The following is a 115,343-nucleotide window of genomic DNA, read 5'->3' as shown; positions in this document are numbered from 1 at the left end:
ATCTGGAAGGCAAAGACGGAAGGTCACGAAATCGCCAGCCATACCTGCGGCCATTTCGACGGCAAGGACTGGACCAAGGCCGAGTGGCTGAAGGAATTCGAGACCTTCGACCGCGTGCTGGCGAATGCGTGGAAGGATAACGGACTGGCCGACCGCGAACCCGAGGGCTGGGCCGATTTCGTCGAAAACGGCATCACCGGTTTTCGCGCTCCGTATCTCTCGGCGCCCGAGAGCCTGTTTGAGGCCGAGCGTGCACACGGCTTCCGTTATGATGCGAGTGCAGTTACCCATGATCCGGCTTTGCCGGTCGAGAAAGGCGGCCTCACGCGCTTCGGCCTGCCGCTGATCGAAGAAGGACCGAAAGGCCGGCGGATCATCGCCATGGACTACAATCTCTTCATCCGCCATTCGGCCGGCATCGACCATCCATCGAAGGGCGACGAGTTCGCCGAGCGCAGCTACAAGGCCTTCAAGCAGGCCTTCGAGCAGCAGTACAATGGCGATCGCATGCCGCTGCAGATGGGACTGCACTTTGTCACCATGAACGGCAGTGCCTATTGGGCGGCGATGGAGCGGTTGGTGGCGGAAGTCTGCCCCCGACCGGACGTCGCCTGCGTCACCTATGCCGAAGCGCTCGACCTGCTGAAAGACCGTAAAGAGACAGGCGACACACCTGGCGCCATGTGATCGCATGACGCATTTACATCGTGTCTGGCACACTGGATAAGCGCGCAAACCTCGTGAGGAACCACATGAAGCGCCTCCTCTTTGTCCTTGCCTGCGCCTGCGTGATCGCCGCGACCATCGGTGCCGTCGCCATCGGCCTTTCGCTGTTCACCCAGCCGGAGGCCTATGCCCGCCTGCCCGGCGCCATGGCAAAGCAAGCGTCGACCGACGTCTGAGCCTGTCACCCCGGAGAATTCCTGTATACACGAAGGCCGCACCGGTTTCCCGATGCGGCCTCAGTCATTTGCTCGAACTCCGACGATCTCAGTACGGACGGTCGGCGGCCAGTTCGCCTTCGGCCGCTTCGCGCTCGAGATAACGCTGGTCGATCTCCGGCAGCGGCTCGCCATCGATAGCGGCTTCGAACGCTTTCAGACGCTTGTGGATCGAAAGAAGCTCGATGATCGTCGACCAATAGCTGACCAGATACTGGAAGCTGTCGGTTACCTGGCCGAAGGCGGTCGCGATCTGCTGCCAGACGCCCATGGTGATCTTGCCGGCAACGATCGTCGGGATGAGGATGAAGGTCAGGAAGATCGCGTCCAGCTGGCCGTAGGTGTAACGGGCGACGTTGAAATAGGTGTAGTGCCAGTACATGCGGAAATAGTTGCGCCTTACGTTGGAGAAGAGTTCGCGCACGGTGACCGGCTGGGCGCGCTCGGCATTGTCTTCGCCATAGACGAGTTCCTTTCGGAAAGCGGCTTCGACGCGCTGGTTGCGGAACTGCAGCCCTGGCAGCTTGATGCCGGCGACCATCAGCAACACCGTACCGAACAGCGACCAGAAGATGGCAAGCCAGAACAGCGCATGCGGCACGGCCCCGATGATCGGCAACTCGCTGACATTCTCCGACATACGAAACAGGATCGGCAGGAAGACGACGAGGGTCATCACGGAGTTGATCAGCGCGACACCGAGCCCTTCGAGAATGTTGGCGAAGCGCATCGTGTCTTCCTGAACACGCTGCGAGGCACCCTCGATATGGCGCAGCTTGTCCCACTTCGACATATAGAAGTCGTTCATCGCGTTGCGCCAGCGGAAGACGTAATGATTGGTGAAGAAGGCAGTCAGGACGGACAGCGTCACGCCGACCATGCCGATTTCCAGAAAGCGCAGCTGCAATTCGTAGAGCTGGCCGGCAGTGACCGTACCGTCGCCGTTCAGCGCCTTCTGGAACAGATCGAAGAAAGGGCCGCGCCAGTTGTTGACCGCGACCGAGATCTGGACGCTGAAATAGGCGATGAAGATGATGAATGCCGAGCCCCAGATCGACCAGTTGGTCCAGGGATGATCCTTGGCGATCACCTGCCAGACGACGCCGAAGATCAGCACGAAGATTGTGAAGTACAGATAGAACCAGAGATTGTCGGGCGTGAAGAAGAAGGCAAGTCCGACCGGCGGCTGCTGGCCCTCTGCAAGGGGCGGCATTCCAAGCGCGGCACCGATTTGAGGTCCGACCGTGTACCAGACGATGATACAGACGAGCGTCCAGAGCGCCGCCGAAGTAAAGAAGAGCTTAGGCTGAGGAAAGAAGGAATGAAACACGCGGGCAGCCTTCGTGTGGGAGAAGTCCTGAAAGTCGATGGGAACCTAGGGCAGAAGGTTCGCTGCAGCAATGGCATCGCCAAATTGTGGCGGAATTACCCCCGCGAAAATGAAGGGTTGGTAAGAATAGGTTGGGGCCGTTGATTTACGCTTCCCTTGCCTCCTGCCCAAAAATCGCTAGGGAAGTCCCAAAGCTTTTTCAGGAGTGCCCCATGAGCGACCTCAGCCTTCAGCAGGCGATCGACAACATCTACACCTCGATCAACAACGACAACGAGGAGATCGACCTTCACATCGCAGCCTTGAAAGCCGCGATGGCCAAGGAAGGTGTCAAGGAAGCCGTGTTCGAAACGAGCAAGCTCGCCCAGTCGAACCGTCAGGGCCGCAAGATCATGCAGTCCTACTTCAAGAAGAAGGGCGTCGCCGTCGCCTTTTCGAAGGCCGATTGAGACGGAACAGATACCAGGGCGCTCGCCTTAGTCCGCCAGCGTCAAAACCAGCGGGCCGTTCTTCGTCACGACGATCGTGTGCTCGAACTGCACGGTCGGTGCACGCGGCTCGCTGAAGAGCGTCCAGTTGTCCTTTTCGCCATCTTCGGCCCATTGTCCGCCGAGCGACAGGAACGGCTCGACCGTAAAGACCAGCCCCTCCTCCATCATCCTCGTCTCGTCCGGATCCGGCCAGGTCGAAAGCTCGGTCGGCTCCTCATGCAGCGAACGGCCGACGCCGTGGCTCGCGAGATTGGTGATCAGCGTATAGCGGTTCTTCCTGGCAAAGGCGCCGATGGAATTGCCGATATCGGCGAGCGGCCGGCCGGTCTTCACCTGATTGAGCCCCACCCAAAGCGCCCGCTTGCCATCGCGAAGCAGCCTTTCGAGCTTGGCCGTGCCCGGCGGCACGATGAAGGACGAGCCGGTATCGCCGAAATAGCCGAGCTTTTCGGCAGACACATCGATATTGACGAGGTCGCCCGCCTTGATCACCCGGTCGCCGGGAATGCCATGGGCGATCTCTTCATTGACCGAGATGCAGGTCGCGCCGGGAAACTGGTAGCAGAGCTCCGGCGCCGACTGGGCGCCGTTCTCCTCAAGCACCTTGCGCCCGATCTGGTCGAGCTCGCGCGTGGTGATGCCGGGCTCGAGCGCCGCCGCCATGGTCTTCACCGCCGTCGCGCAGATGCGTCCGATGTCTTTCAGACGCGTGAGGTCCTCTTCGGTTTCGACGATCATGGCGGTCCTTCAGTGGCTCTTCGCGGGGATAGCGCTGCCTTAGGCGGCAGACGCCTTCTCCGTCAACGCTTTCCGAACCAGCGGGGCGACTTTTGTTCCGAAGAGTTCGATGCCGCGCATGATTTCCTTGTGCGGCATGGGCCCGATCGCCATCTGCAACAGGAAGCGGTCGTTCTTGAAGATGCCGTGCATGGCGACGATCTTTTCGGCAACCGTTTCGGGGTCGCCAACGAAAAGCGCGCCGCGCGGGCCGCGTGAGGCATCGAACTGCGCCCGGTTCGTCGGGCCCCAGCCGCGCTCGCGGCCGATGCGGTTCATCACGACGGCCTGTGGCTCGTAGAAGATATCGGCCGCCGACTGCGTCGTGTCATGGATGAATCCGTGCACGTTGATGCTGGTCTTCAACTGCTTCGGGTCGACGCCGGCTTTCTCGGCACTCTGGCGGTATAGGTCGAAGAACGGCGCAAAGCGATGCGGCTCACCGCCGATGATGGCGAGTGCGAGCGGCAAGCCGAGATAACCGGCCCGTGCCGCCGATTGCGGCGTGCCACCGATCGCGATCCACAACGGCAGGAGATCCTGCAAGGGACGCGGATAGACGCCCCTGCCCTGGATAGCCTTGCGGGTCTGGCCTTCCCAGGTCACCACCTCGTTCTCGCGGATTTCCATGAGCAGCTGAAGCTTTTCGGCAAACAGCAGGTCATAGTCTTCAAGATCATAGCCGAAGAGCGGGAAGCTCTCGATGAACGAGCCGCGACCGACCATGAGTTCGGTGCGGCCGCTGGAGAGCAGGTCTACCGTCGCGTATTGCTGGAAGACCCGCACCGGATCATCGGAGGAGAGAACGGAAACGGCGCTGGTCAGCCGGATGTTCTTGGTCTGCACCGCGGCGGCTGCCAGGATCGTCGCGGGCGAAGAGGCCATGTAGTCCGGCCGGTGATGTTCGCCCAGCCCGAAGACATCGAGACCGACCTCATCGGCGAGCTTGATCTCGGCCAGAAGCTCGTCCACGCGGCGCTTGGCTTCCGCGCCCTTGTTGGCAGCATTGGGGTCGACATCGGCAAAGGTGTAAAGTCCGAGTTCCATGGGTCTCTCTCGCTGTATCGTTGCGCCAGAGATAGAGGTTCGCCTCTTCTCATGCAAACGGGACCGGGGTGACGGACTGTTTCGGACTGGCGAACGAAGAACGGGAAAGAGGCCCATTCATGCGTTTCGGCGAAGCAGTCTTGCGCCAAAATCGCGATTGCCAGTGCTCTGCCTTTGGGCATAACCTCCCAGGGAGTATTGCGTCGCAGCAGGCATGAACCAAGGGAGAATGGCATGGCAAGAACCGTCGTCGTCACCGGCTCGACCAGCGGAATCGGGCTCGGCATCGCGAAAGCCTTTGCCGCCGAAGGCGCAAACCTCGTCATCAACGGCTTCGGCCCCGCAGACGAGATCGAAGCGAACCGCAAGGCGCTCGAAGCCCATGGCGGCAAGGCGATCTATCATGGCGCCGACATGACCAAACCGGCGGAGATCGCCGACCTGATCGCCACCGCCGAAAAGACCTTCGGTGGCGTCGACGTACTGGTCAACAATGCCGGCATCCAGCATGTCTCGCCGGTCGAGGATTTCCCGATCGACAAATGGGACCAGATCATCGCGATCAACCTGACGAGTTCCTTCCACACCATCCGCGCCGCTGTTCCCGCCATGAAGGCAAAGAAAAAGGGCCGCATCATCAATGTCGCCTCCGCCCATGCGCTGGTGGCCTCGCCCTACAAGTCGGCCTATGTCGCCGCCAAGCACGGGATCATGGGGCTCACCAAGTCGGTTGCCTTGGAGCTGGCGGAATTCGGTATTACCATCAATGCCATCTGCCCGGGCTATGTGCTGACGCCGCTCGTGGAAAAGCAGATCCCCGACACGGCCAAGGCCCGTGGCATTTCCGAGGAACAGGTAAAGACGGACGTGATGCTGCGCCTGCAGGCGACGAAGGAATTCGTCGCCATCGACGAGGTCGCGGCAACAGCCATCTTCCTCGCCAGCGACGCGGCCAGGCAGATCACCGGCACCTCCATTTCGATCGATGGCGGCTGGACCGCGCAGTAACGCGGGTTCAGCACAAAAAAGGCAGTCCATGACCAGCATTCGTTTCATCCTGAATGGCGAAGATGTCGCCCTTTCCAGCCTCGATCCGACCGAGACGCTGCTCGACTTCCTGCGCCTGAAGCGCCGGCTGACGGGCTCCAAGGAAGGCTGCGCGGAAGGCGATTGCGGTGCCTGCACGGTACTGGTCGGGCGGCTCGTCGACGGTCGGCTGCAGTATGAGACGGTCAATGCCTGCATCCGCTTCGTCGGCTCGCTGAACGCCACCCATGTGGTGACCGTCGAGCATCTGGCCGCGAAGGATGGCACGCTGCATCCGGTGCAGCAGGCCATGGTCGACTGTCACGGCTCGCAATGCGGCTTCTGCACGCCGGGCTTCGTCATGTCGCTCTACGGGCTTTGGCTGACCTCGGAGAACCCTGATAGAGCCGAGATCGAACGCGCGCTGCAGGGCAATCTCTGTCGTTGCACGGGCTACGAGCCGATCGTCAAGGCCGCTGAACAGGTGGGCCATGTCAGGCCGTCGGCCCTTTTCGACCCGCTGGAACGCGAGCGCGCCAACATCATCGCGCGCCTCGAAGAGCTTGCCACCCGCGAGACGATCACGCTGTCCGGCCCCGATGGCCGCAGGCTCGTCGTCCCCGGCAGCATCGAGGGTCTGGCCGAAACCTTGGCCGCCCATCCCAAGGCAACCGTTGTTGCCGGTGCGACCGATGTCGGCCTCTGGGTCACCAAACAGATGCGCGTGCTCGACCCCGTCGTCTTCATCAACCACCTGGAAGACCTGCAGAAGATTACCGTGACGCCTGACGGCATCACGCTCGGCGCCGGTGTCAGCTACACCAATGCATTCGAAGCGCTCCGCCGCGAAATCCCCGCCTTCGGTCGCCTGATTGAGCGCATCGGCGGCCAGCAGGTGCGCAATATGGGCACGATCGGCGGCAATGTCGCCAATGGCTCGCCGATCGGCGACAGCCCGCCGGCGCTGATCGCATTGTCCGCCACCGTGACCCTGCGCTCCGCCTCCGGCACCCGCACCATGCCGCTCGAGGATTTCTTCATCGACTACGGCAAGCAGGACCGGCAGCCAGGCGAATTCGTCGAAAGCCTGTTCGTGCCCCGCCCGAAGGCGGCAAGCCATGTGGCCGTCTACAAGATCTCCAAGCGCCGCGACGAGGATATCTCGGCGCTCTGCGGCGCCTTCCACCTCGAAACCGATGCGGCCGGTATCGTCACCCATATCCGCATCGCCTTCGGCGGCATGGCGGCCACCCCGAAACGCGCCCGCGCCGTCGAGGCAGCGCTTTACGGCAAGCCCTTTGCGCAAGGCACGGTGAATGCCGCCCGCGACGCCTTCGACCTCGACTACAAGCCGCTCACCGACTGGCGCGCCACGGCGGAATATCGCCAGCTGACCGCGAAAAACCTGCTGACACGGTTCTTCCTGGAAGTGTCCGGCACCCCGCAGGAACTGCAGCGCTTTGCGGTGGAGGAGGCGTGATGGGGAGCATGTTTAAAGGTCATGCCGTGTTTTACCCCCCTCTGTCCTGCCGGACATCTCCCCCTCAAGGGGGGAGATCAGCAAGACGATTACGCTCGCCCAGATCAAGGGTCGCACTTGCCGCAGCCAACAGCTTGATGGAAGGGCAGAACGGCTGCCGCGCGTCGATCTCCCCCCTTGAGGGGGAGATGTCCGGCAGGACAGAGGGGGGTATCCGCTCGGCACGCCCTGACGCCTCCCTCCCCACCTCTCCCTTGAGGGGGGAGGTCGCCGCGAAGCGGCGGGTGGGGGTGAACAGGGCCGCGAGTTCTGCCGCGCCGATTGATGGAAATGTAGGGCACATCACCCCACCCCGGAGCTTCGCTCCGACCCTCCCCCTCAAGGGGAGGGCGAGGCCGCGCCGCATCCCCGCGCCACTCTCCCCCCTTGTGGGGGAGATGTCCGGCAGGACAGAGGGGGGTGATTTTGCGGTCTCAAGGCCCCTCACCCTGACCCTCTCCCCGCAAGCGGGGAGAGGGAAAAGCCACCCGACGGTATCCGCGTCTCTCCTTCTCCCCGCCTGCGGGGAGAAGGTGGCCGGCAGGCCGGATGAGGGGCAGCACGAAACACATGGAGGCCTTCATGGATAAGGCGACCTACGAGACGGCGAAATATATCAAGGGGCCGATGCACCAGTCGCTCCGGCATGATTCAGCGCACAAGCATGTCGCCGGAAGTGCCGAATATATCGACGATATTCCCGAACCTGCAGGCCTCTTGCATGGCGCGCTCGGCATGGCGGATCGCGCCCATGCCGAGATCCTGTCGATCGACCTTTCCGCGGTGAAGGCCTATCCCGGCGTGGTCGATGTCCTGACCGCCGCCGACATCACCGGCGTCAACGACGTCTCATCCGGCGGCCGCCACGACGAGCCGCTGATTGCCACCGACAGGGTCGAATTCCACGGCCAGACCATCTTCGCCGTCATCGCCGAAACCCGCGATGCGGCCCGCAAGGCGGCGCGGCTCGCCAAGGTCGAGTATCGCGACCTGCCCTTCTGGACCGATATCGACGGCGCGCTGGAGAATGGTGCACCACTCGTCACCCCCGGAATGACGCTGAAGCGCGGCACGCCGGAGACCGAACTCGACAAGGCGGCCCACCGCATCAAAAGCTCGATGCGCATCGGCGGCCAGGAGCATTTTTACCTCGAAAGCCATATCGCGCTCGCCATTCCCGGCGAGGATGATGATGTGACCGTCTGGTCCTCCACCCAGCACCCCTCGGAAATCCAGCATATCGTCGGCCATGTGCTCGACATTCCCTCCAACGCCGTGACCGTCAACACGCGGCGCATGGGCGGCGGTTTCGGCGGCAAGGAAACCCAGGGCAACCAATTTGCAGCCCTTGCGGCGCTCGCCGCCAAGAAGCTGAAGCGCGCCGTGAAATTCCGCCCCGACCGCGACGAGGACATGGGCGTCACCGGCAAGCGCCACGACTTCAAGATGGATTTCGACGTAGCCTTCGATGATGACGGCAAGATCCACGCCATCGAGGCCAACTTCGCCGCCCGCTGCGGTTATTCCTCGGACCTGTCAGGCCCGGTCACCGACCGCGCTCTCTTCCATGCGGACTCGAGCTATTTCTACCCGCATGTGAAGCTGACCTCGCAGCCCTTGAAGACCCACACCGTCTCCAACACCGCCTATCGCGGATTCGGCGGCCCTCAGGGTATGTTGGGTGGCGAACGGGTGATCGAGGAAATCGCTTATGCGTTGGGCAAGGACCCGCTCGAGGTCCGCAAGGCAAATTTCTACGGCGAGAAAGGCTCTGGGCGCGATGTGACGCCCTACCACCAGCAGGTGGAAGACAACATCATCCTGAAGGTTGTCGAGGAGCTGGAAAGCTCGGTCGATTATCAGGCGCGCCGCCAGGCGATCATCGACTTCAACAAATCGAGCCCCGTCATCAAGAAGGGCATCGCCCTCACCCCGGTGAAATTCGGCATCTCCTTCACCATGACGGCCTTCAACCAGGCGGGCGCGCTCGTCCATATCTATCAGGACGGCTCGATCCATCTGAACCATGGTGGCACAGAGATGGGCCAGGGCCTCTACACCAAGGTCGCCCAGGTCGTTGCCGAGTGTTTCCAGGTCGATGTCGACACGGTGAAGATTACGGCGACGACGACCGCCAAGGTCCCGAACACCTCGGCCACCGCCGCCTCGTCCGGCTCCGACCTGAACGGCATGGCGGCTTACGATGCCGCCCGCCAGATCAAGGAACGGCTGATCGCCTTTGCCGCCGAGAAGTATTCCGTCCCGGTCTTGGAGGTCGAATTCCTGCCCAACCGGGTGCGCGTCGGGGACAAGATCTTCTCCTTCGGCGACTTCGTCAAACAGGCCTATTTCGGCCGCGTGCAGCTGTCTGCCGCCGGCTTCTACAAGACGCCAAAAATCCACTGGGACCGCGCCGCCGGTCGCGGCACGCCCTTCTACTACTACGCCTATGGCGCCGCCTGCTCGGAAGTCTCGATCGACGCGCTGACGGGCGAATATCTGATGGACCGCACCGACATTCTGCACGATGTCGGCAAATCGCTGAACCCAGCCATCGATATCGGCCAGATCGAAGGCGGCTTCGTTCAGGGCATGGGCTGGCTGACGACGGAGGAACTCTGGTGGGACGGCAAGGGGCGACTGCGCACCCACGCGCCCTCCACCTACAAGATTCCCCTCGCCTCCGATCGACCGAAGATCTTCAACACGCGGCTTGTCCCCTGGTCGGAAAACGCCGAACCCACCATCGGCCGCTCCAAGGCCGTCGGCGAGCCGCCCTTCATGCTGGCGATTTCCGTGCTGGAGGCGCTGTCGATGGCGGTGGCCTCGGTTGCGGATTATCGGGTCTGCCCGAGGCTTGATGCGCCGGCCACGCCGGAACGGGTGTTGATGGCGGTGGAGAGGTTGAAGCGGGCGTGATGGATGGAGCCATGACGCACCACGCCGTCCCGGAAGGTCATCGGAGAAGCGCGCGGCGGATGCGTAAAGCGCTGACTGCGGCTGAACTGCGGTTCTGGAATACGGTGAGAGCCCATCGCTTGATGGGATTGGGCTTTCGACGGCAAGTTCCAATCGCGGGATACATCGTCGACTTCGCCTGCCCCGAGCACAAACTGGTGGTCGAAATCGATGGCCCGAGCCACACATTCGATCAAAAGATCGAGCGCGATAAAGTCCGGGATCTGACGCTCGCCAATCTGGGATGGACCGTCCTGCGTTTTACCAACGAGGATGTGCTGAACAAACTGGATGATCTTTGCATTCACATCCTGCGGGTGATCGGAGTGCGACGGTTTGAGTAATGCATTCGCATTTACCCCCCTCTGTCACTCCGTGACATCTCCCCCTCAAGGGGGGAGATTGCCGGCTAGCGCCCTGCCCTCCGAACGCATGCATATGCGTCCTGCCCGACTTTGCGATCCTTTCTCGTGGGGGAACCGGAGGAGGCCGAGACGTCTGCCGAATCCGATCTCCCCCCTTGAGGGGGAGATGCCCGGCAGGGCAGAGGGGGGTACCCAAAGTGCCGACCTCAGACATTGGCCAGCCACCTCACCCGGAACTACCCCCCTCTGTCACTCCGTGACATCTCCCCCTCAAGGGGGGAGATTGCCAGCAAGCGCCATGCCCTCTCAACGCATGCATTTACGTCCCGCCCAAATTTGCAGTGTTTCCTCACGGGGAAGGCAGAGGAGACAGAGACGTCTGCCGCATCCGATCTCCCCCCTTGAGGGGGAGATGCCCGGCAGGGCAGAGGGGGGTACCCCGAACCTAAAGGCGGAGCAGGCTCAAATATGACCACCCTACCCGCCTTCCTCGCCGCCCACCCGAATGCCGTCCTTGTGGAAGTCGCAGAGACCCGGGGCTCGACCCCGCGCGATACCGGCACGATCATGCTGGTCACGGAAACCGGCCTCTGGGGCACGATCGGCGGCGGGCATCTGGAATTCCTGGCAATCGGCCATGCGCGTCGGCTGCTAACGAGAGAGACCGTGGAGCCGGTGCTCGACGTGCCGCTCGGGCCTGAAATCGGCCAGTGCTGCGGCGGGCGGACGCGTCTCTCATTCACTCGCCTCGATAAGGACGGCAGCCAGAACCTGTTGCGACGCCTCGCCCAGGAGCGGGCACATTTCCCCGAAGTCATGGTCTTCGGCGCCGGCCATGTCGGGCTGGCGCTCGCCCAGGCCCTAAGCCCTCTGCCGCTGAATGTTACGCTGATCGACTCGCGTCCCGCAATCGACGGCGAGTTGCCCCAAGGCATCACCTTCCGCCGGGTCGCCATGCCCGAGGCGGAGGTGGAAAAGCTCAAATCCGGCGCCGCCGTCGTCATCCTGACCCATGACCATGCATTGGATTTCCTGATCGGCAGGCAAGCGCTCTCCCGCAACGACCTCGCCTATGTCGGCATGATCGGCTCGAAGACCAAGCGCGCCACCTTCGCCTCCTTCCTCGACCGCGAAGGCCTGGGCCGCGCCTCCATGGAGCGGCTGACACTGCCGATCGGCGGCGGAGCAGTGAAGGACAAGCGCCCGGCGGTGATTGCCGCCATGGTAGTGGCCGAGTTGCTGGGGGTACTGCTCAAAGCAAACTGAGTGGCCACCGAAGAGAAAAACGGCTATGCTCTGACCACACGGATGGGGACATCATGGCCGCACGATCCAGTCTGACGATCGAACTGAACCAGGACGTCGAAGCCAAGCTTTCGAAGATTGCCCAAGCGACGCAACGCAGTCGTGGCGAAGTCGCCAACGCGGCGCTCACCCTCTATGTGGAACGCGAATTCAGGACAATTGAAGCAATACGGCAGGGACTGGTCGATCTCGAAAAGGGTGATCTCGTCGATCATGAGGACGCCATGTCCGAACTCGACGCCGTGATCGAGTCTGCAGAGGCAGCCCGCCTGTGAGCCTTCGCATCCAGTGGTCGCGGCAAGCCCTGGATGACTTGAAATCCCAAATTGCCTTTATCTCGAAAGACAATCCGAAAGCCGCCCGGCAAATTGCAAAGAAGCTCCGTCTCTGTGCGGAGCGACTGGCTCAAACTCCATCCGGTCGACCGCGTCGGGTATTGGACACATGGGAGAAATCAGTCACTGGGCTTCCCTATGTCATGGCATAAACGATCAGGATGCAGAAGGACGCTGAAACCCTCGTGGTCCTGCGCGTCATTCACACGGCGCGCGACTGGCAAGCCGGGACATGGCCCGATTGAATTGCTGCCTTGAAGACCTGAATCGATCTCGCAGTGGACTCTACGAAACATCTATAATCATTCGACTTTTCTAGAGCGGACCGCCACGGCTTCGATCGAGAAGCCGTTGCTCGGACCGCTCCCTCGCATGCCAAACATCCTCCACCATCTCCAGCCCGACGTCCCGGCGAAGGTCGTCCGGAAGGTCGTGGACATCAAGGCGGCGGGCACCTTGCCCCGGTGGTACGGCCTTACGAAGCCGCTGCAGGATGCTCTCAAAATTGGGCATAAGTCGACTGATCGCGGATACCATCTGAGCCTCCACGCTACGTGATTTCGTTCTTGTTCGATGCTGCGACCATGCCTGAGGTTGCGAGCCCGATCCAATTAAAATACGCTCCTCATGGATAAAGAGAGCTGATCCATGAAACTGTCGCGACAACTTCCGCTGAATGCCCTGCGCGTCTTCGAGGCGGTTGGACGGCTGATGAGTTTCACCCGCGCCGGCGAGGAACTGGGCATGACCCAGACGGCGGTCAGCTATCAGATCAAGCTGCTTGAGGAGCATATAGGGGAGCCGCTCTTCTGGCGCCGCCCGCGCCAGATCGGGCTGACGCAAACCGGTGAACGTCTCCACCCCAAGGTGTCCGAAGGTTTCGATCTTCTGGTCGATGCTGTGCAGCACGCCAAGCGGGGTGCCGTCGAGACACTTGAGATCCACTCAGTCCCGACCTTCGCTTCGAACTGGCTGGCTCGCCACCTCGGCAGCTTCCAGCTTGCCCATCCCGATATCGCGGTGCGCCTCCTGCGCGTCAGCAAGTTCGAGGACCTCGCAACCAAGAGCGCCGATGTCGCCATCCCCTGGGGTGAAGGACCCTGGCCGGGGACCATCGCCCATCCGCTGATCCGCCTCGACTTCACGCCGATGCTGAGCCCGAAGCTGGCGGAAACCATCGGTGGCGTGCATGAACCGGCCGACCTGTTGAAGCTGCCGATCATCAGTCCCGGCGACCCCTGGTGGCCGCAATGGTTTGCCGCCGTCGGCATCCACAATCCCACCCTGATCGACACCAAGCTGCACAGCTACGAGGCGCAGGATCTGGAGGCCAATGCAGCGATCGCCGGCTATGGCGTTGCCATCGTCAGCCCCTTCTTCTTCCAGGACGAGCTCGCTTCGGGCCGCCTGATCCGCCCCTTCGAACTCGCCTGCCCGGCCAATGCGCCGATCCAGCTTGTCTATTCCCACGCCAGGCGCAACGCGTCGAAGATCAAGGCATTCCAGGCTTGGATCACCGCCACCCTGGAAGGCGAAAAAGTGCTCTGATTTCACCGGTTTCTACGCAAGACAAGAATCTCTGCATAAATCGTCATCCAGAGCCCTGCCCATGGTCCCGAGGGCTTCCCTTGCAACGCAATATTTTCCACACTAGGCGGTCTGGAGGACAACAGGGGAACTCCGAATGTATGAATATGCGATAGCCTGGGAATGGCTGAACTTCGCCGTCCGCTGGCTGCATGTGGTGACCGCGATCGCCTGGATCGGCTCGTCCTTCTATTTCATCGCGCTCGATCTTGGCCTGGTGAAGCGCCCGGGTCTGCCCGCCGGTGCCTATGGCGAGGAATGGCAGGTGCATGGCGGCGGCTTCTACCATATCCAGAAATATCTGGTGGCCCCCGCCTCGATGCCGGAGCATCTGACCTGGTTCAAATGGGAAAGCTATGCCACCTGGCTCTCGGGCTTCGCTCTGCTCTGCGTGGTCTATTATGGCGGCGCCGATCTCTTTCTGATCGATCGCACCGTTCTGGACATCGAGCCATGGCAGGCCATCTGTCTGTCGCTGGCGTCGCTGGCCGTCGGCTGGATCCTCTATGATCTCCTGTGCAAGTCGCCGCTCGGCAAGAACACCTGGGGCCTGATGGTGTTCCTCTACCTGGTGCTGATCGCCATGGCCTGGGGCTATACGCAGATCTTCACCGGTCGCGCCGCCTTCCTGCATCTCGGTGCGTTTACCGCCACCATCATGTCGGCCAATGTCTTCTTCATCATCATCCCGAACCAGAAGATCGTCGTTGCCGACCTGATCGCGGGGCGCACGCCCGATCCGAAGTATGGGGTCATCGCCAAGCAGCGCTCGCTGCACAACAACTACCTGACTCTGCCCGTCATCTTCTTCATGCTGTCCAACCACTATCCGCTGGCCTTTGCCACGGAGTTCAACTGGGTCATCGCAGCCCTCGTCTTCCTGATGGGCGTCACCATCCGCCACTGGTTCAACACCACCCATGCCCGCAAGGGCAAGCCTACCTGGACCTGGCTGGTCACGGTACTCATCTTCATCGTCATCATGTGGCTGTCGACCGTGCCGAAGGTCCTGACCGGCGAGGAGGAACAGGCGAGCCTTTCAACCCGTGAACAGACCTTTGTTGCAAACGGCCATTTCGAAGCCGTGCGCGATGTCGTACAGGGCCGCTGTTCGATGTGCCACGCAGCCGAGCCCGTCTGGGAGGGCATTGCGCGGGCACCGAAGAACGTGAAGCTTGAGACGGACGGCGAGATCGCCGCCCATGCCCGTGAAATCTATCTCCAGGCCGGCCGCAGCCATGCCATGCCGCCCGGAAACATCACCGATCTCTCGCCCGAAGAGCGCAAGCTGCTCGTCGCCTGGTACGAGACGACGGTTGAAGGCAGATAAGAATGACAGAGACCCTGATCCGCGGCCACCTTCTCTCCTTTCGCCGGGCACCCGAGCATGCCGGCGACCGCGAAAGCTATCTCTACGAAGAGGACGGCGCGCTGCTGGTTCGCGATGGCAAGATCGCCGCTGTCGGGGCTTACCCGGAGGTGAAGCCCAAGGCCGGCGCCGAAGTGACCGAGATCGACCACCGCCCGCATCTGATCCTGCCCGGCCTGATCGACTGCCATGTGCATTTCCCGCAGATGCAGGTGATCGCCTCCTATGCCGCCAACCTACTGGAATGGCTTGATACCTACACCTTCCCCGAGGAATGCCGTTTCGTCGAAAGCGCCCATGCCGAGCGCATCGCCACGCAATTCTTCGACGAATTCCTGCGCCAGGGCACGACCACGGCGGTCGCCTATTGCTCCGTGCACAAGGCCTCGGCCGATGCCTTCTTCGCCGAAAGCCTGCGTCGCGGCACGCTGATGATCGGCGGCAAGGTAATGATGGACCGCAATGCCCCGCAGGGTCTGCTCGACACGCCCCAGCTGGGTTACGACGAGACCCGCGCGGTGATCGAACAATGGCATGGCAAGGGGCGAAACCACGTCGCCATCACCCCCCGCTTTGCCATCACGTCCACGCCCGAGCAGATGGCGATGACACAGAAGCTGGCAGAAGAATTCCCCGACCTGCATATCCAGACGCATCTGTCCGAGAACCACGACGAGATCCGCTACACCTGCGAGCTCTATCCGGATGCCAAGGACTATACCGACATCTATGCCCGCTACGGCCTCCTGCGGAAGAAGGCGCTCTTCGGCCATGCAATCCATCTGTCGGATCGCGAGGCGGATGCCATGGCAGAAAGCGGTGCGGTCGCGGTCCACTGCCCAACCTCGAACCTCTTCCTCGGCTCCGGCCTCTTTCCGCTGAAGGCGATCAAGCGCCGCGAAAAGCCCGTCACAGTAGCGGTCGCCACCGATATCGGCGGCGGCTCCAGCTATTCCATGTTCAAGACCATGGACGAGGCCTACAAGATCCAGCAGCTGCTCGGCGAACGGATGAACCCGCTTGAAAGCTTCTACCACATGACGCTCGGCAATGCCGTCGCGCTCGATCTGGCAGATCGGATCGGCACGCTGGACGAAGGCACCGATGCCGATATCGTCGTGCTCAATGCGGCCGCCACCCCGGCCATGCGGCTTCGCATGGAAACAGTGACTTCGCTTTCGGAAGAACTCTTCCTGCTACAGACGCTGGGTGACGATCGGTCGGTCGTCGAAACCTATGTGGCGGGCAAGCCCTCGAAGCCACGCGCGGAGGCATGAGACGGCAATGAGCGAAAGCGGCTATTCCGGCACCCCTCTTCCGAAAAAGCTCGGATTGAAGCCGGACATGGCCGCACTGTTCATCGCCCTGCCCGACAGCCTCTCCCACCTCGCCGAAGAAGTCCCCGGCGCCCTCCAGGCAACCGACCTGGTGTCGGCAAATGCGTCAGGCCTCGACTACGCCCATGTTTTCGAGACCTCGCGCGCCGCACTCGAGGAGCATGCGCTCGGCCTGAAAGCCATGCTCAAACCTGCGGGAATGCTGTGGATTTCCTGGCCGAAAAAGGCCTCGAAAGTGCCGACCACGATCACCGAAGATGTGCTACGAGAGATCTTCCTTCCGACAGGCCTGGTCGACGTGAAGGTTTGCGCCGTCGACGAGATCTGGTCGGGGTTGAAATTCATGCTGCGCAAGGAGTTGCGCCCGTGACGGCAAGAGGCTCCCTATGCTGATCAGCAACCTCGTGCTTGGCACCATCATGATCTCGCTGACCGTGGTGGTCCATACTTTCGGCCTGATTGCCGTGACCCATGCCATGAGTTTCGTCACGGACCGCATTCGCCTGCACGGCCATCGCAGCCGCATGCTTGCCATGAACACGGTGGTCATCGGCGTCTTTGCCGTTTTGACGGCGGAGGTCTGGCTCTGGGCGGCCGCCTATAGCCTCATCGGCGTGGTCGATGATTTCGAGACCGCCCTCTATTTTTCGACCATCACCTTCTCGACCGTCGGATATGGGGACGTCGTGCCCCATCCCGAATGGCGCATGTTTGCCGCCCTCGAAGGTGTCAACGGCTTCCTGCTGATCGGCTGGTCGACCGCCTATCTCATCGCAGCCGGCATGCGTGTCGGCCCCTTCAAACCCGGCGAGCACTTCTGATGGCCGACTGTCGTCAATTCCGAAAGGCATGAACTCATGGCCCCCATTCTCGAAATCTCCGACCTGAAGACCCTCGCTCGCAAACGCGTGCCAAAACTGTTCTTCGACTATGCCGACAGCGGCTCCTATACCGAGAGCACCTACCGCGCGAACGAGAACGACTTTGCCAGGATCAAGCTGCGTCAGCGCGTGCTGGTCGACATGAGCGGCCGCACGCTCGAAACGACCATGGTCGGCGAGAAGGTCAAGATGCCCGTGGCGCTCGCGCCGACTGGCCTCACCGGCATGCAGCATGCCGATGGCGAGATGCTGGCGGCGAAGGCTGCCGAAGAATTCGGCGTGCCTTTCACGCTCTCGACCATGAGCATCTGCTCGATCGAGGATGTCGCCTCGGTTACCACCCGCCCCTTCTGGTTCCAGCTTTACGTGATGCGCGACCGCGATTTCGTCGTGAACCTGATCGAGCGTGCCAAGGCCGCCAAATGCTCGGCCCTGGTACTCACCGCCGATCTTCAGCTGCTCGGCCAGCGCCACAAGGACATCCGCAACAGCCTCGCCGCCCCGCCGAAGCTGACGCCGAAACACCTCTACCAGATGGCGATCCGCCCACGCTGGTGCTGGAACATGCTGCAGACCAACCGCCGCACCTTCCGCAACATCCACGGCCACGCCAAGAACGTCACCGACCTGTCCTCGCTGCATTCCTGGACGGCTGAGCAGTTCGATCCGAAGCTCTCCTGGAAGGATGTCGAGTGGATCAAGAAGCAATGGGGTGGCAAGCTGATCATCAAGGGAATCCTCGACGTCGAAGACGCCCGGATGGCGGCGAAAACCGGGGCTGATGCCATCGTCGTCTCCAATCACGGCGGACGCCAGCTGGACGGCGCGCATTCCTCGATCTCCATGCTGCCGAAGATCGTCGAAGCCGTCGGCCACAAGATCGAGATCCACATGGACGGCGGCATCCGCTCCGGCCAGGATGTGCTGAAAGCCGTGGCACTGGGCGCCAGGGGAACCTATATCGGCCGCCCCTTCCTCTATGGCCTCGGCGCCATGGGCAAGGAAGGCGTGACCAAGGCGCTGGAAATCATAGCCAAGGAGATGGACGTGACCATGGCGCTCTGCGGTAAGCGCCAGGTCGCCGATGTCGACAAGACGATCATTGCCGAGAGCCCTTTCTGAACCACGCGAGGCAGCTGCAATTCAATGCAATTTCAGGTAGGCCACATTGCCATAGAGGCTCGGTAGACTTGCATTTGCTGAAAGGTACTCTTTCCCCGCGAAATGAATTCGCGGGGGATACTTTCATGACCAGGACCATCATCGACACGCCCTACAGCGTCAAAGCCCGGGCGCACCAGCTGGCTGCGCTCGGCATCCGCTGCATCATCCGCTACTACAACCGACAGAACAGCCAGACCTTTCCCGACAAACGTCTCACCAGAGCCGAAGCCGAGGCGATCGTCGAGGCCGGTATGTCGATTGCGGTTGTGTTCCAGCAGAACCATCGTCTGATCAGCGATTTCAGCGAGAGCTTCGCCGTGAAGGATGCCGAGGCAGCCCTCGAATGTGCGCGCGCCATCGATCAGCCCAAGGGCAGCGCAATCTATGTTTCTGTAGACCACGACTTCGTCAGTGCCGATGACCTCAGCACGATCGAAAGATATTTCCGGATCTTCGCGGACAAAGTTCGGACAGGTTCCACCGGCTATCGACTGGGTGTCTACGGCTCAGGCAAGGTCAGCAGCCGCCTCAAGGCCGCAGAACTCGTCGCCCTCGTCTGGCTGCCAAGGGCGCTTGGCTGGTCCGGCAGCAGCGACTATCTCGAAAACGGCCCCTGGAATCTCTATCAGGATGCGGTTTCGCTCAAGATTGACGGGCTCGACTGCGACAGCAACATCACCCGGCCTGGAAACCCGGATTTCGGCCAGTTCACCCTCCCGATGCCATCAACCGTCATGGCCAGGCGGCAGCCGGAAGACACCGATGGCAGTCGGGCGCTCTTTCAGGTCTCGAGCCACGGCAGTCTCAATCTGCGCGGAGGCGCCTCCCTCGATTTTCCCATCATCCGCCCGCTGGCACCGGGAACCCGACTTTACGGGCTGCAGCGCAGCGGAAACTGGATCCAGGTGGATCTGGAAGGTGACGGTCGTCCCGATGGCTATGTATCGCTGGATTATCTGGTGGCCGTGACCGGTGAAGCGGGAGACCTTCCAGTTGTTGGCAAACAGGCGATCGACATCGCCTATCGGGAATACGAAATGCAGGTGGCCAATCTGGATGGCCCCGGCACGAACCCGCGCATCGCGCTCTACTACCGGCGGCTGGACGGCGCCGCGATCGGACATGACGACGATGAAGTGGCGTGGTGCTCCTATTTCGTCAATTTCTGCTTTTCCGAGGTTGGACAGAAGGGCTCCGGCCGCGCCAATGCCCGCTCCTGGCTCACTTGGGGCAGGCCCGTTCAGGGAGCGCCGCGGCGCGGTGACGTTGTCGTCCTGTGGCGGCAGTCTCCGGACAGCTGGAAGGGCCATGTCGGCTTCTTCGTCGGCTATGACGGAGACCAATGGCTGCTGCTCGGCGGCAACCAGGGCGAAGCCGTCTCGATCAAGGCCTTTGATCCCGCCAAGGTGCTGGGCGTGCGCCGCCTTTAAGCGACGATCAGCTCAGGCGGCCGGTCGCAAGGCCGGCCGTCCAGCTCGGACGGCCATTGCGTTCGGCAAGCCGCGACTGCGCCATGTGATCATAGGGTACGAGCCGGAAGCTGACCGACCAGCCGGCTTCCGTCTTCTGCAGGATCGCATAGGATGCAAGCGGGCTGCCGGCTTCGACCTTGTGATAGACGGGCAAATCATCGTCATAGGCCGGGCAGCCGACGCTGCCGGGATTGACGATCAGCCTGCCGTCGGAGAGGCGGACGGCCCGTGGCAGATGGGTATGGCCGCAAAGGATCAGCGGCTGGGTGATGCCCTCCGCCCAGGCCTCTATCTCAGACTGATCGCGCAGCACGACACGCCCTTCCGGCGTCACCTGGTCGAGCCAGTAGGTACCGTCATCCTGCGGTCGCGCATGGCAGAGATAGGCGACATCGCGGAAAACCGCATCGAAGGGCAGCGTGCGCAGCCAGTCGAGATGCCGGGCTGTCAGCTGGCCGAAGGCATCCGCCTCCCACTCATGCATGTCGCCGGCCGCATGTTCGATCAGATAGCGGTCGTGATTGCCACGCACGGTGACCAGCTGCAGCGGCACGAGGATATCGGCCGTCCGCCCGGCTTCGAGCGGGCCGGACAGGCAATCGCCGAGATTGACGATATCGCCTGTTTCAATGCCCTCAGCCGCGATATCGGCAAGCACCGCCTCAAGTGCCGCGGCATTGCCATGAATATCAGCGATAGCCGCGAACCGCATCAGCTGCCCCGATAGGTCGAATAGCCATAGGGCGAGAGAAGCAGCGGCACATGATAATGCGCCGTCGTGTCGGAAATCCCGAAGCGGATCGGGATCACGTCAAGAAAGGGCGGCTCGGTGAGCTGAAAGCCCTTGGCCTTCAGATAATCCCCGGCATGGAAAAGCAGCTCATATTGCCCGACCTGGAATTCATCCCCGATCAGCATCGGTCCGCCATCGACACGCCCATCGTCATTGGTGAAGACGGTCTTGATCAGCTCCGCCTCCTCGCCATTCATCCGCATCAGCTGGATGCGAAGACCCTGGGCTGGCTTGCCGAGTGCCGTATCGAGCACATGGGTGGTGAGGCCGGTCATATCTGGGGCTCCCGAATCGTGAAGGGGGTATCGAAGAAAAACTCTTCGAGGTTGTTGCCGGGTCCGTCACGATCGACAACCAGGAAATCACTGACTTCGCCGATGGCCATCAACGGATGATGCCAGGTATTGCGCCGATAGTTCACGCCCTGCTGCGGTCCGGCGAGAAACACCTGCGGCTGCCCCGGTCGGCCAGCCTCATCGGGCGAGACTGCGACCAGGAAGGGCCGCGCGGAAAGCGGCGAAAAGCTCTGGCTACCAAGGGGGTGCCGCTCCATCATGCCGATCTCATAAGGGAAGGCGCGCGGCTGCCCGCGAAAAATGTTGACGATCACCCGCGCCCCCTCGCCCGTCACCTCGGGCGAAAACAGCGCATGAAAGCGTTCCGTCGTGCCGCCATTGATCAGCCGCATGGTCGAGGGATCGGCCTCGATCACCTCGCCAAAAGGCGCAAATGTTTCGGCCGTCAACGGACGGATGGAGAGGTCGATGGGCAAAGGGGTCATTCTCCCTGGATATGCGGATGGCGAAGCTGGTCGATCTGCCGGATGAGCTTTGGAAGATCAACCTGCACCGTATCCCAGATGATACGCCAGTCGAGCCGGTCGTATTGATGGACAACAAGATTGCGCAAACCGCGCATTTTGGCCCAGGGAATCTCCGGTTGCTCAGAGCCAATGTCTGGAAACAGCGCCTGGATGCGCGCTGCAGCGGTCGCGATCAGCACAAAAGTCATGGCCACGGCGCGCTGGCGCAACAGGTCGGACTGGAACTCCTCGAAGCCGATGCCATCGAGGAAGCCAATGGCCTCAATTGCCGCATCTTTCATGTCGATCAGATTGTCGAGGAGGCGCTCCGCCGGGGTCATATGGCCCTAGCCTCGGACAAAATCCGATCACGCATGCGCTCTTTCAAGCCGCCTGACGTTACGACATCCACCCGGCAAGGCAGGAGGGTCTCCATCTCCGCCTGCAACCCACCGAGATCGAAGAGCGTCATGCCTGGAAGTCCATCGACGAGTATGTCCAGATCACTGTCCGGCCCATCCTCGCCGCGCGCGACAGAGCCAAAGACACGAGGGTTCGTCGCCTTGTGACGTGCGGTCACTTCGCGAATGGCCTGCCTGTTCTTCTCCAGCACTTCGGACGGTCGCATGCCGCATCTCCTCGGTCGCAATCATAGAACAAACGCGAGGCGCGAGAAAGCGCCGGAGCGAGCCCCCTCAAACGAAAACAGCGCCGGTGTTCCCACCGGCGCTGCAATCGTTGAACCCTAGCCTGAAATCAGGCGGCGTTCTTGGCGTAATCGGCCGTCGGCACTTCCGAAATCGTCTTCAGAACGATCGAAGCGATCTGGTAGGGGCAGCCCTGGGAGTTCGGGCGGCGATCTTCCAGGTAACCCTTGTAGCCGTTGTTGACGAAGGAGTGCGGAACGCGGATCGAGGCGCCACGGTCGGCAACGCCGTAGGAGAACTTGTTCCACGGAGCCGTCTCGTGTTTGCCGGTCAGGCGCAGATGGTTGTCCGGACCGTAGACGTCGATATGCTCCTTCCAGTTCTTCGCGAAGGCTGCCATGAGGGCTTCGAAGTATTCCTTGCCGCCCACTTCGCGCATGAAGGTGGTCGAGAAGTTGCAATGCATGCCCGAACCGTTCCAGTCGGTATCGCCGAGCGGCTTGCAGTGGAATTCGACGTCGATGCCGTACTTTTCGCAGAGGCGGAGCAGCAGGTAGCGTGCGATCCAGATCTGGTCGGCGGCCTTCTTGGAGCCCTTGCCGAACACCTGGAATTCCCACTGGCCCTTGGCCACTTCGGCATTGATGCCTTCGTGGTTGATGCCGGCTTCGAGGCAGAGGTCGAGATGCTCTTCGACGATTTCACGCGCGATCGAACCGACATTCTTGTAGCCGACGCCGGTGTAGTACGGGCCCTGCGGCGCCGGGTAGCCCTGCTCCGGGAAGCCGAGCGGACGACCGTTTTCGTAGAAGAAGTATTCCTGTTCGAAGCCGAACCAGGCGCCTTCGTCGTCGAGGATCGTGGCGCGGCTGTTCGACGGATGCGGGGTGACGCCGTCCGGCATCATGACTTCGCACATGACGAGAGCGCCGTTCGTGCGGGCCGGGTCGGGATAGATGGCGACCGGCTTCAGCACGCAATCCGACGAGTGGCCTTCGGCCTGCATCGTCGAGGAGCCGTCAAAGCCCCAGAGCGGCAGCTGTTCCAGGGTCGGGAAGCTGTCGAATTCCTTGATCTGCGTCTTGCCACGCAGGTTCGCTACCGGCTTGTAGCCATCGAGCCAGATATACTCGAGCTTAAACTTGGTCATGGTGCTCTCTCTTCAGTCTCGCGCCATTCATGCGCAACAGAGGGGTGATTCTCCGGTTCGCCCGGGAGTCGGATTAGAAAAAGCAGGAAGCGTGCCAGTTTGCAGCCGAAGCCCCAAAGCCTGCCATTTTGTCGCAGGCGAGCCGCGGAATCCGAGGTATCACACGCGTTTCTTTAACAGATTCAGCTCATACTCGTGGAACCAGAGCGCCGTATCCGGTGTTGTTCGCGCACATGAGATCACGGAAGCGCTGTGATGATTTTAAATTCATCACTTTTTCTGCATCAATACTGCCCACAAAATAGGCATTTTGCACTTTTCGTGTGCATTTCAGTTTCAGACGTGGTAAGCATGGAACATCGAGACAACACTCGGTGGAAACGAGAGGCAGTAGCATGACAACGAACTTGGTTCGGGAATCGGCGAAGATCTACGAATTCCCAGTGCGTGATGCGGCGAGGTTGCAGGCGATGCGCGATCGTCAGGCCGTGCGGCCCGTCATTTATGAAAGCGGCTCGGCGAGCTGGTATCATGAAGAGGCGATCCGCGAAGCCGAGCAGGCACGCAAGCAGTAAGGGGTTGCGCCCCACAAGAAAGCCGCCCGCTTCGCGGACGGCTTGACATGCGATGAGCGGGCCCATGCCCGCTCTTTTCGTTTTCAGTGTTACTCCAGTTCTCAGGCCGGAATAGCGTCAAGACAAACAATCATGCCTTGGTGCCGAAGAGACGCAGGCGCATCACGCCGCCATCCGGATGCATGGCAATACGCACATGCGTGACCGGTCCGATCTTCTGCACCTGATCGCCCTCGTAGACGTGCTCGGCATCCATCTGCATCTTCTGCCGCGTCAGCATCGGCTTCCACTGTTCCGACGCTGCGATCTCCTCTTCCGAGAAGGTGTCGCCGGCCTGCGGCAGATAGGCGCCGAGCAGCTCGCAGGTATCAGGATAATTGCCCTTGTAGAAATGCGTGTCGATCAGCACCCGGTTGATAACGCCGGGATGGCCGAGCCGGATGATCGCCCAGTCATGGCCTGGACCACGACGGCGCTTGGTTTCCCAGCCATCACCCATATTGGTGCCGCGGCCCGGCGACAGGATCTTGTCGGGATGCCCGTAATGCGCATCCGACCACGCGAGCGACTTTGCGCCATGGAAGATATAGGCGAGATCGATTTCTTCGGTCGCACCCACCTTCGACCAGTCGAAATGGGCAGCGCCGTAAACGCGCAGACGCGCAACACCGCCATCCGGATAGATATGCAGGCGCAGATGTGTCCAGACCTTCGACGTATCGGAATTGGCAAAGAAGTGCTGCGCCGAGGCCCCGAGCGGCGACTTGGTCACCAGCTCAGTCCAGACCGTCGCATCCGTCGGATCGCCGCTCTCGACAAAAGCCGCCTCGATCGAACAATGGGGCGGGTAGTTGCCGGTAAAGAAGCGCGTGTCGACATCGAAGCCGAAGATGCGGCCCGGCATGGCAAGCCGGATGATCGCATGGTCATGGCCCGGCACACGCTTGCGACGGCTTTCCCAGCCATCCATGTATTTGCCGTTGTCGTCGTAGAGATCCGGATCGAACGTCGCCGGGTCGTCATTCAGCATGCGCGACAGCGGCGCGAAGAACTCGTCGGTCGAGTAGATGCCGACGGCTCCGAGGCGGGCCGATGCAAGATTGACGGCACCGGCGGCGAAATCCGGCAGGACGACGGTCGAGGTCTCAAGCATGTCAGTGTGTCTCCGGAAGCAGGCTTTCAAGGCGCAGCCTGGCGATTTTTTCCACCTGCTGGCAGGCGGTGTCGAATTCCTGATCGCGGCTGTTGGATATCCGCGTTTCGAAGGCCGAAAGGATGTCGTCCTTCGACAGTCCCTTCACCGCAATGATGAAGGGAAAGCCGAATTTCTCGACATAATCAGTGTTGAGTTCGGTGAAGCGGGCATGCTCCTCAGCCGTCAGCCGATCGAGCCCGGCGCCTGCCTGCTCGCGTTTGCTGTCTTCGGTAAGCTCGCCCGCAATCGCGAGCTTGCCGGCAAGGTCCGGATGGGCGCGAAGCACGCCGAGCCGTTCATCGGTGCTCGAGGTCCGGAAGATCATCGCCATCGCATCATGCACATCGAGTGCGGTGAGCGGCTCCTCGATCATGCCGGCATCGAAAGCACGCTCGGCAATGAAGGGCGAATGTTCGAACACTCCGCCGAAACGCTGAACGAAGTCCGCTCTGTCCATTCGCCTGTCCATTTAGAAGCAAGGTCTCGTCCGACGGGAGCGAGACAGGGGAAGATGCCTGCGAGCTGCGCCGCGAGCGATTGCATCAAGGATTAGCCGAGGCCCGGAGCCTTGTCGAGTTTCCGGCAGCGACAATCATTTTCGCCCAAACGCGAGGGCATGCCTCCTTGCGGACCTTATGGGCCAGTCTATCTATGGAACTGTACTCCCCGATTTCCCAGAAAGGATACCCCATGCCGATTGCCAAAGGCTATGCCGCAACGGATGCCTCCAAGCCATTGGTTCCCTTCACCTTCGAGCGTCGCGAACCGAACGCGGACGACGTGGTGATCGACATCAAGTTTTCCGGCATCTGCCATTCCGACATCCACCAGGTCCGCAATGAATGGGGCAACTCGACCTTCCCCATGGTCCCCGGCCACGAGATCGCCGGCATCGTCACCGCCGTCGGCTCGAAGGTCACGCAGTTCAAGGTCGGCGACCGCGTCGGCGTCGGCTGCTTCGTCGACAGCTGCGTCCATTGCGAGACCCGCAATGTCGATCTCGAACAGTATATGCCGGGCGTCGTGCCGACCTATAACGGCTTCGAGGCCGATGGCGTGACGCCCACCTATGGTGGCTATTCGAACACCATCACCGTGAAGGAAGGCTATGTGCTCTCCATTCCGGACAACCTGCCGCTCGACAAGGCAGCGCCCCTGCTCTGCGCCGGCATCACGCTCTACTCTCCGCTGGTGCACTGGAAGGCGGGCCCCGGCAAGAAGGTGGCCATCGTCGGCATGGGCGGCCTTGGCCATATGGGCGTGAAAATCGGCGCAGCACTCGGCGCCGACATCACCGTTCTCAGCCAGAGCCTGTCGAAGAAGGACGACGGCATCGCCTTTGGCGCAAAGGATTACTACGCCACTGCCGACAAGGAGACCTTCAAGAAGCTCGCCGGCACCTTCGACCTGATCATCTGCACGGTCGGCACCGAGATCGACTGGAACGCCTATCTGAACCTGTTGAAAATCGACGGCGCGCTGGTTCTGGTCGGCCTGCCGGAAAACCCGGTTCCTGTCCATGCCTTCTCGCTGGTCATGGGCCGCCGCTCGCTCGCCGGCTCCTCGATCGGCTCGATCAAGGAGACACAGGAGATGCTCGACTTCTGCGGCAAGCACAACATCACGCCCGAGATCGAGATCATCGATATCCAGCAGGTGAACGAGGCCTATGAGCGCGTCATCAAGAGCGATGTCCGCTACCGCTTCGTCATCGACATCGCGAGCCTCGACAAGGTCTGAGGCTGGTCGCGTTGACTGAATGCGAGGGGCCCGGTCAGCGCCGGGCCCTTTGTTTTCTTACACCTGCAACTGATACCCGTTCCGCTCCGGAAACGGCCAGTCCGCAAGCAAGGCCATGTCGGGCCGGTAGATCTCCACCATCAATGGATAGCATTTCGCCACGTCGCTCGAATGGCTGGCGCTGCAATCCCCGCCCGGGCAGGCCGAGAGAGCGCCGAGCAGATCGATCTCGGCGAACATCTCCAGGAAGTCGCCGGGGCGCACCGGGCTTGCCTTCATGAAATACTGCTGCGTGTCACGGGTAAACCCGGTGCACATGAACACGTTCAGCACGTCATGCACATGCGGCTCGGCGGCCTTGATGTCGATGCCCTGGTGCCGTGACAGCGCTCGGCAGAGGTTCGAATGACAGCAATGATGATAGTCGCCGCCGGAGAGCAGACGGTTGGTATAGGGATCGCAACGCGTGCCGATCACGTCATGCACCCCGCCGCCGAACTCGTCGAAGCCGTACCAGCCAAGCGTATCATGGCTGATCGTCGCCATCGGGCGCAGCGACGGCAGATTGCTCCAGAGGCGATTGCCGGTCGTGACATGGGTGGCATGGAGCGCCCGCGTCTTGCCGGAAAAGAAGCGCTCTGAGAGATCATTGGCATTCCAAAGATTGAGGTCGCCGACCTGCGGCCCCTCCACACTGACGATGCGGAAGAAGTGCCCTTTGGGCACCTCGAACGTGTTGCCCTCGCGCGGCGGCACGATCACCTCGCCGACCTTCTCCATTGTCGCCCGCGCCCGCTCCAGAATGCTCATGTCGGGTGCTTTCAACGACTCGACCGGATAGCAGACGACGGGTTTTACAGCCCGGCGGGCAGCCGCATCAGCGGGAACGGGGATGTTGGCGTTGAAGGGGGACATGGGAGGCTCCGGGCAAAGAGTTGGACGGGGCACATCACTGGCTTAGCACAGCGAATCTGGCAACGTGCACCTTGCGGCAATGTACACGAGCCAAACACCAAATTGCTCATGTCAGAATCTGGCAACCCCAGATACGACATGAACTGAGGCCTGGAACCGTTGTAATCCAGCGGCCCTGAACTCGACACGCCCGGAAAGCAAACTGCAGGCATGTCCAGCTTCACGACGGCGTTCGCAAATGGATCCGATCATACGATAGACGTTTGCTCGAAAATCAGTCCAAGACGCTTCGCCATCAACCGAGATCTCGACGAATTCATCTTCTACGACAGTGAATGCACGCTCTTCAGACGCGAGCTTTCCGCCCGCTTTGGCAGTTTCTTTAAAGGCAAGACTAAGTCTGAGCCATAGCTTCCCGCTCACAGCCGAGAGTGGAAGACATACCTCTGCGAAAGCCTGCCGCAACAGGGAACATTCCAGGCTGAGCAATTCAGTCGAGGATCCTTTTTCGATGTGATTGATGGCTATGACAACATCAAGGCCACGACGCATGTCCAGACGATCATGAGACAGAAAAAGCTCTTTCGCTCTGTCTGTCAGGGAATCCGGAGCGGTGCTTCCGCGCTCAGGCGGACGGACATCACGCCGCTCCAACTGCTCTTTCACTGCCTTGGCGAAAACCCGGGACTCTGATGTCCGCAGACTGCCGAGACTAGTATTTCGCATTGTGAGAAGAAGTACGCATCCAAGCAGAACCAAAAAAAATGGCGATGACATACTTCAAACGAATCAATTTAGTATCCCAACTCACTGAGAACTGCGTTATAATCAACTCCGGAAACAATTGATGCCTGCTTGATAGCAGCCTGACGTCTCGCCAGTGTGTAGTCCGACTCGCTGCCGTAAAATATAAGCCCGGCTTCAGTGGCAAGAATAGTTGCACCATCAATACCCTTGTAGGGTAGGCGTGATTCCGGCGTCGATGGTATCGGTCCGATTGCAGCGTGCACAATTTCATCCTGGCCGACGGCAACCATAGCGCTCGTCACACCAAATGCGTTTCTAAAAAATCGATCGAACCGGCTAAATTCTGCATTCCTCTGCTGCAGCTTCTCGTCTTTGTTCGCCGCATGCAGTTGCATCCTCAGCCCCGGAAACTCCATGACGGGCTTGACAGCAGGAATGGCACCGCATTTCTTCGCCGCGTCCCCAACAAGAGCTATAACGGGTATCCTCTTATCCAGGTTTGCGATGGCGGCATGCATCGTTCCCGAAATGACCGTTACGCCGACTATATTGGTGCGAGGTGCTTTCTGGATGTTCCAGAGGACTGAAGATCTTGAAGCAAGGACAAGGTGGACTGGGGCTGTTTCCTCTGTCACCACCACGTCAATCCGATAAAGCCTTCCTTCGGTCTTGGAAAGCATGATCTGTGGGCTGTTGTTTCCTTTGACCACCGCGATCAATTTCTGAGCCATGTGAGAGACGTCCGACTTGGACATCATAAACAGGTTGGATGCACCCTCCCCGCCATGTGTAACGACAGCCCGAACGAGTGCACTCTTTGGCGGGGCAACAATCGCACAAGATGTCGTCTGCTGGATTCGCTTGATTTCCTTTGGCGTCTCAGCCTCATCAGCCTGCTTATAGTCAGCGACATATTCGTTGATCCAATGCAGTTTTTTGTCTTGGTCCATCAGCTTGTACTCGCCAAGCTGAACTCCATAGGACTCTGGATGAACCTTATCGGTCACATCCCCGGCCATCGGATCGGTGTCAGAGCAGGATGCCAAGAGTGCAAAAGATAAAATCAAACCTAACCTGAGCATGTGTTCTCCCATCAATGCAATCAGGATTCACATCGCCCACTAAATTCGCTTCAAAAAATACGTTAAATTACGAGATAGTTGCCAGATTCCATAGTTTGGCCTCAGTGAGCGACCTGCTCCTCACATTCTGGACGAATACGCCCCTCACCACGCCGGCTTGTGAAACTTGTGCCAGTGCTCGGCAATCTCGATGCGCTTGGGCACCCAGACCTTCTCATGAGCAGTCACATAATCGATGAACCGCGCCAGCGCCGCCGCCCGTCCAGGCCGCCCCACGAGGCGGCAGTGCAACCCGACGGACATCATCTTCGGGCTGCCGTTCTTGCCCTCCTCGTAAAGAACGTCGAAGGCGTCCTTGAGATAGTTGAAGAACTGGTCGCCGGAATTGAAGCCCTGCGGTGTGGCAAAGCGCATGTCATTGGTCTCAAGCGTATAGGGGATGATCAGGAAGGGTTTGCCCTCGAGATCCGGCACCCAGAACGGCAGGTCGTCGGAATAGTTGTCGGAGGAATACACAAAACCGCCCTCCTCCATGACGAGGCGCAGCGTGTTCATCGACGGCTTGCCCTGATACATGCCGAGCGGATGCGAGCCGGTCAGTTCCTTGTGCAGGCGCACGGCCTCCTGAATGTGCTGACGCTCGACCTCTTCGGGAAAATCCTTGTATTCGAGCCAGCGATAGCCGTGGCTGGCGATCTCCCAGTCCGCTTCCTTCATCGCGGCAACGGCTTCCGGGTTACGCGCCATGGCAAGCGTCACGCCATAGACCGTCACGGGCACCTTGCGTTCGGTGAACATCCGCCAGAGCCGCCAGAAGCCGGCGCGCGAGCCGTATTCGTAGATGGACTCCATGTTGAGATTGCGCTGACCGGCCCAGGGCTGGGCACCGACGATTTCCGACAGCAGGCATTCAGAGGCCGGGTCGCCATCGAGAATGCAGCTCTCGCCACCCTCCTCGTAATTCACCACGAACTGCACCGCGATCCGGGCATCGCCGGGCCATTTCGGATCGGGAATGTTGCGGCCATAGCCGATGAGGTCGCGGGGATAGGGAGCAGTCGTCATAAGTTCACCTCTCGCGTTTTGACGCGAGGCTATTGGCGAGGGCGGCACCTGTCGAGATGGAAAACGCGCATCCTGCTGCGGTGCGAAGGCGTCAGGCGATCTTGCGGCTGGAGACCCGGCCCAGCGGATGCAGCGAATGCACGGTAAACGGAGCGCCACGCTCCGGCTCGACGAACAGGGCGAGATTGGTCACCACGACGGGCTCGGCCAGCACCGGATCGAAATGCGCCTTCAATGCCTGCTCGATCCGCGGGAAATCGCGCGCCAGAAGCGGCCCCGTCAGCGTCATGTGGAAGCGGAATTCATCCATGACATAAGGGTGGCCCCAGCGGCTGAGATTGCTGAATTGCGGTGCTGAAAGCCGCTCGGGATTGCGCCGCTCGATCTCGGCTTCGCTGAGCGGCGCGCGAAAGCCATCGAATGCCTGCACCACCGAGGCCGCGAGATGATCGACCTCCGGGCAAGGCCGCGGCAGGATGAGCCCGAAGACGTCGCCGATCCGTCCAACGGAAAGCCCGCGCAACACGACCGGCTCCATGCGGCCGGCGAAATGCATGAGATCACGCAGCAAGGAGGCTTCGCTCGAGCCTTCGTTCAACCGGAAGGGTGCCTTGAAGGTCGCATGAAATCCGAAGCGACGGGGAAGCGCGGTATGAAAGGCAATCTCGTGCACACCGAGCCCTTTGAGCCCCGGATGCTCCTCCGCCTCGCCGGAGAACACGTTGCGGCCGAGCCAACGCGCAGCAGCATCGCCGAGCGGATCGCGGGCGGGCGGCGTAAAGCAGATGGCATAACGCATGTCGAGCACCTCGCACTGGCTCGCGACGGAACTTTAGCAGTTGCCGTTACAACTTCGTGGATAGGTGATTTGCATGACAGTATCACGAAGCGGATGCGGGAAATTCTCCCCCGTGAAATCGTCACTACCCTAATGTTTTCAGCGTATTTCGGTAAATTCCTCATCGCCTGCCTGACGGCCTGCCACTGAAACGTGATGGGTGAGCGAGAAGCTGTGAGGCAGAGCAAGGGGTTTGCCTACGATCGAATCAAGCGCCGCATCCGCCAGAAGATGGGCGATGCCGAAGCTGACCTTGAAGCCGCCGGTGAGTGCGTGAATGTGGCGATGAGCAGGATGGGGGCCAACCATCGGATCCCGATCGATCGCCTTGGGTCGAAGCCCGGCCCAGCGTTCGACGACCTCCGCCTCATGCAGACCCGGCGCCAGCTTCCGGGCCTCGGCAATCAGCGCGTCGAGCTGCCCGTCGGTGGAGAACGGTTCATCATAGCGGTTCTCGCTGGTGCTGCCAATGGCGACAAGCCCCCCCTCATGCGGCACGACATAGAGCCCGTCGAGATAAAGAAGCGGCAGTTCATCCGGCAGATCAACCTTCATCAGGGCCGCCTGCCCTTTCACGCCCCGCCCCAGCGGCTTTGGCAGGGTCGGCCCGAGCGCTTCCAGCAAGGGAAACGAGCCGACGCCGGCAGCCACCAAGAGCGAGCCAAAGCCGATCGAACTCCCGTCCGCCAGCACAATTCGGTTTGCCAGCGGATCGATGCGATGCGCGGCAACTCCCTCGACAAGCCGCACGCGACCGCTTTGGTGCAGTCGAGCCCGGATCGTCGCGGTGAGCGAGCGCGGCGACACGCGTCCGGCAAACAGGTCATGCACCAGCCCGGCAGCGCTGAACTCGCCCGAGGGCCAGTCGGCAAACGGGCTTTCATCGATCACCGACCAGGCAAAGGCGCGGCCCTGCTGGCTCCAGTTTGTCTCGGCCTCCCGGGAATGTCGCTCGGCGATGGGCCTCAAATGGGCTTTCGGCAGCGGGATCAGCCGCCCGCAGCGCCGATAACCCGCCGAAAGACCGGTTTCCGCCTCAAGCGCTGCAATCTCTGCCTCCAGCGACAGAAGTCCATCGAATTGCAGCTGCTTCTTCTCGTTCCAGCGATCCGGCATATGCGCCATCAACGCACCGAGCAGGCCGCCGCTGGCCCCGCTGCCGGTGCGCTCGGCCTCGACCAGGATCGTGTCGATGCCCCGGCGCTCGGCTTTCAGCGCCGCCCAGAGGCCCATGATGCCGCCACCGACGATCACGAGGTCCGCCCGCAATTGACCTGACAACGCAGCCGTTTTATCGGACATGACCATGACCCATTCGAATTCAACGCCGGCCACGGGCAACACGCCGCCGCTCACCTGGCATGACGGCGATATGCCCTTTTCCACCGCCTTTGGCGATCATTTTTATTGCCAGACGGATGGCCGGCTGGAATGCGGCCATGTCTTCCTCGCCGGAAATGGGTTGCCGGAGCGCTGGCAGCATGCCGAGGATTTCACCATAGGCGAACTCGGCTTCGGCACGGGCCTGAACGCCTGCGAAACCTGGCGGCAGTGGAAGACGCATCGCCGCCCCGGCGCCCACCTGCACTTCGTTTCCTTCGAGCTTTTCCCCATGCAGGCTGAGGAAATCGACCGTGCCCTCTCCCGTTGGCCGGAAATCGATGCCGAGCGGAAGGCGCTCGTCGCTTCCTGGCCGGCAGAACCCTCAGGCGTGGTCACGATCGATCTCGACGGCCAAACGCGGCTTTCCGTCGTCTGCGGCGACGCCTTTGAAAACCTCTCCGCAAGCCCGCTCACCTTCGACGCCTGGTTCCTCGACGGCTTCGCGCCGTCTCGCAACAGCGCCATGTGGTCGGCGGAGCTGATGCAGCGTGTCCATGACACGACCAGGCGGGGGGGCGGCTTCGCGACCTATGCCGCCGCCGGCTTCGTCCGCCGCAATTTGATTGCCGCCGGTTTCGCCGTCGAGCGACGCCCGGGCTTCGCCGGAAAGCGGGAAATGCTGTGCGGGGTGAGGCCGTCGGGCTGATCAGCGCTCGGCGCTTGCAAGCGCGGCAAGCGGCCGTCCGCTCCACTCCTCGATCTTGCGCATCAGGAGTTCGGGGGAAATCGGTTTCGACAGGTAGTCGTCCATGCCGGCCGCCAAGCAAGCTTCCCGGTCGCTGTCGAGTGCGTGCGCGGTCACCCCGATGATCGGGATCCGGTAGTTGCCGCGCTGCGCTTCTTCGCTGCGGATCAGGCCAGTCGCCTGGTGTCCGTTCATGACCGGCATCGACACATCCATCAGGATCAGATCCGGCCGCTCGCTACGCCAGGCCTGAACGGCCTCTTCGCCATTGCCGACAATGCGATAGGCAATCCCGCTGCCGGTGAGGATCTGTCGGAAGACGATCTGGTTGACCGGATTGTCTTCCGCGATCAGCACCCGAAGCGCGCCCTGATCGGCTGTCTCAGTGTGCAGGACTGCAGGCTCAACCACAGGCGGCTGCGGCAGTACGGGAGGCTGCACGGGCGCAGTCGCGGGGAATGGCTTGAGGCGTGCCGAATTGACGCCATGCACGCGTGCGGTCCTGACAACGTCGATGATTGCCCCGCGCAAGACATTGGCGCGCGCCGGCTTCATCAGATGCGCCTGGATCTTGAGGCTCTCGAAAAGGCGATCGTCTCCCACCATGTCCATAGAGGTCAAAAAGACCAGCGCAATGTCGTCGAAGCGACGATCGTCACGTATGGCGCGCGCCACGTCGACGCCGTTCATGTCGGGCATCTGGTAGTCGATGACGACGACGTCGATCTTGAGCCCCTCCGCATGCGCTGCAGACAGGATGTCGAGCCCCGACGGTCCATCGGAAACCGCGAGCCCGTCGAAACCCCACATCTTCAATTGTTCGCTGATGATGCGCCGATTGACGGCGTTGTCGTCGATGACGAGCACGCGGGCATCCTTGACCGTCGTCGGCAGTTCCCTCTGCCGCCTGCGCTCGGCAACAACGGGAAGCGGCAGCTCCACAGTAAAGGCAGAGCCGCAGCCGACGGCGGATTCGACGCTGAGCTTTCCACCGAAGAGGCGCACCAGACCGGAGGTGATGGCGAGGCCGAGGCCCGTTCCCTCGTGACGCCGCGTCGATGACGTATCGACCTGAGAAAACTTCTCGAAAATCTGGGCCTGCATCTCGGGCGGTATGCCGATGCCGGTATCCTCGATGCGCAGCTTCAGAACGGCCTGACCTTCCGAAATCGGTTCCGCAGACACCTCGACATGCACATGGCCTTTCTCGGTGAACTTGATCGCATTGCCCACGAGATTGGTCACGATCTGCCGGAAGCGGCCCGGATCGCCCATGAAGGTATGCATCACTTTCTGGTCGCCGGAGACGACGAGTTCGATGTCCTTCTCGGCGGCAGCGGCCGACAGAAGCGTGGCGACGTCCTCGATTGCTTCGACCGGATCAAAGGGCGACTTCCGGAGTTTCAGCTGGCCGGCATCGATCTTGGAGAAGTCCAGGATGTCGTTGATGATGGTCAGCAGCGCGTTGCCGGATTTGACCATGATGTCGACAAAGGTCTTCTGGCGGCTGTCCAGCTCCGATTTTGACAGAAGTTCCGCCATTCCAAGAACGCCGTTCATCGGCGTGCGGATCTCGTGGCTCATATTCGCCAGGAAGTCGGACTTCGCCTTGTCGGCCGCCTCGGCACGGGCGAGCAGAACCTCGAGTTCGGCTTCGCGGGCCTTCAGCTCGGTAAAGTCGGTCAGCACCACAACACAGCTGCGGTCGCCGCCGAAGGTCGCTTCCAACTTGACCCAGGTCTTGCCGTTGGCGAGGAAATTCGTCGAGACACCGTTTGACCCCTGAAGCGCCGATTGCCATTGCCCAAGGATGGTTTGCGCTTCGGCGCCGAAGTCGCCGCGGGCGGCACAGTATTCGAAGATCGGACGCCAGCTCTCACCCGTCGTGACGAGCGTCTCGGGCAGGTCGAGGATCCGGGTGAACGACGGGTTGACCTCCGTTATCCGCCCCTTCTCGATCATCATCAGGCCCTGCGTCATCATCCGCATGGATTCCTGGACGAAGCCGCCCAGCCGCTCCAGCTGCTGCTGCGCTTCATTGATCTCCCGTTCGCGCGCCCGCATTTCGGTGAGGTCGGAATAGGTCAGGAGGATCTTGCGGTCATGCAGGCGGGTAATCGTCGCCAGCACGAACTTGCCGTCGTCATAAGCGAGCTCCGTGACATGCGACCCCTCCAGCGCGTCGAACTGGGCCAAGCGCCGACGGTAACCTTCCTCGAATTCGATCCCGGGCCAGGCCCATCCGCGCGCGTGGTTTTGTTCGCAATATGTACGGAAAGGAAGGCCATCGAGCTGCAGGTCCGGAGGCCATTTCCAGATCTCGCGGCACTTTTCGTTGGCGAACTCGACCACGTAGTCCGCGCCAAGGATGACGACGCCGACCGGCATCACCTGCAGCATCGACACCATGTCGCCATAAAGCGTCTCGGCTCTTGCCTGAGCAGCCATGAGTGCTTCCTGGCCCTCACGGATCATCGACACGTCATTGACCGAGCCGACGAGGTAATGCTTGTTCTGTGACGTCGTGATGCGGCTAAGCCGGGTGATGACCGAGATTTCCCGGCCATCGCGCACGACGATCTCGCGGTTCTTTTCGATCATCTCGCCCGTTGCAAAGATCCGGAGGTTCTCCTCCTTCATGATCTTGCCGTGTTCCGGCCAGAGCTCCTCCTCCGTAAGCCCATAGACATCTTCGCGACGCTGGCCGTGAAGCTCTTCATAGGCCCTGTTCACGTAGATCATTTTGTGATTCGGATTGCGGATGAACACCGGCACCGGCATCTGCTCCAGAGCCGCGCGGTAGAGCAAAGTCTCCTCTTCGCGCTGGAACATCTCCGAGACATCGGAATAGGTGAGCAGGATCTGCCCGCCGGCTAATCGGCGGCTGGTGCCGGCAAGGACCCGACCGGACGGGGTCTTTATGTCGATCAGCGGCCCTTCTGCGAGATTTGCTATCTGTTCAAGTCGGAAATCGACGCGCTCGCAGACCTCGTGGAGCGGAATGTCAGGACGGGCTTTCCCGATCGCGCGCACAAGAAAATCGCGATAGGGCATCCCGAGAAGCACGCCGCCAGTTTCGAATTCCAGCATCTCGACGACAGCCGGATTGACGAAGGAAATCGTCAGGTCCGGATCAAGAACCATGATGCCGACCGGAAGCGAGGCCATGAGGCTCTGCAATTGCATCTGCAGCGCTTCCGACTCCTGCCGCACCACCTCGAGCTTGTGCTGCTCCAGGCGCAGCGGCGACAGATCGGTGATGGAACCGACGATGTAGCGCGCACCGTCACCGCCGGTGACCGCACCCGTGCGGGTCAACACCGGTATCCTCCTGCCGTCTGCGGTAATGAACGTTTCCTGGATTTCCTCCCGCAGCCCATTCTCGAGCACACGTTTATTGCCCTCGTGGTAGCTGCGGCCAAGGACGGGGAAGTTTTCCTCCTCCGTGCCCCCGATCAGCTCTGCGATCGGACGGCCAACCATCTCGGCATAGGCGCAGTTGCCAAACAACAGACGGTGGTTGGCGTCGCGCACATAGGTCGCGACCGGATACTGTTCGAGCACGGCCTGGAAGAGCGCAACCGAAGGCAGAGGCGAGGAGCCGGACGGAGCAGACGAGGCGGCGAAAGGCTCCTCTTCCTCCATGAAGCCGAAGAGATAGATGCGGTCGTCATCGTCGAAGAAGCGCTCGATATGCAGCACTCGGACAGGACCCGCAGGATCGGGCCGCAGATGCAGCGCCTCCTCCTCGCCGAAAACCAGGACCCGGCGCTCGCGATCGTCGCGCAGACCGTCGGGGTCGATTCCAAAGATCTCGCGGTCGTGGCGATGAATGAAGCTTTCGACGGAAAGATTATGCAATCTGGCGAAGGCAGCATTGACGGCGACATAGCGCAACTCGCTGTCCTTCACGTAGGAAGGCAGGTCGAGCGCGGCAATCTTGTCGCGGACTAGCTCGAGCAAGGCGCTTCCCCGGATCAACGTTCTGTTCACTCCTCGATCAATGCCGCATTTTGGTAAACAGCCGGTAAGCAAGCTCATGATCGTGTGCTTTAACAGCGAACAAAGAAGCACAACGACACGTGCGAACCGGCGCGCCGTGGCCACTGTTCCAGATGAGCCGGTTTTTCGTCGCAAACGGCAATGCCTTTTGGCTCGTGAACCTGCGAGACTTGATGTCGAGATTGACACAATGGATCGACCATGAGCGACATCACGACCTCCGCCTTGTCCGAGTCTGAAACCTCTCCCGCCGGTGGCGAACGCCGCAGGCGAACCGGTGGCCGCGGCGCAGATCGCAGCCGCACGGGCGCTGCTGGCAAATACCGCAATCTCGTCAATCGTCTTGCAAAGACCGAGTTGCTCGACCCCGCTGCGCTCGACGACATTCACAATGCGTCGCTGACCATCCTCGAAGAAGTCGGCATGGACATCATGCTGCCGGAGGCGCGTGCGATCATGAAGGCGCATGGCGCCGACGTGACCGAAGGCTCCGAGCGCGTGCGCTTCGATCGCGGCCTGATCACCGAGATGATCGCGTCTGCGCCGCGAGAATTCCAGATGTTCGCCCGCAATCCCGAGCGCAACGTCAAGATGGGCGGCAACAATCTGGTCTTCGCCCAGATCGCCTCAGCACCCTTTGTCGCCGATCGCGAAGGCGGCCGCCGCGCCGGCAATCAGGAAGACTTCCGCAAGCTCGTGAAGCTCGCCCAGTGCTACGACGTGATCCACACGACCGGCGGCTATCCGGTCGAACCGATCGACATCCACGCCTCGGTCCGCCACCTCGACTGCCTCTCCGACATGGTGAAGCTGACCGACAAGGTCTTCCACTGCTACTCACTGGGCAAGCAGCGCAATCTCGACGCCATCGAGATCGCCCGTATCGGCCGCGGTATTTCCATGGAGCAGATGGAAAACGAGCCCTCGCTCTTCACCATCATCAACTCGTCCTCGCCGCTCCGGCTCGACGGCCCGATGCTCCAGGGCATCATCGAAATGTCCTCGCGCGGCCAGGTCGTCGTCATGACGCCGTTCACGCTGGCCGGGGCCATGGCACCGGTCACCATTGCCGGTGCGGTCGTGCAGCAGAATGCCGAAGCGCTGTGTGGCATCGCCTTCACCCAGATGGTCAAGCGCGGCGCCCCTGTTGTCTATGGCGGCTTCACCTCGAATGTCGACATGAAGACCGGCGCACCGGCCTTCGGCACGCCGGAATACATGAAGGCGGTCATTGTGGGCGGCCAGCTCGCCCGACGCTATGGCATCCCCTACCGCACCTCGAACACCAATGCCGCGAACACGCTCGATGCCCAAGCGGCCTACGAGAGCGCCTTCTCTCTGTGGGCGCTGACGCAAGGCGGCGGCAATTTCATCATGCATTCCGCCGGCTGGACCGAAGGCGGACTGACGGCCTCCTTCGAGAAGTTCATCCTCGATGTCGACATGCTGCAGATGGTCGCCGAATTCCTAACCCCCCTCGACGTCAGCCAGGATGCGCTGGCGCTCGATGCCGTCCGAGAGGTCGGCCCCGGCGGCCACTTCTTCGGCACGGCCCACACGCTCGCCCGCTATGAGAGCGCCTTCTATTCACCGATCCTCTCCGACTGGCGCAATTTCGAGACCTGGACCGAGGCCGGCCGTCCGACCACCTACGACCACGCCAACCGCATCTTCAAGGAGAAGCTGGCGAGCTATGAGCGCCCGCCGATCGATCCGGCCGTCGAGGAAGAGCTCGACGCCTTCGTGGCGAAACGCAAGGCCGAAGGTGGGGTTGCGACGGATTTCTGATCCGTCACGACAGCTGCTTGAGATAGGCCTGATAGGTCTGGTGGGCCGCCGGCTCAAAGCGATCGGTCATGACTTTCCAGTCTTCAACACGATCGAGGCGGAAATCGCGAAAACCCTGGCGCATCTCGCACCAGGCGGTCATCACCCAGATGGCCCCGAAGGCAGCCAAGCCCAGCGGCCAGACGACCCGCTGGCTGCGCTCGCCCGGAAGCGAATGATAGGCAATCCAGACCTTGCGTTTGGCCGACAGCGCCGAGCGGACATCGCCGAGACAATCCGGCACCATGGGCTGGGCAGACGACCGGAAGGCATGGATCGGCGCTGAGATCAGCCGCTCGGCATGCTCCATCGGCAGCATTCCCAGCATCTTCTCCTTCGCCTCGCGCGCCGCCTGGCCGAGTCTGGGATCGCCCAGCATCTCGACCGCCCTGAGACCGAAGGCCAGTGCTTCCAGCTGCTCGAAGGTGAAGGTCAGCGGCGGCGCATCGAAGGCCTCGCGCAACATGTAGCCCACGCCACGCTCGCCTTCGATCGGCGCACCGGACGCAATCAGGTGGTCCATGTCGCGATAGATGGTGCGGGGTGCCACCTCCATCTTTTCGGCGATCTCGGCCGCCGTCATCGCCCGGCCCGTTGAGCGCATCAGCTGAATGATCCGGAACAGGCGATCGGCGGGACGCATTGGTGGCTCCGAAAAGATTGTGGCCAGAAGGTTGTCAGTTGAGCCGTGTTAGGTCAAGTCGTCCTCAAATGCCGGAGACTTAAATGACCACAGACACTGTTCTCGAAATCGCCATTTGCACCGTTGCCAACAAACCCGCTGCGGAAGAAGCCCGCAGGAGCGCCATGGCAGCCGTCAGGGCCTATCCCGGTTTTGTGTCCTGGCGTTCCCTCACGTCCCTGGATCAGCGCGACATGATCGCTGATCTCGTCGAGTGGACAGACCGGGAAAGCGCCGATGCGGCTGCCGTCAGGGTCCAGGCCGATCCGGCCTTTGCCCCTTACATGGCAGCGATTACGGGTGTTACCCTGATGCAGCATTTCAAGATAGACAACGTGATTTAAGGCGAATGGCCGAACCTTTGAAACACCTGATCGGGCCTCAAACGACCCGCGACACGGCAAATGCCGTGGCGCGGGCTTGGGCGTCCTTCGACCGCAACCGGTTCCTCGCCGAGGTGCTTGCAGAGATCGAGGCGCTCGAACTCATGCAGCGAGGCCAGTGCATCGCCGACGCACTCCGCCGCCATCTGCCTGAGGACTTCGCGAAGACGGCCACGATCCTGCAGGACTGCCTGCCGACACCGGAGCATCCGGGCCTCAGCGGCTGGGCGCTCCTCTCCTTCAACCAGTACATTGCCGCCCATGGACGCGGTCATCGGGAGGTGTCCCTAAACCTCCTGAAGTCCCTGACGCCGCACTTCACCGCGGAATTCGGCATCCGTCCTTTCGTTGCGGACGAGCAGGACAAGGCCCTGAGCATAATCTCTGCTTGGGTTGCTGACCCGGACTTCCATGTCCGCCGGCTCGCGAGCGAAGGCACCCGCCCCCGTCTGCCATGGGCCATGCGCCTGCCGGACCTGGTCCGGGACCCCTCGCCCATCCTGCCCATCCTTGAGGCCCTGCTGGACGACGGGGAGGATTATGTTCGCCGATCGGTGGCAAACAGCCTGAACGACATCGCCAAGGACCATCCGGACCTCGTCGCCGATTTCGTCGACCGGCATCGGCAGGGTGCGTCGAAAGAACGGCTCTGGCTGCTGAAACACGCTTCACGCACGCTGGTAAAGAAGGGCCACGCCAAGGCACTCGCGAATTTCGGCTTCGAACCACTCGATGATGTCGCCGCCTCACTGGAATTCGACACAGAATACATCGTCTTCCCCGGTGAACTGGATTTCCGGGTTCATCTGCGCAGCGACAGCCGGGAAAGACGAACCGTCCTCCTCGACTACGCGATCCATCACCAGAAAAAAGATGGCTCCCTTTCGCCAAAGGTGTTCAAAGGCAAGAGCGTGGTACTGCAGCCGGGAGAAACGTTGACAGTCATGAAACGCCACGCTTTGCGTCCCATCACGACGCGTGTCTACCATTCGGGCCTCCACAGGTTGGAAATCCTTGTCAATGGCCGGTCCGTCGGCAGCGCCGACTTCCGTCTCGACATGCCGAACACCACAACTGCATGAGTGCTACGGGCCAGGTCATCCGGTTCGAGGCAGAGGTGATCCGGTTCGACGGCGCCGGCGGCTGGCACGCCGTCTTTCTACCCGATGATGCCGCCTCCGAGGCCCGATTTTTCGGTCGGCCCAATGCGCTCGGGTCGATCGCGGTCATCGTCGACGTGAACACGTCCTCTGCACGCACCTCTCTCTTTCCCGACAAGCAGCGACAGTCCTTTCTGCTGCCGCTGAACGCGCGCCTGCGCAAGGACGCCGAGATCACCGCCGGGGACCGGATCGCCGTGGTCTTGACCCTCATCGACTGAAACACCTGCCCAAGGTGTTTACCGCAGTGCAAAACAAATCCTTGACTTCCGGGGCGAATGGGCCCATTTGCAGGTCAGCTTTCACCTTCCGGCCGCCGCGTGAGCGAGCCCAGCGACATCTGAGACGCGAAGAAGGCAAGGCGCGAAGAGAATGCGGCGATCATCATCGCCGATGCGCTGGAAAGTTTTTCCAACTTACAAGTTCCCAAATCACGCGGGGTTCTTGACGCCAATGCCAACCGGTTCGCAAACACGCGGCCCGGTCGAATGGTTTTTGGCGCCCCCGAAAGGCAAATGCTTTGACCACTTTCGACGACCTTGGACTGTCCAAGAAAATCGTGAAGACCCTCGGCCATCTCGGCTTTGAAACTCCCACCCCCATCCAGGCGCAGGCAATCCCGCTTGTCATGGAAGGCCGCGACCTGATCGGTCTCGCCCAGACCGGCACCGGCAAGACCGCCGCCTTCGGCCTGCCGATCATCGAAGCGCTGATGGCCAGCGAGGCCCGGCCGCAGTCGCGCTCCACCCGCGTTCTGATCCTTGCCCCCACGCGCGAACTGGTAAACCAGATCGGCGACAACCTGCGCGCCTTCAACCAGAAGCTCCCGCTGAAGATCATTCAGGTCGTGGGCGGCGCATCGATCGGCAAGCAGCAGATGCAGCTTCTCTCCGGCGCCGATATTCTTGTTGCCACCCCCGGCCGACTTCTTGACCTGATCGAGCGCAATGCCGTGACGCTGCGCCAGGTCACCCATCTCGTTCTCGACGAAGCGGACCAGATGCTCGACCTCGGCTTCATCCACGACCTGCGCAAGATTGCGAAAATGGTCCCGCCGAAGCGCCAGACCCTGCTGTTCTCGGCCACCATGCCGAAGACCATCGCCGATCTCGCCGCCCAGTTCCTGACCAACCCGGCCAAGGTCGAAGTGACCCCTGCCGGCAAGGCAGCCGACAAGGTCGAACAGCACGTACACTTCCTCGCTGGCCAGAATGCCAAGACGGAACTGTTGAAGAAGATCCTCAACGACAATCCGGACGGCCGTTCCATCGTCTTCCTGCGCACCAAGCACGGCGCCGAAAAGCTGATGAAGCATCTCGACATCACCGGCTATTCGGTTGCCTCGATCCACGGCAACAAGAGCCAGGGCCAGCGCGAGCGCGCCTTGAAGGGTTTCCGTGACGGCCAGATCAAGACGCTGATCGCCACCGACGTTGCCGCCCGCGGCATCGACATCCCGGCCGTCAGCCACGTCTTCAACTATGACCTGCCGGAAGTGCCGGACGCCTATGTCCACCGCATCGGCCGCACCGCGCGTGCCGGCCGTGACGGCATCGCGATCGCCTTCTGCGGTCCGGACGAGGGGCGCCTGCTGCGCGACATCGAAAAGCTGATGGGCATCGAGATCCCGGTCGCCTCGGGCGAGCCGCCGGCAAACCTGCAGCGTCCTGTCCGTCCGCAGCGCCGTGGCGGTGCTGGCGGCGGCGGCAACAACCGCAACCACCAGGGCGGCCAGGGCCGTGACAAGTCCGAAGGCGGCGCCAAGGCCGACGGCCGTCCGGCTGGCAAGCCGGGTCACCGCAAGGGTGGCAATGGCGGCGGTCAGAACCGCAGCGCCAACGGCAATGGCGGCAATCGCTCCGCCAATGGCAATGGCCAGAGCCGTGGCGGAAATGGCCAGGCACGGCCCGCACGCTCCGGCACTGCCGGCGGTCGCCGCCGCGAGGCCTGATCAGCGGCGCAAAGCCAGACGAAGTGAGGAGATGGCGCGGCACCCACCGCGCCATTTTCCGTTTGGGGGAGATGCCCCCGTTAATCCGACGCCGAGACCGTCTTGCGATTGGTGAGATAGACTCCGACCATGACCACACAGGTACCGACCATCATCGGCACCGTCAGCTCCTCCCCAAACGCGATCGCCGCTTCGAGCGCGGCCAGCGGCGGCACGAGATAGATCAGCGATGCCGCCTTCGAGACATCCCCGCGCCGGATGAGATAAAGCAGGAGGGCAATCGCCCCCATCGAGATGCCGATGACCGACCAGGCGAGCGTGGCAAAGAAGCCCAGGCTCCAGTCGACATGCAGGTTTTCAAGCGCCAACGCCGCCGGGATGGTGACCATCAACGCGCCGACATATTGCAGTGTCGCAACCGCTCTCAGATCCCCCTCACGGACGAATCGCTTCTGATAAAGCGTCCCGGCGGTCACGCAGGCCATGGCGAGCACATTGACCGCCACCGCATAGGCCGGAATGGTCGACGCGTCGATCACCACCACCTTGGGCAGAACCGCAATCGCCACACCGAGAAAGCCGATGACAAGCCCCACCTGCTGGCTGCGACTGAGGCGCTCGCTGATCAGAAAGGCGGCGGCAACGCCCGTCATCAGCGGCTGCAGTCCGGCGATGATGCCCGAAAGTGCAGCCGGCACCCCCTGCCCGATCGCCCACCAGACCATGCCGAGATAGAGCCCGTGCAGGAACATGCCCGAAACGACAGCGTGCATCCAGCCGGCGCGATCCTTCGGCCAGGAGACGCCCCCGAGCCGACAGACGATGTAAAACAGGACCACTGCCGTCCCGTAGCGCACGACGAGGAAGGTCAGGGGATCGGCAAAGAAGGTCGCATATTTCGCCGAGATCCACCCGGTCGACCAGAGCAGAACGAAAAGGACGGGTGCAAGCCGGGTCAGGGTCATGAATAACTGCCTTTCGAGGACCGGACCAGGGTCGCCGGCAAGCCGCCTCGATACTGCGCGCGCCGTCACCGGTCAAAACAGTTTTGCTGCAGCCAGCCGTGAATTTCATTCACTGGGCTGACCCTGAAAAATTTCAGAAAACCGACATGCTCAATTTTTCGGCAACTTTGAGCGCCACCAGCATCTCGAAACTGGCTATCTGCTAATTCACGCGGGACTTGTCCTGGCAGGGCGGCAGAGACAAGAAGCGATATGCCCAGACTTTACGCGATTGCTGCATTTTCGGTCAGGTCGATCTGCCGGCAATTCTACCAAGGGAGCCTGCGAACATCCTTGCATTGGCCAAATGGTTGTATTCAAATGACCAAAAAAGGGGATGGCGCCATTGGCATTTGATGAAATGATCACTGCGGAGGATGCTCCGCGCGGACCTTACCAGAACTATTTCGATTGGTATTCGAGCCAGGACCCGGCAAGGCTTCTGGCCAAGTCGCGAGACGCGGAAAACATCTTCCGGAAAACCGGCATTACCTTCGCCGTCTATGGCCATGCCGATAGCTCCGAAAAGCTCATACCCTTCGACATCATCCCGCGCATCATTTCCGGCCGTGAATGGCGCAAGCTGGCCCAGGGCATCGAACAGCGCGTGCTCGCGCTCAATGCCTTCCTCGACGACATCTACCACAAGCAGGAAATCATCAAGGCCGGCCGCATTCCCCGTGAGCTGATCGAGAAGAACGTCGCTTTCCTGCCCGAGATGATCGGCTTCCGTCCGCCGGGCGGCGTCTATACCCACATCGTCGGCACCGACATCGTGCGAACGGGCGAAGACCAGTTCTACGTGCTGGAAGACAATGCCCGCACGCCCTCCGGCGTCTCCTACATGCTGGAGAACCGGGAAACCATGATGCAGATGTTCCCCGAGCTCTTCCAGCTCAACAAGGTGCAGCGCGTCGAGGACTATCCCTATCTGCTGCGCCAGTCGCTCGCCTCACTGGCCCCTCCCGGCTGCAAGGGCAAGCCGCGCGTCGCGGTCTTGACCCCGGGCATCTATAACTCGGCCTACTACGAGCATTCCTTCCTTGCCGACATGATGGGCGTGGAACTGGTCGAGGGCTCGGACCTGCGCGTCATCGACGGTAAGGTGAAGATGCGCACCACGCGCGGCTATGAGGCGATCGACGTGCTCTACCGCCGCGTCGACGACGACTTCCTCGATCCGCTCACCTTCCGCCCGGACAGCTGCCTAGGCGTGCCCGGCATCATGGATGTCTACCGCGCCGGCAACATCACCATTGCGAACGCCCCGGGTACTGGCATTTCCGACGACAAGGCGATCTACAGCTACATGCCCGAGATCGTGGAATTCTACACCGGTCGCAAGGCGCTTCTCGAAAACGTGCCGACCTGGCGCTGTTCGGAGGCCGACAGCCTGAAATACGTGCTCGAGCATCTCGAAGAACTCGTGGTCAAGGAAGTCCATGGCTCCGGCGGCTACGGCATGCTGGTCGGCCCCACCGCGACCAAGAAGGAGCGCGCCGATTTCGCCGACAAGTTGAAGGCACGCCCCTCCAACTACATCGCCCAGCCGACACTATCGCTCTCGACGGTTCCGATCCTCGTCAACAAGGGCATCGCACCCCGCCACGTCGACCTTCGTCCCTATGTCCTTGTCTCCGACAAGGTGCAGATCATCCCCGGCGGCTTGACCCGCGTGGCCCTGAAACAGGGTTCCCTCGTGGTCAATTCCAGCCAGGGCGGCGGCACCAAGGACACCTGGGTACTGGAGGACTGACATGGTCATGCTCGGAAGAACTGCCAACGGCCTCTTTTGGATGTTCCGCTACATCGAGAGAGCCGAAAACATCGCCCGCCTCGTCGATGCGGGCCTCAGAATGTCGCTGACCCGCACCGGCGCCTCCGACGACGACTGGGACGCTGTGCTGCAGAGTGCTGATGTCCGCAGCCTGTTTGCCGAGCGCCAGGACAAGGTGACCGCCGCCGACGCGATCGACTTTCTACTGCGCGATACGGCCAATCCCTCGAGCGTCATGTCCTGCATTGATGCGGGCCGCAACAATGCCCGCATGGTGCGCACGGCGCTGACGCGCGAAACCTGGGAAGCCACCAACGAATGCTGGATCGAGCTGAAGCAGATGCTCGCCCGCAAGCTAAAGTCGGCCGACCTGCCCGAAGTGATCGACACGGTGAAGCGCCGGGCCGGCCTGATCCGCGGCGCCTTTCACGGATCGATGCTGAGAAACGAGATCTACAACTTCGCCCGCATCGGCACCTTCATCGAGCGCGCCGACAATACGAGCCGTATTCTCGATGTGAAATACTACGTGCTCCTGCCGGCGATCACCCATGTCGGCTCCTCGCTCGACAACATGCAGTGGGAATCGATTCTGCGCTCGGTCTCCGCACACCGCTCGTATCGTTGGGTCTACGACGGGGAATACAGGGCAGCGAACATCGCCGACTTCCTGATCCTCAATGGTCAGATGCCGCGCTCGCTTGCCTACTGCTACGAAAAGATTGTCTCGAACCTCGGCTATATCGGCAAGGATTATGGCCAGCGTCTCGCCGCCCACGAGACGGCCGACACCGTGCTCGCCAGCCTGAAATCCACCTCGATCGATCAGATCATGGATCAGGGCCTGCACGACTTCCTCGATAATTTCATCGCCCAGAACAACAAGTTGGGCAGTGAGATCACCGAGGGTTACCGGTTCTATAGCTGAGCAGGATCGAGCATGCGTCTCAAGATCACCCACACCACCGAATATCGCTATGACGATCCCGTACAGTACTCCCTGCAGAGGCTCAGGCTCTGCCCGCTCGACGGCCCGGGCCAGAAGGTGCTTTCCTGGAACATAGCCGTGGATGGCGCAACCGTCGAAGCAGGCTTCAACGATCAGTTCGGCAATCACACACACCTGGTGTCGACCGAGGGGAACAGCCACAGCGTCCACATCGTCGCCTCGGGCGAAATCGAAACGGAAGATCGCGCCGGCGTTTTCGGGCCGCATCAGGGTTTCGTGCCGCTCTGGCTCTATCTTCGTGAGACGCCGCGCACCAAGCCCGGCAAGCTGACCCGCGAACTGGTTCGCAGCCTGACGGGTGATAACGAACTCGCCAAGATGCACGACCTGATGGGCAAGCTGAACGCCCAGATCGCCTACGAGCCGGGGACAACGGGGACCGAAACCACTGCCGAGCAGGCGCTTGAAGCCGGTCGCGGGGTCTGCCAGGACCACGCCCATGCCTTCATCGCCGCCGCACGCAGCATGAGCCTGCCGGCACGCTACGTCTCCGGTTACCTGCTGATGGATGACCGGGTCGAGCAGGTTGCGACCCATGCCTGGGGCGAGGTACATCTGCCGGGCCTCGGCTGGGTCGGCTTCGATGCTGCCAACAAGCATTGCCCCGATGCCCGCTATGTCCGGATCGCAACAGGCCTTTGCTACGCCGATGCGGCCCCCGTTTCCGGCATGCGGATCGGGATTGCCGGGGAGGATCTGACCGTCAGGCTGGTGGTTGAACCCTCCCAGAGCCAGAGCCAGTCGCAAAGCTGAGGCACGATCCACGACGCTCTGATCGTCTTCACGCAAGCCCCGCACCATCTCGGCCTGCTCTTCTCGGCGAAGGGTGCGGCGCGGATTGTCGCAACGGAGGACTGTGCGCGCATGCTGTTCGGTAAGTCTCTATTCCAGTCGGTCGTCGACCGGCTCGACGCGGAGGCCGAAGAACAGCCGCTTGCGGAGGAAACGGCCTTTCGCATCAACGGGCTGCCGACGAGCTTCGTGCCGGAACGGCCCGACGAGCCAGCCGGCACGGCATCGTCCGGCCCCGATCTGCGCCTCGGCGCGTATCTCTCGCTGATGCCGGATGAGACCGAAAACCCGCCCCCCGAACCGCCGGCTCCGCCGCCTCCCCCGAGCTGGATCACCAGACTGTCTCCGGAAGAGATCGCCGAGGATCTCGGGCTCGTGCCGTCGGACGATCGCGAACGGCTCGCCGAGCGCCGTCGAGCCTTCGCCCGCGACAACCATCCTGATCGCGTCGCCGCCGAGTATCGTCTGGCAGCCACCACGCGCATGAAGATAGCAAACCGGCTGGTCGACGAAGCGATCAACCGGTTTGATCTCGGTTATGGTCGGTAAAGATCAGTCGTAGAGACGGCGCAGCAGACGGTTGACCGTGTCGCGCTCGGCCACGCCGCCAAGCTGATCCAGAACCCAGCGTTCGTGATCGAGCCAGATCGGCATCAACTCTTCGAGATAGGCCTCTCCCGCAGGTGTCATGTAGAGCGACTGCACGCGCCGATCCGTCTCGGACTTGCGGCGCTCGATGAAGCCCTTGCTCTCCAGACCATCAACGATCGCGACGAAATTGGCACGCTGGATGCCGAGCGCCTCGGCAACTTCGCTCTGCTTGGCGCCCTGATTGTCGGTCAGCAGAAGCAGGACAGCAAAGTCTGTCGGGCGCAGTCCTTTTGAAGAAAAGGCTTCGTTGAAATGCTGAAAAACGGCGAGCTGCGCTCGTCGAAGGCGATATCCCACAGCATCGTCCATGACTGAAAAGTCTAGCTTGGACGTGTTGGGTAGCAATTCATCCATGTTAAGTTCAGGCATTTCCCCGCCATACTCTTTATTGCCCCTCAGCAGAGCCGCACCTGGCGTGCGCGACCCTTCTGCAATTATACTAGCGGTTTAAACCGATGCCACAAGGGCGGAACGGCACCCACTTTTGTGGGATTCAACAATTTTGGCCGATACACGCAGGCTTGGGCTGGCAACTTGCACCTGACCTTGCAAAAGGCGCGGGCATTTGTTCGTCGGGCAGGCAAATTGCCCAGGCTTCTTTGGACTGAGATGAACGGAAGCTCCCCCGGAAAGTTTTTTCGGATTGAAGCCTGCTGGTGACTGCGCTATGACCGCTTTGGAAACGACGAGTCATCTTGTCGCCGGAAGCACCCGTAGCTCAGCTGGATAGAGTGTTGGATTCCGATTCCAAAGGTCACAGGTTCGAATCCTGTCGGGTGCGCCATTTTTCTTTAAAATCCGGCATGCCTGGACTCATAGCAGCCTGCGATGATCCGTCGGTTGGCGCCAAGCCATCTGATAACGCGGACGTGATGGGATTTCCTGCGGCGACGGTGCCTCAGCTGCCTGAACGCCCCCGCCAAGCCCTCGAAATCACTGGACTTTAACAAAAGACAATTCCATCCTTCACCCGTTCGGGAGGAGCCGGACTGCGAAGAGACACGGGTCCCGAAAATGCAAGGCGCCGGAGAGCGCTCTGGGGGGAGTTGATATGGAACACATCTTTACGCCGCCGCGACCGTGGCTGGCGGCCTATGGCACCGGAATTCCGCAGGAACTGGGCGAACTGCGCTACCGCAGCATTGCCGACCTGGTAAACCGCTCCTGCGCGGAGAACGGTCCGCGCAAGGCCTTCACCTGCGTCGTCCCGAACGGCATGAACGGCAGCCTGACCTATGCTGAGATCGGCGAGATGTCGGATGCCTTCGCCGCCTTCCTGCATCATGAGTGCGGGCTGCGGTCGGGCGATCGGGTCGCGGTCCAGCTGCCGAACGGTCTGCCCTATCCGGTCGTTGCCTTCGGCGTCTTCAAGGCGGGCTGCGTCCTCGTCAATACCAACCCGCTCTATACGCCGAGCGAAATGATCCATCAGTTCAATGATTCCGGCGCCAAGGCACTCGTGATCGTCGACATGTTCGCCGACAAGCTGAGCGAAGTGGTGCCCAAGACGGGGATCAAGAGCGTCGTGCTTGCAGGTGTTCCCGAATTCTTCCCGAAACTGCCGGAGATCATCATCCGAGGCGTGCAGAAGGTCTGGGCGAAGACCTTGCCGCCGGTGCCGGCGCTCTCCGTCCCTGTGCTGAGGCTCAAGGAGGCGCTCGCCAAGGGCCGCTCCCACAGAGCGGATGTCAAGGCGATGTGGGCCGCATCCGGCCCCGATGATCTTGCGATGCTGCAATACACAGGCGGCACGACCGGTGTTGCCAAGGGCGCGATGCTGACCCATGGCAATATCCTGACCAATCTCGACCAGGTGCGCGCGGTGTCCGGCGGTGTCATGGCACGCGAAGATCTCGTGCTGACTGCGCTGCCGCTCTATCACATCTTCGCGTTCACGGCGAACCTGATGACCTTCTTCGAGCTTGGCGCCCGCAACATCCTGATTCCCTCGCCACGCCCGGTCCAGAACCTGCAGCGGGCGATCGAGAACTATCCGATCACCTGGATCACCGGCGTCAACACGCTGTTCAACGGCCTGATGAACGAGGAATGGTTCGCCGCCTACCCGCCGAACAAGCTGAAGGCGGCGATTGCCGGTGGCACGGCATTGCACGAGGCCGTCGCAACCCGCTGGCGCGTGATGACCGGGACCCCGATCGCCGAGGGCTATGGCCTGAGCGAAACCTCGCCGCTCGTCAGCTTCAACCCCTTCGATGAGCGGGGCAGGTCCGGCAGCATCGGTATCCCAGTCCCCGGCTGCGACGTCGTCCTCGTCGACGGGGACGGCAAACCGGTGCCCGTGGGTGAACCGGGCGAACTGACTGTTCGCGGCAGACAGGTGATGCTCGGCTACTGGCAGCGCCCTGAGGAAACGGCAGCATCACTGCAGAACGGCTGGTTCTCCACCGGCGATATCGCCGTCATGGATGCGGACGGCTATATGAAGATCGTCGACCGCAAGAAGGACCTGGTGCTGGTTTCCGGCTTCAACGTCTACCCGAACGAAGTCGAGGACGCGCTCGCCAAGATGGACGCCGTTCTGGAAGCCGCCGTCGTGGCCATTCCAGATACGAAGACGGGCGAGGCGGTGCGCGCCTATGTGGTGAAGAACCCGGATTTTGAGGGCGACTTGACGGAAGACGACATCCGGCGGCACTGCAGGACCCTGCTCAGCGACTACAAGGTGCCGAAATCGGTCCTTTTCCGCGAATCGCTACCCAAGACACCGATCGGCAAGATCCTGCGCAAGGATCTGAAGGCCGAAGTTTCCCAAGAATTCAAGAAGTGAGCGAGGGCGGACACCATGTTGACTGAACTTGAAACCACACTTCTCGGCATCATGATGATGGTCATCATGCTGGGCATGGGCGCGTCCATGACCTGGCGCGACTTCTTCATCGCATTTCGCAAGCCGAAAGGCATCCTTGTCGGGCTCCTGAGCCAATACATGATCATGCCCTTTCTGGGTTACGCGCTGGCGTTGATCCTGGGGCTCCCGCCCGGAATGGCCGCGGGACTGATCCTGATTGCCTGCATGCCGGGCGGCACCACCAGCAACATATTCACCTACTTTTCGAAGGGGGTTCTGGCCCTGTCGATCATGATGACAACGGTCTCGACCCTGGTTGCCGTCGTGACCGTTCCCTTCCTGCTCAGCTTTTACAGCAGCCTTGCAGGGCTCGGGGGCGATTACGTAATCCCGGCCGGAAATGTCGCACAGGTCCTCGTTGTCCTGCTCGTGCCCACTGTGCTCGGCATGTTCCTGCGCAAGATGAACCCCAATGTCGGCGCCACGATCGAAATGATAGGCTCGCTGCTCGGCGTGGTCGTCATCCTGTTCCTCATCGGCTCCTGGGTTCCGCGCAATTACCAGATGCTGCTGGACACCCCCCTGCCCGTCTACATCGCTGCCATCGGTATCGGTCTCTTCGGCATGTTCCTCGGCTATTGGCTCGCCCGGGCACTTCGTCAGGATGCCAATCGTTCGCGCACGGTCAGTCTTGAAACCGGTATCCAGAACGGCCCTCTCGCAGCACTGATCGTTACCCTGTCGTTCACCGGCACGCAGCAGCAGGAGGTTCTCTTCATACCGATCCTCTACAGCCTGTTCATCGTCATCACCTCCTCCATGATCACGATGTGGTATCGGCGGACGGCCACCGTCGAGGCTCTGGCGCGTGATGCGGCCAAGGTTCGCGTCTGAAGCGGACTTACATCTCCAGCCACGAAGTTGAGGTAACCGACGAGCCGCGCCGCCCGCAAAAGTAGGCGGGGCTCTTCCTTGTCAGGATGGTTCACCGGACTTTAGCGACCGAGGCGGCGCCTTACCGCTGGAGATGGCCAGGCCTGATGGTCAGGCCGTATCGCGGCTGTGCGGCTATCGAAACCTCACTCGCCCCAATTAGTAAGGCAGTCTTTGCCAGAGGCAGGCCTTGGATACCTTTGTGCCCCGAAGCGGTGCACAAGTCTTGTCCCCCAAAATGAGGAAGCCCCGCCGGATGTCGGCGGGGCTCATCAAGTTTGGCGCAGACGATGGAGGCGCGCTGGGCGCCTCCCTGCTTAGATCGCCAGGTAGGCTGCGACGTAGGCGTTTGTCTGGTCCGAGTTCAGCGCCGGGACCTGCGTCGAGGTAAGGGCGAGGATCTGATCCGAGGTCATGTTGGTGATGTCCGCAGTCGAGAGACCGGCCAGCGCAGCGGTGGTGATCGCGGCGATATCGTCGGTGGAGAAGGCCAGGATGTCGGCATCCTCCAGAGCGGCGATTGCTGCCGAGTTCAACACGGCAACCTGCGATGAGGTCAGGGCCGCGATCTGGTCCGAAGTCATCGAGACCAACTGGTCCGTTGTCAGGACACCCACAACTCGGGTCGTCAGGGCGATAACCTGATCGCTTGTCAGACCCGAGAGACCAGCCGAGGACAGGTTCTGTGCCTGGGTCGTGGTCAGAGCCGCAACCTGGCCAGTCGACAGACCAGCGACCTGATCGGAACTCAGGGCAGCGATCTGAGACGTGGTCAGAGATGCGACCTGGCCGGTGGTCAGCCCTACCAGCTGCGTAGAGGTCAGTTGAGCGAAGTTCGCGGTCGACAGTGCTGCGATCGTCCGGGTGCTCAGCGTACCCAGTTCGGTCGAAGTGAATGTCGCCATGTCTTCGGTCTCGAGACCCGCGATGGCCGCAGAGCTGAGCAGTGCAAACTGCGCGCTCGTCAGGGCATCAATCTGCTCGGAGGTGAGTGCTTGTACCTGAGCAGAGTTCAGGGACGAGAACACACTGGTCTTCAGCGCGGCAATCTGTCCGGTCGAGAACGAAGCGAGGTTCTCGGTCGAGAAGGCTGCGAGCTGGCCCGAGCTCAGGGCGTTGATGGCGACGGTCGTGATGCCATCGATATCGTCCGTGGTCAGAGTACCGATCTGAGCCGTGGTGATGGCGGCGACCTGTGCCGTGGTCAGACCGGCGAGCTGAGCCGAGTCCAGAGCCGCGAAGTTTGCGGTCGAGAGCTGGGACAGTGCACGGGTGTTGATGGCTGCGAGATCCAACGGAGAGAATGTCGCAATGTCATCGGTTTCCAGACCCGCGATACCGACCGAGCTGATCGCTGCGAGCTGTGCGGTCGACAGGTAGTCGAACTGGCTCGACGTCATGGCGGCGATCTGGGCAGAGCTCAGGAGAGCAATGCCGCTCGTTGCCACGCCGGGCAACTGCGTGGAGGTGATCGCTGCGAGAGCATCGGTCGTCAGTGCCGCCACCTGAGTGGAGTTGAGGACTGCAACCTGGGCGCTGGTGAGACCGACGATGGCATCAGAGGTCACGGCAGCAACCTGGGCGGTCGACAGTGCGGCGAGCTGGGCCGTTGTCAATCCAACCACCTGGGCCGATGTCAGGGCAGCGACGTTCACCGTGCTCAGCGCGGCCACGACACGGCTCTGCAGGGCACCGATGTCAGCGGAGTCGAATGTTCCAACATCATCAGTCGAGAGACCGAGGACCGCTGCAGAGCTGAGCTGCGAGAGCTGGCTTGTCGTCAGGGCCGCGATCTTGTCGCTTTCCAGGGCCGCAATCTGAGCCGAAGTCAGGCTGGCAACTGCACGGGTGGAGATGGCCGCCACCTGTCCGCTGCTGAGAGCGGCCATGGCATCCGTGGAGATGCCGGTGATGGAGGTCGCCGAGATGATGGCGATTTCATCCGTGCTGAAGGTTGCAATGTCCTCGGATGCCAGCGCAGCAAGATCGCTCGAAGTCAGCGTTGCGATCTGTGTCGAGTTGAGGGCTGCAACCTGATCAGAGGTCATCGCGGTCAGCTGAGCAGAGGTCAGGGCCGAGACGGCACGGCTGTCGAGGGAAGCAACACTTGCTGTCGTCAGAGCGGCGACCGTGGCGGTCAGCATGGCCGCGATCTGGGTCGAGCTCAGGACACCGGCCTGGGTCGTGTTCAGACCGACAATCTGATCACTGGTCAGGGTGGCAACCTGTGCCGTGGTCAGCGAGGCAACCTGGGCACTTGTCAGGCCGCCAAGCTGATCAGAGTCGAGAGCAGCGATGTTGGCCGTCGAGAGAGATGCAACAGCCCGTGAGGACAGTGCTGCCAGATCCGAGGTGGTGAAGGCATCAATGTCTTCCGTCTCAAGACCCGCGACCGCAGCCGTCGTCAGAGCAGCCAGCTGGCCGGTCGTCAGAGCTCCAAGCTGGTCGGATGTCATTGCAGCCACCTGGGTGGAACCGAGGGCGGCAATCGCACGAGTGTTGATCGCGGTGACGAGACCAGTTGCAATCGAGGAGAGCGTGGACGAGGTCAGCGCGTTGATCTGCGCACTGGAGAGCATGGCGACCAGATCCGAGGTGAGACCGTCGAACTGGTCGCTGATCAGCGTCGCAACCTGCGATGTCGTCAGCGCGGTAACCTGGGCCGTCGTCAGACCGCTGAGCTGCAGGCTGTCGAGAGCCTGGATGTTGGCGGTCGACAGGGCTGCGAGGGCGCGAGACGACAGAGCGGCGAGATCCGTGGATGCGAAGGCATCGACGTCTTCGGTTTCAAGACCGGCAACGGCTGCCGAGGTGAGAACGGAGAGCTGACCGGTGGTCAGTGCACCGATCTGCTCGGACGTCATGGCGGCCACCTGTGCCGAGCCGAGGGCGGAGATGACACGCGAGTTCAGAGCCACGACCTGATCGGTCGAGAGCGATCCGAGGGCCTCGGTCGTCAGGGCGTTGACCTGGGCGCTGGTCAGCAGCGCGGTGAGCGCGGTGCTCAGGCCGTCGAGCTGGTCACTCGTCAGCACGGCCACCTGTCCGGTGGAGAGCGAAGCGAGCTGGCCGGAGGTCAAACCGGCGATCTGGCCGCTCACCAGGACTGCCACATTGGCAGTGCTCAGGGCAGCGATGGCGCGGGAATTCAGGACTGCGATCTCTGTCGAGGAGAGTGTCCCGACCGAGTCAGTGTTCAGTCCGCGAATTGCGGTGGATGTCAGATTGGAGAGCTGGTCGGTCGACAGACCGCTGAACTGATCCGAGGTAAGAACGTTCAGCTGATCCGAGCCCAATGCGCCGATCGAGCGGGTGCTGATGGCACCAAGCTGAACGCTGTCGAGCGATGCGACTGCAGCGGTCGACAGAGCCGCAACCTGGCCGGAGGACAGGGTAGCAATCTGCGTCGTGGTAAGACCATCGACCTGATCGCTCGTCAGGGCGCCGATGAGAGCCGTCGAAAGTGCGGCGAGCTGGGCAGTGGTGAGGCCCACCACCTGGGCCGATGTCAGGCTTGCGAAGGAGGCCGTGCTGATGGCTGCCAGCGAACGGGACTGCAGAGCGGCAATATCGGCCGAGTCGAGAGCAGCGAGATCTTCGGTTTCGAGGGCTCGGACAGCCACCGAGGTGAGAGAGCTCAACTGAGTGGTTGTCAGGGCACCAACCTGGTCGGACGTCATCCCGGCAACCTGGGCGCTGCTGAGAGCAGCGATTGCCCGCGAGTTGATGGCCGCGACGCGATCGGTCGTCAGCGAGCCGATCTTGTCAGAAGTGATTCCTGCGAAGGCCGACGAGGTCAGAGACGCGATTTCGTCAGTCGTGAAAGCATTGAGATCTTCGGTCTCAAGCGCAGCGATATCGCTGGAAGAAAGTGCTGCAATCTGAGCCGAAGACAGGGCCTCGATCTGAGCACTCGACATGGCTGTGAGCTGGGCGGTCGTCAGTGCACCGACGGCACGGCTGCTGAGGGCGGCCACCTGCCCCGTGGTGAGCGAAGCGACGTTGCCGGTTCCGAGCGCGACGACCTGGGCGGTGGTCAGCGCTGCGATCTGCCCGGTATTCAGGCCTCCAAGCTGATCGCTGACGAATGCAGCGACCTGCGCCGTGGTCAGCAAGGCGACCTGCGTCGTGGACAGAGCGCCCAGCTGGTCGGAAATGAGTGCTGCAATATTGCCGGTGGACAGGGCAACGAGAGCGCGAGAATTCAGAGAGGCAAGCTCGGTGGACGAGAAGGTTGCGACATCTTCCGTCTCGAGGCCGAGGACGGCTGCAGAAGACAGCGCAGCGATCTGGCCGGTCGAGAGTGCCGCGACCAGTTCGGACGACAGAGCCGCGACCTTGGCCGAAGTCAGGGTGGCGATGACGCGGGTGGCAAGGCCGGCAACCTGTTCCGTCGACAGCGATGCGAGCGTTTCGCTGCTCAGGGCGACTGCCTGGGCAGACGTCAAGCCCAGAAGCTGCGTCGAAGAGAGGCCATCGGCCTGATCGGAGTTCAATGCAGCGATCTGTGCCGTTGTCAGGTTGGCGATCTGAGCGGACGTCAGGGCGCCAAGCTGGCCTGATTCGAGAGAAGCGAAGGCGGCCGTGGACAGCGCAGCGAGTGTCCGGCTCTGAAGAGCGGCAACGCCGGTTGAAGTCAGAGTGTCCAGATCATCGGTGCCAAGGCCGGCAACAGCGGTGCTGCTGAGCGCGCCCAGCTGACCGGTCGTCAGTGCGCCAACCTGCTCTGTGGTGAAGGCTGCGACCTGGTCGGAGCTCAGCAGCGCGACGGTACGGCTGCTGATCGCGGTCACCTGGCTGCTGGTGAGAGCGGCGATCGCGCCGGTGGTCAGGACGCGCACCTGGCTGGAGGTCAGTGCGCCGAGCTGCGACGACGTCAGGCCCTGGACCTGGTCGGATGTCAGGTTGGCGATGACGGTGGTCGACAGCGAAGCGAACTGAGCGGAGGTCAGGCCGGAGATCTGCCCGGAGTTCAAGACCGCAAAATTGGCGGTCGAGATCCCGGCAAGAGCACGCGTGCTGAGCGAGCCAAGCTCGGCCGAGCTCAGCGTGACCATGTCGTCGGTTTCGAGGCCAGCGAGGGCGGCACTACCAAGGGAGTTAAGCTGCGAGGTCGACAGCGCGTCAAACTGCTCTGTCGTGAAACCGCTGACCTGAGTCGAGGTCAAGGAGTTCAGGAAACGGCTGCTGAGCGCGGAGACCTTGGCGCTGTCGATCACAGCGAGCTGATCGACCGTCAATCCGCGGACCGCAGTCGACGAGAGGGCACCGAGCTGAGTCGAGCTGAGAACATCGAAATCCTCGGTCTCGATTGCGCCGAGCTGCACGGAAGAGAGCGCGGCAACCTGGGCGGTCGTCAACGCCGCAACATCCGCAGTCTTGAGGCCGGCGATCAGCGTCGTGGACAACGACCGGATCTGGGAAGTGGTCAAAGAAGAGATAATCGAAGTCATATGAGGCGCGCCTTTAACGTTTGCGGTTGGCCGTTACATTCCTTTTGCCACCGGTCGCAGGGGCACTGCCTGTGCCTCTCCGTCACGACCCCGGGAACATCCTGCGCCCTAGGTGGCCGATTGACGCAATGGGACCGGACGAACCGGCCTCATGCGCTGTCCTTGCGGACGAATATCTTGGGTTGGAACATGGCTCGACCGAGCCTGGCGTTGGAGAGGGCATCATGCTGCAGACCGGACATCTGCTTCCCACACCGTTAAAGAAGCGCATCCCGATCCGGACACACTCTGAGCCCATCCATCGCGAGCGAACACACAGATGGGACGATTCTCACAGAGATGATTAGGGCTCACTCTCTAATTTTGTATTAACGGAAAAGCATGAAAATGGAAGATGCTTTTTTATTATTGAGTATCGTTTGAGACTGTTCTTGGGAACCGCAATCCAGGCAAGCATGTTGCGCCAATCGGGCACGCCCATCCCACCATCAGTACGCAAGCCCAAAGCAAGCTAGGCCAACTAGGAGTATTTCCGACGCCGTTGTGCGGGAACGAAACTTGGCTTTTACGGCCAGCAACAGATGTGATGTCGATGGTGATACATACAGCATTCGCCCCGGAGCAGACCGCTCAGCTCGCAACCGCACTGGATGACGCGCGGCGCCAGAAGCTCTCCCTCCTGGAAGTACTCAAGCTCGCAGAGCAATGGGGAGCTGCCGGTCAGTTATCCTACTCTGCAGAACTGTATAAGGTTTGGACAGCCTTTAACGAGCAGAGCCCGGTGCTTCATCTCGCCTTGTTCAATTACTCCGTCACCTTGAAGCAGCTCGGCGATACGGCAGGTGCCGTGAACGCCCTCAGAGCCGCTCTCAAGGCGTCGCCGATGATGGGGCAGGCCCATATCAACCTTGGCCGCAATTATGAGGATGCCGGACTTGGTGCTCTGGCAATCCAGCAATGGCGCAGCTATGTCGATGCGACGGCCGAGATCACGCCTGACAAGTCCGTGCATCGCCTCATGGCCCTTCAGCATATCGGCCGCGTGATGGAGGGTGCCGGGCTTTACGAAGATGCCGAGACGGCACTCTGGCAGGCGATCGAGTTGCGGCCCGACAAGCCTGAGGCAGGTCAGCACTGGATTTCGGTGCGGCAGCACCAGTGCAAATGGCCGGTGGTGCAGTCGTCGGAATATGTCACGCGTCGCCAGATGCTCGATTCGATCTCGCCTCTGCCGCTCGCCTGTTATGCCGACGACCCGATTTACCAGATGGCCAAGGCCTATCGCTACTTCAAGATGCTCGCCGGGCGTCCAGACCCCGCGCATCTGAACAAGCCCGCACCTCGCAAGAAGGTTGGAACCGGTCAGCGTCTGCGAATCGGCTATGTCTCTTCCGACCTGCGCGACCACGCCGTCGGCTTCGCGCTGAGCGAGGTACTTGAACTGCACGACAAGTCGTCCGTTGAGGTCTATGCCTATTACATCGGCGAGCCGCGCACCAACGATGCGACGCAGACCCGGATGAAGGCCGTCATCGATGTCTGGCGTGACATCACCGCTATGTCTGATCTTGACGCAGCGCGGCAGATCATGGCCGACGAGATCGACATCCTGATCGACGTCAACGGCTACACCAAGCTGGCCCGCACGAAGATCTTCTCCTACCGCCCTGCCCCGGTGATCGTAAACTTCTGTGGTTATCCAGGGACGATGGCAAGTCCGGTGCATCAGTACATCATCGCGGATGAGCAGATCATCCCGCCGGGCAACGAACTCTACTACACCGAGAAGGTTCTTTACATCCCCTGCAACCAGCCGGTCGACCGCAAGCGTGTGATCGCCGCCCGCCCGACACGCGCAGAAGCCGGGCTTCCGGAAGACGCCTTTGTCTTCGCGTGCTTCAATGGGATGCAGAAGATCACAGCTCCCGTCTTCGCCCGCTGGATGGCGATCCTGACCGCCACCCCGGGCAGCATTCTATGGCTGCTTGGCGGTTCGGACGCGGTCAATCAGCGCCTGCGGGATCTCGCAGCCTCCGCCGGGGTCGATCCGGCCCGCATCTACTTCGCGTCCAAGGCGCCCAATCCAAACCACCTGGCCCGGATTGCGATCGCCGATCTCTTCCTCGACACCTTCCCCTATGGCGCCCATTCGACGGCCTCCGACGCCATCACCATGGGCCTGCCGGTTCTGACCGTTCCGGGCAAGAGCTTTGCCTCTCGCTTCTGCAGCAGCATCGTCAAATCAGCCGGCATTCCCGAGCTGATCTGCGCAACGCCCGACGACTACGTTCGCAAGGCCGTGGCTCTGGCGAAGGACAAGACGGAACTCGCCCGAATTCGTGCCTCGCTCCAGGCCCAGCGCGACACCTGTGCGCTGCGCGACATCCCGCGCCTCGTCCGCCGACTGGAAGAGCTCTATTGGCAGATGCAGGGCGAACGCGAGCGTGGCGAAACACCAACCCCGGATCTCTCGAACATGGACATGTATTACGAGATCGGCTCGGAAGTCATGGTGGCCGAGGTGGAATTCGAGGACGAGGCCACCTATCGCAAACGCTACAGCGACAAGATCGCGGCCTGGGATGCATTCCATCCCGTCCCGATCGACACGCGCCTCTGGTCGAAAGACAGGGCCTGAGCTTGGGCGGCCTCACGCGCCGCCCGCCATCTTCACAATTGAACCGGTTGCGTCCCGTCCAAGGGATGCAACGCTCTCACTCACAAATTTTCGCGCAGCCGCATGGTGCTGACATCTTAGGGGTATAGGGAATATGCAGGAAAAATATCAGCACTACGAAACGCTTGTCGGCGAAGTTGAGAACACGATCTCGAAGATCAAGGCACTGCCGATCGCGCGCTGCTACGACACGCAGTTCCTCGAAACGGAATTCATCCCGAGCCTCGGTCTGAACAACGAATACCTGGAGCAGCAACCGGCCGAGCTTTCGCCTTATTTCGGCAAGGGCCTGCATCTGTGGCAGTATCCGTCGCAGCTGTCCCGCTACTTGGTCTGGCTCGCCCACAATGCCCGCGAAATCCGCACCTTCTCCGAGATCGGTTGCCGCTGGGGCGGCACATTCATCCTCGTCAACGAATGGCTGAAGAAGATCGGCGCGCCTCTCGAGTTTTCGCTGGCCATCGATCCGATCGAACCAACGCCCTTCGTCCGGAAATACATCGAGATTTCATCCACGCCGGTCCACTACATCAAGAACTTCTCGACCTCGCAGGAAGTGATCGACTACATGTCGATGCTGAAGCCCGAGATGGTCTTCATCGACGGGGACCATTCGCTGCAGGGCGTGATGTTCGACCACCTCCTTGTTCGCAAGACGGCCAAGATCATTGTTCATCATGATGTGGCGTCCCAGGCCTGCCCCGGTACCTCCGTATTCTGGAGCTATGTGAAACAGGCGGAGTCGGACTTCTTCGCCTGGGAATTCACCCAGCAGTATCCCTCCGTCTCCGGCAACTTCCTCGGTATCGGTGCGCTGAAGCGCCTTTGATTCCGCACCAGTCCTTCCATCGCCGCTGATCGCCCAGAGGAATTCATGGCACCCGTCATTCTCGTTACTTTTGCCGGCCGAGAAGCCCGCATGCAGATCCTGAACAGTTATGTGCGTCGGGCGATGGCCGACGGGCTGATAGATGAATGGCACATCTGGGACTTCACCCGTTCAGCAGATGACCATGACTGGGTCACGCGCGAATTCGGCCCCGTGCGCTACATGGGGGACAATGTCGGCTACCAGCATCGCGGCGCGGTTAGCCACAAGGCAGCCCTGCGGATGGACGCGCTGATCACCAATGATCTCCATATCGCCCTGCTGCCGAAGGACGATCCGGACCATGTCATAGAGATCGTTGTCGGCGGCTGGAACAATCAGCAGTCCGTGTTGCGAAAGCTACCGCGAGCCATGCTGAAGGACTTTGACCGTACCCAGGCTCCGGCAAGCTGGGTACGCTCGACACCGGGGGTCCTCTCTTCCGGCCGCGTCAACGATGTGGTGCTCAATATCGACAGCTCCGGGATTCCGGATCTGATGGTGAATGGGATAACGGTTGGACGCTGGCCGGATATCACGCTTTCTGCTGGCGCCGATGTCATGGTCCGCGGCGGCTGGGGCGGAACTCTGGAACTGACCGATGTCGTCGCACCGGTGCGGCGCTACATCGGCAATCCCGGGGATCAGATGCCCTATTTCCAGTGCTACCAGTATTATGCAAAGCGCCTGCCCGACTTCGTCGATGCCCTCTTCCTGAAATGCGACGACGATATCGTCTACATGGATCTCGATGGTCTTGCCGGCTTTATCGACCATCGCCGCAAGAATCCGCATTACTTCGTCACCTCGGCGAATGTCGTCAATAACGGGGTCTGCGCCTACTTCCAGCAGGTCTCGGGCGCCCTTCCGCTCTCGCTCGGCCACTTCGAACGACCGCCAGGCGGCTTTGGCGGCACCCTCTGGACGGATCCGAGCAAGGCAAATAACCTGCACGACTTCTTCCTGGCGGCACCGAAGAAGGAGTTCCCTCTGCCGGCCAAGGTCGTTGATTGGCAGGAGAGACAGTCGATCAACTTCATCGCGTGGCTCGGCCGTGATCTCCAGCACATGGCCCTGGCCAGAGGCGACGATGAGAAGATGCTGACAGTCGATCTCCCGACCTTCCTGGAACGTCCCACCGCCATCTATTCGGACTTCACGGTCAGCCATTTGAGCTTTGGTCCGCAGGAAAAGGGCGTCGACGTCAACAGGCTCATCACGGCCTATGATGCCCTGATGCGGGAAAAGCTGGCACTCTAGGGACATCACGAAACGGTCGGCGGGAAACCGCCGATCTTTCTTCAATTCGGCGAGACGCGGCAGGCCTTTGGCTGGAACCACGCCCGCCCCTGCAATCGAGGAGCATCCACCTATGGCACAGGGTCAGAAAATCGGGATCGTCGGCGCGGGCCTCTCGGGCGCTGTCATTGCGCGCGAACTGGCGGAAGCGGGCTTTGAGGTCGAGGTCTTCGACGCCCGTTCGCACATCGGCGGTAACTGCCACACCGAGCGCGACGCCGAAACCGGCGTGATGGTCCATATCTACGGCCCGCACATCTTCCACACGGACGACGCGGAAGTCTGGGACTACGTCAACAGCTACCAAACCTTCCTGCCCTACAAGAACCGGGTGAAGACAACGAGCCAGGGGCAGGTCTATTCCCTGCCGGTCAACCTGCACACGATCAACCAGTTCTTCGGCAAGACCTTCCGTCCCGACGAGGCGCGAGCCTTCATCGAAGAACAGGCCGACAAGACCATCACCGATCCGCAAACCTTCGAGGAACAGGCGCTCCGCTTCGTCGGTCGCGACCTCTACGAAGCCTTCTTCAAGGGTTATACCGAGAAGCAGTGGGGATGCTCGCCGACCGAACTGCCCGCCTCGATCCTGAAGCGGCTGCCCGTGCGCTTCAACTACGACGACAACTACTTCTTCCACAAGTTCCAGGGCATGCCGGAAAACGGCTATACCGACATGATCGAGAAGATATTCGATCATCCGAAGATCAAGGTGACGCTCGGCGAGCGCTTTGACCCGCAGGCACCCCATGACTATGCCCATCTCTTCTATTCCGGCCCGCTCGACGGCTATTTCGGCTATGAATTCGGTCGCCTCGGCTATCGTACGCTGGATTTCGAGCGCTTTACCTATCAGGGCGATTACCAGGGCTGTGCTGTCATGAACTATGGCGACGCATCCGTGCCCTATACCCGCATCACCGAACACAAGCATTTCTCGCCCTGGGAAAGCCACGAAGGTTCGGTCTGCTACCGGGAATTCTCCCGCGCCTGTGGCGAGGATGACATTCCCTACTACCCGATCCGTCTTGTCGAGGAGAAGGCACAGCTCGCCGACTACGTCGCCCGCGCAAACCAGGAAAAATCCGTTACCTTTGTCGGGCGCCTGGCGACCTATCGTTACCTCGACATGGACGTGACGATCCGCGAGGCCCTCGACACCGCCCGCCTCTTCCTTGCAAAGTCGAAGGAGCAGGCAGCGATGCCGGCCTTCGTTCATGCACCGCTCTGACCAGGGAAGCTTTCATGACTGCCACACCCATCCTCGTCGTCGGCGGCGCCGGCTATATCGGCTCGCACACTTGCCTTGCCCTTTCCGAGCGCGGTTATCTGCCTGTCGTCTACGACAACTTCACCTCGGGCCATCCGGAATTCGTCAAATGGGGCCCGGCCGAACAGGGTGATATCCGGGACAAGGCGCGGCTGAAGGAAGTGCTGGCCAAATACCAACCGAAGGCAGCGATGCATTTCGCCGGTCTGATCGAGGTCGGCCAGTCCTTCAAAGAGCCGGAACACTTCTACGACGTCAACGTCTCGGGTACGCTCAGCCTCCTTCAGTGCCTGAGCGATGCCGACATCCGCAACTTCGTCTTCTCCTCGACCTGCGCCACTTATGGTGCGCCCGAATATCTGCCGCTCGACGAGAAGCATGGCCAGAAGCCGATCAACCCTTATGGCCGCACCAAGCATATCGTCGAACAGGCGCTGGGTGACCTGAACCTCTGCGGCCGCATGCGCTCCGTCATGCTGCGCTATTTCAACGCCGCCGGAGCCGACTTCGAAGGCCGGATCGGCGAGTGGCACTCACCCGAGACTCACGCCATTCCGCTCGCCATCGAAACGGCACTCGGGCGCCGTGAGTTCTTCTCGATCTTCGGCGAGGACTATGACACCCGCGACGGCACCTGCATCCGCGACTATATCCACGTCAACGACCTTGCCGATGCGCATGTGAGGGCGGTCGATTATCTGCTTCAGGGGGGCGAGACGATCGCCATCAACCTCGGCACCGGCAACGGCACGACCGTCAAGGAGCTGATCTCGGCCATCGAAAGAGTCTCCGGCCGACCCATGCCGGTCAAGCGCACCGAACGGCGCCCAGGCGATCCGCCCGGCCTCGTCGCCAGCAATGCACTCGCCCGCGAGGTGCTGGGCTGGGACCCTAAGCTGGGAATCGACGACATCATCCGTACGGCCTGGAAATGGCATTCCAGCTTCAACGGCCATTCGGCCTGAGGTCGACCTCAACCCGACCATCAAAAAAGCCCGAGGATCGCTGCCGATCCTCGGGCTTTTCGCTTCATGGATGAGAGACGTTTAGCTCCTGAGCCCCGGCGCCTCGTGACCCGTGCGCTCGACATATTCCGTGTAGCCGCCGCCATACTGGAAGACGCCTTCGGGCGTCAGTTCGAGCACCCGATTGGAAAGTGCCGCGAGGAAATGGCGATCGTGGCTGACGAAAAGCATCGTGCCTTCGAACTGCGACAAAGCCTTGATCAGCATTTCCTTGGTGTCGAGGTCGAGGTGGTTGGTCGGCTCGTCGAGAACGAGCAGGTTCGGCGGGTCGAACAGCATCATCGCCATGACGAGACGCGCCTTTTCACCGCCCGAAAGCACCCGCACGCGCTTGTCGATGTCATCGCCGGAAAAGCCGAAGCAGCCGGCGAGCGCCCGAAGCGGCGCCTGACCGGCGCGGGGGAAACTCGTTTCCAGCATCTCGAAGATCGTCATGTCGCCATCGAGCACGTCCATCGCATGCTGGGCGAAATAGCCCATCTTGACGCTGGCACCGATCGACACCGTGCCTTCGTCCGGCTTCGAATCGCCGGCGACCAGCTTCAGGAGTGTCGACTTGCCGGCGCCGTTGATGCCCATGATGCACCAGCGCTCCTTGCGGCGGACCATGAAGTCGAAGCCGTCATAGATCACCTTGTCGCCATAGCGCTTGGAGACGCCCTTGACGCTGACGACATCTTCGCCCGAGCGCGGCGCCGGTTGGAATTCGAAGGCCACGACCTGGCGGCGCTTCGGCGGCTCGACGCGGTCGATCTTTTCCAGCTTCTTCACCCGGCTCTGCACCTGCGAAGCGTGGGATGCCCGCGCCTTGAAGCGCTCGATGAACTTGATCTCCTTGGCCAGCATCGCCTGCTGGCGCTCGAACTGCGCCTGCTGCTGCTTCTCGTTCTGTGCCCGCTGGCCCTCGTAGAATTCGTAGTCGCCGGTGTAGCTATTGAGCTGGCCGGCATCGATCTCGATGATCTTGGTGACGATACGGTTCATGAACTCGCGGTCATGCGAGGTCATCAAGAGCGCGCCGTCATAACCTTTAAGGAACTGCTCGAGCCAGATCAGGCTTTCCAGATCGAGATGGTTCGAGGGTTCGTCGAGCAGCATCACGTCAGGGCGCATCAGCAGGATGCGGGCGAGCGCCACGCGCATCTTCCAGCCACCCGAGAGAGCACCGACATCGCCATCCATCATGGCTTCCGAGAAGGAGAGACCGGCCAGAACCTCGCGCGCCCTCCCCTCCAGGCCGTAGCCGTCGAGCTCCTCGTAGCGCGCCTGCACCTCACCATAGCGCTCGATGATCGCGTCCATCTCGTCCATGCGATCCGGATCGACCATGGCGGCTTCCAGCTCGCGCAGCTCCGCGGCAACCTCGCTCACCGGCCCTGCCCCGTCCATCACCTCCGCCACGGCCGAGCGGCCGGACATCTCGCCGACATCCTGGCTGAAATAACCGATCGTCACACCCTTATCGACGGAGACCTGCCCCTCGTCCGGCTGCTCGTGGCCGATGATCATCCGGAAGAGCGAGGTCTTGCCCGCACCATTCGGGCCGACGAGCCCGATCTTTTCGCCACGGTTGAGGGCGGCCGAAGCCTCGATGAAGAGGATGCGGTGGCTGAGCTGCTTGGAGATGTTTTCGATACGGATCATGGACAAGGCGCCTGCTGGAATTCGGCGCCCTTATGGCATGTCGAGACCCAGCTGTCCTCTGCTTTTGTTGCACAGCGGCATCGTTGCTGCGCTCGATTGCCACGGGCACGGCTCGCCGGTTGCCATGCGGCTTCGGAAGGGCGAAAAGACCTCATTCGAGGACGACAGCATGAGCGACGAGACCATTACCCTTTACGAAGCGATTGGCGGCGATCCGACCGTCAAGGCGCTGACGCGACGCTTTTACGAACTGATGGATACGCTGCCGGAGGCTGCCCATTGCCGGGCCGTGCATCCGCCGGATCTCTCGGGCAGCGAGGAGAAATTCTACGAGTACCTGACCGGCTATCTTGGCGGACCGCCGATCTACATGCAGAAACGCGGCCATCCAATGCTGCGGCGGCGCCATTTCGTCGCCGAGATCGGGCCGCTCGAGCGCGACGAATGGCTTTTGTGCTTCCGTCGCGCACTGGACGAAACGGTCGAGCATCCGAAACTGCGGGAGATCATCTGGCCGCCGATCGAAAAGCTCGCCTTTCACATGCAGAACAAGGAGTAAGCCGATGGCCGGGATGGCATCCAATCGCTGGGCGGCCCTGGCAGCGGGCTTGATTGGCGCAGCCGGTGTGGGCCTTGCGGCAGCGGCCAGCCATGCCGGCGGCGAAGCCCTCTTGCGCCCGGCCTCGACGATCTGCCTCGCCCATGCGCCGGCTCTGATCGCCCTGTCGCTTGCCGCAGGCCGTCTTCGCTTCTCGACGCTCGCTGCCCTCGGCATGACGATCGGTACGGCCCTGTTTGCTGGCGATCTGGTCGCCCGTCACTTCCTGGGATCCGGCCTGTTCCCCATGGCGGCGCCGACAGGCGGCCTGACACTGATCGCTTCCTGGCTGACCGTGGCGGCAGGCGCAATCATGCCGCGACCGGATTGAAGCTCCACAGGAGCAGCAACCCGACGCGGCAAAGCCTTGATATTGATGTCAGTGAGCAACAGTCGGTTGACCGGCACCGCCGAACATCAGCAGATTTCCGTGGGGGTCTCGGATATGGAAGCGAACGCCGCCACCGCACTCGCCAGCATCATCGGCCGGACGGATGGCTTCGATGCCGCGGCTGCAGAAATCACGATAGATCTCCGCCGGCGCCGTGGCACGGAAAAACACGGAACTGTTCTGGCACTGGACCGGGTCGTCACTGAGCCAGAAATGCAGCTCCATGCCGCCGCGCCGGACAACAAGATAGTCCAGCCCATCATAACCGACGTCTTCGAAGCCTAGGGCATCGACGTAGAAATTGCGGGTTTCGGTGAAATCCAGCGAGGGGAGGATCGGCACTGCGTTGAGGATCGTTGTCGCAAAGGGTTGCTGGGCGTTCATGCGGAAAGTTCCTCTGCTTCCCGCATGAGACTTTATTGCGAAACGTCTACGATCTGGCGTTGGCGTTCCGCTGCCATCTCGGAGCGGGAAAGTCTATGACAAGGGCGGGGGCCCGGTTGACTGCGTAGTACATGGTGGCGGATTTGCGTTCGTGCAAGCCCGGCAAAGTGATGATATTGCAACTCGTCACTTCACTCTCCAGCGAGCGTTGCAACATGGCCTCGGCAAGCTCGGGCAGAAGCCCCTCGCCGCGCTGACGTGCAAGCTCGTGGAACGAGCCAATGCCACCCTTTTCGAAACCGTCTCTGCTCATCCGTCCGAATTCCTTTCATTCAGTGTCTGCAATGCGCGCTCGAGACTGGATTTCGAGCCGTTTCGCAGCGGAATGAAGGTCTTTCCAAACTTCTTACAACCGCTCTTCACGCGCAGGCACGCATCGTGGCTGATACAGTCGATTGGGCAGAAAACGCAGTCGACGGAGGGAAGCACCGTGTCGATACGCGATACCGCTTCACGTAAACCCCCATCATGGTGGATTAGTTCCGCACCAAAATTGCTGGCGATCTGTCTGAGATGCGCAACCTGGCAGTCGCGGCCACCGACATACAGAAAACTGCGAACTTCTGCGTTGGATTTCAGTACGTTATCCCGCTGCGAACTTTCGCCGGCTAACTGTCGCGACGCCTGCTTTTTTTTCTTCGCCATGCTGTGATCACTCCCGAATCCGTCCTGAGGCTGCTCAACTGCGCCCGTCCAGAAAGGCATACAAAACATGACAAAAGGAGTAAAGTATATAGTTGAAGATTTAAGTCATGTTTTCTGGCGCCGCAAACCGGCGCCCAACGATCGCCGTCTTGGGTTCGGCAAGGGTCAACTTTCTCGGATTCTCAGGGCATCTGAGGCACAAAATCCAAATTTTTACCGTTTGATAAAAGTTTGATCCTGAGTTACGCTTCCCCGCATCGCTTCGAATACAAAAGAGGGAACTGCGATGCGAAGACTGGAACCGGGCCTCAAGGCCGGGCGGCTTGACGCTGCCGATTATGCAAAGAATTTCTCAGACCTGCATCCCCGCCTTGGCGACCACGAGGCACTCGTTGCGTCCGACAGATGTTACTTCTGTCACGACGCGCCCTGCATGACGGCCTGTCCCACCGCCATCGATATCCCGATGTTCATCCGGCAGATATCGACTGGCAATCCGATCGGCGCGGCAAAGACCATCTTCGACCAGAACATTCTCGGCGGCATGTGCGCCCGCGTCTGTCCGACTGAAACGCTCTGCGAAGAGGCCTGCGTGCGCAACACGGCGGAAGAGCGCCCTGTCGAAATCGGGCGCCTGCAACGTTACGCCACCGACATTGCCATCGAGGAAGGCCGCCAGTTCTACCGTCCGGCCGCCTCGACCGGTCGCACGGTGGGCATCATCGGCGCAGGCCCGGCAGGTCTTGCGGCCGCCCATCGGCTGGCCATGCACGGCCACCGGGTTACCGTCTACGAAGCCCGCGAAAAGGCCGGCGGCCTCAACGAATACGGCATCGCCGCCTACAAGACGCCGAACGATTTCGCCCAGAAGGAAGTCGACTACATCCTGTCGCTCGGCAACATCGATGTTCTCGACGGCCAGATGATGGGGCGTGATTTCACCCTCGCCGAACTCCAGGCCAAGCATGACGCCGTCTTCATCGGTGCCGGCCTCGGCAACGTCAACGGGCTGAACATCCCGGGCGCCAAGATCAACGGTGTCGTCGACGCGGTCGAATTCATCGCCAATCTACGTCAGGCCGACAGCAAGGCAGACGTTCCGGTCGGCCGAGACGTTGTCGTCATCGGCGGCGGCATGACTGCGATCGATGCGGCAGTCCAGGCCAAGCTTCTCGGCGCGGAAAACGTCACCATCTGCTACCGCCGCGGCAAGGAACACATGAACGCCTCCGAGTTCGAGCAGGATCTCGCGACCTCGAAGGGTGTTCACATCCGCCATTGGCTGCAGCCGAAGGAAGTGGCCCATCATGGCGGGCACTGCTCTGCGATCACCTTCGAATACACCCACCTCGAAAACGGCCTGATGAAGGGCACCGGCCACACGACCGAGATCAAGGCGGACCAGATCCTGGTCGCGATTGGCCAGAAGCTCGACGGCCAGGGTCTGGATGGTCTGAAGCTCGAAGGCGGCAAGATCGCCATCGACGCCGAAGGTCGCACCTCGATCCCGGGTGTCTGGGCCGGCGGCGACTGCGCCTTCGGAGGCCAGGACCTGACGGTCTCCGCCGTCGCCATGGGCCGTGACGCGGCCGAAAGCATCAACCGCTCTCTCGCCGTTTCAACGGCGGGCGTGACCGCAGTCGCATGACGCACCCGCTTCGAGAGGATTTGAACAATGGCTGATCTTCGCAACAACTTCGTCGGCATCAAGTCGCCAAACCCCTTCTGGCTGGCATCTGCCCCGCCGACCGACAAGGCCTACAACGTCGAGCGCGCCTTCAAGGCGGGCTGGGGCGGCGTCGTCTGGAAGACGTTGGGCTCGGAAGGCCCGCCGGTCGTCAACGTCAACGGCCCGCGCTATGGCGCAATCTGGGGCGCAGACCGCAGGCTCCTTGGCCTCAACAACATCGAACTGATCACCGACCGTCCCCTGCAGGTGAACCTGCAGGAGATGAAGATGGTCAAGAAGAACTGGCCGGATCGCGCGCTCGTCGCCTCGATCATGGTGCCTTGCGTCGAGGAAGAGTGGAAGGCGATCCTGCCGCTGGTCGAAGAAACCGGCGCTGATGGCATCGAGCTCAACTTCGGCTGTCCGCACGGCATGTCCGAACGTGGCATGGGGTCTGCCGTCGGTCAGGTGCCGGAATACATCGAGATGGTCGTGCGCTGGTGCAAGCAATACACCCGCATGCCGGTCATCACCAAGCTGACACCCAACATCACCGACATCCGCAACCCGGCCCGCGCCGCCAAGCGCGGCGGCACCGATGCCGTATCGCTGATCAACACGATCAACTCTATCGTTTCGGTCGATCTCGACAACTTCTCGCCGAACCCCAGCATTGGCGGCAAAGGCAGCCATGGCGGCTATTGCGGCCCGGCGGTCAAGCCGATCGCGCTGAACATGGTCTCCGAAATCGCCCGCGATCCGGAAACCTATGGCCTGCCGATCTCCGGCATCGGCGGTGTCACCACCTGGCGGGATGCAGCCGAATTCCTGGCACTCGGTGCGGGCAACGTGCAGGTCTGCACGGCGGCCATGACCTATGGCTTCAAGATCGTCCAGGAAATGATCACCGGCCTTAACAACTGGATGGATGCCAAGGGCCATCAGAGCCTAGACGACATCTGTGGCCGCGCTGTCCCGAATGTCACCGACTGGAAGTACCTGAACCTCAACTATGTGGCCAAGGCCCATATCGATCAGGATGCCTGCATCAAGTGCGGTCGCTGCCACATCGCCTGCGAGGACACCTCGCACCAGGCGATCACCAGCATCGTCGATGGCGTCAGGAAGTTCGAGGTGATGGAAGACGAATGCGTCGGCTGCAATCTCTGCGTCAACGTCTGTCCGGTCGAGAACTGCATCACCATGGTCGGCCTTGAACCTGGCACGATCGACCAGCGCACCGGCAAGCCGGTCGACCCCAACTACGCCAACTGGACGACCCATCCGAACAATCCGATGGCTGTTCAGGCCGCGGAATAGTCTCGATCAAGCAACTCCGGCCCGCACGCGGGCCGGATTCTGTTTGCCGCAACAAAAATCCCCACTTTCTTTCGCCCCTTCAGAATTTATTTAGCGCTATACTCCACCCTTGCGGCCGCCCAGCCCGGCCGCTTTCGTCAGGTCGGCCAGCCGGGCGAGGAGACCATGGCGATCAAGAACAAAAGCACGGAGAATGGCTCGAACCTGCGTTCGCGCCTGCAGATCCTCGTTCCCAGCGCCATCTTCCTGGTCGGCGTCGCCATCTCTGGCCTGTATGCGGACCTTCAGCAGCAGCGTTTGAGCCGCGAGGCGGCACGAAATGCGGTTGAAGAAGACCTGGGGCTCATCCGCGCCAGGCTTGAAGCCGAAATCAACGCAAACATAAAGCTTCTACAGGGCATGGCGGCGGTGATTGCCAACGAGCCCTCCTTGACCCAGAAGCGTTTCGATGCGCTGGCATCCAGCCTCCTGTCGATACCGTCCCAGATCGGAAACGTCGCCGCCGCGCCCAACCTCACCATGAGTTTCGTGCACCCGTACGAAGACAACAAAAACTTGATCGGCCAAGGGGTTCTTCCGCCGCCGAATGGCGAGGAGAAGGCGCGCCAGTTGCGCGAAGAGGGCCAGACGGTCATCAGCGGCCCGTTGCCAATCAAAAATGGCGATATGGGCCTCATCGTAACCTTGCCGGTGAATGTGACCACTGACGAGGGCAAGCAGGTTTTTTGGGGCGGCCTGGCGGGTGTTGTCGATGTCGCCAGGATCTATGAAGACAGCGGCCTTCGAGCACCAGATCTGCCACTCGCCGTCACCATCACCGACGACATTCGGCAGACGGGTAACCGGACTCTGATCTATGGTGACAATCGTGTCCTCGCCGACGACCCAGTCACCATGAGCGTGAATGTCGGTAACAAGCAGTGGTCCATTTCGGCCGTGCCCAAGGAGGGTTGGCACCAGATGAGCCGCCCCGACATGCTGATCCGCAGCATGATCACCGCCATGTCCGCGCTGATCGCCGGAAGCGTCATCTGGGTTGCCAGGCTGATGCGGGAGAGGCAGCGCAATTATGCGGCACTCAGGCAACGCGAGCAAGAATTGACAGCGGTATCGCATCGGCTCGGTCTGGCGCTCGAAGCATCCAGGATTGGGATCTGGGAGCTCGACACCGCGTCGGGCGATCTCGCCTGGGACGAGCGCATGTACCAGCTGTATGGGATACCCCTCGATGTAAAGACCAGCTACGCTGTTTGGGAAGCCTGCGTCTACCCAGAAGATTTGCCTCACACCCTACAAGCTCTGGGAACTGCCATCGAAAAAAACGAGCCTTATGAAACACAGTTCCGGATCGTCCGCCATGGAGACGAGATCCGTCACATCCGCACGGTCGGCATCGCATCGCGCGATGAAACGGGGCGAACGAAGGTTCTCGGCGTTAACTGGGATGTTAGCGCAGACGTCTCGCTGCAGGAACACCTGAGGGACGCCCAGCATGAAACGGCGCGGCGCAACGAGGAGCTGGAAAGCGCGCGGCAGCGGATGGAATTCAACTCGCTGCACGATGCCCTGACAGGTCTGCCCAATCGCCGCTATCTCGACCAGCGCCTTGAAGCCCTGGTGGCCGCCGCCGATCGGCCAGGCGCGAGGCTGACTGTTCTCCACATGGACCTGGATCGCTTCAAGGAAATCAACGACACGCTCGGCCACGGTGCCGGCGACGCCATTCTTCGCCATGTCGCGCAGGAACTGCGGGGCATGGTCGGCGAATGCGATTTTGTCGCGCGGATCGGTGGCGACGAATTCGTCATCGTCTGCCAGGGTTGCAATTTTTCCGATGGCTACGAGGCGATGGGCTTGAACCTGATCTCAGCCGTCAACCGCCCCATCTTGTACCACGGGCACGAGTGCCGTGTCGGTGCATCGATCGGTATCGCCGACAGGGTCGAGCCAGAGCTGACCGCCGACCAGCTCCTCGTTAATGCGGACATCGCCCTCTACGAAGCCAAACGCCGTGGCCGCAACCGGGTCGAACGCTTCAATGATCATCTTCGCGCCCGCACGATCAACATTAAGACCACGGCCGATGCCATTTTGCGTTCCCTGCAAGATAGCGAATTCATTGCATACTACCAGCCGCAGTTCGATGCGCGCACGCTTGAGATCAATGGTGTGGAAGCGCTCGCGAGATGGCGCCATCCCGAAAAGGGCGTTCTCGCGCCAAACGCCTTTCTCGAAATCGCCGAAAATCTCAACGTTGTTGCCCAGATCGATGCAAGCATTCTCGATCAGGCCCTGACCGAACTCGGCCGCTGGCAGTCGGAGGGGCTCGGCATCGAGCATGTGTCGGTCAACATCTCCGCCCAACGCCTGTTCGAGGACAAGCTGCTCGACCATCTCGGCAGGCTCGCGATCAAGCCTGGCAGCCTGTCCTTCGAACTGCTGGAATCGATTTCCTTCGACGACAAGGCCGATGCGGTTGCAGAAAGCCTGAAGCGAATTCGCGACCGCGGCATCTCAATCGAAATCGATGATTTCGGCACTGGCTACGCCTCCATCCTCTCGCTCCTCAAGCTGTCGCCGAGCCGGCTTAAGATCGATCGCCAGTTGATTGCCCCGATCGTCGCCAATCCGACGCAGCGGCGCCTGATCAGTTCGATCGTCGATATCGGCCATTCTTTCGGGATTGGGATCGTTGCAGAAGGCGTCGAGACGATGGAACACGCGGCGATCCTGCGTGACCTGGGCTGCAACACACTGCAGGGCTACGCCCTGGCGCGCCCCATGAGCCCCGAGGCCTTCGTCGACTTCGCGCGGGCGCATAGATCCAACCGCGACGATCGATGGCAACGCACGGCCTGAGGCCTTGCATCGCGGGGCAGCTCAGCCAAGCAGGTTCTGTCCGGCCGCAACGGCAAAATAGGCGAGTGCGCCGAAGTAGATGAGGGTCAGCACCACCATCAGGTGACCGAGCGCGACCACGACACCATCGCGCTGCGAAATGCCCGTCGACAGGAACAGGATGGCGACACCCGGCAGCGTATTGGAAAACGGAATGAAGCTCAGCGGCATCATCAAGAGGACGCCGGCGGCCGTCAGGATCAGACCGTTCACACGGTTGACGAGACTGCCCACGGTCAGGCCCGGAAGCCGCGGACGGACGTAGCGATCGACCTTGCGCAGGATCGCAAGACCACGCTCCAGCACCGGAACGAGACGCGCACGCTCCAGCTTGCGGTCGGCCACCTTTTCCGGCAGCCAGGGAAGACGGTTGAAAGTGACGGCAATGCCGATCAACACGATCCCTGCACCGAAGACGGTCGACACCCCCGGTATGGAGACTGGCACGAGGAACGGCAGGGAAAGCAGGCCGCAGAGGAGAAGCAGGCCGCTTTCTCCCATCTTTTCGAGAATCTGGCGCAAGGTGACGTGATCGTCGTCCATCGAGTTGATCACGTCCTGCAGCACCGCGCTTGTGCTCTTGTCCGTATCGCTGAAGCCGATCGTCGTTGTCATCAGGTCCGCTTTCGATTAACTGCCGGGTGGATAGTCCTGGGCGACGCACGGTCTGCGCGTTCGGATCGCAGATGAATGAGAAAGCCGGCCGGGTCAAGTCACGCGAACGGTGACGCCGGTTCCGGCCGAAAGACATGCCATGACAGAGCAAGCGTCACCCGCAGACAGACCCGTCAATCGGCACACCGTCCATGCCAAGGGGCGGGAAAAGCTGAAGGCGCATGCGGCCATGCTCCTCTTCGCCGCCCTCATCGCCGGTTCGTTTTCCTTCGGCGGCATGGCAGCGCGACACCTCGATGCCGGCCCACTGACCCTTTGGCGCTACCTGATGACAGTGGTCGTCATGGGGATCCTGACCTTCGGCATCCTGCGCGTCCCCTTCAAGGCTCCGCAGCGGATCTGGCGCTTCGCCCTGCTCGGCGGCCTGATCGCCATCTACATGCTGACCATGTTCGTGGCCCTGGAGTTTACGAGCCCGGTGCAGACCGGAGCCGTCTTTACGCTGATGCCGCTGATCAGCGCCGGTTTTGCGCTGGTTTTCGTCGGCCAGAAAACCCGGCCGGATGTCCTGTTAGCCCTGGTGATTGCTGCCCTGGGAGCCATCTGGGTCATATTCCGGGCGGATATCAACGCGATCCTGTCCTTCGACGTCGGGACCGGCGAACTCATCTATTTCGTCGGTGTGGTCTGCCACGGTGCCTATGTGCCGCTCATCCGTAAGTTCAACCAGGGCGACAATCCGGTCGCCTTCGGCTTCTGGGTCATCGTCTTCACAGTGCCCTGGCTTTTGCCGACCGGTGCCGTGCCGCTCGCGACCACCGATTTTGCCAGCCTTCCCGCAACCGTCTGGGCGACGATCGCCTATCTCTCGATCGTCACGACGGCTCTGACCTTTATGCTGCTGCAATATGCCTCGATGCGGCTGCCCGCCCCGAAGGTCCTCGGCTACGGCTATCTCACACCGACCTTCATCATCCTGCTCGAAGGTCTGCTCGGTCACGGCTGGGCGAGCCCCGCTGTCTTTGTCGGCGCGCTGGTGACGGCGGCAGGGCTGCTGGTGATGGGACTGCTCAGGGACTGACGGCCGGTCTCAGAATCAGCCCGTTAACGAAAAGCCCCTCGAGAAAGCGGGCGGCAGCCTCGAAACGGTCATCGTCATCCCTCTCCTGTCCCAGCACGGAACGAACTTGCACGTCGAAATCGGCATAATGCTGGGTCGTCGACCAGATCGAGAAGATCATGTGATACGGATCGCAGGTCCGGATCTTGCCCGAGGCAATCCAGGCCCTGATGACCTCTGCCTTCTCGTCGACCAAGTCCTTGAGCGGCCCCTCCAGGACGCCGGCAATATGCGGGGCGCCCTGCAGAATCTCGTTGGCAAACAGGCGGCTTTCGCGCGGAAAGTCGCGGGCCATTTCCAGTTTCCGCCGAATGTAGGAGCAGATTTCCTGTTGCGGATCCCCCTCGGCATCGAAGGCTTGCAGCGGCTCCAGCCAGTTCTCCAGCACCCTGTCGATGAGCGCCTGATGCATCGCCTCCTTGGTGCGGAAATAATAGAGCAGGTTGGGCTTCGACATGCCCGCGACCTCGGCGATCTGATCGATCGTCGAGCCGTGAAAGCCGCGCTGCGAAAATACTTCGAGCGCCGCTTCGAGGATCTGCTCTTCCTTTTCCTCCTGGATGCGTGTCCGTCTCTGGGTTTGTGCCGCTCTCGGTATCGCCATCTTAGAGTTGTCCCCCGCCTAAGACACTGAAGTCGCTCAAGAATATCGGAGATCAAATTCTGTGCATCTGCCCTGTTTTTTGTCGCAGATTTTTGCCGATTGTATCTTGAGTGCCGTGCTGGAAGTTGTACTGTTTTACCAGTCGGTCAAATTATTGGACAGATGTCAAATAAAGGCAACTGCCGATACGACAGCGGAAAAGACAAAGACAAGTCGCTGTTGCTGACCCCGGGAACAAGGGGAACGGGCGGAAGATCCGGGTCCCAGAAAACAGGTGAGGATCTGCAATGACGGCGCAACCCGGCACCAACCTTCGCGTGAACGGCGATCGGCTGTGGGACATGCTCATGGAGATGGCGAAGATCGGCCCCGGTATTGCCGGCGGCAACAATCGCCAGACCCTGACGGACGAGGATGCCGAGGGCCGTCGCCTTTTCCAGCGCTGGTGCGAGGATGCAGGCCTGACCATGGGCGTCGACACCATGGGCAACATGTTCATGACTCGCCCCGGGACCGATCCCGACGCACTGCCCGTTTATGTCGGCTCTCATCTCGACACGCAGCCCACCGGCGGAAAGTATGACGGCGTGCTCGGTGTACTGGCTGGTCTTGAAGTCGTGCGCTCGATGAACGACCTCAACATCAAGACCAGGCATCCCATCGTCGTCACCAACTGGACCAATGAGGAAGGCGCCCGCTTCGCACCCGCCATGCTCGCCTCCGGCGTCTTCGCCGGCGTGCTGACCCAGGATTACGCCTATGCCCGCAAGGACATGGAGGGCAAGACCTTCGGCGACGAACTGAAGCGCATCGGCTGGGTCGGCGACGAAAAGGTCGGTGCCCGCAAGATGCACGCCTATTTTGAGTATCATATCGAGCAGGGTCCGATCCTTGAGGCCGAAAACAAGCAGATCGGTGTGGTCACACACTGTCAGGGCCTGTGGTGGCTGGAATTCACGCTGACCGGCAAGGAAGCCCATACCGGCTCCACCCCGATGAACCACCGCGTCAATGCAGGCCTTGCCATGGCCCGCATCATGGAAATGGTCCAGACGGTTGCCATGGACAACCAGCCGGGCTGCGTCGGCGGCGTCGGCCAGGTGAAGTTCTCTCCCAATTCCCGCAACGTCCTGCCCGGCACGGTCATCTTCACCGTCGACATCCGCTCGCCGGAACAGGCCAAGCTCGACGGCATGCGCGCGAGGATCGAGAAGGAGGCAGCCGACATTTGTGCGGCCCTCGGTGTCGGCTGTTCCATCGAGGCCGTCGGCCATTTCGATCCGGTCACCTTCGACCCGACACTCGTCGCCTCCGTTCGCAAGGCGGCGGAAGACCTTGGTTATAGCCACATGAACATCATCTCCGGCGCCGGCCACGATGCCTGCTGGGCCGCCAAGGTGGCGCCATCGACCATGATCATGTGCCCTTGCGTGGACGGCCTCTCCCACAACGAGGCCGAGGAGATTTCCAAGGACTGGGCCAGCGCCGGCTGCGACGTGCTGCTGCGGGCCGTGCTGGAGACCGCGGAGATTGTCGGGTGAACACTTTCGCGCTATGTTCGGTTGCATCAGGGCCGATGGAGCATCGAAAATGTCCTCGTCAACCGACAATCTGGTACTTGAGCATCTTCGCGCGATCCGTGGAAAGATGGATCGGCTCTCCGATGACATGTCAGAGGTCAAGGCCCGCCTTGGCGTTCTCGAATACCAGGTCGGTGGCCTTACGGCCCAGAATGCCGGCTTCTCCAATCGTCTCGACCGTTTGGATGAGCGCCTGTCGCGCATCGAGAAACGTCTGGATCTCGTCGACGTGTAGCATCCGTAAATCACAGTACAATCCAAAAAGCTTCAGGAGGCCACTCATGAAGCTGGATGAATTCGTTAAACAATCCCTACTGGATATCAGAAAGGGCGTGGCGGACGCCCAGGAAACCTCATTGCTTTATATAGCTCCAGGCTACGTTAACTGGATCCGTCAGGACGGTGCTCAGAACGTGAAATTCGGGGTAGCGGTAACCGTCAACGCAGAAGGCGGTGGCGGCATATCCGTTCTTTCCTTTGGAGACTTGAAGGGCTCCGTCGCTCGAGAGACGGTGAGCCGCGTCAGCTTCGAGGTGCCTGTCCATGTTACAGCCCCGACCATCCACAACAAGCGTCATCACAGAAACGAAGGGCCTCTGGACCCTTTGAAAGAATAGGGAGCAAGGCCAATGACCACAGTCATCAAGGGCGGCACGATCGTCACCGCCGATCTGACCTACAAGGCTGACGTCAAGATCGAGGGGGGCGTGATCGTCGAGATCGGGCCGAACCTCTCCGGCGATACCGTGCTCGATGCGGCCGGCTGTTACGTCATGCCGGGTGGCATCGATCCGCATGTACATCTCGAAATGCCTTTCATGGGCACCTATTCCGCCGACGACTTTGAAAGCGGAACGCGCGCCGGCCTCTCCGGTGGCACGACTATGGTCGTCGATTTCTGTCTGCCCGCCCCCGACCAGTCGCTGCTCGAAGCTCTCCAGATGTGGGACAACAAGACCTCCCGCGCCACGGCCGACTACTCCTTCCACATGGCGATCACCGGCTGGAACGAGCGCGTCTTCGATGAAATGAAGACGGTCGTTCAGGATCGCGGCATCAACACCTTCAAGCATTTCATGGCCTATAAGGGCGCGCTGATGGTGAATGACGATGAAATGTTCGCCTCGTTCCAGCGCTGCGCCGAGCTTGGCGCGCTGCCGATGGTGCATGCCGAAAACGGCGACGTCGTCGCCTCGATGACGGCAAAGCTGCTGGCCGAAGGCAATAACGGTCCGGAGGCGCACGCCTATTCCCGTCCGCCTGAGGTCGAGGGCGAAGCCACCAACCGGGCCATCATGCTGGCCGACATGGCCGGTGTCCCGCTCTATGTCGTGCACACCTCCTGCGAACAGGCGCATGAAGCCATACGCCGCGCCCGCCAGAAGGGCATGCGCGTCTATGGCGAGCCGCTGATCCAGCACCTGACGCTCGACGAAAGCGAATATTTCAACAAGGACTGGGACCACGCCGCCCGCCGCGTCATGTCGCCGCCCTTCCGCAACAAGCAGCACCAGGATTCACTCTGGGCCGGCCTGCAGTCAGGCTCGCTCTCGGTCGTCGCCACCGACCACTGCGCTTTCACCTCAGAACAGAAGCGTTTCGGCGTGGGCAACTTCGCCAAGATCCCGAACGGCACCGGCGGGCTCGAAGACCGCATGCCCATGCTCTGGACCTATGGCGTGGCAACCGGCCGCCTGACGATGAACGAATTCGTCGCGGTCACCTCGACCAACATCGCCAAGATCCTCAACATCTACCCGAAGAAGGGCGCCGTGCTTGTCGGCGCCGATGCCGACCTCGTGGTCTGGGACCCCAAGCGCTCGAAGACCATCTCCGCCAAGACCCAGCAGTCCGCGATCGACTACAACGTCTTCGAAGGCAAGGAAGTCACTGGCCTACCGCGCTACACGCTCACCCGCGGCTACGTCGCGATCGAGGAAAGTGCGGTGAAGACCCGCGAGGGCCACGGCAAGTTCATCAAGCGCGAGCCCTTCCCCGCGGTTTCCAAGGCGCTGTCGACCTGGAAGGAACTGGTCGCCCCGCGCAAGGTGGAACGCACGGGCATTCCGGCGACGGGGGTGTGAGCAGGTCGATGGCGTTGGCGCGTGTTGTTACCCCCCTCTGCCCTGCCGGGCATCTCCCCCTCAAGGGGGGAGATCGGAGGCGGCTCGCCGCTCGCCAAACCTCATCTGTTCTTTCTCACTGGTCTCAAAATATCGATAGTGGCAAGGCAAACGGTGTTAGGAGGGCAAAACCGATGCGGGGTCCGATCTCCCCCCTTGAGGGGGAGATGTCCGGCAGGACAGAGGGGGGTAACCCAAGCGCCGACGTCAGAGACACCAGCGAACAGGCACGCTCCGCGCCCCCTCATCCGGCTCTACGCGCCACCGTCTCCCCGCTGGGGAGAAGAGGTCACTCACACCTCAACCAGCCTATCCAGCTCCGGCAGCAGGACGACGCTTTCCTGCTCGTTCGGGTCGGTGCGCGCGATGATCGCCGTGCACGGCGCATTCGACAGGTTCGCCGGCAGATGAGGCACGCCGGCTGGAATGTAGAAAAGCTCGCCGGCATGAACCACGACATGGTTCTCCAGCCGCTCGCCATACCAGGTATGCGCCTGTCCGGAGAGCATGTAGATCGCCGTCTCGTGGCTCTCATGCAGATGCGCCTTGGCGCGCGCACCCGGCGGCATGGTCAGCACATGCATGCAGATACCCTTCGAGCCGACTGTCTCGGCGGCTATCCCCTCGAAATAGCTCAGCCCCTGCTTGCCCTCATAGGTATGGCCGGGCTTCACGATACGGCAGGTGGGTTTTGCTGATGCGTCCATGGTCTTGTCCCTTTTTCTCCGGCGGCAAGCCCGCCACGCCCGGATCGCTTCTCCCGAGCGATCGCATGTCCAAAGAATGCAAGAGGCGACAAACCTTTGCAACAAACCCGATCGGTCCAAGCGCATGAATGCACCCTACTCGGTCGTCTCGGCCAAGAATCTCAGCCTCACCTTCGAGACCAATGACGGACCGGTCCATGCCTTGTCCAATGTCAATCTGGAGGTGAAGAAGGGCGACTTCGTTTCCTTCATCGGTCCTTCCGGCTGCGGCAAGACCACGTTCCTGCGCGTGATCGCCGACTTGGAAAAGCACACCGGTGGCGAGATCACGGTCAATGGCCTGACGCCGGAGGACGCCCGCAAGGCAAGGTCCTATGGTTATGTCTTCCAGGCAGCGGCCCTTTATCCCTGGCGCACGATCGAGAACAACATCGCGCTCCCGCTCGAAATCATGGGCTACAGTGCAGCGGAGAAGAAGAAGCGCATCGAACAGACGCTGGAGCTGGTCAACCTCTCGGGCTTTGCCAAGAAATACCCCTGGCAGCTGTCAGGCGGCATGCAGCAGCGCGCCTCGATCGCCCGCGCGCTCGCCTTCGACGCCGACCTGCTTTTGATGGACGAACCCTTCGGCGCGCTCGACGAAATCGTGCGCGACCACCTGAACTCCGAGCTCCTGAAGCTCTGGGCCCGCACCAACAAGACGATCTGTTTCGTCACCCACTCGATCCCCGAAGCCGTCTACCTCTCGACCAAGATCGTCGTCATGAGCCCGCGTCCGGGCCGGGTGACCGATATCATCGAATCGACACTGCCGAAGGAACGCCCTCTCGATATCAGAGAGACGCCAGAATTCCTCGAGATCGCGCATCGGGTGCGCGAGGGCCTGAAGGCGGGGCATTCTTATGAGGAATAGTGGTTCGTTGAGGAAGAAGACCCCTCCCCAACCCCTCCCCACAAGGGGGAGGGGCTTTGGCGCCCGGGGCACCGCTCGCACCCAGCCAGCAACGCATCAGCGAGTGGCTAACCTCAGCATGACGCCCACGTTGGGGCACAGATCATGCTTGCCATTGCTCTGGCCTTGCGGGGGCCATCAGCGGAGGATTTCGTTGAGCACGAGGGCGGCGGGAAAGCCCCTCCCCCTTGTGGGGAGGGGTTGGGGAGGGGCAACTGCTCACACCATGATCGATGGAAGGCACAACCAGATGCCGCATTCCAACATCGACCCGAAGACCCGCAAACGCGCCCGCACTTTGCGCTCCGAACTCACAAAGGCGGAGCGCGAAATGTGGGACATACTCCGTGATTTCCGTCCGCGCGGGGCTCGCTTTCGCAGGGAAACACCCATCGGACCCTACATCGCCGATTTCGCCCGGCTTGCCGCACGTATCGTTGTTGAGGTCGATGGACACAGCCACGAAACAGATGAAGGGCGGATGCACGATCTGCATCGGGACACTTTCATGAAGTCACAAGGTTTCAAACTGCTGCGCTTCGCCAACGACTTGGTGATCGACAATCCAGACCATGTCTATCTGACAATCGAAGCCTCCATCGCACATCTTCTGAAGAAGGCCACCCCATGAACCCCACCTTCCTGCTCTGGCTGGGAGCCGCCATGGCAACCTTCCTCGGTGCCGCCACCGTCTCACGTGCCTATGTCGACAACGGCAAGCTCTGGGTACTCCTGGCCTCGCTTGCCCTCTACTGCGTCGGCAACCTGATGATGGTGAAGCTGATGCGCGAGGGTGGGCTGGGGCTCGCGATCTCCGCCTCCGCCATTGCCCAACTGGTCCTCATCAACGTCATCGCCTTCTTTGTCTTCGGCGAGCGCCTGAGCGCCGTACAGACGGCGGGCGTGGCGCTGGGTGTCCTGTCGATGGCCCTGATGCTCTATCCCGCGAAAGGAGGTGCCTGATGAAGGCTGCCCCCTCCCCGTTCCGTGACCGCATTCTGCCGGTCCTCACGGTGATCCTGGCGATCCTCGTCATCTGGCATGTCTTCGTCGTCTATCTGAACGCACCTTTCGTGCGCGACCAGGCGGCCCGTGCCAATGAAGACATCACCTTCAGCCAGGTGGTCGAACGCACCTTCGCGCAGGAGCGCCCGGTTCTGCCGGCACCGCACCAGATCGTCGTGGAGCTCTGGGATACGACGATCAACAAGGCCGTCACCTCCAAGCGCAGCCTGGTCTACCATGCCTGGATCACGCTCTCGGCAACGCTCGCGGGTTTTGCCATGGGCACCGTGCTTGGCATCGTGCTCGCCATCGCCATCGTCCATAACCGGGCCATGGACAAATCGCTGATGCCCTGGGTGATCGCATCCCAGACCATTCCGATCCTTGCCATCGCGCCGATGATCATCGTGGTTCTGAATTCCATCGGCATCTCAGGCCTCATGCCCAAGGCGCTGATTTCGACCTATCTTTCCTTCTTCCCGATTGTCGTCGGCATGGTGAAGGGCCTGCGCAGCCCCGACATCCTGCTGCTCGATCTGATGCACACCTACAATGCCAGTCAGTCGCAGACCTTCTGGAAGCTCCGCTGGCCGGCCTCGATGCCCTATCTCTTCACCTCGCTGAAGGTGGCGATCGCCATTTCGCTGGTCGGTGCCATCGTCGGCGAATTGCCCACGGGTGCCGTCGCCGGTCTCGGTGCGCGTCTGCTCTCCGGTTCCTATTACGGCCAGACGATCCAGATCTGGGCAGCCCTCTTCATGGCGGCGGGCCTGGCCGCCCTGCTCGTCTCGATCGTCGGCATGGCCCATACGCGGGTGCTCGCTCGCATGGGGGTCAAGCCATGAACGGTTATCTCGTCTTCGCCGTCATCTTCTGGCTCGGCGCCTGGGGTCTCAACGAGTGGCTCGTCCGACAGCGCCCGAAGGATGCATCGACCAAGCGCACCATCGCGCTCATCGTGCCCTTGATCTTCGGGGCAACTTTGCTGGTCATATGGGAATGCGTGGTGCGCGGCTTCGAGATCCCCTCGATCCTGCTGCCAGCCCCCTCGATGATCTGGGCCCGGATTGTCACCTCCACCGACATCCTCTGGGCGGACTTCCAGCAGACCTTCCTCAAATCGGTTCTGACCGGTTATGTCGCCGGCTGCGGTCTGGGCTTCATCGTCGCGATCCTCATCGACCGCTCGCCGTTTCTGCAGAAAGGCCTGCTGCCGATTGGGAATTTTGTGTCAGCTCTCCCCGTCGTCGGCATCGCTCCGATCATGGTCATGTGGTTCGGCTTCGACTGGCAGTCCAAGGTGGCCGTCGTCGTCATCATGACCTTCTTCCCGATGCTGGTGAACACGGTGCAGGGGCTCGCTTCGGCCAGCCACATGGAGCGCGACCTCATGCACACCTATGCCGCCTCCTGGTGGCAGACCCTGGTGCGCTTGCGCCTACCCGCCGCATGGCCTTTCATCTTCAATGCCCTGAAGATCAACTCCACCCTCGCGCTCATCGGTGCGATCGTGGCAGAGTTCTTCGGCACCCCGATTGTCGGCATGGGCTTCCGGATCTCGACAGAGGTTGGACGCTCGAATGTCGACATGGTCTGGGCCGAGATTGCGGTTGCCGCACTCGCCGGCTCGGTCTTCTACGGATTGGTGGCACTGGCAGAACGCCGGGTCACCTTCTGGCATCCGTCCGTCCGTGGTGGACGGACGTGAATTGGACTAACAAGAAAAGAGGGAACTGAAATGACTGTCAAACTCGCATCCCTTCTACTGGCTGCAGCGGTCTCGCTGACCGCCATGCAGGCCGCCGCCGCCGACAAGGTGACCCTCCAGCTGAAATGGGTAACCCAGGCCCAGTTCGCCGGCTACTATGTCGCCAAGGACAAGGGTTTCTACGAGGAGGAAGGCCTGGACGTCGAAATCAAGCCTGGCGGCCCCGATATCGCTCCCCCGCAGGTTCTGGCCGGTGGCGGCGCTGACGTGATCGTCGACTGGATGCCGTCGGCACTTGCCACACGCGAGAAGGGCGTGCCGCTCGTCAACATTGCCCAGCCCTTCAAATCCTCGGGCATGATGCTGACCTGTCTCAAGGAAACCGGCATCACCAAGCCGGAAGACTTCAAGGGTAAGACGCTCGGCGTCTGGTTCTTCGGCAACGAGTATCCGTTCCTTTCCTGGATGAGCACACTCGGCATCAAGACCGATGGCTCGCCGGACGGCGTCACTGTGCTGAAGCAGGGCTTCAACGTCGATCCACTTTTGCAGAAACAGGCCGCCTGCATCTCCACGATGACCTACAACGAGTACTGGCAGGTCATCGATGCCGGCATCAAGCCGGAGGAACTTGTCACCTTCAAGTATGAAGACGAAGGCGTGGCAACCCTGGAAGATGGCCTGTATGTCCTCGAAGACAAGCTCGCCGACCCGGCCTTCAAGGAAAAGATGGTCAAGTTCGTCCGCGCGTCGATGAAGGGCTGGAAATACGCTGAAACCAACCCGGATGAAGCTGCCGAAATCGTGCTCGAGAATGATGCCTCGGGCGCCCAGACCGAACAGCACCAGAAGCGCATGATGGGCGAAGTCGCCAAGCTGACCGCCGGCTCGAACGGCGCGCTGGACAAGGCCGACTATGATCGCACGGTCAAGACGCTGCTTGGCGGCGGTTCCGATCCGGTCATCACCAAGGAGCCGACCGGCGCCTTCACGACCGAGATCACCGACGCGGCCCTCAAGTAAAACCAGGCGGACCACAATCGAGACCGGGCATGGGGAGCGATCCCCATGCCCTTTTTTGTAGGTTTCACCTATCAATTCAGCGCTTTGGACTGGCATTTGCGCAACACTATCGTTCGAACTCGAACAATTTGTGCGATGCAGAAGAGATTCGCATGCTGCGGCTCTTGCAAGGCGTTTTTTCATCCCCCACCTCTTCGTGGAGAATATCTGATGCCGTAAATGTGAAGACGCGTGTTATTGTCTGGGAGCACCACGGCTGTGAGCCGAACGGTCCTCCGTCACGTATAAAGGCGAGATCTGCGACTATCGTTCTTTGGGAAGGGACTCATGTTTCAAACGCGCGCAACGGCGGTGCTGATCGCCGCCACACTGTCGCTGTCGGCCTCGGTCGCATTCGCGCAGGAACCGGCGGCCGCACCCGCTCCGGCCCAGAACCTTCCGGCGATTATCGTCACCCCTGCCGAAAGCCGCGATCTGGTGGACAGGGTCGTCGCGACGGGAACCGTTCGGGCCGTCGAGGAGGTCCAGGTCCAGCCTCAGGTCGAAGGCCTGCAGATCAAGTCACTGGAGGCCGACGTGGGCGACACGGTCCAGGCGGATGCGGTCGTGGCACGCCTCAACGAGGACACCCTCGTCCTTCAGCGTAGCCAGCTCGTCGCGAACCGCGCCAAGGCCGAAGCAGCCCTGGCCCAGTATCGGGCCCAGTTCGTCGAAGCCGAAGCGAGCCTCAAGGAGGCACAGCGTCAGTTTGACCGTGCAACGCGGCTGGCCTCATCCGGTTCCGTCTCGACCTCGCAAAAGGAACAGGCGGAAACCTCGCTTGCCAGCGCCACCGCCCGCATCGAGACCGCCCGTCAGGCGATCACTGTGGCCGAGGCCGATATCAAGGTTGTTGACAGCCAGATCGCCGACACCGATCTGCGCCTGGCCCGCACCGAAGTGAAGTCCTCCGTGTCCGGCACCATATCCGTCCGCAATGCCCGCATTGGTGCAATTGCATCGGGCGCAGGTGAGCCGCTTTTTACCGTCATTCGTGACGGCCAGATCGAGCTGGTGGCACAGGTGACGGAACGTGATATCCTTCGCCTCGAGCAGGGGCAGAAGGCCCTGATCTCCGTTGCCGGACGAACGGAACCGCTGACAGGATCCATCCGCCTCGTATCGCCGATCATCGATCCGGTGACACGCCTCGGTTCGGTCCACATTGCACTCGATGATGATGCCGCCGCCCGCGTAGGCATGTTTGGCAGCGCGGCAATCACTGTAGCCGAGGCCCGCGGCGTGGCACTTCCTCTGTCGGCGATCACGACGGAAGGTGGCAAGACGACGGTCCGCAAAGTGGAAGACGGCACGGTTCAAATGGTCGAGATCAAGACCGGCATTCAGGACGGCGCCCTCATCCAGGTCATCGAAGGCCTGAGCGAAGGGGACAAGGTGGTTGCCAAGGCAGGCGTCTTTGTCCGAGACGGCGACCGGATCAATCCGGTGGAAGAAACCAGCAGCGTTTCCAACTGAGGGGCGACGACGCCATGAACTTCTCTGCATGGTCCATACGCAATCCGATTGCGCCGATCCTGGCCTTCTTCCTGCTGATCGTCGTCGGCATCCAGTCGTTCAACGCGCTGCCGATCACCCGCTTCCCGAACATCGACGTTCCGCTGGTTGCCATCACGGTCGCCCAGAGTGGCGCCTCACCGGCTGAGCTCGAAAGCCAGGTAACGAAGGAAATCGAAGACGCGGTGGCATCGATCACCGGCGTCGACGAAATCAATTCGACCGTCACGGACGGGCAGTCCCAGACGGTTGTCATGTTCCGAATGGAAGTGCCGACCGAACAGGCCGTCCAGGACGTCAAGGACGCGATCGACCGGATCCGCGGTCAGTTGCCTGCATCCGTGGACGAACCGATCGTCGCCAAGATCGACGTCGAAGGCCAGGCGATCCAGAGCTTTGCTGTTTCCTCGCCAAACATGAACCTGGCCGAGCTTTCCTGGTTCGTCGATGACACGATCAAGCGCGCCCTGCAGGGTCAGCCTGGTATCGGGCGCGTCGACCGCTACGGTGGCTCGGACCGCGAGGTCCGCGTGGAACTCGACCCGAACCGGCTCGATGCACTCGGCGTCACCGCATCCGACATTTCCAGCCAGTTGAAGGGTACCAATGTCGATCTCGGCTCGGGTCGCGGTCAGGTTGCCGGCGCGGAACAGTCGATCCGTACGCTGGGTGACAACCGCGACGTGGAAAGCCTCGCCAACACGACAATCGCCCTGCCCGGCGGCCGTTTTGTCAAACTGTCCGACCTCGGCCGCGTGATCGACACCTATCAGGAGCAGAAGTCCTTCGCCCGTCACGACGGCAAGCCGGTCGTCTCCTTCGCGGTTTTCCGCGCCAAGGGTGCCAGTGAAGTGACAGTTGCCGAGACGGTCGCGGAAAGCCTGGCAACGGTTCGCGCAGAAAACCCGGACGTCCAGATCGAGATGATCGACGACTCGGTATACTTCACCTACGGCAATTACGAAGCCGCCATGCACACTCTCATCGAGGGTGCCATCCTGGCCGTCATCGTGGTTCTGCTCTTCCTGCGCAACTGGCGTGCGACCCTGATTTCCGCCGTGGCGCTGCCGCTGTCCGCCATACCGACCTTCTGGGTCATGGACATGATGGGCTTCTCGCTGAACCTCGTCTCGTTCCTGGCGCTGACGCTGGCGACCGGTATTCTCGTCGACGACGCGATCGTCGAGGTCGAAAACATCGCCCGCCACATCAAGATGGGCAAGACGCCCTATCGGGCAGCGATCGAAGCTGCGGACGAAATCGGTCTCGCTGTCATCGCGACGACGTTCACCATCATCGCGGTCTTTGTGCCTGTCTCCTTCATGCCGGGGATTCCGGGCCAGTATTTCATCCAGTTCGGCCTGACGGTTGCCTTCTCCGTCTTCTTCTCTCTGCTTGTGGCACGCCTCATCACCCCGATGATGGCCGCCTATCTCATGCGGGCCGAAGACGCGATGGACGACCATCACGACAACGACAGCCTGCCGCTGAAGCTGTACACGAAGCTCGTGCGCTTCACGACGCGCCGCTGGTATTCACGGCTCGGCACGCTGATTGCGGCCATCGCCTTTCTGATCGGTTCGATCATCCTTCTCGCCGGCGTTCCCGGCAGCTTCATCCCGCCGGAAGACGCAGGCCGTATCGTTCTCTCTGTCGAGCTTCCGCCGAACGCAACGCTCGACGAGACCGAGCGCAAGACGGACGAGATCTATGCCGCGATCAAGGACGTGCCCGACGTCGCGAGCATCTTCATCCTCGGCGGCTCCTCGCCCCGCGGGGATCGCGAACTGCGCCGCGCCAGCGTGACGATGAATCTCGATCGCATCGAGCACTCGCTGGCCAAGACCCTCGTCAACAAGGGCCTCGGCGGCATTCCGCTGATTGGCGACTATCTCCCGAAGCTGCCCGAGAACGGCCGTATCCGACCGCAATGGGATATTGAGGAAGAGGTCTTCACCAAGCTCGCCGGCATCGCAGATATCCGCATCACCAAGCTCAACGACCGCGGCGAGCGCGATATCACCTTCAACTTCCTCTCCAAGAACGAGGAAGAGCTGAACCAGGCCGTCGGCATTCTCGAAGCGAAGCTTCGCCAGGTGCCCGAACTCGCAAACGTCAGCGCCGACGGTGCCCTGCCCCGTCCCGAACTGCAGATTCGGCCGCGGGCAGACGAGGCAGCCCGCCTCGGCATCACCGCCCAGGACATTGCCCAGACGGTTCGTGTGGCGACCATCGGCGACGTCGACGCGGCCCTGCCGAAGATCTCGCTCGACAACCGCCAGATCCCGATCCGCGTTCAGGCCTCGCTCGACCTGCGCACGGATCTCGCCGCGATCCGCGCGCTCAAGGTGCGTACGTCAAGCGGAGCGACGGTGCCTCTGTCCAGTGTCGCCGACATCGACTATGCGGAAGGTGTCTCGTCGATCAAGCGCAACGACCGCAACCGTGTCGTGTCGATCGGGGCTGGCCTGCCACAGGGCGTCGCCCTCGACACAGCAACGGCAGCCTTCCGCACGACGGTGGAAAATGCCGATATCCCGGCAAGCGTCCGTCTCGCCGAAAGCGGGGACGCCAAGATCCAGGCCGAGATGCAGCAGAGCTTCGTCAACGCGATGATTCTCGGCCTCTTGCTGGTGCTGACGGTGCTGATCCTGCTCTTCAAGGACGTCATCCAGCCCTTCACCATCCTGTTCTCGCTGCCGCTGGCGATCGGCGGCGTGGCGGTCGCGCTGATCCTGACGAACAACGCACTCTCCATGCCCGTCCTCATCGGGATCCTGATGCTGATGGGCATCGTGACGAAGAACGCCATCCTGCTGGTCGACTTTGCCATCGAAATGCGTCGTCAGGGCATGCATCGCCTGGAGGCCATGGTCGAAGCCGGCCGCAAGCGCGCCCGCCCGATCATTATGACCTCGATCGCAATGTCGGCGGGCATGTTGCCCTCAGCGCTTGGCGTCGGCGAAGGCGGCTCGTTCCGCGCGCCGATGGCAATCGCGGTGATCGGCGGCATCATCGTCTCGACGGTGCTGAGCCTCGTGGTCGTGCCGGCCTTCTTCCTGATCCTCGACGACGTCTCCCGCCTCTTGGGCTGGATCTTCAGCCGCTTCGTCGGCAAGAAGGAGGAAGAAGAGGAGCCGCTCACCCCGGAAGTCCTGTCCTTCCTGGCCCGCAAGAACGTGCAGGCGCTGGAAGCCATGGAGAAACGTGTGGCTGCCGTCGAGAGGAGCCAGCCGGTATCGCGCAAGAGCGACGGAAAAGGCAACGTCGTCAACCTACCACCGCTCGCTGCGGAGTGATCGAACCGCCTGATCGGCCGCCCACGGGCGGCCGATCTGTTTTGCAGCAGGTCCAGCAAAACTGCATCATCGGTTTTGCGTCCGGATTGCGTAGAAGCACATTTCAGGGGATCCCGTTTGTCACCGGCAATGCTCCGGTGGCCGAACGTCTGAACGCCGACACCGGCAAAGCAGAAAGACAGCGCCACCGGGCTTCACGCTTGATTTCGCCAATCGTGATATGCCGATGGCCATTTGATCGAAATCAATCCACGCTTCCCCGAAGCGCGATAATCTGACCGGACTGGAAAGGGCACATTCACCCGGACCTGCAGGAGACGCGCATATGCGACCCGGCCCGGTTGGGCAGCGGGACCATAAAGGTGAAGCGACGACCGCAGCGGTGCATGCCTGGACCGAGATCTGGATGGGGAGCCGTGACGACCGTGAACAAGATCCTGAGACTGAACACACGCGACAAGAACACGCTTCTGCGAACCTCTTTCTTGTCCCAACTGGGCCCGACAGCGATGGCCTCGATGATGGAGATTGCCCATATCTCCAACTACGAGGGGCGCGACGTGCTCTTCCGCGAGGGCGAGCCTGCCGACTGCTTCTACAGTGTGCTCACCGGCTATGTCCGTCTTTACCGCCTCAACAAGGATGGCCGCGAGGCTGACATCCGCATCTGTGGCCCGGGCGATACCTTCTCCGAATGCCTGCTGGCCCTCGGTGATCGCTATCTATACAACGCGCAGGCTGCCGAACCCGTCACCCTTGCGCGCTTTGACTTGCAGCGCGTTCGCGCCCTTGCCGAGCATGAGACCGATGTGGCGAAGGCGATCATCCGCTGTCTGTCAGATCATCTGCGCACGACCATGGACTGCATTGCAAACGACCGGCTGCAGACAGCGCCGCAGCGTGTTGCCCATTATCTCCTCACCCATTGCAACACCGATGGCGGTGCAGCCTCGATCCGGCTGCCGTTCCAGAAGAGCCTGCTTGCGGGCAAGCTGGGTCTGGCACCAGAGGCGCTGTCGCGGGCGTTTTCGGCACTCAAGCGGTGCGGTGTCGTCGTGCGTGGCCGCACGATACAGATCAGTGACGTCAACGCGCTGAAGCAGATCTGACGCAGGCCTTGTCGACGCTACTGTTCGTGCCGCTCAGAGCCCCCCACTCTGCTGCAGAAAACGGACGATCCGGTCGACCCCATTGCCGCGCTTCAGGTCGGTGAAGACGAACGGGCGTTCGAGTCGCATCCGTCCGGCATCGCGCTCCATCACCTCAAGGTCGACTCCGACATGCGGGGCAAGATCGGTCTTGTTGATGATCAGCAGGTCGGATCGGGTGATACCAGGCCCGCCCTTGCGCGGGATCTCCTCCCCCTGGCAGACGGAAATGACATAGAGCGTGATATCGGCGAGATCCGGCGAGAAGGTTGCCGCGAGATTGTCACCGCCCGATTCGATGAACACGACGTCGAGATCGGGGATGCGTGCATTCAGATCAGCGATGGCCTTGAGGTTGATCGAAGCATCTTCGCGGATCGCCGTATGCGGACACCCCCCGGTTTCGACGCCGACAACACGATCGGACGTCAAGGCCTGCATGCGGATGAGCGCATCGGCATCCTCGCGCGTATAGATGTCGTTGGTGACGACGGCAACGGAGTAGTCGTCGCGCATGGCCTTGCACAGCTTCTCCGTCAGCGCGGTCTTGCCGGACCCGACCGGTCCACCGATACCGACGCGAAGGGGACCATTCTTCGATTTCATCATCTTCGTCCTGTGTGAGCGCTTTCGCCTAGGATTGGAACAGTCGTGAGTATTGCGCTTCGTGGCGCATGCTGAGCGTATCGGCGACGATGGTCGCAGATCCCAGGTCTTCGAGCCCGAGCTCGGAAAACCTCGAAGCCGCATCGAGGATCGGCCCCTCCAACGCGGCGAGGATCGCCACGCCTCGCGCCTGCCCGATGACGCCGAGACGGATCGACACAGACACATATTGCGAAACCTGCGCATGCAGAAAAGCCGCGAGCGCGTCCGTGACACCCACCCCATGGGCAGCCGCCACCGCGCCGACGGCGATGCCATAGGGCACCGGTCCCGACAGGTCATTGATGACAGGATGCGGCCAGGCCGCTGCTGCCTTCACGAAGGCCTCGCCGAGCCTGGTGACCTCCGCATGCCGCTCTGCCGATCCGGCCAGCGCTGTTGCAAGGGCCATCAGCTCATCGAGGTCCTCGCCCTGACTTTGGCCATGATGCGCTCGGGAGAGCAGGATCGCATCATTGCGCATTCCGCCATCGTTCAGCAGCGCCTCAAGCCAGCCCTCGACATCATCGCCATCAGCGACATGCCCTTCGACGACAGCACTTTCAAATCCCGCCGAATAGGAGAAGCCACCGACCGGGAAAGCCGGGGAAAGCCATGCCATCAACCGGAGTAACGCCTGTCGCCCCGCGAAGGTTTGTGGCGCGATGTCAGCCATGACCATGCCCGTTATCGTGATGCCCGCCATGCGATCCATGGCCGCCATGGGCATGATAGGCACCACGCACCGGTTGGAATGGCTCCACCACTTCGCTGACCTCGGCACCAAGACCAATCAGCATGTCGCGGATCACGTGATCACGCAGGATCAGGATTCGATCCAAGTTGATCTGCGCGGCGAGATGTCGGTTGCCGAGATGCCAGGCGAGTTCAATCAGATGAAGGGTATCGCGTGCGCGAATTTCGTAGAGTCTCTCCTCCGCGGCCTGAATCTCGATTGTTGAGCCATCGTCGAGAATCAGCCGGTCCCCGTGATGAAACAGCACCGGTTCCTTGAGATCGAGCATGACCATTTCGCCATTGTCGAGATGCAGCAGCTTGCGCCGCAAATGCCGTCCCTCATGCGGAAGGACCACCACTCCATCAGGCGCGTCGGTTATGAACCCGGCAGGTTTGAAAGACGTCGCGCGCTGCATGAAAACTCCGACATGGCTGTTTTTTGAACCATGCACAGAAATAGGGCAAACGGCAAGATTGTTCTTCAGTCGCGCTGTCCGATCGCAGCAAAAAGCCGTGCATCATCAGGAGCATGATCGTGCAGAGCATGATCGAGGATCGCCAGTGCATTCTCGTGCATGACCCTGTCCCGGCCGCTCTGCTTGGCGAGATACAACGCCTTGTCGGCCCAGGCATAGGTAACCTCCGCCGGCCGACCGACCCGTATCTCGGCCACGCCGGCAGAGATGGTCACGAAGAGTTTGGTGTCACCGAAGCTGACGCTGTTTGCCGCCACCCGCCGACGGGCCTCCTCGACCAGACAAAGCCGCTCCTCGATCGTGCCATCGGACAGGACCACCCCGAACTCCTCGCCGCCAAGTCGCGCGACGACATTCGCTTTGCCAAAAACATCCCGAAACTCGTCGGAAATGGCCTGAATGACCCGGTCGCCAGCCTGATGACCGAAACGGTCGTTGATCGACTTGAACCTGTCGATGTCGAGGATCACCAGAGACCCCTCGAGCTTCAGGTTCGAAAACGTCTCGTTGAACGCACGGCGGTTGGCCAGACCGGACAAGCTGTCGGTCCGGCTCAACTGTTCGAACTCGCGGCGCGAGCGCAGGAGATCGCGAATGACGTGGCCCGTGACGAAGGCGAGCCCGCCTGAAAGCACGCCAGCAAATAGCCAGGAAAAGGCGACCATCAATCGCACCATCTCATCGATCGGGATCGATACGAAGGCTGCAGCATAGAGGACAGGCAACAGAAGACACCCAGCGAGGCTGGTGGCGATGACGGAGCGAAAGCTGACCTGAAGCGCAAAACTGCGGATGGTCGCAGGGCTTTCGAATTGCCCCGTTTCGATCTGCCGCCAAAGCGCTCTGCCGATGCGACTCACAGCCTGCTCCCCCATGCACAGCTAACGACTTAGGCTGCGTCGGTTGGCCAAATCCTAATGGAATCGCTCAAATGCAATGGATCTGCAGATTGATCGGCAAAGACCCGAAAAAAGACCAGAACACAATCAACGCGAGCATACGACAGAATAATCAACCGCTGCTCACTACACTCCATCGGGAGATCGAGGCTGTCGATACTGACCGGAGACGCTCAGGCATCCCGGTGCAAATCGAGGGAGAGATCGAGCAGTTGCGGCAGCGGCGTCCACCAGCCGGTACGAATCCCGCCCGCACGTAATATGGCGGCGGTCCAGGTGTTGCAGCCGATGAAAGCGTTGAAAGCCCCATGGGCCTCGAAGAAGGCGTCATCAAATCCGTAGGCAGCACCTGGAATGGCAACCGGCATTCCTTCGTGACGGCTGAAGCTCTCGCGTATCGCTGCAATGATCCGGCTGCGCCCCTCCTTCGTCACCGTTAGCGGGCGGATGGACGGATGCGTCGGATCGATCGGCCCGGCAACAGAGACATGCAGCACGGAGCGATCGACGGTCAGCGCCTTCAACACCGGCAGCGGCCGGATATCGCCCCAGGTCGGCGTCTCCACATAGAAGGACCGCCCACCCCAGCCGAAGACGAGGTACTCGACGCCTGGCATGTCGACCGGCAGGCCGTCCAAGGCGAGATCCGCAAACGCCGCCCGCACCTCGTCATCGACAGGCAAAGCGATGTCCGTGTGGATGGGATTGGCAAGCAGCAGGATCTGCGTTTCGCCCTGAACGGCAGCTTCTGCCGGCGCGGTCAAAGGCCGGGGAACAAACACACCCATGGCCAGGGCAACGAAAAGGGCGACCAGCAGGCCGCCCATCCATTTCATCAACTGAAAGGCAAAGCGCATCAGAACAGGAAGTACCGTTGCGCCATCGGCAGCTTGGTCGCCGGTTCGCAGGTAAGCAGCTCGCCATCGGCGCGGACTTCATAGGTCTCCGGATCCACTTCCACATGCGGCGTCAAGTCGTTGTGGATCATGGACTTCTTCGAGATACCGCCACGCGTGTTCTTAACCGCGACCAATTGCTTGGCGATCCCGAGACGGTTGCCGAGACCGGCGTCGAGGGCGGCCTGGCTGACGAAGGTGACGGAAGAGTTCGTGCGTGCCTTGCCATAGGCGCCGAACATCGGGCGGTAGTGCACAGGCTGCGGCGTCGGGATGGACGCATTCGGATCGCCCATGGGAGCAGCGGCAATCACGCCGCCGAGCACCACCATGTCCGGCTTCACGCCGAAGAAGGCCGGGTTCCAGATGACGAGGTCGGCGCGCTTGCCGACTTCGATCGAACCGATCTCATGGCTAACGCCATGGGCAATCGCAGGGTTGATCGTGTACTTGGCGACATAGCGCTTGGCACGCATGTTGTCGTTGTCGCCGGTCTCCGACGGCAGCGCGCCGCGCTGGCGCTTCATCTTGTCCGCCGTTTGCCACGTACGGATGATGACTTCACCGACGCGACCCATGGCCTGGCTGTCGGACGAGATGATCGAGAAGGCACCGATGTCGTGCAGGATGTCTTCGGCAGCGATCGTTTCCTTGCGGATACGGCTTTCAGCAAAGGCAATGTCTTCGGGGATAGACGACGAAAGGTGATGGCAGACCATCAGCATGTCCAGATGCTCGGCCACCGTGTTGACCGTGTAGGGCCTCGTCGGATTGGTCGATGACGGAATGACGTTGAGCTGGCCGCAGATCTTGATGATGTCGGGCGCGTGCCCGCCGCCTGCCCCTTCGGTGTGGAAAGCATGGATCGTCCGGCCGCGGATGGCATTAACGGTGTCCTCAACGAAGCCGCTTTCGTTCAGCGTATCCGTGTGGATCATCACCTGCACGTCATACTGGTCGGCGACCGAGAGGCAGCAATCGATGGCGCCCGGCGTCGTGCCCCAGTCCTCGTGCAGCTTGAGAGAAGTAGCGCCGCCCAGCACCATTTCCTCAAGCGCACCCGGCAGCGATGCATTACCCTTGCCGGCAAAGGCGAGGTTCATCGGGAAGGCATCGGCTGCCTCGATCATCCGCGCGATATGCCAGGGCCCCGGCGTACAGGTGGTGGCCAGTGTACCATGCGCCGGCCCCGTGCCGCCGCCGAGCATGCAGGTGAGGCCGCTCATCAGCGCCTCCTCGATCTGCTGTGGGCAGATGAAGTGGATATGCGCGTCCATGCCGCCGGCGGTCACGATCTTGCCCTCGCCGGCAATAGCCTCCGTGCCCGGACCGACGATGATGTTGACGTTCGGCTGCGTGTCCGGATTGCCGGCCTTGCCGATCGCAACGATCCGGCCGTCCTTCAAGCCGATATCGGCCTTCACGATGCCCCAGTGGTCGAGGATCAGCGCATTGGTGATGACGGTGTCGACGGCGCCGTTCGCCCGCGTCACCTGGCTCTGGCCCATGCCGTCGCGGATGACCTTGCCGCCGCCGAACTTCACCTCTTCGCCATAGCTGGTGAAGTCCTTCTCCACCTCGATGAACAGCTCCGTATCTGCAAGACGCACCTTGTCGCCCGTGGTCGGACCGAACATCGAGGCATAGGCGGCGCGGGACATCTTGTAGGACATGGGCGTCAGGTTCCTTGGGCGAGGGAGGAAGCAAAGAGAGGTATGAGGCGCATGACGCGACCGCTGGCGATGTAGCGGTCCACCAGTCGACGCTCCGCATCGAAGGGATGGCCGTCCCAGCCGCTATGGCCGAAACCGGCGAGAATGATGGTGTCGTCGGCGTGATCTGGATCGGACAGCAGAGCCTCGATCACCACCATGCCGCTCGACGGCACGACATAGGGCTCGGCACCGAGAGCCAAGAGAGACGCATCCAGCGCTTCGTGAACATTGCGATGGATGATCCGGTGGCGCTTGCCGTTGGCCGTGGCAAAGGTCGCGAAACCGTCTGTGTAGTCGTCGCAGAAATCATCGAGTTCCGGATGGCTGACCGCAAGCTGCGGCTTCAGGTCGGCAAATTTGTCGGGATCACGCACCGACCAGATCTCAGCGGTACGGCTCACCGCTTCGCTATCGCGCCAGGCGGGATCGGCAAGCATTTGAGCCCCAGGACGACCGGTGTTGCAGACGGCGATGATGTCGGTACGGCGGCCCGCCGCACCAAAATTCCGGCTGCCATTAAAGCGGATCACGAGATCGGCCGCGTCGATCAGGGGGGCAGCCCCCGCATCAACCGGTCCATTGCCCACGATCATGATCTGTCTCGCCCGAGCCATCGCGTCAAACCCTCAATAGAGCCCGACCAGCGATTTCAGCTCTTCCGTACGGCGCTTCGTCAGCTCCGCAAGGCAGGACGAAATCATCAAAGGCTGCATCGAACCGCCTTCGGCCGAGTAACCTTCGACATCGCAGGCCGCGTCGCGATAAGCGAGCCAGGCACGTTGCGAAGCCAGAAGCCGCTTGGCGGCCCCATTGTCGTCCGAAGGTGGCGAGGCCTTGTCCCATGCCAGCATGGCGGCCCGCGTTTCGGCCCACTGGGCGTTCATGGCGGCATCGGCTTGTCGAAAGTCATCGGCCGCACATTGGTTCATGTCGGCCTGGGTCTGGGCATTGTTGCAATCGACGTCCCGCACGTCCTCACCCGAGGCCGGCGCGTCTTGCAGCAATACGCAACCGCACAGCATCAGGATCACGCTCCAGTTCATCGCTCGCCCCATAACCGCTCCCCTGGCCCCTTCATCTCAGAGGCTGCCCATGACCTGCTGGCGAAAACCGTAGACCTCGCGCTTGCCCGACAGCGGGATCAGCGTCACCTGCCGAGTCTGGCCGGGCTCGAAACGCACGGCCGTTCCAGCCGGAATGTCGAGCCGCATGCCCCGCGTCTTTTCACGCTCGAAGATCAGTCCGGCATTGGTCTCGTAGAAATGGTAGTGGCTGCCCACCTGCACAGGGCGGTCGCCGCTGTTCGACACCTCGATCGTGACGGTCGGATGGCCGGCATTCAGTTCGATTTCACCAGGTGCTGCAATGATTTCACCGGGGATCATGGGCCTCTCCTTCAGCGAATGGGTTCGTGAACGGTGACGAGCTTCGTACCGTCGGGAAACGTCGCCTCGATCTGCACGTCGTGGATCATCTCGGCGATGCCTTCCATCACCTGGTCGCGGGTGATGACATGCGCACCCGCCTCCATGAGATCGGCCACGGCCCGGCCGTCACGCGCGCCTTCAACGACGAAGTCGGTGATCAGCGCGATCGCTTCCGGATAGTTGAGCTTCACGCCCCGTTCGAGCCGCCGCCGGGCGACCATGGCCGCCATCGCGATCAGCAGTTTGTCCTTTTCCCGCGGCGTCAGATTCATGCGTGCTCCAATCCGTGATCGTCAGAGAGTCCAGACTTTTGGCACAGACGCGCCCTCACGCAAGGCCGAAATGATCGGGATCAGGATTTTTCTCAGGGCAAAGCCATCAGCGGCGGCGACACGGGCAACAAGCTTGCCTTGCCAATGACTTACGCCGCCCATTTCTTCACCGATCTGCTCACGAATTGGGCGGATCAGCGCCTCGGCGCGCGGACTGACGAAGATGAGGGTAGCAAAGGCGACGCGTCCGGCAAGCACCGCCGGGGATGCCACAAGCCCTGCCACATCACCCTCGAATTTCAGCTCTTCGGCATGCAGCAGCTTTCCGCCCTGGCGGATCCGCCAGCGGTCGCGCACGAGCCCGGCATTCATCGCCTCGCCCATGGCCTTGCGCCCGAGCAGGATAGCCTCGACAGCGAGGAATTCAGCATCGTCAGCAAGATCAACCTCCAGCCGACGGGTGAGCGACGCATTGTCGAAGAGAATGCTTTCCTGTGGCAGCCAATGCATCCGGGCGCCCTCCCCCACCTCGATGCGTGTGGTGATCTGACCAGTGCCAGCGGAGGCCTTGTAGATCTTCTCGCAGGCCTGGGTCGTTGCGGTGAGAAAGCAGCCGGGCCCGGCCCGGAAATTCCAATCAAACTGGTCACCGCCGGTGATGCCGCCGGCGGTGTTGATCGTCACCGCCTCGAGTTCGTTGGTGAAGCTTTCGGGAAGGCGGATCTTCGCCGCCCCTTCCTGATAAAGCTCGGCGATGCGCGTGCGCCCGCCGAGCGACTTCGTCACAAGTCGTCCGACACCACGGGCGCGTTGCTGTCTGGTTTGCTTGTTAGCGTGCACCTTGTCCCCTGCCCGCCATCGCTGATCGCGGCGGTTTTCTGTTTGTCGCCACAGGCAGCATCAACCGCGACCGTCGCAATCATCTCGCCGCCAGAGGCCTTGAAGAACTCCCACATTCTATCGGTCGCATCAACCTCGCGGATCGCCTTGTCGCCGTTGGAGGCGAGCCGGAAGCGCACCGTACGGGCCGGCCAGGCATGGTCGGCGCTGGCAATCACGTAGGAGACGACGCTGGTGCCGGCACGGCAGCCGGCATAGGTCGCCACGTCTGCATTTTTACCCGTCTCGATGGCAGCGCGCGTCTCGCAGCCGTTCAGCTCGGCCCAGCGGTTGAGCGCCACTTCGCCACCGTAGCGCCAATAGGCCCGGCCACCGCCTTCGAACGGGTTGACGTGATCCTTCTTGCCCGAGAATGCGATGATCGAGACAGGCCGGCTGGGCTGGCAGCTTTCGCGGCGCGGGCGCCACACACCGTTTTCCTCGACAGGGGTCCCTGCACGCAGGCCCATGACGAAGCCGGCGGCGGCAAAGTCGCCGAAGCCGTTGCAGATATATTGCGACAGCATGCGTCCGCCACCGGAATAGCCCGAGGCATAGACCTTGGTGGCGTCGATGCAGAACCTCTCTTTGGCGAGGCCGAGCAGATCGCGGATCGCCAGCGACTCATCAGCACCATCGCCCTTGGTGACACCGGGCACGTTCCAGGCATGCGTATTGGGCAACTCCCCCTTCAGGCTGCCCGCAAGTGCCATGACCACGAAGCCCTCGCGCTCCGCCACTTCGTTCCAGTGGCTGCGGCCAAGCTGAACCGTCGGATTGCTGTTCGAGCCATGGAAGTCGAGGACCAGCGGAACCTTCTTCTTGCCCGTATAGGTCGATGGGATGACATAGACTGCCTCCCGATCGATGCCGTCGGACTGAAAGGTGAGGTTGTACTGTCCGGGAGTGACCGGTTCGCCGCAACCAGCGGCCTGGGCGGCAGCGCTCGAAATACCAAAGAGAAAGAGCCCCGCGACCACGCGAAATACGCCGCGTGCCCGCACGTGTGGGAATACCGTGCTGGTCGTCATGATGTGCCTTCTGTTCGCAGATGCGCGCAAAATACCACGCGAGACTCCAGCATCAACCCGACTTCGCTAATAAATCATCAACCCTGTCTTGCAAAATCACACGGTCAGGTGGCGGCGCGCTTCCGGCGTATCCAGCGTCTCGGCCGCGCCCTGATGCACGATCTCGCCGCGATCCATGATGTAAACGTGATCGGCAAGCTCCCGGCAGAAATCGAGATACTGCTCGACGAGCAGGATCGCCATGCCGGTCGTGTCGCGCAGATAGCGGATGGCGCGGCCGATATCCTTGATGATCGACGGCTGGATGCCTTCGGTCGGCTCGTCCAGCACCAGGATCTTCGGCCGCGTCACCATGGCCCGCCCGATCGCCAGCTGCTGCTGCTGGCCACCGGAAAGGTCACCGCCGCGCCGCGACAGCATCGAATCGAGCACCGGAAACAGGCTGAAGATATCGTCGGGAATGAACCGATCCTTGCGGTCGAGCGGGGCATAGCCCGTCTCCAGGTTTTCCTTGACCGTCAGCAACGGAAAGATCTCGCGCCCCTGCGGCACATAGCCGATGCCGTTGCGCGCCCGGTTGAACGGCGCCATGCCGTTGAGCTTGGTTCCGTTGAAGGTGATCGTGCCCGCAGACACCGCATGCTGGCCGGTTATGGCGCGCAAGAGCGACGACTTGCCGACCCCGTTTCGCCCGAGAACGCAGGTGATCTTGCCCATCTCGGCATGGATCGAGACGCCCCGCAGGGCCTGGGCTGCGCCGTAGTGGAGATTGACGTTTTCGACTGTCAGCATGGTAGACCTCCGCTGGCGGTGAGGGTCCGGACGATACCCCCCTCTGCCCTGCCGGGCATCTCCCCCTCAAGGGGGGAGATCGGACGACGGCCAATGCCGCAGACCGAAGGGACCGCTGGATATGTTTCTAGTTTTCGTGCGCCCATGGCGCGAGGTATCAGGGCATGAGCGGCCGGCCGAATACCGATCTCCCCCCTTGAGGGGGAGATGGCCGGCAGGCCAGAGGGGGGTACCCAAACGGCAACGTCAGACAGCATCCGATCACCGCCCCAGATAGTTCTCGATGACCTTCTGGTCATTCGAGACGAAATCGATCGAGCCTTCCGCCAGCACGGACCCTTCCGCCAGACACGTCACCTTCACCCCGAGATCGCGGATGAAGCCCATGTCGTGTTCGACGACCACGACGGAGCGGGTCTTGGCGATTTCCTTGAGGAGAATAGCGGTTTCCGCCGTCTCGGCATCGGTCATCCCGGCAACCGGCTCGTCGACCAGCAGAAGCTTGGGTTCCTGCGCCAAAAGCATGCCGATCTCCAGCCACTGCTTCTGGCCATGGGAGAGATTGGCGGCGAGCTCGTCCTTGCGATGGGTGAGCCGGACCGTCTCCAGGATCTCTTCGATGCGTGCCTTGTCTTCGGACGACAGGCTGTAGAACAGCGTCGCAAAGACCCCGCGCTTGCGGTTGAGCGCCAGTTCCAGATTGTCCCAGACGGTATGGCTTTCGAACACCGTCGGCTTCTGGAACTTGCGGCCGATCCCGAGCTGGGCGATCTCGGCCTCATCCTTCTTGGTCAGGTCGATCTTCCCGCCATCGAAGAAGACCTCGCCGCTGTCGGGCCGGGTCTTGCCGGTGATGATGTCCATCATCGTCGTCTTGCCCGCGCCGTTCGGGCCGATGATGGCACGCAGTTCCCCAGGTTCGACGATGAAGGACAGCGAATTCAGCGCCTTGAAGCCATCGAAGGAGACGGAGACACCGTTGAGATAGAGCAGGCTGGACGTGGTCTTGTCGCTCATCACATCACTCCGCAGCCACGGGGGCCGATTGGGGTTTTAGGTCGGTGTTCGCCGCATCCTTGTCGGCGGCATCGCGGAACTCCTTGCGGCGTGCGAGATACTGCTGGACCGTGCCCACGATGCCCTTGGGCAGGAAGAGCGTGACGCAGATGAAGAGCGCGCCGAGCGCAAACAGCCAGAGATCGGGGAAGGCACCGGTGAAGTAGCTCTTGCCGACATTGACCAGGATGGCCCCGATGATCGGTCCGATCAGCGTGCCGCGCCCGCCGACAGCAGCCCACACCACGACTTCGATCGAATTCGCCGGATCGAATTCGCCGGGATTGATGATGCCGACTTGCGGCACGAAGAGGGCACCGGCAATGCCCGCCATCATCGCCGAAACGACGAAGGTGAAGAGCTTGATGTTCTCGACCCGGTAACCCAGGAAGCGCACCCGGCTTTCCGCATCGCGCACGCCGACCAGCACCTTGCCGAACTTCGAACGGGTGATGCCGGACGCGATCACCAGGCAGAGTGCGAGGAAGATGGCCGAGAGCGCAAAGAGCACCGCACGCGTTCCGTCCGCCTGGACGGAGAAGCCGAGGATTTCCTTGTAGTCGGTGAGACCGTTATTGCCGCCGAAGCCCATGTCGTTGCGGAAGAAGGCGAGCATCAGCGCATAGGTCATCGCCTGGGTGATGATCGAGAGATAGACGCCGTTGACGCGGGAGCGGAAGGCAAACCAGCCGAAGAAGAAGGCGAGCAGACCGGGCACGATCAGCACCATCGCCATGGCGACGGGGAACATGTCCATGCCATGCCAGAACCAGGGCAGTTCCTTCCAGTTCAGGAAGACCATGAAGTCGGGCAGGATGGGATCGCCATAGACGCCACGCGATCCGATCTGGCGCATCAGATACATGCCCATCGCATAACCGCCGAGCGCGAAGAAGGCGCCGTGGCCGAGCGAGAGGATGCCGCAGTAACCCCAGACCAGATCAAGCGCCAGCGCGAGCAACGCGTAGCAGAGATACTTGCCCATCAGCGACATGACATAGGTCGGCACATGCAGCGGGCTGTCGGGTGGCGTCAGCAGGTTGAGCGCCGGAACGAGCAGAGCGAAAGCGAGGAGAATGCCGACCGCAATCAGGATCTTGCCTTCGAGTGCACGCAGGATGAAGCCGGTAATCATGCTTCCACCGCCCTTCCCTTGAGCGCGAAGAGGCCGCGCGGACGTTTCTGAATGAAGAGAATGATCAGCACGAGCACGAGGATCTTGCCGAGCACCGCACCAACCGAGGGTTCGAGGAACTTATTGAGGATGCCGAGCGACAAGGCGCCGACCAGCGTGCCCCAAAGGTTGCCGACCCCACCGAAGACCACGACCATGAAGCTGTCGATGATATAGGCCTGGCCGAGATTGGGAGAGACGTTGTCGATCTGGGAAAGCGCCACGCCGGCGATACCGGCAATGCCCGATCCGAGCGCAAAGGTGAAGGCATCGACCCAGGGGGTCCGAATGCCCATGGACGACGCCATGCGGCGGTTCTGGGTGACGGCACGCATCTGCAGACCGAAGGCGGACTTCTTCATCAGCGCGAGCAGCGCAAAGAAGATGGTCAGCGAAAAGAGCACGATCCACAGACGGTTCCAGGTGATCGTCATGCCGCCCAGCGCAAACGAGCCGGACATCCAGGAGGGGTTGCCCACTTCCTGGTTTGTCGGGCCGAAGATGGTGCGCACGGTCTGCTGCAGGATCAGCGAAATGCCCCAGGTCGCGAGCAGGGTTTCCAGCGGACGGCCATAGAGGAAACGGATGACGCCGCGCTCGATGACGAGCCCGATCAGCGCCGTCATCAGGAAGGCGACGGGCAAAGCGATGGCCAGCGACCAGTCGAAGAGTTCGGGATAGCTGGTGCGGATCACCTGCTGCACCACGAAGGTGGAATAGGCGCCGATCATCACCATCTCGCCATGCGCCATGTTGATGATGCCCATGACGCCGAAGGTGATGGCAAGGCCGATGGCCGCAAGCAGCAGCACGGAGCCAAGCGAAATGCCGTACCAGACGCTCTCGGCGGTATCCCAGAGCACCAGCTGGCTTTCGATCTTCGAGACGGCGGCATCGAGATCCGGCCGCAGCGCTTCGTCAATCGTGCCGGAGACCGAGAGCAGGATGCTCTTGGCCGGACGACCGCCGATCGAAGCGACAGCCTCGATGGCGCCGCGCTTTTCCTCGATCGAGCGGTCCGAGGCAAGGATGGACACGGCCCGGGCCTGCTCCATCCGCGACTTGACCTCGGGATCGGTTTCCTTGGCGAGAGCAGCCTCGACGAGCTCGAGATTCTCGGCACTTGGAGACTGCAGCACCGCCTGGGCGGCGGACAGACGCACATCCCGGTCCGGGCTGAGCAGCGTCAGGCCGCCAAGCGCAGAACGGATTGCGCGGCGGAGATTGTTGTTCACCTTGACCTTGGTGAAGGCGCCCTTCGGCTCCTCGCCGATTGTCTCGCCGGTGAGCGGATCAATCGCGGCGAGATTGCTGCCGGCAGCCTTGGTGATGACGACGGCACCATCCGACTTGCGCACGAAAAGATCGCCTTCGGCAAAGGCTTCGAGCGCAGGAACGACGCGCGGATCGCCTGTCGCGGCGATCTGCCCGAGCAGTTCCTCGGCCTGCTTGAAATTGGCCTTGCCCAGCGCGTTGATGAGATCTCGGGGATCGCTTTGTGCCAGCGATGGCGCTGTCATCAGGAACAGCGCGGCGATCAGGGTGAGTAAGCCTCTAAACATGTCCTTGGTCCTCTGTCGCCCCTGAGGCTGGAACCTCGGAGCCTCGGCCCGGAGACGCGATCCTCAGACCGCTTCCCCCGTCGGGTCCCCACCGATGCGCGCCGGAGGCTTTGCAAGCGCAAGGCCAGGCGCGAGATCGAGGATCTCCAGACAAATTCCCTCCCCCTCCCCCAGAAACGCGGGAAAGGGAGAGGGCAAAGTGGGGGCTCCGGAGAGCCCCGTCAGGTCAGTGGGGAAATCAGCTGCCCTTGCCGCCGCACTTGCCGGTGGCAACGTTGAAGTTGCCGCATTCCATCGGCTTGCGCCAATCAGCGATCAGGTCCTTGGAGTCGGGCAGATAGTCGGACCACTCGTCACCGACGACGGCAGGCGTTTCCTGAACGACTTCGAACTGGCCGTCGGCCTGGATTTCACCGATCAGCACCGGCTTGGTGATGTGGTGGTTCGGCATAACGGTGGCATAGCCGCCAGTGAGGTTCGGAACCGTCACGCCGATGATGGTATCGAGAACTTCGTCAGTCTCGGTGGTGCCGGCCGCTTCGACGGCCTTAACCCAGGCGTTGAAGCCGATATAGGCAGCTTCCATCGGGTCGTTGGTCACGCGCTTTTCGTTGCCGGTGAAGGCATGCCAGGTCTTGATGAACTCGGCATTGGCAGGGGTGTCGACGGACTGGAAGTAGTTCCAGGCTGCGAGGTGGCCGACGAGCGGAGCGGTGTCGAGGCCGGCGAGTTCTTCTTCACCGACGGAGAAGGCGACGACCGGGATGTCTTCGGCCTTGATGCCCTGGTTGGCGAGTTCCTTGTAGAACGGAACGTTGGCGTCACCGTTGATGGTGGAAACGACGGCGGTCTTCTTGCCGGCCGAGCCGAACTTCTTGATGTCGGAGACGATGGTCTGCCAGTCGGAATGACCGAACGGCGTGTAGTTGATCATGATGTCTTCTTCGGCAACGCCCTTCGACATCAGATAGGCCTTGAGGATCTTGTTGGTCGTCTGCGGATAGACGTAGTCGGTGCCCGCGAGAACCCAACGCTCTACGCCTTCGTTTTCGGCGAGGTAGTCGACGGCCGGGATAGCCTGCTGGTTCGGAGCGGCACCCGTGTAGAAGATGTTGCGCGAGGATTCTTCACCCTCGTACTGAACCGGGTAGAAGAGGATCGAGTTCAGCTCTTCGAAGACCGGGAGAACGGACTTGCGCGACGAGGAGGTCCAGCAACCGAAGACGGCCGCAACCTTATCCTTTTCGATCAGCTCGCGCGCCTTCTCGGCAAACAGCGGCCAGTCGGAAGCCGGGTCGACAACGACGGCTTCAAGCTTCTTACCGAGAACGCCACCCTTCTTGTTCTGCTCTTCAACGAGCATCAGCATGGCATCCTTCAGCGTCGTTTCCGAAATCGCCATTGTGCCGGAGAGCGAGTGCAGAACGCCGATCTTGATCGTGTCTTCCTGGGCAAACGCACCGTGGAAGGCCGTCGTCGACAGCATGGCGCCGAGCAGCGCGCCGGTCAGTTTCATCTTCAGATTCATCGTTGTGATCCCCTCTTCTTGGTCGCAACCGGTCGGTTAATGGAATTTAACCGTTGCTGAGGGGGACTATCCGATGCTGCGCCGCAAAACCGTATACGTCGTTTGACGTAGGTCGGGGGGCAAAAGAGGGGAACTGCCCGCCAGATGGTGCACCAGACGGATGCCGGGGCTTGTGCCGCGAGACCTGGCACCGATATAGGATGGCTAGCCTGAAAGGATTGCCATGGAACTTCCGCCGCGCCGCACCGCTCTCAAAGAGGCCACTTCCCAGGCGCACGCCGCACTGGATGCCATGGTCGGCAACTTCAAGACGCTCGACGACTACAAGCGGTACCTGACAGGCATCGCAACGTTCCGCCTGCCGGTCGAAGCCTGGCTGTCACAGACGGATCTGCCCGCTGAGCTCGATGGCTATCAGCCCCATATGGTTCAGTCCGAACTTGAAGCTGACCTCGCCGACCTCGATACCGCAAGACCGAAGAACCAGCCGGCCTTTCATCCGCCGGAAGGCGAAGGGGTGGTCGGCCTGCTCTATGTGCTAGAAGGTTCGTCGCTCGGCGCACGCCTGCTGGCAAAGCGCGCCGAGGCGCTGGGACTGTCGGCCGAATTCGGCGCACGACATCTTTTTTCTCAGGCACGGAACTTTTCCAGCTGGCGCGCATTCTCCGATCGTATGGAGAACGTGCGTGTCTACGACGACCAAGCCGCTGCGAGGTGGGCAAACACCGCTTTCGACTATGCCCGTAGTGCCTTCGAAAGCGCCCTGAATGCAAATTGTTCCGACCGTCGACCTCACCAATTGTGATCGCGAGCCGATCCACATCCCCGGCTCGATCCAGCCCCATGGATGTCTTCTCGCCTGCGACCCAGCGATAACCTCTGTCAGACGATACTCTGCCAATGCCGCCGAAATGCTCGGGGCAACCCGACCGATGGACGGGATCCGGCTGACAGACCTCCTCGGCGAGGATGTCGTGCATGACATCCGCAATGCCGTGGCGTCCGCACCGGAAGCCAGCCGCCCTGCCGTCATAGCCCATCTCAGACTGCCGGGTGGCCAGCATTTCGATGTCGCCGTGCACCGCCAGAAACAGGGCGCCATTCTCGAATTCGAACCTTCCTTCCGGCGCACCCAGCCGCTGCAGCTCGCACGCGAAATGATCGGCCGGGTCAAGGATATCAACGACATCGACCTTCTGATTTCGTCTTCCGCCAAACTTGTCCGCACGGTCCTCGGCTACGATCGCGTGATGATCTATCGCTTCGAGGAAGACGGCTCCGGCAAGGTCTCGAGCGAAGCGAAGCGCCACGACCTCGAAAGCTTCCTCGGCCAGTATTTCCCCGCGACAGACATTCCGCGCCAGGCTCGCATCCTTTACATGCAGAACCCGATCCGGGTGATTTCCGATGCGCGTGGTCAGCGGGTCGAGCTCTTGCCTGAGGCTCAGGAACGCGTCGAACCGCTCGATCTTTCCTTTGCGCATCTCCGCAGCGTCTCGCCCATTCATTGCGAATATCTGCGCAACATGGGCGTTTCCGCATCCATGTCGATTTCGATCATCGTGGACGACCGACTCTGGGGCCTGATTGCTTGCCATCACTATGCACCGAAGACGCTCAGCATGTCGGAACGCATCGCAGCCGAGATGTTCGGCGAGTTCTTTTCGCTGCACCTCCTGGCGCTGAAGCAGAAGCGCAAGCTCGACATCTCGAACGAGGCACGGCGATCGCTCGACCGCTTCCTGCAGGCAGCATCGCATCGCTCCGACCTCGACGACATTCTGACCGCCGCATTGCCCGAATTCCAGGCGCTCTTTGCCTGTGACGGCGTCGGTCTCTGGATGAATGGCCGCTGGACCGCGATCGGCAGCACGCCGCCCCGTGGAGCGGAGGAAGATCTCGCGCGCTTCATCGGCGAAGTCGCCGATGGGCGCATCTGGTCGACAAAGACCCTGTCGCAGGACTATCCGCCGGCTGGCGCCTACTTCGAGGACGTATCCGGCGTCATGGCCGTCCCGCTCTCCCACCTGCCGCGCGACTACATCTTCTTCTTCCGCAAGGAGCGGCTGCAGACGCTGAACTGGGCCGGAAACCCGGACAAGACCTACGAGATCGGACCGCTGGGTGACCGCCTGACACCACGCAAAAGCTTTGCGATCTGGAAGCAAACGGTGCAGCGCCAGGCAACACCATGGCGCGACAGCGATTTCGAGATCGCCGAGGCCATCCGCTCCGCAACCGTCGAGATCGTGCTGCGCCACAACGAGCTCATGGAAGAAGAGCGAAGCAAGGCGGATCTTCGCCAGCGCATGCTGAATGAGGAACTGAACCACCGGGTAAAGAACATCCTGGCAGTGATCAAGTCTCTGGTCGCGGCGCCATCGCAGGACGAGGTGCCGATCCAGGATTACATCGGCTCGCTGCGTGGCCGCATCCATGCCCTCTCCCACGCCCATGACCAGTTGACCCGCGGCGGCGGCGGCGGAACACTGGGAGACCTCCTCCAGGCTGAACTCCTCCCCTATCGCGCCGGTCGCAGCCAAATCGAGATCAAGGGCCCTCCCGTGACACTCGATGCTCGCGCCCATGCCGTGGCCGCGCTCGTCATCCACGAGATGTGCACCAATGCCGCGAAATACGGCGCGCTGTCGCGCGATGGCGGCTTGCTTACGGTGTCCTGGGAGGAGGTCGGCGATGGCGACTGTCGTCTCCACTGGCAAGAAAGTGGCGGACCGACCATTGGTCCCATCGGTCGAAAGGGCTTCGGGTCCGCGCTGATCGAACGAAGCATCCCCTACGACCTCGGCGGCACGAGCCGGGTCGATTATCGTCCCGAAGGACTGGATGCCGAGTTCCGCCTGCCGGGCCGTTTTCTGACCTGGGAGGCCCAGACTTCGAGCGAAGAACCCAATCCGGATGCCGAGGCCGAAGTGGCTCCTCATCCGACCAGCATCGCTGGAATACCGGTTCTGCTGGTCGAAGATCAGGTCCTGATAGCGATGGATGCAGAGATGATGCTGGCGGATGCCGGCATCGACAATGTCGTGACCGCAAGCTCGAGCAACGATGCCTTGAACCGTCTCAAGACTTTCACACCGGCAATTGCGATCCTCGACATCAATCTCGGCAGCGACACATCTGTTCCCGTGGCCCAGGAACTTTTGCGCCGCGACATCCCCTTCGTCTTCGCAACCGGCTACGACGACCGATCCTCCGTACCGGAAGAACTGCTCTCCATACCGGTGGTAAGAAAGCCCTACGACGCGACAGCGCTTGTGCGGGCGCTTTCCGATCGGCTCTCGGCGATCAGGTTGCGCTGACAATCATCACCACGCCGGACAACCCCTCGATTGCCGGGGTTGTCCGCGCCTGCCCCATCCAACATGTTCTCTTTTCGTTCGGCAGGAGTGGGGAGAGGCAGCATGGAATCGCTGGAACGCTTCATTATCGAAGCCAAGGCAGCGACCTATATCAGTGGCAAGCGCCCGCAGGCGCTCGCCACGCGCGTCGGCGCCAAGGACATTTTTTACGACCAGGGAGCCCTGCGCTATCTCGACAGCCACTACGGCGGCACCGATTTCCTCGGCCAGGAAGTCGTCTGGCAGGACGAGCGCCCCGTCTGGGCGATGAACTATTATGGCAGGATCCTCGACCCGAGCCGCTTCGACGGGGAGCGCGCGGGCATCGTGATAAAGCAGGCCCTCACGGCACTTTATCAGGAAAAGCGCTTTCTCGGCGGCTTTACCTATCAGCATTCACTCGGTGAATATGTCGACCAGTCGGTCGGCGATTACACGAGCTTCCTCGGCGTCGAGCGCATTCTCCTTGCCGATCGCACCGTCTATCAGCTGGACTATCAGGGCGGACTGATCAAGCCCTGACGGGCCTTGCTATTCTGGATAATCCCGTGAAAATGCCTAAAGGAAAGCCATCTCGAGAGAGGCGCTAGATTTTAGGCATGCCGGCACGCCAACGCATCATTCCTGTTCGCCGCGAATACAATCGCTGGGTCGCGAACCAGACGCTGGAAGACTATGCCTTGCGCTTCACGGCCAAGAGCGCCCGCAAATTCTCGTCGAGCCGCATCTCCCAGACGGCCATCGGCGCCATTTCCTTCCTCGCCCTGGAGGCGATCGGCGGCACGATCACCATCGCCTACGGCACCACCAACGCCTTCTTCGCCATCATTGTTGCCGCTGTCCTGATGCTGCTCATCGGCATTCCGATCAGTCGCTATGCCATTCGCCATGGCGTCGACATCGATCTGCTCACCCGCGGTGCGGGCTTCGGTTATATCGGCTCGACGATCACCTCGCTGATCTATGCCGGCTTCACCTTCATGCTCTTTGCGATCGAAGCCTCGATCATGACCAAGGCGCTGGAACTCGCCTTCGGCATTCCGCTCTGGCTGGGCTACATCATCTCCGCCGTTGCGGTCCTGCCACTGGTCACCTACGGCATCCGGATGATCTCGAAGTTCCAGCTGATCACCCAGCCTTTCTGGATCGTTCTCAACATCCTGCCCTTCGTGTTCATAGCCTTTCTCGACTGGGAAAAGATCGACCTCTGGATCGCCTTTGCCGGCGTCGATCACTCGAATGCCCATCTCGGCGAGGCAGCGCCCTTCAACCTCCTGGAGTTCGGCGCCGCCTCCGCCGTCATCCTGGCTCTCATGCCGCAGATCGGCGAACAGGTGGACTTCCTTCGCTTCCTTCCTCCGGAAGGCGCACGCAAGCTGCACCACCGTATCGCCATCTTCCTCGCCGGCTCCGGCTGGGTCGTGCTCGGCGTTCCCAAGCTCCTGGCAGGCTCCTTCCTCGCCGTCCTGACCCTCTCGACCGGGGTGCCGATCAGCGAGGCCGCCGATCCCGCCCATATGTATGTCGCAGCCTTCGGCTACATGATCCCCAATGAAACGGCGGCCATGCTTCTCATGGCGGGTTTCGTGGTGATCTCGCAGCTGAAGATCAACGTGATGAACGCCTATGCCGGCTCGCTCGCCTGGTCGAACTTCTTCTCTCGCCTGACCCACAGCCATCCGGGCCGTGTCGTCTGGCTGGTCTTCAATGTGGCGATCGCGCTGCTGTTGATGGAACTCGGCATCTACGGCCTATTGGAAGAAACGCTCGGCATCTTCTCGATCATTGCCATGAGCTGGCTCTGCGCCATCTCGGCCGACCTCTTCGTCAATAAGAAGCTGGGCCTCTCGCCACCCGGCATCGAGTTCAAGCGCGCCCATCTCTACGACATCAACCCGGTCGGCTGTGGCACCATGGCGCTCTCGGCTGCGCTGGCACTCGCCGCCCATTTCGGCGCCTTCGGCTCGACCATGGCGTCGCTTTCGACCTATGCGACGCTGGTCGCCTTCCTCATCTCGCCGCTCATCGCTTGGTGGACCGACGGCAAGTTCTATCTGGCACGCAAGCCGCGCCACAGCTGGAAAAACCAGACCGGCATCACCTGCTCGATCTGCGAACACCCCTTCGAGCCGGAGGACATGGCCTGGTGCCCCGCCTATGCCGCACCGATCTGCTCGCTCTGTTGCACGCTCGACAGCCGCTGCCACGACATGTGCAAGCCGCATGCGAAGCTCAATGCCCAGGCAGCCACCGTTGCCCGCAATGTCCTGCCTCCTGCGGTGATCGAAACCTTCTCCACCCGGCTCGGGCGCTACGCCCTGACGGCCATGCTGTCGATTTCGGTGATCGGAGCGATACTCGCGATCATCGCCCATCAGGTGAATGCCGCCACACCCGAAATGGCCGATGTGGTCAACCGGACTGTGACGGTCGTCTTCTTCATCTTCGCAATCATAGCCGGCATCGTCTCCTGGTTCTATGTGCTGGCCCATGACAGCCGGGTCGTGGCGGAAGAGGAATCCTCGCGCCAGAACACGCTGCTGCTGAAGGAAATCGCCGCCCACCAGAAAACCGACGCGGCCCTGCAGAATGCCAAGGAGACGGCGGAAGCGGCAAACCGCGCCAAGAGCCGTTATGTCGTCGGCCTCTCCCACGAGCTGCGCACGCCGCTCAACGCCGTGCTCGGCTATGCCCAGATCCTCGAACGCGACGAGACGATCCCCGTACCGCGCCAATCGGCGATCAAGGTCATCCGCCGCTCTGCAGACCACCTGTCTGGCCTGATCGACGGGCTACTCGACATCTCCAAGATCGAGGCCGGCCGCCTCCAGGTCTTTTCCAACGAGGTCAACATCCAGGACTTCCTGGATCAGTTGGTTGACATGTTTTCACCGCAGGCCGCCGCCAAGGGCCTCGCCTTCGAACACCAGCGCTCGCGGAACCTGCCACTCTACGTGCGTACCGACGAACGGCGGATCAGGCAGATCCTCGTCAACCTTCTTTCCAACGCCATCAAGTTCACCGAGGAAGGCACGATCCGCTTTACCGTCGACTATCGCAGCCAGGTCGCAACCTTCACCCTCAGCGACACCGGCCGCGGGATCTCGGAAAAGGATCTGAATCGGATCTACGAACCCTTCCAGCGCGGCGAGGCCGACAATATCCGCCCACAGCCCGGGCTCGGCCTCGGGCTCACCATCACCAAGCTTCTGACAAACACGCTCGGCGGCGAAATCTCCGTCACCAGCGAACGCGACAAGGGGTCGACCTTCAAGGTTCGGCTGATGCTATCGGCGATTGACCGGCCGAACACCGCCCCTGCCCCCGAACGCAAGATCGTGTCCTATACTGGTCCGCGCCGGACGATCGTCGTCGTGGACGACAACGAGGACCACCGCGAGCTGATGCGCGAGGTTCTCGCCCCACTCGATTTTGTCGTGCTGACGGCTGCCGGCGGGCCCGAATGTCTGACGCTGATCGAAGGCGTGAAGGCCGACCTCTTCCTGGTCGATATCTCGATGCCCGGCATGAACGGCTGGCAGCTTGTCGAGAAACTGAGGGACGCGGGTCAGAAGGCCCCCATCCTGATGCTCTCCGCCAATGTCGGCGATGCCCCGGCTCCCGGCGGTGAAGGCCATGACGACGCCATCACCAAGCCCGTCGATATCACCCGCCTGCGCGACAAGCTCGCCCGCTTCCTCGGCCTCGACTGGATCTATGCCGACGACCCGCGCCTTCTGCAGCCGGCAATGCCGCTTGAGAAGCCGGTTTCGCCGGGACCCGGTCATATCGAGGAATTGATCAGCCTCTGTGATATCGGTTATGTGCGCGGCATCGAGGCGAAGCTTGCGGAGCTCGCCGGTTCCGGCAATAACGCAGCCTTTATCGACGCCGCACGCACCTATCTGCAAGCCTTTGACTTCCCCGGTCTGCGCGGTTTTCTCAGTTCCTTCGAAACCGGCAGGGAAGCGATCCATGGCTGAGGCGAACCGCCGCGACATCGTGCTTCTGGTGGACGACAGTCCCGATGCACTCGGGTTCTTGACCGAAGCGCTGGAAGCCTCGGGTTATTCCGTCCTGATCGCCACTTCCGGCCATGGCGCCCTGTCGATCGTTGCCCGCATCAGCCCCGATCTCATCCTCCTCGATGCCGTGATGCCGGGCATGGACGGTTTCGAAACTTGCCGCACGCTGAAGGCCGACCCGGTCGTCGCCCAGGTGCCGGTGATCTTCATGACGGGCCTCACCGAGACCGAGCACGTCGTGAAAGCGCTGGAATCAGGTGGGGTCGATTATCTGACCAAGCCCATCAACATCGACGAATTGCGCGCCCGCATCCGCGTCCACCTGTCCAATGCCCGTTCCGCCCAGAGCGCCCGCGTCGCTCTCGATGCCGCCGGGCGACACCTGCTCGCGATCCGAGGAGATGGGCAGGTGCACTGGACGACGCCGCAGGCCAACAGATTGATTGAAACGGCGACCGGCCTCCCGGACAGGATCGGCGACGTCGCAAAAGCTGCGGCCGCCTGGCTGACCGTACGCCGTGCCGGCACATCCCAGCAGACCGACACCAGCTTCCCCTATCCCGGCGCAACCGGCCTGCCGCTGACGCTCTCCCTGCTCGGTACCATCGGTGCCGACGAATACCTCTTCCGCCTGACCTCCGCCAATCGCCAGAGCGAGGACGAGATGCTGCGCGAACGCTTCGGGCTGACCCATCGCGAGAGCGAGGTTCTCCTCTGGATCGCCAAGGG

107 protein-coding genes and 1 tRNA gene (2 of these 108 cut by a window edge) are annotated in these 115,343 nt (G+C 61.4%); 61 read left to right on the top strand and 47 right to left on the bottom strand.

Annotation, left to right across the window (positions count from 1 at the left end; genetic code table 11):
- Both H6M51_RS14990 and H6M51_RS14985 read left to right on the top strand, forming a co-directional pair.
- On the top strand, window positions 1-687 hold the 3' portion of the coding sequence (locus tag H6M51_RS14990; RefSeq protein ID WP_185810614.1) for a polysaccharide deacetylase family protein. Its footprint begins 330 nt before the window's first position; only the last 687 of its 1,017 coding nucleotides appear in the window; its start codon lies off the left edge, out of view; it ends in the stop codon at window positions 685-687.
- A gap of 65 nt (window positions 688-752) precedes the next feature.
- Entirely contained in the window at window positions 753-902 is a 150-nt protein-coding gene (locus H6M51_RS14985; protein WP_185810613.1) for a hypothetical protein, read from the top strand.
- Between the two features lie 88 nt (window positions 903-990).
- On the opposite strand, the gene sbmA is transcribed toward H6M51_RS14985, so the two are convergent.
- Window positions 991-2,271 carry a peptide antibiotic transporter SbmA gene (gene sbmA, locus H6M51_RS14980; RefSeq protein ID WP_185810612.1) on the bottom strand — a complete coding sequence of 427 codons (1,281 nt, stop codon included), beginning with the start codon at window positions 2,269-2,271 and terminating at the stop codon, window positions 991-993.
- Window positions 2,272-2,483: 212 nt separating this feature from the next.
- Between sbmA and H6M51_RS14975 the strand changes: the two genes are divergently transcribed.
- Window positions 2,484-2,720: a hypothetical protein gene (locus H6M51_RS14975; RefSeq protein WP_185810611.1), complete on the top strand. Its 237-nt coding sequence runs from the start codon at window positions 2,484-2,486 to the stop codon at window positions 2,718-2,720.
- Between the two features lie 27 nt (window positions 2,721-2,747).
- Here H6M51_RS14975 and map read toward each other — a convergent pair whose 3' ends face one another.
- Both map and H6M51_RS14965 read right to left on the bottom strand, forming a co-directional pair.
- The gene (map, locus tag H6M51_RS14970) at window positions 2,748-3,500 is read right to left on the bottom strand and encodes a type I methionyl aminopeptidase (protein ID WP_185810610.1); all 753 of its coding nucleotides are present in this window, start codon (window positions 3,498-3,500) and stop codon (window positions 2,748-2,750) included.
- A gap of 39 nt (window positions 3,501-3,539) precedes the next feature.
- The gene (locus H6M51_RS14965; RefSeq protein ID WP_185810609.1) at window positions 3,540-4,586 is read right to left on the bottom strand and encodes an LLM class flavin-dependent oxidoreductase; all 1,047 of its coding nucleotides are present in this window, start codon (window positions 4,584-4,586) and stop codon (window positions 3,540-3,542) included.
- A 234-nt stretch (window positions 4,587-4,820) separates the two neighbouring features.
- Here H6M51_RS14965 and H6M51_RS14960 point away from each other — a divergent pair, with 234 nt between their 5' ends.
- The 14 genes from H6M51_RS14960 (at window position 4,821) to H6M51_RS14895 (ending at window position 19,862) form a co-directional block, all read left to right on the top strand.
- Complete coding sequence (locus tag H6M51_RS14960; protein WP_185810608.1) at window positions 4,821-5,594, top strand: 3-hydroxybutyrate dehydrogenase; 774 nt, start codon at window positions 4,821-4,823, stop codon at window positions 5,592-5,594.
- 28 nt (window positions 5,595-5,622) lie between these two features.
- Entirely contained in the window at window positions 5,623-7,092 is a 1,470-nt protein-coding gene (gene xdhA, locus H6M51_RS14955; protein WP_185810607.1) for a xanthine dehydrogenase small subunit, read from the top strand.
- Between the two features lie 621 nt (window positions 7,093-7,713).
- On the top strand, window positions 7,714-10,050 hold the full coding sequence (gene xdhB, locus H6M51_RS14950; protein WP_185810606.1) for a xanthine dehydrogenase molybdopterin binding subunit: 2,337 nt from the start codon (window positions 7,714-7,716) through the stop codon (window positions 10,048-10,050).
- Window positions 10,051-10,061: 11 nt separating this feature from the next.
- The gene (locus tag H6M51_RS14945; RefSeq protein ID WP_185810605.1) at window positions 10,062-10,433 is read left to right on the top strand and encodes an endonuclease domain-containing protein; all 372 of its coding nucleotides are present in this window, start codon (window positions 10,062-10,064) and stop codon (window positions 10,431-10,433) included.
- A gap of 489 nt (window positions 10,434-10,922) precedes the next feature.
- Window positions 10,923-11,720: a xanthine dehydrogenase accessory protein XdhC gene (gene xdhC, locus H6M51_RS14940; RefSeq protein ID WP_185810604.1), complete on the top strand. Its 798-nt coding sequence runs from the start codon at window positions 10,923-10,925 to the stop codon at window positions 11,718-11,720.
- A 53-nt stretch (window positions 11,721-11,773) separates the two neighbouring features.
- Window positions 11,774-12,034 carry a CopG family ribbon-helix-helix protein gene (locus H6M51_RS14935; protein ID WP_185810603.1) on the top strand — a complete coding sequence of 87 codons (261 nt, stop codon included), beginning with the start codon at window positions 11,774-11,776 and terminating at the stop codon, window positions 12,032-12,034.
- Entirely contained in the window at window positions 12,031-12,246 is a 216-nt protein-coding gene (locus H6M51_RS25050; protein WP_185810602.1) for a type II toxin-antitoxin system RelE/ParE family toxin, read from the top strand. The genes H6M51_RS14935 and H6M51_RS25050 overlap by 4 nt, the downstream gene beginning before the upstream one ends.
- A 496-nt stretch (window positions 12,247-12,742) precedes the next feature.
- Complete coding sequence (locus tag H6M51_RS14925; RefSeq protein ID WP_185810601.1) at window positions 12,743-13,642, top strand: LysR substrate-binding domain-containing protein; 900 nt, start codon at window positions 12,743-12,745, stop codon at window positions 13,640-13,642.
- Between the two features lie 136 nt (window positions 13,643-13,778).
- Window positions 13,779-15,011, top strand: coding sequence for a urate hydroxylase PuuD (puuD, locus tag H6M51_RS14920; RefSeq protein WP_185810600.1), 1,233 nt, complete (start codon window positions 13,779-13,781; stop codon window positions 15,009-15,011).
- A gap of 2 nt (window positions 15,012-15,013) precedes the next feature.
- Window positions 15,014-16,327, top strand: a complete 1,314-nt coding sequence (gene guaD / locus H6M51_RS14915) for a guanine deaminase (RefSeq protein WP_185810599.1) — start codon at window positions 15,014-15,016, stop codon at window positions 16,325-16,327.
- A 7-nt stretch (window positions 16,328-16,334) separates the two neighbouring features.
- Complete coding sequence (locus H6M51_RS14910; RefSeq protein WP_185810598.1) at window positions 16,335-16,757, top strand: hypothetical protein; 423 nt, start codon at window positions 16,335-16,337, stop codon at window positions 16,755-16,757.
- Window positions 16,758-16,773: 16 nt separating this feature from the next.
- Entirely contained in the window at window positions 16,774-17,208 is a 435-nt protein-coding gene (locus H6M51_RS14905) for a potassium channel family protein (RefSeq protein WP_185810597.1), read from the top strand.
- Window positions 17,209-17,244: 36 nt separating this feature from the next.
- Window positions 17,245-18,390 (top strand): alpha-hydroxy acid oxidase, encoded by a 1,146-nt coding sequence (locus H6M51_RS14900; protein WP_185810596.1) that lies wholly within the window; start codon window positions 17,245-17,247, stop codon window positions 18,388-18,390.
- 125 nt (window positions 18,391-18,515) lie between these two features.
- Window positions 18,516-19,862 carry a TIGR02594 family protein gene (locus H6M51_RS14895; RefSeq protein ID WP_185810595.1) on the top strand — a complete coding sequence of 449 codons (1,347 nt, stop codon included), beginning with the start codon at window positions 18,516-18,518 and terminating at the stop codon, window positions 19,860-19,862.
- A 7-nt stretch (window positions 19,863-19,869) separates the two neighbouring features.
- Here the strand turns inward: H6M51_RS14895 and H6M51_RS14890 are convergent, their stop codons facing one another.
- The 6 genes from H6M51_RS14890 to H6M51_RS14865 form a co-directional block, all read right to left on the bottom strand.
- Entirely contained in the window at window positions 19,870-20,616 is a 747-nt protein-coding gene (locus H6M51_RS14890) for a metallophosphoesterase (RefSeq protein ID WP_185810594.1), read from the bottom strand.
- The gene (uraH, locus tag H6M51_RS14885) at window positions 20,616-20,972 is read right to left on the bottom strand and encodes a hydroxyisourate hydrolase (protein ID WP_185810593.1); all 357 of its coding nucleotides are present in this window, start codon (window positions 20,970-20,972) and stop codon (window positions 20,616-20,618) included. The genes H6M51_RS14890 and uraH overlap by 1 nt, the downstream gene beginning before the upstream one ends.
- Window positions 20,969-21,469, bottom strand: coding sequence for an ureidoglycolate lyase (locus H6M51_RS14880; protein WP_185810653.1), 501 nt, complete (start codon window positions 21,467-21,469; stop codon window positions 20,969-20,971). Before H6M51_RS14880 ends, uraH begins: the two co-directional genes overlap by 4 nt.
- Before the next feature lie 5 nt (window positions 21,470-21,474).
- Window positions 21,475-21,801 carry a DUF86 domain-containing protein gene (locus H6M51_RS14875; RefSeq protein ID WP_185810592.1) on the bottom strand — a complete coding sequence of 109 codons (327 nt, stop codon included), beginning with the start codon at window positions 21,799-21,801 and terminating at the stop codon, window positions 21,475-21,477.
- A 35-nt stretch (window positions 21,802-21,836) separates the two neighbouring features.
- Window positions 21,837-22,127, bottom strand: a complete 291-nt coding sequence (locus H6M51_RS14870) for a nucleotidyltransferase family protein (protein WP_185810591.1) — start codon at window positions 22,125-22,127, stop codon at window positions 21,837-21,839.
- A gap of 128 nt (window positions 22,128-22,255) precedes the next feature.
- Complete coding sequence (locus H6M51_RS14865; protein WP_185810590.1) at window positions 22,256-23,296, bottom strand: glutamine synthetase beta-grasp domain-containing protein; 1,041 nt, start codon at window positions 23,294-23,296, stop codon at window positions 22,256-22,258.
- 395 nt (window positions 23,297-23,691) lie between these two features.
- On the opposite strand from H6M51_RS14865, the gene H6M51_RS14860 reads away from it, so the two are divergent.
- Window positions 23,692-23,871: a DUF2735 domain-containing protein gene (locus H6M51_RS14860; RefSeq protein ID WP_185810589.1), complete on the top strand. Its 180-nt coding sequence runs from the start codon at window positions 23,692-23,694 to the stop codon at window positions 23,869-23,871.
- Between the two features lie 130 nt (window positions 23,872-24,001).
- Here the strand turns inward: H6M51_RS14860 and alc are convergent, their stop codons facing one another.
- Together alc and uraD are read right to left on the bottom strand one after the other, a co-directional pair.
- Window positions 24,002-25,024, bottom strand: coding sequence for an allantoicase (gene alc / locus H6M51_RS14855; RefSeq protein ID WP_185810588.1), 1,023 nt, complete (start codon window positions 25,022-25,024; stop codon window positions 24,002-24,004).
- Window position 25,025: 1 nt separating this feature from the next.
- Window positions 25,026-25,523, bottom strand: coding sequence for a 2-oxo-4-hydroxy-4-carboxy-5-ureidoimidazoline decarboxylase (gene uraD / locus H6M51_RS14850; RefSeq protein WP_185810587.1), 498 nt, complete (start codon window positions 25,521-25,523; stop codon window positions 25,026-25,028).
- 233 nt (window positions 25,524-25,756) lie between these two features.
- Here uraD and H6M51_RS14845 point away from each other — a divergent pair, with 233 nt between their 5' ends.
- Window positions 25,757-26,806 (top strand): NAD(P)-dependent alcohol dehydrogenase, encoded by a 1,050-nt coding sequence (locus H6M51_RS14845; protein WP_185810586.1) that lies wholly within the window; start codon window positions 25,757-25,759, stop codon window positions 26,804-26,806.
- Between the two features lie 57 nt (window positions 26,807-26,863).
- Here H6M51_RS14845 and H6M51_RS14840 read toward each other — a convergent pair whose 3' ends face one another.
- The 6 genes from H6M51_RS14840 to H6M51_RS14815 all read right to left on the bottom strand — a co-directional run bounded on the left by H6M51_RS14840 (window position 26,864) and on the right by H6M51_RS14815 (window position 32,761).
- Window positions 26,864-27,721, bottom strand: coding sequence for a DUF1989 domain-containing protein (locus tag H6M51_RS14840; protein WP_185810585.1), 858 nt, complete (start codon window positions 27,719-27,721; stop codon window positions 26,864-26,866).
- 111 nt (window positions 27,722-27,832) lie between these two features.
- Entirely contained in the window at window positions 27,833-28,387 is a 555-nt protein-coding gene (locus H6M51_RS14835; protein WP_185810584.1) for a hypothetical protein, read from the bottom strand.
- Between the two features lie 128 nt (window positions 28,388-28,515).
- Window positions 28,516-29,550 (bottom strand): hypothetical protein, encoded by a 1,035-nt coding sequence (locus H6M51_RS14830; protein WP_185810583.1) that lies wholly within the window; start codon window positions 29,548-29,550, stop codon window positions 28,516-28,518.
- Between the two features lie 144 nt (window positions 29,551-29,694).
- Entirely contained in the window at window positions 29,695-30,615 is a 921-nt protein-coding gene (gene puuE / locus H6M51_RS14825) for an allantoinase PuuE (protein WP_185810582.1), read from the bottom strand.
- A gap of 91 nt (window positions 30,616-30,706) precedes the next feature.
- On the bottom strand, window positions 30,707-31,414 hold the full coding sequence (locus H6M51_RS14820; protein ID WP_185810581.1) for a DUF1045 domain-containing protein: 708 nt from the start codon (window positions 31,412-31,414) through the stop codon (window positions 30,707-30,709).
- Window positions 31,415-31,552: 138 nt separating this feature from the next.
- Entirely contained in the window at window positions 31,553-32,761 is a 1,209-nt protein-coding gene (locus H6M51_RS14815) for an FAD-binding oxidoreductase (RefSeq protein ID WP_185810652.1), read from the bottom strand.
- Between H6M51_RS14815 and mnmD the strand changes: the two genes are divergently transcribed.
- Window positions 32,760-33,482 (top strand): tRNA (5-methylaminomethyl-2-thiouridine)(34)-methyltransferase MnmD, encoded by a 723-nt coding sequence (gene mnmD, locus H6M51_RS14810; protein ID WP_185810580.1) that lies wholly within the window; start codon window positions 32,760-32,762, stop codon window positions 33,480-33,482. The two genes, H6M51_RS14815 and mnmD, sit on opposite strands and share 2 nt — an antisense overlap.
- On the opposite strand, the gene H6M51_RS14805 is transcribed toward mnmD, so the two are convergent.
- On the bottom strand, window positions 33,483-37,484 hold the full coding sequence (locus H6M51_RS14805) for a response regulator (protein ID WP_185810579.1): 4,002 nt from the start codon (window positions 37,482-37,484) through the stop codon (window positions 33,483-33,485).
- A gap of 240 nt (window positions 37,485-37,724) precedes the next feature.
- Between H6M51_RS14805 and H6M51_RS14800 the strand changes: the two genes are divergently transcribed.
- Entirely contained in the window at window positions 37,725-39,311 is a 1,587-nt protein-coding gene (locus H6M51_RS14800) for a trimethylamine methyltransferase family protein (protein ID WP_185810578.1), read from the top strand.
- Between the two features lie 4 nt (window positions 39,312-39,315).
- Here H6M51_RS14800 and H6M51_RS14795 read toward each other — a convergent pair whose 3' ends face one another.
- Window positions 39,316-39,993: a YafY family protein gene (locus H6M51_RS14795; RefSeq protein ID WP_185810577.1), complete on the bottom strand. Its 678-nt coding sequence runs from the start codon at window positions 39,991-39,993 to the stop codon at window positions 39,316-39,318.
- 83 nt (window positions 39,994-40,076) lie between these two features.
- On the opposite strand from H6M51_RS14795, the gene H6M51_RS14790 reads away from it, so the two are divergent.
- The 3 genes from H6M51_RS14790 to H6M51_RS14780 are packed head-to-tail and all read left to right on the top strand — an operon-like array spanning window position 40,077 to window position 41,796.
- Entirely contained in the window at window positions 40,077-40,376 is a 300-nt protein-coding gene (locus H6M51_RS14790) for a hypothetical protein (RefSeq protein ID WP_185810576.1), read from the top strand.
- 5 nt (window positions 40,377-40,381) lie between these two features.
- Complete coding sequence (locus H6M51_RS14785; protein ID WP_185810575.1) at window positions 40,382-41,497, top strand: DNA alkylation repair protein; 1,116 nt, start codon at window positions 40,382-40,384, stop codon at window positions 41,495-41,497.
- Window positions 41,494-41,796, top strand: a complete 303-nt coding sequence (locus tag H6M51_RS14780; protein ID WP_185810574.1) for a DUF1905 domain-containing protein — start codon at window positions 41,494-41,496, stop codon at window positions 41,794-41,796. The genes H6M51_RS14785 and H6M51_RS14780 overlap by 4 nt, the downstream gene beginning before the upstream one ends.
- Before the next feature lie 74 nt (window positions 41,797-41,870).
- Here the strand turns inward: H6M51_RS14780 and H6M51_RS14775 are convergent, their stop codons facing one another.
- A complete protein-coding gene (locus H6M51_RS14775) occupies window positions 41,871-42,152 on the bottom strand; it encodes a hypothetical protein (protein WP_185810656.1) in 282 nt (93 codons plus the stop codon).
- Here H6M51_RS14775 and H6M51_RS14770 point away from each other — a divergent pair.
- The gene (locus H6M51_RS14770; RefSeq protein WP_185810573.1) at window positions 42,096-43,526 is read left to right on the top strand and encodes a DEAD/DEAH box helicase; all 1,431 of its coding nucleotides are present in this window, start codon (window positions 42,096-42,098) and stop codon (window positions 43,524-43,526) included. The genes H6M51_RS14775 and H6M51_RS14770 overlap by 57 nt on opposite strands.
- A gap of 80 nt (window positions 43,527-43,606) precedes the next feature.
- On the opposite strand, the gene H6M51_RS14765 is transcribed toward H6M51_RS14770, so the two are convergent.
- Window positions 43,607-44,491, bottom strand: a complete 885-nt coding sequence (locus H6M51_RS14765; RefSeq protein ID WP_185810572.1) for a DMT family transporter — start codon at window positions 44,489-44,491, stop codon at window positions 43,607-43,609.
- Between the two features lie 385 nt (window positions 44,492-44,876).
- Between H6M51_RS14765 and H6M51_RS14760 the strand changes: the two genes are divergently transcribed.
- From H6M51_RS14760 to H6M51_RS14745, 4 genes are all read left to right on the top strand, one after another.
- Window positions 44,877-46,286, top strand: a complete 1,410-nt coding sequence (locus H6M51_RS14760) for a circularly permuted type 2 ATP-grasp protein (protein WP_185810571.1) — start codon at window positions 44,877-44,879, stop codon at window positions 46,284-46,286.
- Window positions 46,287-46,293: 7 nt separating this feature from the next.
- Window positions 46,294-47,235: an alpha-E domain-containing protein gene (locus H6M51_RS14755; RefSeq protein ID WP_185810651.1), complete on the top strand. Its 942-nt coding sequence runs from the start codon at window positions 46,294-46,296 to the stop codon at window positions 47,233-47,235.
- Window positions 47,236-47,247: 12 nt separating this feature from the next.
- Entirely contained in the window at window positions 47,248-48,069 is an 822-nt protein-coding gene (locus tag H6M51_RS14750; RefSeq protein ID WP_185810570.1) for a transglutaminase family protein, read from the top strand.
- 111 nt (window positions 48,070-48,180) lie between these two features.
- Window positions 48,181-48,657, top strand: coding sequence for a hypothetical protein (locus H6M51_RS14745; RefSeq protein ID WP_185810569.1), 477 nt, complete (start codon window positions 48,181-48,183; stop codon window positions 48,655-48,657).
- Window positions 48,658-48,660: 3 nt separating this feature from the next.
- Here the strand turns inward: H6M51_RS14745 and H6M51_RS14740 are convergent, their stop codons facing one another.
- On the bottom strand, window positions 48,661-49,128 hold the full coding sequence (locus H6M51_RS14740) for a MarR family winged helix-turn-helix transcriptional regulator (RefSeq protein WP_246780532.1): 468 nt from the start codon (window positions 49,126-49,128) through the stop codon (window positions 48,661-48,663).
- 338 nt (window positions 49,129-49,466) lie between these two features.
- Here H6M51_RS14740 and H6M51_RS14735 point away from each other — a divergent pair.
- From H6M51_RS14735 to H6M51_RS14725, 3 genes are all read left to right on the top strand, one after another.
- A tRNA-Arg gene (locus tag H6M51_RS14735) sits at window positions 49,467-49,543 on the top strand.
- A 267-nt stretch (window positions 49,544-49,810) separates the two neighbouring features.
- Window positions 49,811-51,547, top strand: coding sequence for an AMP-binding protein (locus H6M51_RS14730; protein ID WP_185810568.1), 1,737 nt, complete (start codon window positions 49,811-49,813; stop codon window positions 51,545-51,547).
- Between the two features lie 15 nt (window positions 51,548-51,562).
- A complete protein-coding gene (locus H6M51_RS14725; protein WP_185810567.1) occupies window positions 51,563-52,462 on the top strand; it encodes a bile acid:sodium symporter family protein in 900 nt (299 codons plus the stop codon).
- Between the two features lie 356 nt (window positions 52,463-52,818).
- Here the strand turns inward: H6M51_RS14725 and H6M51_RS14720 are convergent, their stop codons facing one another.
- Complete coding sequence (locus H6M51_RS14720) at window positions 52,819-57,954, bottom strand: hypothetical protein (RefSeq protein WP_281418965.1); 5,136 nt, start codon at window positions 57,952-57,954, stop codon at window positions 52,819-52,821.
- Between the two features lie 592 nt (window positions 57,955-58,546).
- Here H6M51_RS14720 and H6M51_RS14715 point away from each other — a divergent pair.
- From H6M51_RS14715 to galE, 5 genes are all read left to right on the top strand, one after another.
- Complete coding sequence (locus tag H6M51_RS14715; protein ID WP_185810565.1) at window positions 58,547-60,592, top strand: tetratricopeptide repeat protein; 2,046 nt, start codon at window positions 58,547-58,549, stop codon at window positions 60,590-60,592.
- A gap of 133 nt (window positions 60,593-60,725) precedes the next feature.
- Window positions 60,726-61,460 carry a hypothetical protein gene (locus H6M51_RS14710; RefSeq protein ID WP_185810564.1) on the top strand — a complete coding sequence of 245 codons (735 nt, stop codon included), beginning with the start codon at window positions 60,726-60,728 and terminating at the stop codon, window positions 61,458-61,460.
- 45 nt (window positions 61,461-61,505) lie between these two features.
- Window positions 61,506-62,759: a hypothetical protein gene (locus H6M51_RS14705; protein WP_185810563.1), complete on the top strand. Its 1,254-nt coding sequence runs from the start codon at window positions 61,506-61,508 to the stop codon at window positions 62,757-62,759.
- A gap of 112 nt (window positions 62,760-62,871) precedes the next feature.
- Complete coding sequence (glf, locus tag H6M51_RS14700; RefSeq protein ID WP_185810562.1) at window positions 62,872-64,029, top strand: UDP-galactopyranose mutase; 1,158 nt, start codon at window positions 62,872-62,874, stop codon at window positions 64,027-64,029.
- Between the two features lie 14 nt (window positions 64,030-64,043).
- On the top strand, window positions 64,044-65,033 hold the full coding sequence (gene galE / locus H6M51_RS14695) for a UDP-glucose 4-epimerase GalE (RefSeq protein WP_185810561.1): 990 nt from the start codon (window positions 64,044-64,046) through the stop codon (window positions 65,031-65,033).
- Between the two features lie 81 nt (window positions 65,034-65,114).
- Here the strand turns inward: galE and H6M51_RS14690 are convergent, their stop codons facing one another.
- Window positions 65,115-66,737, bottom strand: a complete 1,623-nt coding sequence (locus H6M51_RS14690) for an ABC-F family ATP-binding cassette domain-containing protein (RefSeq protein WP_185810560.1) — start codon at window positions 66,735-66,737, stop codon at window positions 65,115-65,117.
- 169 nt (window positions 66,738-66,906) lie between these two features.
- Between H6M51_RS14690 and H6M51_RS14685 the strand changes: the two genes are divergently transcribed.
- Both H6M51_RS14685 and H6M51_RS14680 read left to right on the top strand, forming a co-directional pair.
- Window positions 66,907-67,296, top strand: a complete 390-nt coding sequence (locus H6M51_RS14685; RefSeq protein ID WP_185810559.1) for a globin — start codon at window positions 66,907-66,909, stop codon at window positions 67,294-67,296.
- A 4-nt stretch (window positions 67,297-67,300) separates the two neighbouring features.
- Window positions 67,301-67,666, top strand: coding sequence for a DUF423 domain-containing protein (locus H6M51_RS14680; RefSeq protein ID WP_185810558.1), 366 nt, complete (start codon window positions 67,301-67,303; stop codon window positions 67,664-67,666).
- Between the two features lie 48 nt (window positions 67,667-67,714).
- Here H6M51_RS14680 and H6M51_RS14675 read toward each other — a convergent pair whose 3' ends face one another.
- From H6M51_RS14675 to H6M51_RS14665, 3 genes are read right to left on the bottom strand one after another with little or no spacing between them, the layout of a single operon-like run.
- Complete coding sequence (locus H6M51_RS14675; RefSeq protein WP_185810557.1) at window positions 67,715-68,110, bottom strand: glyoxalase superfamily protein; 396 nt, start codon at window positions 68,108-68,110, stop codon at window positions 67,715-67,717.
- A 46-nt stretch (window positions 68,111-68,156) separates the two neighbouring features.
- Complete coding sequence (locus H6M51_RS14670; RefSeq protein ID WP_185810556.1) at window positions 68,157-68,423, bottom strand: hypothetical protein; 267 nt, start codon at window positions 68,421-68,423, stop codon at window positions 68,157-68,159.
- Window positions 68,420-68,815 (bottom strand): DUF2325 domain-containing protein, encoded by a 396-nt coding sequence (locus H6M51_RS14665; protein ID WP_185810555.1) that lies wholly within the window; start codon window positions 68,813-68,815, stop codon window positions 68,420-68,422. Before H6M51_RS14665 ends, H6M51_RS14670 begins: the two co-directional genes overlap by 4 nt.
- Window positions 68,816-69,101: 286 nt before the next feature.
- On the opposite strand from H6M51_RS14665, the gene H6M51_RS14660 reads away from it, so the two are divergent.
- The 3 genes from H6M51_RS14660 (at window position 69,102) to H6M51_RS14650 (ending at window position 74,663) form a co-directional block, all read left to right on the top strand.
- Window positions 69,102-70,463 (top strand): NAD(P)-dependent oxidoreductase, encoded by a 1,362-nt coding sequence (locus H6M51_RS14660; protein ID WP_185810554.1) that lies wholly within the window; start codon window positions 69,102-69,104, stop codon window positions 70,461-70,463.
- A gap of 27 nt (window positions 70,464-70,490) precedes the next feature.
- On the top strand, window positions 70,491-71,804 hold the full coding sequence (preA, locus tag H6M51_RS14655; protein WP_185810553.1) for an NAD-dependent dihydropyrimidine dehydrogenase subunit PreA: 1,314 nt from the start codon (window positions 70,491-70,493) through the stop codon (window positions 71,802-71,804).
- A 165-nt stretch (window positions 71,805-71,969) separates the two neighbouring features.
- Window positions 71,970-74,663: an EAL domain-containing protein gene (locus H6M51_RS14650; protein WP_185810552.1), complete on the top strand. Its 2,694-nt coding sequence runs from the start codon at window positions 71,970-71,972 to the stop codon at window positions 74,661-74,663.
- Between the two features lie 21 nt (window positions 74,664-74,684).
- On the opposite strand, the gene H6M51_RS14645 is transcribed toward H6M51_RS14650, so the two are convergent.
- Complete coding sequence (locus H6M51_RS14645; protein WP_185810551.1) at window positions 74,685-75,317, bottom strand: exopolysaccharide biosynthesis protein; 633 nt, start codon at window positions 75,315-75,317, stop codon at window positions 74,685-74,687.
- A gap of 139 nt (window positions 75,318-75,456) precedes the next feature.
- Here H6M51_RS14645 and H6M51_RS14640 point away from each other — a divergent pair, with 139 nt between their 5' ends.
- Window positions 75,457-76,398, top strand: a complete 942-nt coding sequence (locus tag H6M51_RS14640) for a DMT family transporter (RefSeq protein ID WP_185810550.1) — start codon at window positions 75,457-75,459, stop codon at window positions 76,396-76,398.
- Here H6M51_RS14640 and H6M51_RS14635 read toward each other — a convergent pair.
- On the bottom strand, window positions 76,388-77,041 hold the full coding sequence (locus H6M51_RS14635; RefSeq protein ID WP_185810549.1) for a TetR family transcriptional regulator C-terminal domain-containing protein: 654 nt from the start codon (window positions 77,039-77,041) through the stop codon (window positions 76,388-76,390). The two genes, H6M51_RS14640 and H6M51_RS14635, sit on opposite strands and share 11 nt — an antisense overlap.
- A gap of 287 nt (window positions 77,042-77,328) precedes the next feature.
- On the opposite strand from H6M51_RS14635, the gene H6M51_RS14630 reads away from it, so the two are divergent.
- Genes H6M51_RS14630 through hydA form a run of 4 tightly spaced genes read left to right on the top strand, consistent with a single transcriptional unit; the run spans window position 77,329 to window position 80,705 of the window.
- The gene (locus H6M51_RS14630; protein ID WP_185810548.1) at window positions 77,329-78,582 is read left to right on the top strand and encodes a Zn-dependent hydrolase; all 1,254 of its coding nucleotides are present in this window, start codon (window positions 77,329-77,331) and stop codon (window positions 78,580-78,582) included.
- A gap of 49 nt (window positions 78,583-78,631) precedes the next feature.
- Window positions 78,632-78,856 (top strand): hypothetical protein, encoded by a 225-nt coding sequence (locus H6M51_RS14625; protein WP_185810547.1) that lies wholly within the window; start codon window positions 78,632-78,634, stop codon window positions 78,854-78,856.
- Window positions 78,857-78,902: 46 nt separating this feature from the next.
- The gene (locus tag H6M51_RS14620) at window positions 78,903-79,238 is read left to right on the top strand and encodes a hypothetical protein (RefSeq protein ID WP_185810546.1); all 336 of its coding nucleotides are present in this window, start codon (window positions 78,903-78,905) and stop codon (window positions 79,236-79,238) included.
- Window positions 79,239-79,250: 12 nt separating this feature from the next.
- Window positions 79,251-80,705: a dihydropyrimidinase gene (gene hydA / locus H6M51_RS14615; RefSeq protein WP_185810545.1), complete on the top strand. Its 1,455-nt coding sequence runs from the start codon at window positions 79,251-79,253 to the stop codon at window positions 80,703-80,705.
- Window positions 80,706-81,037: 332 nt separating this feature from the next.
- On the opposite strand, the gene H6M51_RS14610 is transcribed toward hydA, so the two are convergent.
- Window positions 81,038-81,451, bottom strand: a complete 414-nt coding sequence (locus tag H6M51_RS14610; RefSeq protein WP_185810544.1) for a cupin domain-containing protein — start codon at window positions 81,449-81,451, stop codon at window positions 81,038-81,040.
- Between the two features lie 124 nt (window positions 81,452-81,575).
- Here H6M51_RS14610 and H6M51_RS14605 point away from each other — a divergent pair, with 124 nt between their 5' ends.
- From H6M51_RS14605 to H6M51_RS14565, 9 genes are all read left to right on the top strand, one after another.
- Window positions 81,576-82,364 (top strand): ABC transporter ATP-binding protein, encoded by a 789-nt coding sequence (locus H6M51_RS14605; protein ID WP_185810543.1) that lies wholly within the window; start codon window positions 81,576-81,578, stop codon window positions 82,362-82,364.
- Window positions 82,365-82,629: 265 nt separating this feature from the next.
- Window positions 82,630-83,034 (top strand): endonuclease domain-containing protein, encoded by a 405-nt coding sequence (locus tag H6M51_RS14600; protein WP_246780531.1) that lies wholly within the window; start codon window positions 82,630-82,632, stop codon window positions 83,032-83,034.
- Window positions 83,031-83,366: a hypothetical protein gene (locus H6M51_RS14595; RefSeq protein ID WP_185810542.1), complete on the top strand. Its 336-nt coding sequence runs from the start codon at window positions 83,031-83,033 to the stop codon at window positions 83,364-83,366. The genes H6M51_RS14600 and H6M51_RS14595 overlap by 4 nt, the downstream gene beginning before the upstream one ends.
- The gene (locus H6M51_RS14590; protein WP_185810541.1) at window positions 83,366-84,253 is read left to right on the top strand and encodes an ABC transporter permease; all 888 of its coding nucleotides are present in this window, start codon (window positions 83,366-83,368) and stop codon (window positions 84,251-84,253) included. Before H6M51_RS14595 ends, H6M51_RS14590 begins: the two co-directional genes overlap by 1 nt.
- Window positions 84,250-85,116 (top strand): ABC transporter permease, encoded by an 867-nt coding sequence (locus H6M51_RS14585; RefSeq protein ID WP_185810540.1) that lies wholly within the window; start codon window positions 84,250-84,252, stop codon window positions 85,114-85,116. Before H6M51_RS14590 ends, H6M51_RS14585 begins: the two co-directional genes overlap by 4 nt.
- 30 nt (window positions 85,117-85,146) lie before the next feature.
- Entirely contained in the window at window positions 85,147-86,139 is a 993-nt protein-coding gene (locus H6M51_RS14580) for an ABC transporter substrate-binding protein (protein ID WP_185810539.1), read from the top strand.
- Between the two features lie 327 nt (window positions 86,140-86,466).
- Window positions 86,467-87,654: an efflux RND transporter periplasmic adaptor subunit gene (locus H6M51_RS14575; RefSeq protein ID WP_185810538.1), complete on the top strand. Its 1,188-nt coding sequence runs from the start codon at window positions 86,467-86,469 to the stop codon at window positions 87,652-87,654.
- Between the two features lie 14 nt (window positions 87,655-87,668).
- Entirely contained in the window at window positions 87,669-90,992 is a 3,324-nt protein-coding gene (locus H6M51_RS14570; protein WP_185810537.1) for an efflux RND transporter permease subunit, read from the top strand.
- Between the two features lie 425 nt (window positions 90,993-91,417).
- Entirely contained in the window at window positions 91,418-92,101 is a 684-nt protein-coding gene (locus H6M51_RS14565; protein ID WP_348644497.1) for a Crp/Fnr family transcriptional regulator, read from the top strand.
- A gap of 33 nt (window positions 92,102-92,134) precedes the next feature.
- Here the strand turns inward: H6M51_RS14565 and ureG are convergent, their stop codons facing one another.
- The 17 genes from ureG to urtA form a co-directional block, all read right to left on the bottom strand.
- Window positions 92,135-92,746, bottom strand: a complete 612-nt coding sequence (gene ureG, locus H6M51_RS14560; RefSeq protein WP_185810535.1) for an urease accessory protein UreG — start codon at window positions 92,744-92,746, stop codon at window positions 92,135-92,137.
- A 28-nt stretch (window positions 92,747-92,774) separates the two neighbouring features.
- Window positions 92,775-93,407 (bottom strand): urease accessory protein UreF, encoded by a 633-nt coding sequence (locus tag H6M51_RS14555; RefSeq protein ID WP_246780530.1) that lies wholly within the window; start codon window positions 93,405-93,407, stop codon window positions 92,775-92,777.
- 46 nt (window positions 93,408-93,453) lie between these two features.
- Window positions 93,454-93,939 (bottom strand): urease accessory protein UreE, encoded by a 486-nt coding sequence (gene ureE / locus H6M51_RS14550; RefSeq protein WP_185810534.1) that lies wholly within the window; start codon window positions 93,937-93,939, stop codon window positions 93,454-93,456.
- Between the two features lie 65 nt (window positions 93,940-94,004).
- Window positions 94,005-94,859: a GGDEF domain-containing protein gene (locus tag H6M51_RS14545; RefSeq protein ID WP_185810533.1), complete on the bottom strand. Its 855-nt coding sequence runs from the start codon at window positions 94,857-94,859 to the stop codon at window positions 94,005-94,007.
- A gap of 212 nt (window positions 94,860-95,071) precedes the next feature.
- Window positions 95,072-95,755, bottom strand: coding sequence for a TIGR02117 family protein (locus H6M51_RS14540; RefSeq protein ID WP_185810532.1), 684 nt, complete (start codon window positions 95,753-95,755; stop codon window positions 95,072-95,074).
- Complete coding sequence (gene ureC / locus H6M51_RS14535; RefSeq protein ID WP_185810531.1) at window positions 95,755-97,467, bottom strand: urease subunit alpha; 1,713 nt, start codon at window positions 97,465-97,467, stop codon at window positions 95,755-95,757. Before ureC ends, H6M51_RS14540 begins: the two co-directional genes overlap by 1 nt.
- Before the next feature lie 5 nt (window positions 97,468-97,472).
- Window positions 97,473-98,102: a Urease operon accessory protein gene (locus H6M51_RS14530; protein WP_246780529.1), complete on the bottom strand. Its 630-nt coding sequence runs from the start codon at window positions 98,100-98,102 to the stop codon at window positions 97,473-97,475.
- Between the two features lie 33 nt (window positions 98,103-98,135).
- Window positions 98,136-98,564 carry a lysozyme inhibitor LprI family protein gene (locus tag H6M51_RS14525; RefSeq protein WP_185810529.1) on the bottom strand — a complete coding sequence of 143 codons (429 nt, stop codon included), beginning with the start codon at window positions 98,562-98,564 and terminating at the stop codon, window positions 98,136-98,138.
- A 24-nt stretch (window positions 98,565-98,588) separates the two neighbouring features.
- Window positions 98,589-98,894 (bottom strand): urease subunit beta, encoded by a 306-nt coding sequence (locus H6M51_RS14520; protein ID WP_185810528.1) that lies wholly within the window; start codon window positions 98,892-98,894, stop codon window positions 98,589-98,591.
- An 11-nt stretch (window positions 98,895-98,905) separates the two neighbouring features.
- Window positions 98,906-99,208, bottom strand: a complete 303-nt coding sequence (locus tag H6M51_RS14515; RefSeq protein ID WP_006725821.1) for an urease subunit gamma — start codon at window positions 99,206-99,208, stop codon at window positions 98,906-98,908.
- Between the two features lie 21 nt (window positions 99,209-99,229).
- On the bottom strand, window positions 99,230-100,048 hold the full coding sequence (locus H6M51_RS14510; protein ID WP_185810527.1) for an urease accessory protein UreD: 819 nt from the start codon (window positions 100,046-100,048) through the stop codon (window positions 99,230-99,232).
- Complete coding sequence (locus H6M51_RS14505; RefSeq protein ID WP_185810526.1) at window positions 99,991-101,118, bottom strand: PHB depolymerase family esterase; 1,128 nt, start codon at window positions 101,116-101,118, stop codon at window positions 99,991-99,993. Before H6M51_RS14505 ends, H6M51_RS14510 begins: the two co-directional genes overlap by 58 nt.
- Before the next feature lie 96 nt (window positions 101,119-101,214).
- The gene (gene urtE, locus H6M51_RS14500) at window positions 101,215-101,910 is read right to left on the bottom strand and encodes an urea ABC transporter ATP-binding subunit UrtE (protein WP_185810525.1); all 696 of its coding nucleotides are present in this window, start codon (window positions 101,908-101,910) and stop codon (window positions 101,215-101,217) included.
- 261 nt (window positions 101,911-102,171) lie between these two features.
- The gene (gene urtD / locus H6M51_RS14495; protein WP_185810524.1) at window positions 102,172-102,927 is read right to left on the bottom strand and encodes an urea ABC transporter ATP-binding protein UrtD; all 756 of its coding nucleotides are present in this window, start codon (window positions 102,925-102,927) and stop codon (window positions 102,172-102,174) included.
- Window positions 102,928-102,931: 4 nt separating this feature from the next.
- Entirely contained in the window at window positions 102,932-104,101 is a 1,170-nt protein-coding gene (gene urtC / locus H6M51_RS14490; RefSeq protein WP_185810523.1) for an urea ABC transporter permease subunit UrtC, read from the bottom strand.
- Window positions 104,098-105,702, bottom strand: a complete 1,605-nt coding sequence (urtB, locus tag H6M51_RS14485; RefSeq protein ID WP_185810522.1) for an urea ABC transporter permease subunit UrtB — start codon at window positions 105,700-105,702, stop codon at window positions 104,098-104,100. Before urtB ends, urtC begins: the two co-directional genes overlap by 4 nt.
- A gap of 238 nt (window positions 105,703-105,940) precedes the next feature.
- Window positions 105,941-107,230, bottom strand: a complete 1,290-nt coding sequence (gene urtA / locus H6M51_RS14480) for an urea ABC transporter substrate-binding protein (RefSeq protein WP_185810521.1) — start codon at window positions 107,228-107,230, stop codon at window positions 105,941-105,943.
- A 223-nt stretch (window positions 107,231-107,453) separates the two neighbouring features.
- Here urtA and H6M51_RS14475 point away from each other — a divergent pair, with 223 nt between their 5' ends.
- From H6M51_RS14475 to H6M51_RS14455, 5 genes are all read left to right on the top strand, one after another.
- Entirely contained in the window at window positions 107,454-108,035 is a 582-nt protein-coding gene (locus H6M51_RS14475) for a biliverdin-producing heme oxygenase (protein ID WP_185810520.1), read from the top strand.
- A complete protein-coding gene (locus H6M51_RS14470) occupies window positions 107,998-110,550 on the top strand; it encodes an HWE histidine kinase domain-containing protein (RefSeq protein ID WP_185810519.1) in 2,553 nt (850 codons plus the stop codon). The genes H6M51_RS14475 and H6M51_RS14470 overlap by 38 nt, the downstream gene beginning before the upstream one ends.
- 102 nt (window positions 110,551-110,652) lie before the next feature.
- Window positions 110,653-111,111, top strand: coding sequence for a DUF5680 domain-containing protein (locus H6M51_RS14465; protein ID WP_185810518.1), 459 nt, complete (start codon window positions 110,653-110,655; stop codon window positions 111,109-111,111).
- Window positions 111,112-111,188: 77 nt separating this feature from the next.
- Window positions 111,189-114,572 carry an ATP-binding protein gene (locus H6M51_RS14460; RefSeq protein ID WP_185810517.1) on the top strand — a complete coding sequence of 1,128 codons (3,384 nt, stop codon included), beginning with the start codon at window positions 111,189-111,191 and terminating at the stop codon, window positions 114,570-114,572.
- Window positions 114,565-115,343: the 5' portion of a response regulator transcription factor gene (locus tag H6M51_RS14455; protein ID WP_185810516.1), read on the top strand. The gene runs 145 nt beyond the window's last position; only the first 779 of its 924 coding nucleotides appear in the window; it begins with the start codon at window positions 114,565-114,567; its stop codon lies beyond the right edge, outside the window. Before H6M51_RS14460 ends, H6M51_RS14455 begins: the two co-directional genes overlap by 8 nt.

The sequence above is a fragment of the Rhizobium sp. AQ_MP genome (assembly GCF_014237835.1).
GTDB lineage: Bacteria > Pseudomonadota > Alphaproteobacteria > Rhizobiales > Rhizobiaceae > Allorhizobium.
This window is presented reverse-complemented; position numbering and strand designations above follow the sequence as displayed.

Coding starts and splice junctions, on each gene's coding strand:
- H6M51_RS14985 (WP_185810613.1), top strand. CDS start 753: ATGAAGCGCCTCCTCTTTGTCCTTGCCTGCGCCTGCGTGATCGCCGCG.
- H6M51_RS14975 (WP_185810611.1), top strand. CDS start 2,484: ATGAGCGACCTCAGCCTTCAGCAGGCGATCGACAACATCTACACCTCG.
- map (WP_185810610.1), bottom strand. CDS start 3,500: ATGATCGTCGAAACCGAAGAGGACCTCACGCGTCTGAAAGACATCGGA.
- H6M51_RS14965 (WP_185810609.1), bottom strand. CDS start 4,586: ATGGAACTCGGACTTTACACCTTTGCCGATGTCGACCCCAATGCTGCC.
- H6M51_RS14960 (WP_185810608.1), top strand. CDS start 4,821: ATGGCAAGAACCGTCGTCGTCACCGGCTCGACCAGCGGAATCGGGCTC.
- xdhA (WP_185810607.1), top strand. CDS start 5,623: ATGACCAGCATTCGTTTCATCCTGAATGGCGAAGATGTCGCCCTTTCC.
- xdhB (WP_185810606.1), top strand. CDS start 7,714: ATGGATAAGGCGACCTACGAGACGGCGAAATATATCAAGGGGCCGATG.
- H6M51_RS14945 (WP_185810605.1), top strand. CDS start 10,062: ATGACGCACCACGCCGTCCCGGAAGGTCATCGGAGAAGCGCGCGGCGG.
- xdhC (WP_185810604.1), top strand. CDS start 10,923: ATGACCACCCTACCCGCCTTCCTCGCCGCCCACCCGAATGCCGTCCTT.
- H6M51_RS14935 (WP_185810603.1), top strand. CDS start 11,774: ATGGCCGCACGATCCAGTCTGACGATCGAACTGAACCAGGACGTCGAA.
- H6M51_RS14925 (WP_185810601.1), top strand. CDS start 12,743: ATGAAACTGTCGCGACAACTTCCGCTGAATGCCCTGCGCGTCTTCGAG.
- puuD (WP_185810600.1), top strand. CDS start 13,779: ATGTATGAATATGCGATAGCCTGGGAATGGCTGAACTTCGCCGTCCGC.
- guaD (WP_185810599.1), top strand. CDS start 15,014: ATGACAGAGACCCTGATCCGCGGCCACCTTCTCTCCTTTCGCCGGGCA.
- H6M51_RS14910 (WP_185810598.1), top strand. CDS start 16,335: ATGAGCGAAAGCGGCTATTCCGGCACCCCTCTTCCGAAAAAGCTCGGA.
- H6M51_RS14905 (WP_185810597.1), top strand. CDS start 16,774: ATGCTGATCAGCAACCTCGTGCTTGGCACCATCATGATCTCGCTGACC.
- H6M51_RS14900 (WP_185810596.1), top strand. CDS start 17,245: ATGGCCCCCATTCTCGAAATCTCCGACCTGAAGACCCTCGCTCGCAAA.
- H6M51_RS14895 (WP_185810595.1), top strand. CDS start 18,516: ATGACCAGGACCATCATCGACACGCCCTACAGCGTCAAAGCCCGGGCG.
- H6M51_RS14890 (WP_185810594.1), bottom strand. CDS start 20,616: ATGCGGTTCGCGGCTATCGCTGATATTCATGGCAATGCCGCGGCACTT.
- uraH (WP_185810593.1), bottom strand. CDS start 20,972: ATGACCGGCCTCACCACCCATGTGCTCGATACGGCACTCGGCAAGCCA.
- H6M51_RS14875 (WP_185810592.1), bottom strand. CDS start 21,801: ATGAAAGATGCGGCAATTGAGGCCATTGGCTTCCTCGATGGCATCGGC.
- H6M51_RS14870 (WP_185810591.1), bottom strand. CDS start 22,127: ATGCGACCGTCCGAAGTGCTGGAGAAGAACAGGCAGGCCATTCGCGAA.
- H6M51_RS14865 (WP_185810590.1), bottom strand. CDS start 23,296: ATGACCAAGTTTAAGCTCGAGTATATCTGGCTCGATGGCTACAAGCCG.
- H6M51_RS14860 (WP_185810589.1), top strand. CDS start 23,692: ATGACAACGAACTTGGTTCGGGAATCGGCGAAGATCTACGAATTCCCA.
- alc (WP_185810588.1), bottom strand. CDS start 25,024: ATGCTTGAGACCTCGACCGTCGTCCTGCCGGATTTCGCCGCCGGTGCC.
- uraD (WP_185810587.1), bottom strand. CDS start 25,523: ATGGACAGAGCGGACTTCGTTCAGCGTTTCGGCGGAGTGTTCGAACAT.
- H6M51_RS14845 (WP_185810586.1), top strand. CDS start 25,757: ATGCCGATTGCCAAAGGCTATGCCGCAACGGATGCCTCCAAGCCATTG.
- H6M51_RS14840 (WP_185810585.1), bottom strand. CDS start 27,721: ATGTCCCCCTTCAACGCCAACATCCCCGTTCCCGCTGATGCGGCTGCC.
- H6M51_RS14830 (WP_185810583.1), bottom strand. CDS start 29,550: ATGCTCAGGTTAGGTTTGATTTTATCTTTTGCACTCTTGGCATCCTGC.
- puuE (WP_185810582.1), bottom strand. CDS start 30,615: ATGACGACTGCTCCCTATCCCCGCGACCTCATCGGCTATGGCCGCAAC.
- H6M51_RS14820 (WP_185810581.1), bottom strand. CDS start 31,414: ATGCGTTATGCCATCTGCTTTACGCCGCCCGCCCGCGATCCGCTCGGC.
- mnmD (WP_185810580.1), top strand. CDS start 32,760: ATGACCCATTCGAATTCAACGCCGGCCACGGGCAACACGCCGCCGCTC.
- H6M51_RS14815 (WP_185810652.1), bottom strand. CDS start 32,761: ATGGTCATGTCCGATAAAACGGCTGCGTTGTCAGGTCAATTGCGGGCG.
- H6M51_RS14800 (WP_185810578.1), top strand. CDS start 37,725: ATGAGCGACATCACGACCTCCGCCTTGTCCGAGTCTGAAACCTCTCCC.
- H6M51_RS14795 (WP_185810577.1), bottom strand. CDS start 39,993: ATGCGTCCCGCCGATCGCCTGTTCCGGATCATTCAGCTGATGCGCTCA.
- H6M51_RS14790 (WP_185810576.1), top strand. CDS start 40,077: ATGACCACAGACACTGTTCTCGAAATCGCCATTTGCACCGTTGCCAAC.
- H6M51_RS14785 (WP_185810575.1), top strand. CDS start 40,382: ATGGCCGAACCTTTGAAACACCTGATCGGGCCTCAAACGACCCGCGAC.
- H6M51_RS14780 (WP_185810574.1), top strand. CDS start 41,494: ATGAGTGCTACGGGCCAGGTCATCCGGTTCGAGGCAGAGGTGATCCGG.
- H6M51_RS14775 (WP_185810656.1), bottom strand. CDS start 42,152: ATGGCCGAGGGTCTTCACGATTTTCTTGGACAGTCCAAGGTCGTCGAA.
- H6M51_RS14765 (WP_185810572.1), bottom strand. CDS start 44,491: ATGACCCTGACCCGGCTTGCACCCGTCCTTTTCGTTCTGCTCTGGTCG.
- H6M51_RS14755 (WP_185810651.1), top strand. CDS start 46,294: ATGCTCGGAAGAACTGCCAACGGCCTCTTTTGGATGTTCCGCTACATC.
- H6M51_RS14750 (WP_185810570.1), top strand. CDS start 47,248: ATGCGTCTCAAGATCACCCACACCACCGAATATCGCTATGACGATCCC.
- H6M51_RS14745 (WP_185810569.1), top strand. CDS start 48,181: ATGCTGTTCGGTAAGTCTCTATTCCAGTCGGTCGTCGACCGGCTCGAC.
- H6M51_RS14740 (WP_246780532.1), bottom strand. CDS start 49,128: ATGCCTGAACTTAACATGGATGAATTGCTACCCAACACGTCCAAGCTA.
- H6M51_RS14730 (WP_185810568.1), top strand. CDS start 49,811: ATGGAACACATCTTTACGCCGCCGCGACCGTGGCTGGCGGCCTATGGC.
- H6M51_RS14725 (WP_185810567.1), top strand. CDS start 51,563: ATGTTGACTGAACTTGAAACCACACTTCTCGGCATCATGATGATGGTC.
- H6M51_RS14720 (WP_281418965.1), bottom strand. CDS start 57,954: ATGACTTCGATTATCTCTTCTTTGACCACTTCCCAGATCCGGTCGTTG.
- H6M51_RS14715 (WP_185810565.1), top strand. CDS start 58,547: ATGGTGATACATACAGCATTCGCCCCGGAGCAGACCGCTCAGCTCGCA.
- H6M51_RS14710 (WP_185810564.1), top strand. CDS start 60,726: ATGCAGGAAAAATATCAGCACTACGAAACGCTTGTCGGCGAAGTTGAG.
- H6M51_RS14705 (WP_185810563.1), top strand. CDS start 61,506: ATGGCACCCGTCATTCTCGTTACTTTTGCCGGCCGAGAAGCCCGCATG.
- glf (WP_185810562.1), top strand. CDS start 62,872: ATGGCACAGGGTCAGAAAATCGGGATCGTCGGCGCGGGCCTCTCGGGC.
- galE (WP_185810561.1), top strand. CDS start 64,044: ATGACTGCCACACCCATCCTCGTCGTCGGCGGCGCCGGCTATATCGGC.
- H6M51_RS14690 (WP_185810560.1), bottom strand. CDS start 66,737: ATGATCCGTATCGAAAACATCTCCAAGCAGCTCAGCCACCGCATCCTC.
- H6M51_RS14685 (WP_185810559.1), top strand. CDS start 66,907: ATGAGCGACGAGACCATTACCCTTTACGAAGCGATTGGCGGCGATCCG.
- H6M51_RS14680 (WP_185810558.1), top strand. CDS start 67,301: ATGGCCGGGATGGCATCCAATCGCTGGGCGGCCCTGGCAGCGGGCTTG.
- H6M51_RS14675 (WP_185810557.1), bottom strand. CDS start 68,110: ATGAACGCCCAGCAACCCTTTGCGACAACGATCCTCAACGCAGTGCCG.
- H6M51_RS14670 (WP_185810556.1), bottom strand. CDS start 68,423: ATGAGCAGAGACGGTTTCGAAAAGGGTGGCATTGGCTCGTTCCACGAG.
- H6M51_RS14665 (WP_185810555.1), bottom strand. CDS start 68,815: ATGGCGAAGAAAAAAAAGCAGGCGTCGCGACAGTTAGCCGGCGAAAGT.
- H6M51_RS14660 (WP_185810554.1), top strand. CDS start 69,102: ATGCGAAGACTGGAACCGGGCCTCAAGGCCGGGCGGCTTGACGCTGCC.
- preA (WP_185810553.1), top strand. CDS start 70,491: ATGGCTGATCTTCGCAACAACTTCGTCGGCATCAAGTCGCCAAACCCC.
- H6M51_RS14650 (WP_185810552.1), top strand. CDS start 71,970: ATGGCGATCAAGAACAAAAGCACGGAGAATGGCTCGAACCTGCGTTCG.
- H6M51_RS14645 (WP_185810551.1), bottom strand. CDS start 75,317: ATGACAACGACGATCGGCTTCAGCGATACGGACAAGAGCACAAGCGCG.
- H6M51_RS14640 (WP_185810550.1), top strand. CDS start 75,457: ATGACAGAGCAAGCGTCACCCGCAGACAGACCCGTCAATCGGCACACC.
- H6M51_RS14635 (WP_185810549.1), bottom strand. CDS start 77,041: ATGGCGATACCGAGAGCGGCACAAACCCAGAGACGGACACGCATCCAG.
- H6M51_RS14630 (WP_185810548.1), top strand. CDS start 77,329: ATGACGGCGCAACCCGGCACCAACCTTCGCGTGAACGGCGATCGGCTG.
- H6M51_RS14625 (WP_185810547.1), top strand. CDS start 78,632: ATGTCCTCGTCAACCGACAATCTGGTACTTGAGCATCTTCGCGCGATC.
- H6M51_RS14620 (WP_185810546.1), top strand. CDS start 78,903: ATGAAGCTGGATGAATTCGTTAAACAATCCCTACTGGATATCAGAAAG.
- hydA (WP_185810545.1), top strand. CDS start 79,251: ATGACCACAGTCATCAAGGGCGGCACGATCGTCACCGCCGATCTGACC.
- H6M51_RS14610 (WP_185810544.1), bottom strand. CDS start 81,451: ATGGACGCATCAGCAAAACCCACCTGCCGTATCGTGAAGCCCGGCCAT.
- H6M51_RS14605 (WP_185810543.1), top strand. CDS start 81,576: ATGAATGCACCCTACTCGGTCGTCTCGGCCAAGAATCTCAGCCTCACC.
- H6M51_RS14600 (WP_246780531.1), top strand. CDS start 82,630: ATGATCGATGGAAGGCACAACCAGATGCCGCATTCCAACATCGACCCG.
- H6M51_RS14595 (WP_185810542.1), top strand. CDS start 83,031: ATGAACCCCACCTTCCTGCTCTGGCTGGGAGCCGCCATGGCAACCTTC.
- H6M51_RS14590 (WP_185810541.1), top strand. CDS start 83,366: ATGAAGGCTGCCCCCTCCCCGTTCCGTGACCGCATTCTGCCGGTCCTC.
- H6M51_RS14585 (WP_185810540.1), top strand. CDS start 84,250: ATGAACGGTTATCTCGTCTTCGCCGTCATCTTCTGGCTCGGCGCCTGG.
- H6M51_RS14580 (WP_185810539.1), top strand. CDS start 85,147: ATGACTGTCAAACTCGCATCCCTTCTACTGGCTGCAGCGGTCTCGCTG.
- H6M51_RS14575 (WP_185810538.1), top strand. CDS start 86,467: ATGTTTCAAACGCGCGCAACGGCGGTGCTGATCGCCGCCACACTGTCG.
- H6M51_RS14570 (WP_185810537.1), top strand. CDS start 87,669: ATGAACTTCTCTGCATGGTCCATACGCAATCCGATTGCGCCGATCCTG.
- ureG (WP_185810535.1), bottom strand. CDS start 92,746: ATGAAATCGAAGAATGGTCCCCTTCGCGTCGGTATCGGTGGACCGGTC.
- H6M51_RS14555 (WP_246780530.1), bottom strand. CDS start 93,407: ATGGCATGGCTTTCCCCGGCTTTCCCGGTCGGTGGCTTCTCCTATTCG.
- ureE (WP_185810534.1), bottom strand. CDS start 93,939: ATGCAGCGCGCGACGTCTTTCAAACCTGCCGGGTTCATAACCGACGCG.
- H6M51_RS14540 (WP_185810532.1), bottom strand. CDS start 95,755: ATGCGCTTTGCCTTTCAGTTGATGAAATGGATGGGCGGCCTGCTGGTC.
- ureC (WP_185810531.1), bottom strand. CDS start 97,467: ATGTCCTACAAGATGTCCCGCGCCGCCTATGCCTCGATGTTCGGTCCG.
- H6M51_RS14530 (WP_246780529.1), bottom strand. CDS start 98,102: ATGATCGTGGGCAATGGACCGGTTGATGCGGGGGCTGCCCCCCTGATC.
- H6M51_RS14525 (WP_185810529.1), bottom strand. CDS start 98,564: ATGGGGCGAGCGATGAACTGGAGCGTGATCCTGATGCTGTGCGGTTGC.
- H6M51_RS14520 (WP_185810528.1), bottom strand. CDS start 98,894: ATGATCCCCGGTGAAATCATTGCAGCACCTGGTGAAATCGAACTGAAT.
- H6M51_RS14515 (WP_006725821.1), bottom strand. CDS start 99,208: ATGAATCTGACGCCGCGGGAAAAGGACAAACTGCTGATCGCGATGGCG.
- H6M51_RS14505 (WP_185810526.1), bottom strand. CDS start 101,118: ATGACGACCAGCACGGTATTCCCACACGTGCGGGCACGCGGCGTATTT.
- urtE (WP_185810525.1), bottom strand. CDS start 101,910: ATGCTGACAGTCGAAAACGTCAATCTCCACTACGGCGCAGCCCAGGCC.
- urtD (WP_185810524.1), bottom strand. CDS start 102,927: ATGAGCGACAAGACCACGTCCAGCCTGCTCTATCTCAACGGTGTCTCC.
- urtC (WP_185810523.1), bottom strand. CDS start 104,101: ATGATTACCGGCTTCATCCTGCGTGCACTCGAAGGCAAGATCCTGATT.
- urtB (WP_185810522.1), bottom strand. CDS start 105,702: ATGTTTAGAGGCTTACTCACCCTGATCGCCGCGCTGTTCCTGATGACA.
- urtA (WP_185810521.1), bottom strand. CDS start 107,230: ATGAATCTGAAGATGAAACTGACCGGCGCGCTGCTCGGCGCCATGCTG.
- H6M51_RS14475 (WP_185810520.1), top strand. CDS start 107,454: ATGGAACTTCCGCCGCGCCGCACCGCTCTCAAAGAGGCCACTTCCCAG.
- H6M51_RS14470 (WP_185810519.1), top strand. CDS start 107,998: ATGCAAATTGTTCCGACCGTCGACCTCACCAATTGTGATCGCGAGCCG.
- H6M51_RS14465 (WP_185810518.1), top strand. CDS start 110,653: ATGGAATCGCTGGAACGCTTCATTATCGAAGCCAAGGCAGCGACCTAT.
- H6M51_RS14460 (WP_185810517.1), top strand. CDS start 111,189: ATGCCGGCACGCCAACGCATCATTCCTGTTCGCCGCGAATACAATCGC.